This window comes from Micromonospora sp. NPDC001898 (assembly GCF_042891255.1).
Lineage (GTDB): Bacteria > Actinomycetota > Actinomycetes > Mycobacteriales > Micromonosporaceae > Micromonospora.
This window is the reverse complement of sequence record NZ_JBIATC010000006.1, coordinates 129948-241402: the sequence shown is the minus strand read 5'-3', so window position 1 is coordinate 241402 and position 111455 is coordinate 129948. Positions and strand designations below refer to the sequence as shown.

The 111455-nt window shown below is 71.7% G+C and carries 120 protein-coding genes and 5 pseudogenes (2 of these 125 cut by a window edge); 81 read left to right on the top strand and 44 right to left on the bottom strand.

Going from position 1 to position 111455, the window contains the following annotated elements:
• The 13 genes from ACFYZF_RS16540 to ACFYZF_RS16480 form a co-directional block, all read left to right on the top strand.
• Positions 1–413, top strand: partial view of a hypothetical protein gene (locus ACFYZF_RS16540; RefSeq protein WP_387021018.1) — the 3' portion only. It extends 238 nt beyond the left edge of the window; 413 of the gene's 651 nt are visible here — the last part of the coding sequence; the start codon falls outside the window, past its left edge; its stop codon occupies positions 411–413.
• A 107-nt stretch (positions 414–520) separates the two neighbouring features.
• Complete coding sequence (locus ACFYZF_RS16535) at positions 521–1018, top strand: hypothetical protein (protein WP_387021015.1); 498 nt, start codon at positions 521–523, stop codon at positions 1016–1018.
• Positions 1015–2604 carry a hypothetical protein gene (locus tag ACFYZF_RS16530; RefSeq protein WP_387021013.1) on the top strand — a complete coding sequence of 530 codons (1590 nt, stop codon included), beginning with the start codon at positions 1015–1017 and terminating at the stop codon, positions 2602–2604. The genes ACFYZF_RS16535 and ACFYZF_RS16530 overlap by 4 nt, the downstream gene beginning before the upstream one ends.
• A 112-nt stretch (positions 2605–2716) precedes the next feature.
• Positions 2717–2911 carry a hypothetical protein gene (locus tag ACFYZF_RS16525; RefSeq protein ID WP_387021010.1) on the top strand — a complete coding sequence of 65 codons (195 nt, stop codon included), beginning with the start codon at positions 2717–2719 and terminating at the stop codon, positions 2909–2911.
• The gene (locus tag ACFYZF_RS16520) at positions 2908–3429 is read left to right on the top strand and encodes a hypothetical protein (protein WP_387021007.1); all 522 of its coding nucleotides are present in this window, start codon (positions 2908–2910) and stop codon (positions 3427–3429) included. Before ACFYZF_RS16525 ends, ACFYZF_RS16520 begins: the two co-directional genes overlap by 4 nt.
• A 10-nt stretch (positions 3430–3439) precedes the next feature.
• The gene (locus ACFYZF_RS16515; protein WP_387021005.1) at positions 3440–3952 is read left to right on the top strand and encodes a hypothetical protein; all 513 of its coding nucleotides are present in this window, start codon (positions 3440–3442) and stop codon (positions 3950–3952) included.
• Between the two features lie 14 nt (positions 3953–3966).
• Positions 3967–5448, top strand: a complete 1482-nt coding sequence (locus ACFYZF_RS16510) for a hypothetical protein (protein ID WP_387021002.1) — start codon at positions 3967–3969, stop codon at positions 5446–5448.
• A gap of 3 nt (positions 5449–5451) precedes the next feature.
• A complete protein-coding gene (locus ACFYZF_RS16505) occupies positions 5452–5676 on the top strand; it encodes a hypothetical protein (RefSeq protein WP_387021000.1) in 225 nt (74 codons plus the stop codon).
• Positions 5677–5758: 82 nt separating this feature from the next.
• Positions 5759–6454 carry a hypothetical protein gene (locus ACFYZF_RS16500; protein ID WP_387020997.1) on the top strand — a complete coding sequence of 232 codons (696 nt, stop codon included), beginning with the start codon at positions 5759–5761 and terminating at the stop codon, positions 6452–6454.
• Complete coding sequence (locus ACFYZF_RS16495) at positions 6451–6696, top strand: hypothetical protein (protein ID WP_387020995.1); 246 nt, start codon at positions 6451–6453, stop codon at positions 6694–6696. Before ACFYZF_RS16500 ends, ACFYZF_RS16495 begins: the two co-directional genes overlap by 4 nt.
• A 64-nt stretch (positions 6697–6760) precedes the next feature.
• Positions 6761–6946, top strand: coding sequence for a hypothetical protein (locus ACFYZF_RS16490; RefSeq protein ID WP_387020992.1), 186 nt, complete (start codon positions 6761–6763; stop codon positions 6944–6946).
• A 60-nt stretch (positions 6947–7006) separates the two neighbouring features.
• Positions 7007–7195: a hypothetical protein gene (locus ACFYZF_RS16485; RefSeq protein WP_387020991.1), complete on the top strand. Its 189-nt coding sequence runs from the start codon at positions 7007–7009 to the stop codon at positions 7193–7195.
• Positions 7196–7254: 59 nt separating this feature from the next.
• Entirely contained in the window at positions 7255–7584 is a 330-nt protein-coding gene (locus ACFYZF_RS16480) for a hypothetical protein (protein WP_387020989.1), read from the top strand.
• Between the two features lie 147 nt (positions 7585–7731).
• On the opposite strand, the gene ACFYZF_RS16475 is transcribed toward ACFYZF_RS16480, so the two are convergent.
• The gene (locus ACFYZF_RS16475) at positions 7732–8196 is read right to left on the bottom strand and encodes a hypothetical protein (protein WP_387020987.1); all 465 of its coding nucleotides are present in this window, start codon (positions 8194–8196) and stop codon (positions 7732–7734) included.
• 216 nt (positions 8197–8412) lie between these two features.
• Between ACFYZF_RS16475 and ACFYZF_RS16470 the strand changes: the two genes are divergently transcribed.
• The 22 genes from ACFYZF_RS16470 to ACFYZF_RS16365 all read left to right on the top strand — a co-directional run bounded on the left by ACFYZF_RS16470 (position 8413) and on the right by ACFYZF_RS16365 (position 24483).
• Positions 8413–8688, top strand: a complete 276-nt coding sequence (locus ACFYZF_RS16470; RefSeq protein WP_387020984.1) for a hypothetical protein — start codon at positions 8413–8415, stop codon at positions 8686–8688.
• A gap of 260 nt (positions 8689–8948) precedes the next feature.
• Positions 8949–9260 carry a hypothetical protein gene (locus ACFYZF_RS16465; RefSeq protein ID WP_387020982.1) on the top strand — a complete coding sequence of 104 codons (312 nt, stop codon included), beginning with the start codon at positions 8949–8951 and terminating at the stop codon, positions 9258–9260.
• Positions 9238–10752 carry a hypothetical protein gene (locus tag ACFYZF_RS16460; RefSeq protein ID WP_387020979.1) on the top strand — a complete coding sequence of 505 codons (1515 nt, stop codon included), beginning with the start codon at positions 9238–9240 and terminating at the stop codon, positions 10750–10752. The genes ACFYZF_RS16465 and ACFYZF_RS16460 overlap by 23 nt, the downstream gene beginning before the upstream one ends.
• Before the next feature lie 14 nt (positions 10753–10766).
• Positions 10767–10988, top strand: a complete 222-nt coding sequence (locus ACFYZF_RS16455) for a hypothetical protein (protein ID WP_387020977.1) — start codon at positions 10767–10769, stop codon at positions 10986–10988.
• Positions 10988–12238, top strand: coding sequence for a DUF935 family protein (locus ACFYZF_RS16450; RefSeq protein ID WP_387020974.1), 1251 nt, complete (start codon positions 10988–10990; stop codon positions 12236–12238). The genes ACFYZF_RS16455 and ACFYZF_RS16450 overlap by 1 nt, the downstream gene beginning before the upstream one ends.
• Positions 12238–13551, top strand: coding sequence for a head maturation protease, ClpP-related (locus ACFYZF_RS16445; RefSeq protein ID WP_387020971.1), 1314 nt, complete (start codon positions 12238–12240; stop codon positions 13549–13551). The genes ACFYZF_RS16450 and ACFYZF_RS16445 overlap by 1 nt, the downstream gene beginning before the upstream one ends.
• Position 13552: 1 nt before the next feature.
• Entirely contained in the window at positions 13553–13930 is a 378-nt protein-coding gene (locus ACFYZF_RS16440) for a capsid cement protein (protein ID WP_387020968.1), read from the top strand.
• A 19-nt stretch (positions 13931–13949) separates the two neighbouring features.
• Positions 13950–14852 (top strand): major capsid protein, encoded by a 903-nt coding sequence (locus tag ACFYZF_RS16435; RefSeq protein ID WP_387020965.1) that lies wholly within the window; start codon positions 13950–13952, stop codon positions 14850–14852.
• Positions 14845–15219 (top strand): hypothetical protein, encoded by a 375-nt coding sequence (locus ACFYZF_RS16430; protein ID WP_387020962.1) that lies wholly within the window; start codon positions 14845–14847, stop codon positions 15217–15219. Before ACFYZF_RS16435 ends, ACFYZF_RS16430 begins: the two co-directional genes overlap by 8 nt.
• A 5-nt stretch (positions 15220–15224) precedes the next feature.
• Positions 15225–15578 carry a hypothetical protein gene (locus ACFYZF_RS16425; RefSeq protein WP_387020959.1) on the top strand — a complete coding sequence of 118 codons (354 nt, stop codon included), beginning with the start codon at positions 15225–15227 and terminating at the stop codon, positions 15576–15578.
• Positions 15575–15910, top strand: a complete 336-nt coding sequence (locus ACFYZF_RS16420) for a head-tail adaptor protein (RefSeq protein WP_387020957.1) — start codon at positions 15575–15577, stop codon at positions 15908–15910. Before ACFYZF_RS16425 ends, ACFYZF_RS16420 begins: the two co-directional genes overlap by 4 nt.
• Before the next feature lies 1 nt (position 15911).
• Complete coding sequence (locus ACFYZF_RS16415; protein WP_387020954.1) at positions 15912–16301, top strand: hypothetical protein; 390 nt, start codon at positions 15912–15914, stop codon at positions 16299–16301.
• On the top strand, positions 16298–16513 hold the full coding sequence (locus ACFYZF_RS16410; protein ID WP_387020952.1) for a hypothetical protein: 216 nt from the start codon (positions 16298–16300) through the stop codon (positions 16511–16513). Before ACFYZF_RS16415 ends, ACFYZF_RS16410 begins: the two co-directional genes overlap by 4 nt.
• 4 nt (positions 16514–16517) lie before the next feature.
• On the top strand, positions 16518–17111 hold the full coding sequence (locus ACFYZF_RS16405) for a hypothetical protein (protein ID WP_387020949.1): 594 nt from the start codon (positions 16518–16520) through the stop codon (positions 17109–17111).
• Position 17112: 1 nt separating this feature from the next.
• Positions 17113–17598, top strand: coding sequence for a hypothetical protein (locus ACFYZF_RS16400; RefSeq protein WP_387020946.1), 486 nt, complete (start codon positions 17113–17115; stop codon positions 17596–17598).
• A 17-nt stretch (positions 17599–17615) separates the two neighbouring features.
• Entirely contained in the window at positions 17616–17819 is a 204-nt protein-coding gene (locus ACFYZF_RS16395; protein ID WP_387020943.1) for a hypothetical protein, read from the top strand.
• A gap of 13 nt (positions 17820–17832) precedes the next feature.
• Positions 17833–18171 carry an HK97-gp10 family putative phage morphogenesis protein gene (locus tag ACFYZF_RS16390; RefSeq protein ID WP_387020941.1) on the top strand — a complete coding sequence of 113 codons (339 nt, stop codon included), beginning with the start codon at positions 17833–17835 and terminating at the stop codon, positions 18169–18171.
• Entirely contained in the window at positions 18168–21257 is a 3090-nt protein-coding gene (locus ACFYZF_RS16385; protein ID WP_387020939.1) for a phage tail tape measure protein, read from the top strand. Before ACFYZF_RS16390 ends, ACFYZF_RS16385 begins: the two co-directional genes overlap by 4 nt.
• Complete coding sequence (locus ACFYZF_RS16380; RefSeq protein WP_387020936.1) at positions 21254–22819, top strand: hypothetical protein; 1566 nt, start codon at positions 21254–21256, stop codon at positions 22817–22819. The genes ACFYZF_RS16385 and ACFYZF_RS16380 overlap by 4 nt, the downstream gene beginning before the upstream one ends.
• A complete protein-coding gene (locus tag ACFYZF_RS16375; RefSeq protein ID WP_387020933.1) occupies positions 22816–23205 on the top strand; it encodes a hypothetical protein in 390 nt (129 codons plus the stop codon). The genes ACFYZF_RS16380 and ACFYZF_RS16375 overlap by 4 nt, the downstream gene beginning before the upstream one ends.
• A gap of 28 nt (positions 23206–23233) precedes the next feature.
• Positions 23234–23746, top strand: coding sequence for a hypothetical protein (locus ACFYZF_RS16370; protein WP_387020930.1), 513 nt, complete (start codon positions 23234–23236; stop codon positions 23744–23746).
• 14 nt (positions 23747–23760) lie between these two features.
• Positions 23761–24483 (top strand): PIG-L deacetylase family protein, encoded by a 723-nt coding sequence (locus ACFYZF_RS16365; protein WP_387020929.1) that lies wholly within the window; start codon positions 23761–23763, stop codon positions 24481–24483.
• Here the strand turns inward: ACFYZF_RS16365 and ACFYZF_RS16360 are convergent.
• Positions 24469–25701 (bottom strand): hypothetical protein, encoded by a 1233-nt coding sequence (locus ACFYZF_RS16360; protein ID WP_387020927.1) that lies wholly within the window; start codon positions 25699–25701, stop codon positions 24469–24471. The genes ACFYZF_RS16365 and ACFYZF_RS16360 overlap by 15 nt on opposite strands.
• A 99-nt stretch (positions 25702–25800) precedes the next feature.
• Here ACFYZF_RS16360 and ACFYZF_RS16355 point away from each other — a divergent pair, with 99 nt between their 5' ends.
• The 4 genes from ACFYZF_RS16355 to ACFYZF_RS16340 all read left to right on the top strand — a co-directional run bounded on the left by ACFYZF_RS16355 (position 25801) and on the right by ACFYZF_RS16340 (position 27702).
• Positions 25801–26685, top strand: a complete 885-nt coding sequence (locus ACFYZF_RS16355) for a hypothetical protein (protein WP_387020924.1) — start codon at positions 25801–25803, stop codon at positions 26683–26685.
• Positions 26682–26966, top strand: coding sequence for a hypothetical protein (locus tag ACFYZF_RS16350; RefSeq protein ID WP_387020922.1), 285 nt, complete (start codon positions 26682–26684; stop codon positions 26964–26966). Before ACFYZF_RS16355 ends, ACFYZF_RS16350 begins: the two co-directional genes overlap by 4 nt.
• Positions 26963–27214: a hypothetical protein gene (locus ACFYZF_RS16345; RefSeq protein ID WP_387020919.1), complete on the top strand. Its 252-nt coding sequence runs from the start codon at positions 26963–26965 to the stop codon at positions 27212–27214. Before ACFYZF_RS16350 ends, ACFYZF_RS16345 begins: the two co-directional genes overlap by 4 nt.
• Positions 27215–27456: 242 nt before the next feature.
• Positions 27457–27702, top strand: coding sequence for a hypothetical protein (locus tag ACFYZF_RS16340; RefSeq protein WP_387020916.1), 246 nt, complete (start codon positions 27457–27459; stop codon positions 27700–27702).
• A gap of 375 nt (positions 27703–28077) precedes the next feature.
• Here the strand turns inward: ACFYZF_RS16340 and ACFYZF_RS16335 are convergent, their stop codons facing one another.
• The gene (locus ACFYZF_RS16335) at positions 28078–28311 is read right to left on the bottom strand and encodes a hypothetical protein (protein WP_387020914.1); all 234 of its coding nucleotides are present in this window, start codon (positions 28309–28311) and stop codon (positions 28078–28080) included.
• 148 nt (positions 28312–28459) lie between these two features.
• Between ACFYZF_RS16335 and ACFYZF_RS16330 the strand changes: the two genes are divergently transcribed.
• Positions 28460–28807, top strand: coding sequence for a hypothetical protein (locus ACFYZF_RS16330; RefSeq protein ID WP_387020911.1), 348 nt, complete (start codon positions 28460–28462; stop codon positions 28805–28807).
• Positions 28804–29004: a helix-turn-helix domain-containing protein gene (locus ACFYZF_RS16325; protein ID WP_387020907.1), complete on the top strand. Its 201-nt coding sequence runs from the start codon at positions 28804–28806 to the stop codon at positions 29002–29004. Before ACFYZF_RS16330 ends, ACFYZF_RS16325 begins: the two co-directional genes overlap by 4 nt.
• A gap of 84 nt (positions 29005–29088) precedes the next feature.
• Here ACFYZF_RS16325 and ACFYZF_RS16320 read toward each other — a convergent pair whose 3' ends face one another.
• A complete protein-coding gene (locus tag ACFYZF_RS16320; protein WP_161684849.1) occupies positions 29089–29265 on the bottom strand; it encodes a hypothetical protein in 177 nt (58 codons plus the stop codon).
• Between the two features lie 165 nt (positions 29266–29430).
• Here ACFYZF_RS16320 and ACFYZF_RS16315 point away from each other — a divergent pair, with 165 nt between their 5' ends.
• The 13 genes from ACFYZF_RS16315 to ACFYZF_RS16255 all read left to right on the top strand — a co-directional run bounded on the left by ACFYZF_RS16315 (position 29431) and on the right by ACFYZF_RS16255 (position 37284).
• Entirely contained in the window at positions 29431–30138 is a 708-nt protein-coding gene (locus ACFYZF_RS16315; protein WP_387020904.1) for an NUDIX domain-containing protein, read from the top strand.
• Positions 30139–30193: 55 nt separating this feature from the next.
• Positions 30194–30349 (top strand): hypothetical protein, encoded by a 156-nt coding sequence (locus ACFYZF_RS16310; protein ID WP_387020902.1) that lies wholly within the window; start codon positions 30194–30196, stop codon positions 30347–30349.
• A gap of 3 nt (positions 30350–30352) precedes the next feature.
• A complete protein-coding gene (locus tag ACFYZF_RS16305) occupies positions 30353–30487 on the top strand; it encodes a hypothetical protein (RefSeq protein WP_387020899.1) in 135 nt (44 codons plus the stop codon).
• Positions 30484–30675, top strand: a complete 192-nt coding sequence (locus ACFYZF_RS16300; protein ID WP_387020897.1) for a hypothetical protein — start codon at positions 30484–30486, stop codon at positions 30673–30675. The genes ACFYZF_RS16305 and ACFYZF_RS16300 overlap by 4 nt, the downstream gene beginning before the upstream one ends.
• 518 nt (positions 30676–31193) lie before the next feature.
• On the top strand, positions 31194–31967 hold the full coding sequence (locus tag ACFYZF_RS16295; protein WP_387021567.1) for an ABC transporter permease: 774 nt from the start codon (positions 31194–31196) through the stop codon (positions 31965–31967).
• Positions 31964–32128 (top strand): hypothetical protein, encoded by a 165-nt coding sequence (locus tag ACFYZF_RS16290; RefSeq protein ID WP_387020894.1) that lies wholly within the window; start codon positions 31964–31966, stop codon positions 32126–32128. Before ACFYZF_RS16295 ends, ACFYZF_RS16290 begins: the two co-directional genes overlap by 4 nt.
• Positions 32125–32553, top strand: coding sequence for a DUF3307 domain-containing protein (locus tag ACFYZF_RS16285; RefSeq protein ID WP_387020891.1), 429 nt, complete (start codon positions 32125–32127; stop codon positions 32551–32553). Before ACFYZF_RS16290 ends, ACFYZF_RS16285 begins: the two co-directional genes overlap by 4 nt.
• A gap of 89 nt (positions 32554–32642) precedes the next feature.
• Entirely contained in the window at positions 32643–32843 is a 201-nt protein-coding gene (locus ACFYZF_RS16280) for a hypothetical protein (RefSeq protein ID WP_387020888.1), read from the top strand.
• 90 nt (positions 32844–32933) lie between these two features.
• Positions 32934–33098, top strand: a complete 165-nt coding sequence (locus tag ACFYZF_RS16275) for a hypothetical protein (protein ID WP_387020885.1) — start codon at positions 32934–32936, stop codon at positions 33096–33098.
• A gap of 88 nt (positions 33099–33186) precedes the next feature.
• On the top strand, positions 33187–35289 hold the full coding sequence (locus ACFYZF_RS16270) for a cell division protein FtsK (RefSeq protein WP_387020882.1): 2103 nt from the start codon (positions 33187–33189) through the stop codon (positions 35287–35289).
• A gap of 136 nt (positions 35290–35425) precedes the next feature.
• The gene (locus tag ACFYZF_RS16265) at positions 35426–35701 is read left to right on the top strand and encodes a hypothetical protein (protein WP_387020879.1); all 276 of its coding nucleotides are present in this window, start codon (positions 35426–35428) and stop codon (positions 35699–35701) included.
• A gap of 329 nt (positions 35702–36030) precedes the next feature.
• Complete coding sequence (locus ACFYZF_RS16260) at positions 36031–36942, top strand: hypothetical protein (protein WP_387020876.1); 912 nt, start codon at positions 36031–36033, stop codon at positions 36940–36942.
• 114 nt (positions 36943–37056) lie between these two features.
• Entirely contained in the window at positions 37057–37284 is a 228-nt protein-coding gene (locus ACFYZF_RS16255) for a hypothetical protein (protein WP_387021601.1), read from the top strand.
• A gap of 12 nt (positions 37285–37296) precedes the next feature.
• Here the strand turns inward: ACFYZF_RS16255 and ACFYZF_RS16250 are convergent.
• The 4 genes and pseudogenes from ACFYZF_RS16250 to ACFYZF_RS16235 all read right to left on the bottom strand — a co-directional run.
• Positions 37297–37533, bottom strand: a pseudogene (locus tag ACFYZF_RS16250) (pilus assembly protein CpaF); the annotation flags it as partial.
• Positions 37530–38633 carry a septum site-determining protein Ssd gene (gene ssd, locus ACFYZF_RS16245; protein WP_387020873.1) on the bottom strand — a complete coding sequence of 368 codons (1104 nt, stop codon included), beginning with the start codon at positions 38631–38633 and terminating at the stop codon, positions 37530–37532. The pseudogene ACFYZF_RS16250 and the gene ssd, both read right to left, overlap by 4 nt.
• 255 nt (positions 38634–38888) lie before the next feature.
• A complete protein-coding gene (locus ACFYZF_RS16240; protein ID WP_387020870.1) occupies positions 38889–39596 on the bottom strand; it encodes an SAM-dependent methyltransferase in 708 nt (235 codons plus the stop codon).
• A 220-nt stretch (positions 39597–39816) separates the two neighbouring features.
• The gene (locus ACFYZF_RS16235; RefSeq protein WP_387021564.1) at positions 39817–40950 is read right to left on the bottom strand and encodes an epoxide hydrolase family protein; all 1134 of its coding nucleotides are present in this window, start codon (positions 40948–40950) and stop codon (positions 39817–39819) included.
• A 74-nt stretch (positions 40951–41024) separates the two neighbouring features.
• On the opposite strand from ACFYZF_RS16235, the gene ACFYZF_RS16230 reads away from it, so the two are divergent.
• Positions 41025–41981, top strand: coding sequence for a helix-turn-helix transcriptional regulator (locus tag ACFYZF_RS16230; protein WP_387020868.1), 957 nt, complete (start codon positions 41025–41027; stop codon positions 41979–41981).
• An 18-nt stretch (positions 41982–41999) separates the two neighbouring features.
• On the opposite strand, the pseudogene ACFYZF_RS16225 reads toward ACFYZF_RS16230, so the two are convergent.
• Positions 42000–42143, bottom strand: a pseudogene (locus ACFYZF_RS16225) (IS5/IS1182 family transposase); the annotation flags it as partial.
• Between the two features lie 85 nt (positions 42144–42228).
• Here ACFYZF_RS16225 and ACFYZF_RS16220 point away from each other — a divergent pair.
• Positions 42229–43113, top strand: coding sequence for an aminoglycoside phosphotransferase family protein (locus ACFYZF_RS16220; RefSeq protein ID WP_387020865.1), 885 nt, complete (start codon positions 42229–42231; stop codon positions 43111–43113).
• 147 nt (positions 43114–43260) lie between these two features.
• On the opposite strand, the gene ACFYZF_RS16215 is transcribed toward ACFYZF_RS16220, so the two are convergent.
• Positions 43261–43530, bottom strand: a complete 270-nt coding sequence (locus ACFYZF_RS16215) for a hypothetical protein (RefSeq protein WP_387020862.1) — start codon at positions 43528–43530, stop codon at positions 43261–43263.
• 509 nt (positions 43531–44039) lie between these two features.
• Between ACFYZF_RS16215 and ACFYZF_RS16210 the strand changes: the two genes are divergently transcribed.
• Positions 44040–44264, top strand: coding sequence for a helix-turn-helix transcriptional regulator (locus ACFYZF_RS16210; protein WP_387020860.1), 225 nt, complete (start codon positions 44040–44042; stop codon positions 44262–44264).
• Between the two features lie 179 nt (positions 44265–44443).
• Positions 44444–45196 (top strand): SDR family NAD(P)-dependent oxidoreductase, encoded by a 753-nt coding sequence (locus ACFYZF_RS16205; RefSeq protein ID WP_387021562.1) that lies wholly within the window; start codon positions 44444–44446, stop codon positions 45194–45196.
• A 114-nt stretch (positions 45197–45310) separates the two neighbouring features.
• Here ACFYZF_RS16205 and ACFYZF_RS16200 read toward each other — a convergent pair whose 3' ends face one another.
• The 3 genes from ACFYZF_RS16200 to ACFYZF_RS16190 all read right to left on the bottom strand — a co-directional run bounded on the left by ACFYZF_RS16200 (position 45311) and on the right by ACFYZF_RS16190 (position 47083).
• Positions 45311–45859, bottom strand: coding sequence for a carboxymuconolactone decarboxylase family protein (locus tag ACFYZF_RS16200; protein ID WP_387020857.1), 549 nt, complete (start codon positions 45857–45859; stop codon positions 45311–45313).
• A gap of 53 nt (positions 45860–45912) precedes the next feature.
• On the bottom strand, positions 45913–46467 hold the full coding sequence (locus ACFYZF_RS16195; protein WP_387021559.1) for a carboxymuconolactone decarboxylase family protein: 555 nt from the start codon (positions 46465–46467) through the stop codon (positions 45913–45915).
• 67 nt (positions 46468–46534) lie between these two features.
• A complete protein-coding gene (locus ACFYZF_RS16190; RefSeq protein ID WP_387021557.1) occupies positions 46535–47083 on the bottom strand; it encodes a carboxymuconolactone decarboxylase family protein in 549 nt (182 codons plus the stop codon).
• A 389-nt stretch (positions 47084–47472) separates the two neighbouring features.
• On the opposite strand from ACFYZF_RS16190, the gene ACFYZF_RS16185 reads away from it, so the two are divergent.
• The 7 genes and pseudogenes from ACFYZF_RS16185 to ACFYZF_RS16155 all read left to right on the top strand — a co-directional run bounded on the left by ACFYZF_RS16185 (position 47473) and on the right by ACFYZF_RS16155 (position 55116).
• Positions 47473–47619, top strand: a complete 147-nt coding sequence (locus ACFYZF_RS16185; RefSeq protein ID WP_387020855.1) for a hypothetical protein — start codon at positions 47473–47475, stop codon at positions 47617–47619.
• Positions 47620–48167: 548 nt separating this feature from the next.
• Complete coding sequence (locus tag ACFYZF_RS16180; protein WP_387020853.1) at positions 48168–48758, top strand: SLATT domain-containing protein; 591 nt, start codon at positions 48168–48170, stop codon at positions 48756–48758.
• Complete coding sequence (locus tag ACFYZF_RS16175; RefSeq protein WP_387020850.1) at positions 48748–50085, top strand: reverse transcriptase domain-containing protein; 1338 nt, start codon at positions 48748–48750, stop codon at positions 50083–50085. Before ACFYZF_RS16180 ends, ACFYZF_RS16175 begins: the two co-directional genes overlap by 11 nt.
• A 1095-nt stretch (positions 50086–51180) precedes the next feature.
• Positions 51181–51984, top strand: a complete 804-nt coding sequence (locus ACFYZF_RS16170) for an HAD family hydrolase (protein ID WP_387020848.1) — start codon at positions 51181–51183, stop codon at positions 51982–51984.
• 263 nt (positions 51985–52247) lie between these two features.
• Positions 52248–53144 carry a hypothetical protein gene (locus tag ACFYZF_RS16165; RefSeq protein WP_387020846.1) on the top strand — a complete coding sequence of 299 codons (897 nt, stop codon included), beginning with the start codon at positions 52248–52250 and terminating at the stop codon, positions 53142–53144.
• A pseudogene (locus ACFYZF_RS16160) lies at positions 53141–54383 on the top strand (methyltransferase); the annotation flags it as partial. The gene ACFYZF_RS16165 and the pseudogene ACFYZF_RS16160, both read left to right, overlap by 4 nt.
• Positions 54384–54483: 100 nt before the next feature.
• The gene (locus ACFYZF_RS16155; RefSeq protein ID WP_387020844.1) at positions 54484–55116 is read left to right on the top strand and encodes a TetR/AcrR family transcriptional regulator; all 633 of its coding nucleotides are present in this window, start codon (positions 54484–54486) and stop codon (positions 55114–55116) included.
• A gap of 68 nt (positions 55117–55184) precedes the next feature.
• Here ACFYZF_RS16155 and ACFYZF_RS16150 read toward each other — a convergent pair whose 3' ends face one another.
• Positions 55185–55931: an oxidoreductase gene (locus ACFYZF_RS16150; protein WP_387020841.1), complete on the bottom strand. Its 747-nt coding sequence runs from the start codon at positions 55929–55931 to the stop codon at positions 55185–55187.
• A gap of 225 nt (positions 55932–56156) precedes the next feature.
• Here ACFYZF_RS16150 and acs point away from each other — a divergent pair, with 225 nt between their 5' ends.
• The 5 genes from acs to ACFYZF_RS16125 all read left to right on the top strand — a co-directional run bounded on the left by acs (position 56157) and on the right by ACFYZF_RS16125 (position 67617).
• Entirely contained in the window at positions 56157–58121 is a 1965-nt protein-coding gene (gene acs, locus ACFYZF_RS16145; protein WP_387020839.1) for an acetate--CoA ligase, read from the top strand.
• Positions 58122–58387: 266 nt separating this feature from the next.
• Positions 58388–61180 carry an immune inhibitor A domain-containing protein gene (locus ACFYZF_RS16140; protein ID WP_387020836.1) on the top strand — a complete coding sequence of 931 codons (2793 nt, stop codon included), beginning with the start codon at positions 58388–58390 and terminating at the stop codon, positions 61178–61180.
• Between the two features lie 331 nt (positions 61181–61511).
• Complete coding sequence (locus ACFYZF_RS16135) at positions 61512–63815, top strand: immune inhibitor A domain-containing protein (RefSeq protein WP_387020833.1); 2304 nt, start codon at positions 61512–61514, stop codon at positions 63813–63815.
• Positions 63816–64131: 316 nt separating this feature from the next.
• Positions 64132–66552, top strand: coding sequence for an immune inhibitor A domain-containing protein (locus ACFYZF_RS16130; protein ID WP_387021554.1), 2421 nt, complete (start codon positions 64132–64134; stop codon positions 66550–66552).
• A gap of 132 nt (positions 66553–66684) precedes the next feature.
• A complete protein-coding gene (locus ACFYZF_RS16125) occupies positions 66685–67617 on the top strand; it encodes an alpha/beta fold hydrolase (protein WP_387020829.1) in 933 nt (310 codons plus the stop codon).
• Between the two features lie 47 nt (positions 67618–67664).
• Here ACFYZF_RS16125 and ACFYZF_RS16120 read toward each other — a convergent pair whose 3' ends face one another.
• Positions 67665–68030 carry a hypothetical protein gene (locus ACFYZF_RS16120; protein WP_387021551.1) on the bottom strand — a complete coding sequence of 122 codons (366 nt, stop codon included), beginning with the start codon at positions 68028–68030 and terminating at the stop codon, positions 67665–67667.
• Positions 68027–71317, bottom strand: a complete 3291-nt coding sequence (locus ACFYZF_RS16115; RefSeq protein WP_387020827.1) for an SseB family protein — start codon at positions 71315–71317, stop codon at positions 68027–68029. Before ACFYZF_RS16115 ends, ACFYZF_RS16120 begins: the two co-directional genes overlap by 4 nt.
• Before the next feature lie 152 nt (positions 71318–71469).
• On the opposite strand from ACFYZF_RS16115, the gene mycP reads away from it, so the two are divergent.
• The gene (mycP, locus tag ACFYZF_RS16110) at positions 71470–72798 is read left to right on the top strand and encodes a type VII secretion-associated serine protease mycosin (protein ID WP_387020825.1); all 1329 of its coding nucleotides are present in this window, start codon (positions 71470–71472) and stop codon (positions 72796–72798) included.
• 93 nt (positions 72799–72891) lie between these two features.
• Here the strand turns inward: mycP and ACFYZF_RS16105 are convergent, their stop codons facing one another.
• Together ACFYZF_RS16105 and ACFYZF_RS16100 are read right to left on the bottom strand one after the other, a co-directional pair.
• A complete protein-coding gene (locus tag ACFYZF_RS16105; protein ID WP_387020822.1) occupies positions 72892–73185 on the bottom strand; it encodes a WXG100 family type VII secretion target in 294 nt (97 codons plus the stop codon).
• A gap of 26 nt (positions 73186–73211) precedes the next feature.
• Positions 73212–73529, bottom strand: a complete 318-nt coding sequence (locus ACFYZF_RS16100) for a WXG100 family type VII secretion target (RefSeq protein ID WP_387021548.1) — start codon at positions 73527–73529, stop codon at positions 73212–73214.
• A gap of 320 nt (positions 73530–73849) precedes the next feature.
• Here ACFYZF_RS16100 and eccE point away from each other — a divergent pair, with 320 nt between their 5' ends.
• The 4 genes from eccE to rarD all read left to right on the top strand — a co-directional run bounded on the left by eccE (position 73850) and on the right by rarD (position 77622).
• Positions 73850–75670, top strand: coding sequence for a type VII secretion protein EccE (gene eccE, locus ACFYZF_RS16095; protein ID WP_387020819.1), 1821 nt, complete (start codon positions 73850–73852; stop codon positions 75668–75670).
• A gap of 67 nt (positions 75671–75737) precedes the next feature.
• Complete coding sequence (locus tag ACFYZF_RS16090) at positions 75738–76124, top strand: phage holin family protein (RefSeq protein ID WP_350883363.1); 387 nt, start codon at positions 75738–75740, stop codon at positions 76122–76124.
• A 71-nt stretch (positions 76125–76195) separates the two neighbouring features.
• Positions 76196–76684: a GNAT family N-acetyltransferase gene (locus ACFYZF_RS16085; protein ID WP_387020817.1), complete on the top strand. Its 489-nt coding sequence runs from the start codon at positions 76196–76198 to the stop codon at positions 76682–76684.
• The gene (gene rarD, locus ACFYZF_RS16080) at positions 76681–77622 is read left to right on the top strand and encodes an EamA family transporter RarD (protein WP_387020814.1); all 942 of its coding nucleotides are present in this window, start codon (positions 76681–76683) and stop codon (positions 77620–77622) included. The genes ACFYZF_RS16085 and rarD overlap by 4 nt, the downstream gene beginning before the upstream one ends.
• A 61-nt stretch (positions 77623–77683) precedes the next feature.
• Here rarD and ACFYZF_RS16075 read toward each other — a convergent pair whose 3' ends face one another.
• Both ACFYZF_RS16075 and ACFYZF_RS16070 read right to left on the bottom strand, forming a co-directional pair.
• Positions 77684–78382, bottom strand: coding sequence for an anti-sigma factor family protein (locus tag ACFYZF_RS16075; RefSeq protein ID WP_387020811.1), 699 nt, complete (start codon positions 78380–78382; stop codon positions 77684–77686).
• Positions 78379–78873, bottom strand: a complete 495-nt coding sequence (locus ACFYZF_RS16070; RefSeq protein ID WP_387021545.1) for a sigma-70 family RNA polymerase sigma factor — start codon at positions 78871–78873, stop codon at positions 78379–78381. Before ACFYZF_RS16070 ends, ACFYZF_RS16075 begins: the two co-directional genes overlap by 4 nt.
• A gap of 278 nt (positions 78874–79151) precedes the next feature.
• Between ACFYZF_RS16070 and ACFYZF_RS16065 the strand changes: the two genes are divergently transcribed.
• Positions 79152–81278 (top strand): PhoX family protein, encoded by a 2127-nt coding sequence (locus ACFYZF_RS16065; RefSeq protein WP_387020808.1) that lies wholly within the window; start codon positions 79152–79154, stop codon positions 81276–81278.
• Between the two features lie 54 nt (positions 81279–81332).
• On the opposite strand, the gene ACFYZF_RS16060 is transcribed toward ACFYZF_RS16065, so the two are convergent.
• Positions 81333–82115 (bottom strand): IclR family transcriptional regulator, encoded by a 783-nt coding sequence (locus ACFYZF_RS16060; protein WP_387020806.1) that lies wholly within the window; start codon positions 82113–82115, stop codon positions 81333–81335.
• 154 nt (positions 82116–82269) lie between these two features.
• Between ACFYZF_RS16060 and ACFYZF_RS16055 the strand changes: the two genes are divergently transcribed.
• Positions 82270–83451: an MFS transporter gene (locus tag ACFYZF_RS16055; RefSeq protein WP_387020803.1), complete on the top strand. Its 1182-nt coding sequence runs from the start codon at positions 82270–82272 to the stop codon at positions 83449–83451.
• Between the two features lie 6 nt (positions 83452–83457).
• Here the strand turns inward: ACFYZF_RS16055 and ACFYZF_RS16050 are convergent, their stop codons facing one another.
• From ACFYZF_RS16050 to mqnC, 20 genes and pseudogenes are all read right to left on the bottom strand, one after another.
• Complete coding sequence (locus tag ACFYZF_RS16050) at positions 83458–84540, bottom strand: polyprenyl synthetase family protein (RefSeq protein ID WP_387020801.1); 1083 nt, start codon at positions 84538–84540, stop codon at positions 83458–83460.
• Positions 84541–84630: 90 nt separating this feature from the next.
• Positions 84631–86184, bottom strand: a complete 1554-nt coding sequence (gene nuoN / locus ACFYZF_RS16045) for an NADH-quinone oxidoreductase subunit NuoN (protein ID WP_387020798.1) — start codon at positions 86182–86184, stop codon at positions 84631–84633.
• Entirely contained in the window at positions 86181–87713 is a 1533-nt protein-coding gene (locus ACFYZF_RS16040; RefSeq protein WP_350883379.1) for an NADH-quinone oxidoreductase subunit M, read from the bottom strand. The genes nuoN and ACFYZF_RS16040 overlap by 4 nt, the downstream gene beginning before the upstream one ends.
• Before the next feature lie 64 nt (positions 87714–87777).
• Positions 87778–89724 (bottom strand): NADH-quinone oxidoreductase subunit L, encoded by a 1947-nt coding sequence (gene nuoL / locus ACFYZF_RS16035; RefSeq protein WP_387021542.1) that lies wholly within the window; start codon positions 89722–89724, stop codon positions 87778–87780.
• 26 nt (positions 89725–89750) lie between these two features.
• Entirely contained in the window at positions 89751–90050 is a 300-nt protein-coding gene (gene nuoK, locus ACFYZF_RS16030; protein WP_350883381.1) for an NADH-quinone oxidoreductase subunit NuoK, read from the bottom strand.
• Complete coding sequence (locus ACFYZF_RS16025) at positions 90047–90817, bottom strand: NADH-quinone oxidoreductase subunit J (protein WP_387020794.1); 771 nt, start codon at positions 90815–90817, stop codon at positions 90047–90049. Before ACFYZF_RS16025 ends, nuoK begins: the two co-directional genes overlap by 4 nt.
• A complete protein-coding gene (gene nuoI, locus ACFYZF_RS16020) occupies positions 90814–91455 on the bottom strand; it encodes an NADH-quinone oxidoreductase subunit NuoI (protein ID WP_387020792.1) in 642 nt (213 codons plus the stop codon). Before nuoI ends, ACFYZF_RS16025 begins: the two co-directional genes overlap by 4 nt.
• A gap of 1 nt (position 91456) precedes the next feature.
• Positions 91457–92809, bottom strand: a complete 1353-nt coding sequence (gene nuoH, locus ACFYZF_RS16015; RefSeq protein WP_387020789.1) for an NADH-quinone oxidoreductase subunit NuoH — start codon at positions 92807–92809, stop codon at positions 91457–91459.
• Positions 92806–95316, bottom strand: a complete 2511-nt coding sequence (locus ACFYZF_RS16010; RefSeq protein WP_387020787.1) for an NADH-quinone oxidoreductase subunit G — start codon at positions 95314–95316, stop codon at positions 92806–92808. The genes nuoH and ACFYZF_RS16010 overlap by 4 nt, the downstream gene beginning before the upstream one ends.
• Positions 95317–95374: 58 nt before the next feature.
• Positions 95375–96691, bottom strand: coding sequence for an NADH-quinone oxidoreductase subunit NuoF (gene nuoF, locus ACFYZF_RS16005; RefSeq protein WP_387020784.1), 1317 nt, complete (start codon positions 96689–96691; stop codon positions 95375–95377).
• A gap of 173 nt (positions 96692–96864) precedes the next feature.
• Positions 96865–97881: pseudogene (nuoE, locus tag ACFYZF_RS16000) on the bottom strand (NADH-quinone oxidoreductase subunit NuoE); the annotation flags it as partial.
• Entirely contained in the window at positions 97878–99203 is a 1326-nt protein-coding gene (locus ACFYZF_RS15995; RefSeq protein ID WP_387020781.1) for an NADH-quinone oxidoreductase subunit D, read from the bottom strand. The pseudogene nuoE and the gene ACFYZF_RS15995, both read right to left, overlap by 4 nt.
• Complete coding sequence (locus tag ACFYZF_RS15990) at positions 99200–99928, bottom strand: NADH-quinone oxidoreductase subunit C (protein ID WP_387020779.1); 729 nt, start codon at positions 99926–99928, stop codon at positions 99200–99202. The genes ACFYZF_RS15995 and ACFYZF_RS15990 overlap by 4 nt, the downstream gene beginning before the upstream one ends.
• The gene (locus tag ACFYZF_RS15985) at positions 99925–100602 is read right to left on the bottom strand and encodes a NuoB/complex I 20 kDa subunit family protein (protein WP_387020776.1); all 678 of its coding nucleotides are present in this window, start codon (positions 100600–100602) and stop codon (positions 99925–99927) included. The genes ACFYZF_RS15990 and ACFYZF_RS15985 overlap by 4 nt, the downstream gene beginning before the upstream one ends.
• A 13-nt stretch (positions 100603–100615) precedes the next feature.
• The gene (locus tag ACFYZF_RS15980; protein WP_043961418.1) at positions 100616–100981 is read right to left on the bottom strand and encodes an NADH-quinone oxidoreductase subunit A; all 366 of its coding nucleotides are present in this window, start codon (positions 100979–100981) and stop codon (positions 100616–100618) included.
• A gap of 179 nt (positions 100982–101160) precedes the next feature.
• A complete protein-coding gene (locus ACFYZF_RS15975) occupies positions 101161–102438 on the bottom strand; it encodes a geranylgeranyl reductase family protein (protein WP_387020773.1) in 1278 nt (425 codons plus the stop codon).
• A 133-nt stretch (positions 102439–102571) separates the two neighbouring features.
• Positions 102572–102796, bottom strand: a complete 225-nt coding sequence (locus ACFYZF_RS15970) for a hypothetical protein (RefSeq protein ID WP_387020770.1) — start codon at positions 102794–102796, stop codon at positions 102572–102574.
• Positions 102797–102863: 67 nt separating this feature from the next.
• A complete protein-coding gene (locus ACFYZF_RS15965; protein ID WP_387020767.1) occupies positions 102864–103574 on the bottom strand; it encodes a demethylmenaquinone methyltransferase in 711 nt (236 codons plus the stop codon).
• Positions 103575–103699: 125 nt separating this feature from the next.
• The gene (locus ACFYZF_RS15960) at positions 103700–104926 is read right to left on the bottom strand and encodes an LPXTG cell wall anchor domain-containing protein (protein WP_387020766.1); all 1227 of its coding nucleotides are present in this window, start codon (positions 104924–104926) and stop codon (positions 103700–103702) included.
• 381 nt (positions 104927–105307) lie between these two features.
• A complete protein-coding gene (gene mqnC, locus ACFYZF_RS15955) occupies positions 105308–106498 on the bottom strand; it encodes a cyclic dehypoxanthinyl futalosine synthase (protein ID WP_387020763.1) in 1191 nt (396 codons plus the stop codon).
• 132 nt (positions 106499–106630) lie between these two features.
• On the opposite strand from mqnC, the gene ACFYZF_RS15950 reads away from it, so the two are divergent.
• From ACFYZF_RS15950 to ACFYZF_RS15935, 4 genes are read left to right on the top strand one after another with little or no spacing between them, the layout of a single operon-like run.
• Positions 106631–106798, top strand: coding sequence for a hypothetical protein (locus ACFYZF_RS15950; RefSeq protein WP_387020761.1), 168 nt, complete (start codon positions 106631–106633; stop codon positions 106796–106798).
• A complete protein-coding gene (locus ACFYZF_RS15945; protein ID WP_387020758.1) occupies positions 106798–107565 on the top strand; it encodes an N-acetylmuramoyl-L-alanine amidase in 768 nt (255 codons plus the stop codon). The genes ACFYZF_RS15950 and ACFYZF_RS15945 overlap by 1 nt, the downstream gene beginning before the upstream one ends.
• An 8-nt stretch (positions 107566–107573) precedes the next feature.
• Complete coding sequence (locus tag ACFYZF_RS15940) at positions 107574–108302, top strand: hypothetical protein (RefSeq protein ID WP_387020755.1); 729 nt, start codon at positions 107574–107576, stop codon at positions 108300–108302.
• Between the two features lie 38 nt (positions 108303–108340).
• Positions 108341–109180, top strand: coding sequence for an ATP-grasp domain-containing protein (locus ACFYZF_RS15935; RefSeq protein ID WP_387020752.1), 840 nt, complete (start codon positions 108341–108343; stop codon positions 109178–109180).
• Positions 109181–109230: 50 nt separating this feature from the next.
• Here ACFYZF_RS15935 and ACFYZF_RS15930 read toward each other — a convergent pair.
• The 3 genes and pseudogenes from ACFYZF_RS15930 to paaD all read right to left on the bottom strand — a co-directional run.
• Positions 109231–109424, bottom strand: a pseudogene (locus tag ACFYZF_RS15930) (DUF397 domain-containing protein).
• Positions 109425–110072: 648 nt separating this feature from the next.
• The gene (paaE, locus tag ACFYZF_RS15925; protein WP_387020749.1) at positions 110073–111182 is read right to left on the bottom strand and encodes a 1,2-phenylacetyl-CoA epoxidase subunit PaaE; all 1110 of its coding nucleotides are present in this window, start codon (positions 111180–111182) and stop codon (positions 110073–110075) included.
• Positions 111179–111455, bottom strand: partial view of a 1,2-phenylacetyl-CoA epoxidase subunit PaaD gene (paaD, locus tag ACFYZF_RS15920; protein ID WP_387020747.1) — the 3' portion only. It continues 200 nt past the right edge of the window; the window shows 277 of its 477 coding nt (coding positions 201–477); its start codon lies off the right edge, out of view — the gene reads right to left on this strand; the stop codon is at positions 111179–111181. Before paaD ends, paaE begins: the two co-directional genes overlap by 4 nt.

Below are 111455 nucleotides of genomic sequence, written 5' to 3'. Positions count from 1 at the left end.
GCCTCAGCGAGTACCACGTGCAACGGATCGTCCACCAGGCGCACGTCAACCGGCCCCTGCGCGACACCATCGTCCGCGCCTACCGCGACCTCGCCCAAATGCCCGGCACCAGCGACATCACCCGCAAGCGGGCCCAGCGCGCCGGCTACCCGTCCCCGCTCGCCTGGGACGAGCACACCATCGACGACGCCAACGCCCGCCCCGACTACGGCAGTGACAGCGACGTGGTCGACGAGGTGGCCATCCGGCGGGCGCTCGCCGGTGAGCGGGTGCCGCTCACCCCCGCCGAGCGGGACTGCGCCTTCCGCGTCGGCATGGCCCGCGGCCTGACCGCCCACGCCGTCGGCAACCGCCTGCACCTCAGCGGCGAGACCGCCCGCCGCATCGCCGCCCAGATCACCCAGGCCGCCTGATGACGGCCCGCCCCGCCCGGACGCCACACGGCCGGCCGGCACCGCGCATCGAGCGCGCGACGGGGCGCCACCCACTCGACCAGCACGAGACCAACCAGGGGGACCTGATGCGCCAGACATGCAGCACCACCGAGGTCCACGCCCTGCCCTACACCGACGCCGCCCAGCGTGCCGTTGCCGCACTCACCGGCGGTCAGGAGACCTTCACCCGCGCCCAGGTCGCCTACCTCACCGCCCTGGCGTTCCAGATGGGCGTCGGGACCGGGGAAGCACCCACCGAAGACCCGACCGCCGTCAACCTCGCCTACCAGGCCGGCTACGCCGACGGGATCAGCGATGGCGAGGAAGGTGCCCTCGCCGAGGTCTGGGAAGGGCTGCGGTTCGCCTTCAGCGGCCCCAGACGCAAGCCCGACACCCGCAGTGGGATCAGGGGCAACCTCACGGCCCGCGACGCCCTGTGGTGGCACGAACGGGTTGTCGCGCAGCGCGCCGAGCGGCTGGCCGCCGTCGCCTCCGCCCGAGACCCGAGGCCCGACGACCACCCCGGTGGGGCCGTCGACTGGGAGACCGGCCGGCCGGTCCGGCACCTCGAGGTGGCGGCGTGACCATGACCGCAGAGCCCTTCAACGTTTTTCCACCGGACGACCCGCACTACGCGGCGTTCGCGGCCTCCGAAGAGCAGGGCACGATCGTTGGCGCGGCCTACGACAGTGAGCTTTGGGCTGAGGGGTGGGAGCGGTACGAGCCCGCTGCCGAGGTCGCTCAGCAGGCGCTCAAGTCCGGGGCCGCCACCGTGCCGCTGGTCAACCTGCCCGACGAGTTCTGGGCGTCCCGGCCGCTGTTCAAGTCCATCCGGGAAGCGGCCTGGGCGTCCGTCACCTCAGCCGACGCCGTCCTCGGCTCCCTGCTCGCCAGGGCCGCAGCGATGGTCCACCACGAGGTGAAGTTCGACTCCGGCCGCGGCCCCACCGGGTCACTGAACACGTTCGTCAACCTCATCGGCCCGTCCGGCGCCGGCAAGACCGAGGCGATGCGCACTGCGGGCCGGCTGGTCCTGCCGCCCCGACACCTGGCACGACTCGATGGCACCGCTGACCCGGAGCTATTCCGCGACGGCATCGGCCTGGGCACCGGCGAGGGCATGGCCGAGGCGTACATGGGCTGGGTGCAGCGGGAGACCGGTGAACTCGATCGCAAGGGTGAGCCGAAGACGGAGAAGGTTCGCGCCCAGGTGCGGCACAACGCGTTCTTCTACGCCGACGAGGGCCAGACCCTGACGAAGATGATGAAGGAGCGGCAGGGCACCACCGTCGGCATGGCCATCCGCACCGCCTGGACGGGCGGAGCTCTCGGCCAGGCCAACGCCCGGGAGGAGAACACCCGCTTCCTGCCCGACGGTTCGTACGCCATGGGCCTGCTGATCGGCTACCAGCCGAACGTCGCCCAGGACCTGCTCTCCGACGGCGGGCCGGGCACCCCGCAGCGGTTCCTGTGGCTTTCGGCGATCGACCCGCGGATCCCCGACGAGCCGGTGCCGCTGCCCGACCCGATGCGGCTTCCCCTCGGGCCCACCGACGCGACCATCACCACCGGTGCGGTGGTGACGTTCCCCGCCGACCTGCGCGCCCAGCTCCGCCGGGAGCAGTTGGCCCGACAGCGGGGTGAGGTGGTGGTCAACGAGCTCGACTCCCACGTGCCGCTGATGCGCTGCAAGCTCGCGTCCCTGCTGGCGCTGCTCGACGAGCGGATCGGGGTGACCTGGGAGGACTGGGAGCTCGGCGGGCTGATCTGGGAGACGTCCTGCGCTGTGCGGGATCGACTCATCGAGTTCGGTCGCCAGGAAGCCGAGCGGAATCGGCTGGCGCAGATGGAGCGGCGCCGCGAGGAGGCGGTGGCGGTTCGTCTGGCGCAGCGGGGCGTCGACTCGACGGTGGAGCGGGTTGCGGCGTGGGCGTGCGACAAGGTCCGCGAGAAGGGCCCGATCGCCAAGGGGAAGTTGCGCAAGCTCCTGCCGTCGCGGGACCGCGAGTGGTTCGAGCCGGGCCTGTCTCACGCCGAGGCGCTGCGCTGGATCGTCATCGACGAAGACCGATCGGTTAAGCCGGGTCCGGCCCGGATCGAAAGGGGGGGTGGACAGGGGGACACGTGTCCACCCCCGGGAGCCGAAAACGGGGGTCCGAAAGATGAGTGACGAGACAACTACAGAGCGTCAGGAAGCGTCTGACCATATAAAAGAAAGATCAACTAACAGAAAAACCCCTGACTACGTGACGTGCGCGAGGCGAACCCCCGACGGGTCGGGGGTGGACATGTCCACCTGTCCACCCCCTAACCCGGATGTCCACCCCTCGGACCCCGAGACCGCCGGCCCCATCGCTGAGCAGTTTCTCGACCGGCTCGCCGCGCAACAGGCCGACGACGACCTCGCCGCCCGCCGCCGGGCCACCCTCACCCGCCTCACCCGCCAGACCCCCGCCATCCGAAGGAGCCAGCCGTGACCCACCCCCGCACGCCCCGCGTCGTCGGACTCGACCTGTCCATGACCGCCACCGGCATCGCCTGGTGCGACAACACCACCTACACCGTCACGTCGAAGACCACCGGCGACCACCGGCTCCTCGCGATCGTCAGCGAAGTCGCCCGCGCCGTCGACGGCCGCTCGGTCGACCTCGTCGTCATCGAGGACCTGCCCACCCACGCCAAGTCCGCCGGCATCACCGGCATGGTCCACGGCGCCGTCCGCGCCTACCTGCTGCGCGTCGGCACCCCCTACGCCCTCGCCGCCCCCGCGAGCCTCAAGAAGTACGCCACCGGCAAGGGCAACTGCGGCAAGCCCGAGATGGCCGTCGCCGCGTACAAGCGCCTCGGCCGCGAACTCGCCGACGACAACCAGGTCGACGCCCTCTGGCTACGCGCCGCCGGCCTCGACCACCTCGGCCACCCCCTGGCCGACATGCCGAAAACCCACCGGGCCGCCCTCGACGCCGTCCGCTGGCCCGCCGACATCACCGCCTGAGGAGACGACCGTGACCGCCCGCAGCCCGCTCAACACCGCCCTCGCCATCGCGCCCCAGCCCGAAACCCGGGAGGCCGCCACCCGTGACGCGTGGGTGCGGCACTACGCCGCCCTCGCCCTCGCTGCGTTCGCCGAGCAGCGGGCCGCGTTCCGCACCCTCCCCGCCAACCCGGCCCCCGGCTCCCGACCCGACCTCGGCCACCTCGGGCTGATCGGCGTGTCCGCGATGGCGGCTGCGGCGGCGTTCCTCGGCCCACTCGACGCGCCCGCCCGCGTGTGGGACCTGACCCCCGAGCTGGGCGCCCTGAACGGGGAGTGGGAGGAGTGGCTCGCCGCCGTCCTCGTGCGGCGAGGCATCAACCCCGGCCACATCGACCCCGACCTCGACCCGGCCGACTTCGCCACGGCGGTACGCCTCTTCGGCCCCGACGCGCCGTACGTGTGCCCGACCTGCGGACACACCGCCTACCTGCACTTCCCCGACTGCCCGGCCGCCCGGACCACCGCCGACATCACCGCCTGAGGAGGCCCGCCGCCATGACCTACGCCGACCGCATCCCGCTCACCCGCCCCGCCGCGACCTTCGCCGAGGCCCGGGCCGCCGGCATCTGGGCGCCCGCCGCCGACACCCGGCCCTGCGGCCACACCCCCGCCCAGCACCGCCACGACGACGGCCAGGCCGCCGACACCCGCACCCAGGACCGGGCCGTGCGGGAGCTGACCGCCGAGCGGGACGCCGCCTGGCAGAACCTGGCCGCCGTCGAGCGTGAGCGCGCCGAGCTGCTCGGCACCATCACCGCCGCGTGGGCCGCGCTCAACGCCGCCGGACTCCAATCGCCCACCGCCAGCGTCGCCGACCTCATCGGCAAGCTCGCCGCCCAGCGGGACCTGGCGCGCACCGCCCGCTACGGCATGCAGCAGGCCTGGGAGGGCCTCGCCACCAAGCTGGACGCCGCCCGCGCCGAGCGCGACGAGGCCCGCGCCGACCGCGCGAAGCTCACCCGGGCCACCGCCGCTCTCCTCGTCGACTGCGACGAGCTGCGCCAGCTCGCCGCCATGCGTGCCGGCGTCATCGACCGGCACGCCGCCGAGCTGGCCGCCGCCGGCCGCACCATCGCACGGCTGCGAGCCCTCCAGGAGGACACCGACCGGGTGCTCGCCGCGTACGCCACGGTGACGCCGGAGCCGGACGACGACGACCAGGACGAGTACGACGCCGCCGACGTGGCCGAGGTGCTGGAGCGGGGCGAGACGGTCAGGGTCGACAGCCGCGACGTCGTCTGGCGGCCCACCGAGGGCGGTCAGTGGCAGCATCCGATCTACGGCCTTCGCGCCGATGACGAGCTGGAAGACGAGTTCGGGCCCACCCGGTTGGCGCTGCTGCTCGCCACCGACGACGAGCAGGACCAGGGCGACGACGGCACCCCCGGTTCCGACCAGGCCCGCGCGCAGGACCAGCCGGACCCCGCCGACCTCGCCACCCGCTGGATCGACGCCGCCGGCATCCCCGTCATCGGCCGGGACGTCCGCGCCTGGCTCGACCAGCTCGGCGTACCGGTGCCGGTCGGCATCTGGCCGCTGATGGCCGAGATCCGCCGGGCCGTAATCGCCGCCGGAGACGCCGGGTACGACGCCGGCCGCCGCGCGCAGGGCCTCCGCCTCGCCACCTGGGAGCAGCAGGCCGTCGACGCCGTCCGCGACGCCGTCGCCGACGCCTGGCCCCACCTCGGTGCCAGCGTGGTCGCCGAGGTGGCCGTCCGCGCCATCATCGACGCCAACCTGGCCGGTGCCGGAGGACGCTGCCCGTCCTGCGGCGCCACCTACCTGCGGACCATGCCCGCCGGTGCCGACCAGCGCTGCTGGACGTGCTCCACCGCCGACCAGACCGGCGGCCTCGATGAGCCGGCCGCCACCCTGGCGCAGATCGCCGCCGAGGCCGCCCAGCACCAGGCCGCCGCGCTCGCCGACATGAGCCCCGCCTACCCGGCCAGCAACCCGGCCAACACGCGGGAGGGCTGACCGGTGGCCCGCCAGAACGCCGCCGTCACCGGCTACACCGCCCTCACCGACGCCCGCGACTACCTCAAGGCACTCGGCGACGCCATGACCCTGCACATGCCCCACCTCGACACCGGCCGCTGCCGCGAGGACCGCAAGGTCTGGCCCTGCCCGACCATGCGCGCTATCGCCCCGGTTCTCGGCGTCGACCTGAGCACGCTCGGCAAGCCCGCCGGGACGCCCGCGTGACCCGCCGCATGGTCGCCCCCGCCACCGCACTGGTAGCGGGGATGACCGCCACCCACCACACCCTCGCCGCCTGAGGAGCACCGTGATCAGCCCGCACCACCTCCACGCCCTGGCCGCCGCCTGGTCCCTCCAGGCGGCGCTGGGCGCGCTCGAAGCCGCCGCCAAGGCCGCCATCGCCGGCGCCGTCAACGGCAGCCGCGGCAGCGACGAGATCCCCATCCCCTCGCAGCAGTTCGGCCGCCGCCACTCGCTCGGTGGACACGGCGACCCCACCGCCGACCGCGCCCTCGGCGCATGGGCACCCGGCGGACCCGACCCTCACGCCGCAGCCCTCGGCGGCATCCTGCGCGAGCTGGACCCCAAGGCCGCGCTGTGGCCGGGTGCGCCCGGCATGGACCCGGTCACCCGCATCCGGCAGGCCATCCCGGGCATGAGCCCGCACGCCGCCGAGCGCACCGCCACCGCCCTCGCCGTGCTCGACCGCTCCGCCCGCCGCACCCTCGGCCCGTGGGCCCCGCCCAACCGGCGGCCCCTGCGCGGACCCATCCCGCCCACCTGCCCCGCCTGCCGCTGCCGCGCCACCCTCCACATCCAGACCGCCGGCCACGAGGACGCCTGGACGGTGGTCTGCGACGGCAGCCAGGCGCCCGGCCAGCCCCACCAGCCGTGCCTGTGCACCGGGCCCGGGTGCCCGTGCGGGATGGAGGGCGCGGTGGCCGGCATCGCGCACATCTGGCCGCGCGCCCACGTCCTCGGTGCGGTCGGAGGTGCGCGGTGAAGCCCTTCGTCGGACTGCCCGCAGACGACCTCCCCGGCTGCTCCTACGCCGCCAGCCTCGACCAGGAAGCCTGCACCGCACCCGCCACCGTCCACATCATCGGCCGCGCCGCCGGCTGGGGCTGGGTCGCCCTCAACTCCTGCGACGAACACCGGCCGATCGCCGTGGCCGGGTGCGTCGACCTGGCCGACGTCCACCCGGCGGCCGGCTGCTCCGGCGAGCACTACGCCCCGATGCGGTGACCACGTCCTCGGTGCGGTCGCGGGGGCCGCACCCAACCCGAGCAACTGACCCGAGAGGAAGGCCGTGAGCCACTACGTGATGAAGCTGTACGGGCTCGTCTGCGACCTCTGCGAAATCTCCGAGGAGCACGTCCCGCCTGTCGACGAGCCCAGGAAGCTGGCCGACACACGCGCGGAGTTCGCCAAGCGCGGCTGGACCCGCCGCAACGCGCAGGACTGCTGCCCGAAGTGCTCGCTTCCCGTCGCCTGACCGTCCGGCCCGGGGTGCGACCGTGCGCCCCGGGCCACCCCGACCATCCGAGGAGAGACCGTGGCCGACCTGACCACCCCGACCCCCGCCCCGCAGTGCGGCGCCCGGACCGGACCCGTCTGGAAGCTCGGCGGCGAGGTGTGCGTCTGCATCGAGCCCGCCGGCCACGTCGAGCGACGAGACGGCGAGTTCGGGGCCGACCATCGCTGTTCGTGCGGGGCTTGGTTCGTTCCCGCCGTCGCCCGCTGAGGCACCCGATAACTGTCACTAAGCGGTCAGATCAACTACCCCCGACCGGAAGGACCGCCATGGCCACCCCGCGCTGCACCCTCTGCCGCACCGCCCTCGACGGCGCCGGCCGCTGCCCCGGCGACGCGCCCCTGCTCGACCCGCGCCGCGACGGCCGCGGGTACGGCACCGCAGCGCAGCTCGTGCACCGGCTCGGCAGCGACGTCACCACCGACATGGTCCACAACTGGCGGAAGCGCGACGGATTGGGGCGCTACCGCATCGGCCAGGAGGTCTACTCGCCCATCGACCAGGCGGCCACCATCGAGCGGGACAAGCGGCTCCAGACCGAGGAAACCGGCCGGGGCCGGCCCCGTCGACTTGACGCCACCCTGGTCCACGCCGCATGATCGGTTTGACCATCTGACCAACAGGTGGTCTATGCCCACAGCCCGGCTGGTTGACCTCAGGTCCCGCCGGGCTGCTGCGTACCCGGGACCGGACGCAGGGGCGGGAGAGCGGGCAGGCCTTGGCGGCGGGGCCTGCCCGCACCACCCTCACTTCACCTCGACGAGCACCTTCTCGACGCCGAGGAATGTGTACGAGTCCCGGATGCCCTCCTCGGCTGGCGGTGAGGCCGCCGCGACCAGCGAGCCCAGCTCGGCGATCGGCACGGCGTACGTCTCCACGTACGTCGCCTTGGTCCCCGGCATGATCCGCGTCGGGTCGTTGTCGCCGTTCAGGCCCTTACGCTCGTTCTCCTTCGGGTTGTCGTAGGAGTAGCCGGCCTCGCGCTCACCCTCCGTCCGGTTCACGCCGTAGAACAGGGTGACCCAGCTGCTGTGCGGCTCGATCGGCAGCGGCCCGGCCCCCTCGTTGCCGATCACATAACGGAGGCGCACGAGGGCTCTGCTCTTCGGGATGTCCACGCCCCACGAGTTCGGCACCCGCTCCACCGCCACCAGACGGGCCGTGATGCCGTCCCGCCAGCGGGCCGTCGACGACGCATCACCCTCCAGCACCGGCGCCGGCCCCGTCGGATCGACAGCATCACCCGCCGGGGACGACGGGACAGGCGGGGATGCCTGAGAGGTGGGATCCTCCCCGGCGCTGCACGCCCCGACGGACAGGGCCGCCAGGGCGGCCACCACAGCGATCCATGATCTACGCATCCGGCCAGGATCACGACCTGCCGATGTCCAGTCCAGCCCACGACAGATAGTCGACAGGGGGCGACCGTGGCCAAGGCCAACACCACAGCCCGCGGCTACGGGCACGCCCACCAGAAGCTGCGCGAGCAGTGGCGCCCGAAGGTGGACGCCGGGCTCGTCGACTGCGCCAAGTGCGACCAGCCGATTAACCCCGGCGACCCATGGGACCTGGGGCACACCGACGACCGCACCGCGTACACCGGACCCGAGTGCCAGCACTGCAACCGGTCAGCCGGAGGACGCAACGGCGCGGCTGTGACGAACGGTAAGCGGGTCGAGCTGCGGCACTCCCGCCGCTGGTGACCGGAACCGATAAAAAATTCGCTGACCAGGAACTTTGACCCCCGCGCCAGTCGGGCTTTTCTCTCCCCGGGCTTCCGAGTTCCGGCGGTCGGTGACGCTGCGTGGTGGACGCTGGATGAGGTTGGGTGGAGGTGGCCGTGGACCAGCAGAAATGCTCGAAGTGCGGTGCCGGATTCACCCCGAAACCGGGTCCTGGCCGGCCGAGGAAGCGGTGTGAGCGGTGCAGGCCGCCGGAGCCGCGGCGGGCATCGCAGGCGGCGGTGTCGGAGCCGAGCCGGCTGCGCACGGTGGAGTTGGAGCGGATCGACTCGCCCCCGCCGCCGGTGCGCCTGGGTCTGGTCGCCGCCGTCGAGGAGGCCTTGGCCAAGGCGGGCCGGACGAGTACGCCCGAGGGGGCGATCGCGCTGCGGCTGGCGGAGACCCTCGACGACGCGGGGCACACCGCGTCGGGTATCGCCGCCCTGGCGAAGCAACTGCACGCCTCGCTGGACGCGGCGTTGATGGGCGCGGAGGAGTCCGGCGACGAGGTGGACGAGCTGAAGGAGCGCCGTGAACGCCGTCGCCGCGCTTGACCTTGTCCGGCCCGCGCATCTATGGGTGCCGCCCCGACTGTCGTCGGCCGGTGCCGAGGCGGTGGACCTGGCGCGGATGTGCGGGGTTGGCGTGGACCCGGAGCAGGAACTGGCGATCGACGCGATCCTGTCCGAACAGGCGGGCGGCCGGTGGGCCGCTCTCGAGGCGGCCATCATCTTGAGCCGGCAGAACGGCAAGACGATGAACGTCATCTTGCCGGTGGTGCTGGCGGATCTGCTGCTGTTCGACGCGAAGCTGATCGCGTGGACGGCTCACCGGTTCGTGACGACGCAGGAGGCGTTCCGGGCGCTGCGGCTGATCGTGGAGACCACCCGGGAGTTCTCACGACGTCTGAAGCGGCTCAGCGCCGGCAACGGTGAGGAGGAGATCGAGTTCCACGGCGGGGCGCGGGTGAAGTTCCTCGCCCGGTCCAAGACGGGCGGCCGGGGCCTGACGGGTGACCGGGTGGTGCTCGACGAGGCGTTCGCCCTGGAGCCGGAGCACATGGGGTCGCTGCTGCCGACGTTGTCGGCGCGGCCGAACCCTCAGGTCATCTACGGGTCGTCGGCGGGCCTGCGGAACTCGGACATCCTGAGGGCGATCCGCAACCGCGGTCGGGCGGGCGGCGACCCGTCGCTGGTGTACGTGGAGTGGTGCTCGCCGGATGGTGGCTGCGCCGAGGATGACTGCGACCACCGGCTTGGTGCGGTGGGCTGCGCCCTGGACGACGAGGACAACTGGCGGGCGGCGAACTTCGCCATCGCCAGGGGCCGGATCAAGAGCGAGTTCGTGGCGGCGGAGCGTCGGGCGTTGCCGCCGGAGGAGTTCGCGCGGGAGCGGCTGGGCTGGTGGGACGAGCCGGTGGGCGCGTCGGCGGTGCCGCTGGAGTCGTGGGTCTTGTGCGCTGACGAGGAGTCGGCGCCGAACGGGCGGCCGGTGTTCGCGATCGACGTGGCCCCCGGGTCGCGGTCGGCGGCGATCGTCGCGGCGATGTACCGCCCGGACGGGCTGCCGCACCTCGAGGTGGTGGCGCATGCGCCGACGACGGATTGGGTGGTCGGGCTGGCGCTGGAGCTGATGCGGCACCGGCCGCTGGACTGGGTGCTGGATCCGGCGGGCCCGGCGGGCGCGCTGCTGCCTCAGCTGGCCGAGGTGGGCATCGAGCCGCGGCAGTTGTCGACGCGGGATCTGGGTCAGGCGTGTGAGGCGTTCGGGGCGACGGTGGGCGCGCAGGCGCTGCGGCACCTGGGTGATCCGGTGTTGGCGCGGGCGATCAACGCGGCGGGCCGCCGGGATATCGGCGATGGGTTGTGGGCGTGGTCGCGCAAGCGGTCCACTGCCGACATCTGCCCCCTGGTGGCGGCGACGGTCGCGTACTGGGGGCTGTCGGTGGTGCCGCCGGAGCTGCCGCCGCCAGCGGCACCGGTGAACGCGGCCGCCGAGGGCGGCGAGCAGTGGGAGACGAACGAGCTGGCCACGGCCGGCTTCTGACCGGGAGGTTCATCGTGGCGAGGCGGAGCCAGGTCGACGTGTTCCGGGGTTTGCTACTCGACCTGAACGAGCAGGTGAAGCCGATGCACGAGTGGCTGGACGGCCAGCGGGCGCATTTCCTCGGGCAGGGCTACACCGACGATGAGGCGCGGGCGATGGCTGCTGCCGAGTTCGTGATGCTGTTCGGTGGCTCGATCAGCCGGACGGCCACGCCGCCGCCCGAGGGTGGTGTGTGATGACGTCACCGGCCGCTCCGGTAAACGAGATCGGGTACGCCAGCACCTCCACGTCGGGCAGTTGGTGGTCCGTCGTCGAGGAGGAGCCGACCCCGGAGCTGCGGTGGCCGGCCTCGGTGCCGGTGTACGACGCGATGCGCTCCCAGGACGCGCAGGTCGCGTCGGTGCTGCGGGCGGTGACGCTGCCGGTGCGGCGCACTCCCTGGCGCATCGACCCGGCCGGTGCCCGCGACGAGGTGGTGAAGCTGGTCGCCGACGACCTCGGGCTGCCGATCGTCGGGCAGAACCCGCCGGCGCCGCCACGCACCCGGGATCGGTTCAGCTGGCCGGAGCACCTGCGCCAGGCGTTGGGGATGCTGCCGTTCGGGCACGCCTTTTTCGAGCAGGTCTACCGCATCGATGGCGGGCGGGCGCGGCTGCGGAAGCTGGCGCCGCGGCTGCCGCGCACGATCGAGAAGGTCGAGGTCGCCGACGACGGCGGACTGGTCAGCATCACCCAGTTCAGTTCAAAGGTCGGGCAGCAGCAGCGGCCAATCCCGGTCGACCGGTTGGTCGTGTACGTGCACGAGCGGGAGGGCGGCAACTGGATCGGCCGGTCCCTGCTGCGGCCGGCGTACAAGCATTGGCTGATCAAGGACCGGCTACTGCGCGTCCAGGCGCAGACCATCGAGCGCAACGGCATGGGCATCCCCGTGTATGAGGGGGCCGATGGTGAGGAAGACCTGACCAAGGGCCTGGCCATGGCGAAGGCGTGGCGGTCTGGCAACTCGGCGGGGTCGGCGACGCCGCATGGCGCGAAGTTGCGCCTGGCCGGTGTCGAGGGCGCGCTGCCGAACGCGGACCTGCCGATCCGTTACCACGACGAGCAGATCGCTCGCGCGGTGCTCGCGCACTTCCTGAACCTGGGCACGCAGACGGGCAGTTGGGCGCTCGGCACGACGTTCGCCGACTTTTTCACGCTCAGCCTGCAGACGTTGGCGCAGCAGATCGCCGATGTGGCCACGCAGCACATCGTCGAGGACCTGGTCGACCTGAACTTCGGCGAGACCGAGCCGGCGCCCCGTGTCGTGTTCGACGAGATCGGCTCGCGGCAGGCCGCCACCGCAGCCGCGCTGAAGATGCTGATGGACGCTGGCGCGATCTTCCCCGACCGGGCCACCGAGGAGTTCCTCCGGCAGCAGTACGGCCTGCCCAGCAAGGACCCGACCACCTCGACCGCGTCGGACCCCACGGATCAAGGGAGCACCTAATGAGGCATCTGCGCCGCCCTGGCCCGTCCCAGGCGACGACCCGCCGGGCGATGGCGCTGAGCGCCGGCGATCCGGACCGGTCGTGGTACAGGGTCGGTCCGGTCCTCGCCGCTGCGGTACCGCCGGCGACGGCTGACACCGAGCCGGTGGGAGCGACCAGCGCGGACGTGTACGTGTACGACACGATCGGCGGCTGGCTGGGTGTCACTGCCGACGACTTCGTCCGTGACGTCGCCGGTCTGGACGTCGACGAGATTCGGCTGCACATCAACAGCCCCGGCGGAGACGTGTTCGAGGGCGTGGCGATGGCCAACGTGCTGCGCCAGCACCGGGCCCGGGTCACCGTGATGGTCGATGGCCTGGCGGCCAGCGCCGGCACGGTCGTCGCGATGGCCGGTGACGAGATCGTGATGGGCGTCGGCTCTCAGCTGATGATCCACGACGCGTGGGGCGTCTGCGTCGGGAACTCGGCCGACATGGAGCAAATGGCCCGGATGCTGGCCACCACCTCCGACTCCATCGCATCCACGTACGCCGCCCGCACCGGCGGCGCGACCGCGGACTGGCGGGCGCTCATGCGCGCCGAGACCTGGTACACCGCCGACGAGGCGGTCGCCGCCGGCCTGGCTGACCGCGTCGCCACCGAGGCCGATAACGGTTCGGCCACCGGCGAGCAGGTCACCCCCGGCGGCTCCGGGAGCTTCTGGGACCTGTGGGACACCTACCGGTCGCAGGACCGATTCGACCTGAGCGCGTTCGCGTACGCGGGCCGCTCGCAGGCCCCCGCGCCCGCCATCCCGGCGGCCGGGTCCACCACCATCCAGGAAAGGAGCCGCGCCGTGGCGTTCAGCGACGAGCAGCTCACCGACCTGCGGCAGCGGCTCCACGTCGCCGACGACGCCGACGAGGCCACGATCCTTGCGGCCCTCGACACGGCGCTCGTCGAGCGACCCGCGCCGCCGCAGACCGCACCGGGCACCGTGGTGCTCGACGAGGCCCAGCACGCCCAGCTACTCGCGGACGCCCGCGACGGTCGGGACGCGCGGGCGCAGCAACTGCGCGAGCAGCGCGAGGCCTCCGTGCAGGCGGCCGTGACGGATGGACGGATCCCGCCGGCCCGCGCAGAGCACTGGCGGTCCCAGCTGGAGGCCGACCCGGGCGCGGCGGACGTGCTCGCCGCCCTGAAGCCCGGCCTGGTGCCGGTCAACGAGATCGGTTACGCCGGCGAGGACTCGAAGGCGTCGGCCGACCCGGCCGCGGGAGACGACTACTGGTTCGCGGGCGCTCCGGCCCCGCATCGGATGGGGGACTGACATGGCGAACGAGTGCATCCCGTTCTCCGAGCCCGGGCGCAACATCACCGGGCACGCCACCGCCACTGTGTCCGGCTGCCGGTTCGTGGCCATCTCCGGCAACCGACAGGCCGACGGCAACATCTCCGTCGCCCACGCCGGGGCCGGCACCAAGGCGTTCGGCGTCTCCAAGTACGACGCCGCCAGCGGCGAGAAGGTCGGCATCATCCGGGGTTCCGGCTTCATCGTGCCGATCATGGCCGGCGCGAACCTGACCGCCAACCAGCGGGTCGAGGTCGGCACCAACGGGCAGGCCATCGTCCTCGCCTCCGGCGTCGCCGTGGGCACGGTCGTCACCGCTGCCACGTCCGGCAACCTCGCGCAGATCGCGCTCGACTGAGAGAGGGGGACCTAGTCAGATGCCCACGCAGCAGACCGCGTACCCGCTGGCCCCGCCGACCGTCACCGGCAACACCCTGACCGTCGACATGGCCCTTAAGCAGCCGACGCGCATCACCCGACGGATCATGGACATCACGCTCCAGCGGTTCATCGTCGACCGGATCTTCGCCACCGGCGGCACCGCCACCGGCTCGGTCGTCTACGACCAGGCCACCGCCAACGAGCTCTACACCGACCGCGACGTCGAACGGCGCGGCCCGGGCGACGAGTACCCGATCGTCGGGTCGCAGCGGCCCACGCCGAAGGTCGCCCTGCCCGAGGACTGGGGTGGCAAGTTCTTCATCACCCGCGAGGCGCGGCGACGCAACGACGTGGCCTTCTTCAACAACCAGGTCACGCAGCTCGCGAACACGATCGTCCGCCGGGTCAACACCAACGCGATCGCGGTGCTGGAGGCCGCGATCGCGTCGCTCGGTGGCGCCGGCACGTTCGTCGGCCACAACTGGGCCACGGTCGTCACGGCCGGCTCCAGCCAGACCAACAACTCCGGGTGGCCGGGCGCGGACTTCGCCAACGCGCAGTACCTCGCCGACGTCGACGAACTCGGGGTCAACTACGACCTCTGGATCGTCAACCCGAAGCAGAAGATGGACCTGGTCACCGCCTACGGCAACGCGCTTCCCGACATGCTGGAGGCGGCCGGCATCGACGAGCTGTTCGCCAGCAACCGGGTGGCCAACGGCACCGCGTACGCGGTGGCTCGCGGCCAGGTCGGCGAGCTGCGCGTCGAGCAGGGCCTCGAAACCGAGACGTGGGAGGAACAGGCGACCAAGCGCGACTGGGTCCAGTCCTCCGTCGTCCCGATCATGTACGTGACGAACCCGTACAGCATCAAGAAGGTGACGGGGCTCAATGGCTGAGAAGACGATCGTGCACGGCAGCTTCTGGTACCTCGACGGCGAGGGCCTGCACCAGACCGCGGTCCGGGGCGACACGGTGGACATCACCCGCGACGAGGACCTGAAGCGTGGCGAGCGGCACGGCGCGTTCGCCACGGAGAAGGATCTGGCGGAGGGCTCCGACTTCCGGGCGTTCGTCGCCCGCCGGGCGGCGGCCGGCGCCCCGGCCGTGGTGACCCTGGACCCGGCGGAGGTCGAAGCCCGCATGTCACCCGCAGGATCGAGCGACCCGGCGATCCAGTCCGGCCTGATCGCGCCAACCGGCAGCGACCGCTCGGGCGACGGCTCCTCGTCGACCCGGCGTGGCGGACGCAAGACCGAGGGCTGACGGCGGTGGCGGACCTGTTCACGCAGGCCGACCTGGAGGCCTACCTGCGGCAGGGCGCGCTCGACGCCGAGTCGTTTGCCCGGGTACAGCGGGTCGTCTCCGGCTGGCTCAGGTCCGCCACCGGCCTCGCCGAGTGGCCGGACCCGATCCCCGACGACCTGTTCGGATGGGGCCTGGAGTTGGCGGCGATCGCCTACTCCAACCCCGAGGGCTTGGCTAGCGAGGCAGTCGGCGCGACGAACTCGACGTGGGACCGGGGCCGCCGCGCGGAGATCCTGCGTGCGGCCCGGGAGGCGTACCCGGCGGCGGCGTCCGGCCCGCTGTTCTCGTTCCCGGAGCCGGACTGGAGCTGGCGGTGAGGCTGTCCGACCGCGTCACCCGGGTACGCGCTGCTCTAGTCGATGTGGGGTACGGCAACAAGGCCCGCGACTGGGACAACGCCCCACCGGGCGAGGTGTACCGGGCGGAGGTGCAGCCGCTGCCGACGTCGGAGGACATCGTCGGCGAGCAGCGCGTCACCACCCGTTTCCGGGTGTTCCTGCCGCCGACGGCGGACCTCGAAGCAACGGACCACGTCGTGTGGGACGGCGCGACGTACGAGGTGGATGGGGCCGTGTTGCCGTGGAAGCGGCGGGGCGTGCTGCACCACCTGGAGGCGCTGCTGATCCGCGTGGAGCAGGGGGAGGCGTGACGTGGCGCTGCTGCCCGACGTCGACCAGGCCCTCGTCGACTACCTGAAGGCCCACCCCGCGCTGACCCCGCTGCACGGCGGCCGGGTCGGCACGAAGCTCCAGTCCACCTCGCCGAGCGTGCGCATCACCTCCCTGGGCGGCGGCCAGCCATGGCCGTGGGAGGGCCTGCCCGAGTACCAGGTCGAGTGGTGGGGCGGCACCGACGTGCAGGCCAAGACGCTTGCCCGTACCGGTGAGGCGGCCCTGTGGGGCTTCCTCGGGCCCATTGCCGGCGGCCGGGTCACGGGGGTCAGCGTCGCCCTGTCGCAGTTGTGGTCGCCGGACGACACGACCGGCCGGGCCAGATTCATCACCCAAGTGCAGTACCGAGTCCATCCGGAGGAATCGTGAGCGACCCGATCGCTACCAGCGACATCCCGTTCGGCGACCCGGGCCGCGGCGTCTACGCCTTCCGCAAGGGGCAGACGGTCCCGGCCGATCTCGTCGAGGAGCGCGGCTGGCAGGACTACGTGTCCGGTGCCAGCACCAAGACGGGCCAGCAGGCCCAGGCCGAGGCCACCGGCATGCAACCGGCCGCCACCACCACCGGAAAGAAGGGCTGAGCACATGGCCGCGCCCACGATCCAGCCGGGTCAGATCAAGACCGGCCCGGGACGCATCCTGTACACGCCGCTGGGCACCGCTATCCCGACGTTCACCGCCGCCGCCAGCAAGATCACGGGGACGTGGACGAGCTGGCTGGAGGTCGGCGCGACGGAGGAAGGGCTGACCTACACCGAGTCGACGGACACCTCCGACATCACGGTGGCGGAGTCCCTGTACCCGGTGCGGACCGTCACCACCGGCAAGTCGTCGCGGATCGCGTTCACCATGTCGCACGTCTCCGACATCAACTGGAAGCTCGCCATGAACGGCGGCACCATCACCACCTCCGGCACCGGCGCGACGAAGCTGAACACCTACGTTCCGCCGCTGGTCGGGCAGGAGATCCGGGTGATGCTCGGCTTCCTCAGCCTCGACGAGGACGAAGTGCTCATCTGGCCGCAGGTGTTCAACGTCGGCAGCGTGGAGACGGGCCGGGGGGCCTTCGATGCGAAGCACGGCCTGCCGGTGGAGTTCGCCGCTGAGCTGCCCGACCCTGCCGTGATGACGACCCCGTACAAGCGGTGGACGTCCGGCTCGCTCGCGCAGGGGGTCTGAGGTGGCGCAGCTTGGCTCGTTCGGGGCCGCGGTGCGTGAGGCTGCCGGCCCGGCCGCCGAGCGGGACACCTTCGAGTTCTGCGGCCAGCGGTTCGAGGTCCAAGGCCAGATCCCACCGATGCTGATGCTGCAGCTGGGTGCCGCCGCCTCCGGGAAGATCGAGGAGACGGAGGGCATGGCCGCCCTGTGGGAGGCCGTGCGCTGCTCCCTGACCAACCCGGAGCGGGTGGTCGACGGCGCGGCTGTGCCGGAGGATGCCTCGGAGTTCCAGCGGTTCTACAAGCTGGCTGTGGCCCACCATGCTGACCTGCAGGAGCTGATCCGGCTGGCGATGGCGCTGTTCGAGGCGCAGGCCGGCCGCCCTACCGGGCAGCGGCCCGACTCGCCGGCTGGGCCGCTGCCAACTTCGACGAGTTCGAGTGGGTCGTTGTCCACGCACCCGGGCTTGGCGCACTTGCGCCCGGTCAGCGAGGTCTTGGCTGGCTGACCCGAATCTCGCCGCGGTTGCTGCTGAACCTGGCGTACGTGCACCTGCGGTCGCGGATGGAGCACGGCGAGAAGTGCACCGGCCGGGACTGCCGGTCCGGGTGCGGCTTCCTGGAGTTCGAGGCATGGCTGACCGCCCCGCTGTTCGGCTGGGACGCCGAGCAGGACGAACGGGTCCGGCAGCGCCGAGCGGCGCTGATGCGCGGGGAGATCCCCGTCTGAGGGGAGGCGCGTCGTGCTGTCCGATCGGAAGCCGCTGCGGCCCGAGGTCCTGGCGGCGCTGTCGCAGGTGCCGGAGGTGGCCAAGGCCACCCGGCAGGTGGCGAACGCGATCCGGCGGGACGCGCGCCGGCTGGCCCGGAAGCAGACCGGGAACCTGCGGAAGAACCTGCAGGTCGAGCGGGTGTACGACCCGCAGACCCGGCGGGTGAAGTTCATCGTCGGGTGGGGCCCGGCCGCCTGGTACGGCTGGATGGTCGAGGCGGGCACGGAGGACACGCCGCCGGCGCCGCACCTGGTGCCGGCGGCGATCAAGAACGGGGCGGTGACGCCCCCGCCTGGGGGTGACTCGTGACCGTCCTGCGGACCGCGTACGTCGAGGTGATGCCGAAGACCGACCGGTTCGAGCCGGAGCTGAACAAGCGGATCCGGCGCATCGACGCGTCGGCGGCGGCCGGTGCGGCTGGCGACCAGGCCGGCGAGTCGTTCGGCAAGCGGATGTCGACCGCACTGGCGACGGCGTTCGCGGCGGCGGGGATCGGCGCGATGATCGGCGGGTCGATCACCGCTGCCCTGGACGTCAGCGGGGCCAACGACAAGCTGCGCGCGCAGCTGGCCCTGACGAAGGACGAGTCGGGGCGGTTGGGCAAGGCTGCCGGTGAGCTGTACGCCAGCAACTACGGCGACAGCATGGGCACCGTCAACGACGCGATCGCGAAGGTGATCCAGGCGGTGCCGTCGCTGCGTAACGCCAGCGTGCCGGTGCTGAAGGAGATCGCCGGCGGGGCGTTGGACATCGCCCGTGTCTTCGACCAGGACGTCGCCAAGGTGACCTCGGCGGTCAGCTCGATGCTGCGGTCCGGGCTGGCCCCGAACGCGCAGGCCGCGATGGACATCATCACGAAGGGCCTACAGTCGGGCGCCGACAAGGGCGGCGATTTCCTCGACACCCTCACCGAGTACAGCGTCCAGTTCACCAAGCTGGGGCTGGACGGACCGGCTTCGCTGGGCGTCATCAACCAGCTGCTCGCCGGTGGCGCCCGCAACAGCGACCTCGCGGCGGACGCGCTCAAGGAATTCAGCCTCCGGGCCATCGACGGGTCGAAGACCAGCGTCGAGGGCTACAAGCTGCTGAACCTCAACGCCAAGGAGATGCAGAAGACGATCGCCGCCGGCGGGCCCGCAGCCCGGCAGGCGTTCGGCACCGTGGTCGAGCAGCTCAACGCCATGCAGGACCCGGTGAAGCGCAACACCGCCGGTGTGGCCCTGTTCGGCACCCAGTGGGAAGACCTCGGCGACTCGTTCCGCCGGCTGGACGTGTCGTCTGTGACGGACGGGCTGGGCAAGGTAGCCGGCGCCACGAAGGGCATCGCCGACCAGTCCGACCAGGGGCGCATCCAGTCGTTCGTCCGTACGTTGCAGACGGGGCTGGTGTCGGTGGTCGGCGGTGAGCTGCTGCCCCGGCTGACCGAGTGGGGTACGAAGCTCAGCAGCAACCAGGACCTCATGGACGGGCTACGCGACGCCGGGGACCGGCTGGTCACGGTGCTGCAGTCCACCGGCGAGGTGACCGGGACGGTGGTCGGCTGGTTCCGCGAGCACGAGACGGTCACGAAGAGCCTCGCGGTGGCGGTCGGCGCGCTGCTCGTCGTGACGCAGGCCCACGCCGCGGTCATGGCCGTGCAGGCCGCTGGCGGGATCGTGCAGTACATCGCCAGCATCCGGATCGTGTCGGCCGTGACGAAGGCATGGACGGCCGTGCAGTGGCTGATCAACGTCGCCCTCACCGCCAACCCGATCGGCCTGGTCGTCGCCGCCCTGGTTGCCCTCGGCGTCGGCTTGTTCGTGGCGTACAAGAAGAGCGAGACGTTCCGGAACATCGTCCAGGGGGCCTGGAAGGGCATACAAACGGCGATCTCGTTCGCCTGGAACAACGTGATCAAGCCGGTGGTGAACGCGCTGGTCTGGTACTTCCAGAACGTTGTCACCCCGTACGTCATGTTCCTGTGGAACAACGTCTTCAAGCCCGCCTGGGCTGGGATCTCCTACGCGGTGAAGGCCGCGTGGGTGGTCATCCAGATTGCGCTCGCGGCGTTCAAGCTGTACCTGAACAACGTGATCATCCCGGTGATCAAGTTCCTGTACAACAACGTCGTCAAGCCGGTGTTCAACGCCATCGGCACGGCGGTCTCGTGGACGTGGAACACGCTGATCAAGCCGGCGTTCAACAACATCAAGACTGGCTTCTCGCTGATTGGGTCGCTGATCAGCTCGGTGTGGAACAACTACATCAAGCCGGTGTTGACCGTCCTCGGTACGACCGTGCGGGACAAGGTCGCCTCGGCGTTCACGGCCGGTGTGAACGCCATCAAGACGGCCTGGAACAAGCTGAAGGAGACCGCCGCCGCGCCGGTCCGGTTCCTGGTCAACACGGTGATCAACAAGGGCGTCATCGGCGGCATCAACTGGGTCGCCGAGAAGGTCGGAGTGAAGGACCGGATCGCCCCGATCAAGCTCGGCTTCAACCAGGGCGGCCAACTGCCCGGCCCACCGAGCGCCGTGGACAACATGGTGGCGTCCAGCCCTCTCGGCCCGGTCGCTCTCGCAGGCGGCGAGTACATCGTCAACGCCCGGCAGACCGCCCGGCACCTGCCACTGCTGGAAGCCATCAACGCCGGCCGGGCGTTCGCCGACGGCGGACTCCTCGGCCTCATCAAGGGGCCGGCGAAGTGGCTGTCCGACCGGCTCGGGCTGGGCAGGCTGACCGCGCAGTTCGGCGACAACCCCATGGTCAAAACCGTGCTCGGCGCCGGAAAGCGGGTCAAGGATCTGGCGCTGGGGCGGCTCAAGGCCCTCGTCTCCGAGTTCCTCGCCGGGCCGGGCGGCGCGGGCGAGGGCGGCCTGCAGCCGGCGATCTCCGGGGCGCTGGCCGCACTGCGGGCGACGTTCGGCCGGGTGCCGCTGATCTCCGGCCTGCGGCCCGGGGCGGTGACCCTGACGGGCAACACGTCGTACCACGCCAGCGGCCGGGCGTTCGACATCGCGCCGGTGCGGGACTGGGCGGAGTTCCTGCGGGAGACCATGCGGCCGAAGCTGCGGGAGCTGATCACCCCGTGGCAGGACCTGAACCTGCTCAACGGCCGCCCGCACCAGTACCGCGGTGCGGTGTGGCGGCAGCACAACTTCGCTGGCGGCAACGCGCACATCCACACGGCGATGGCGAACGGTGGGGTGATCCGGGAGCCGGTGTGGGGTGTCGGCCGGTCCGGCAGGACGTACAGCTTCGGTGAGGTGGGCCCGGAGCGGGTCACCCCCGGCGAGGGGCGTCTCGGCGGTGAGGTGCACCTGCACTTCCACGGGCCGGTCGCGTCGAAGCAGGCCGCGCAGGACATGGTCCTCGGCGCGTACCAGCAGCTCAGACGGGAGCGGAAAATCCCATGACGGTGCGCGGCTACCAGCTCGCGGTCGACTGGTCCCGCCAGGGTACCTACGCGGGCACGTTGGAGGATGTGTCGTCGTACGTGCTCGACGAGCCGGACCTGACCGTGTCGTACGGCCGGGACACGTCGCAGGCCAGCACCGACGCCGGGGCTGGCAAGCTGACGTTCGGGCTGCGCAACGACGGCGGGCAGTTTTCCCCGGAGAACACCGCCTCGCCGATCGCCGGCAGGGTGGTGCCGGGCACGCCTGTGGAGTTGGCCGTTACGCAGGCCAGCAGCGGCGCCATCCGCACCCTGTTCGCTGGGGTCATTGACGACCTGGCCGCCGATCCGAACGCCGCAGCGCACGACTTCACCGCCGACTGCCTGGACGCGTGGGGTCGGCCGGGTGCCGAGAAGCTGTCGACGCCGGTGTATTCGGGGCTGCGCACCGGTACCGCGATCGGCCTGGTCCTCGACGCGATCGGGTGGAGGGGCGGCCGGGACATCGACCCGGGCGCGACGGTGATGCCGTGGTGGTGGGAGGAAGGTACCGACGCGGCGACCGCCGTGAGCAGGATCGTCGCGTCAGAGGGCCCTCCGGCGATCGCCTACGTCGACGGCGGCACGTTCGTGTTCCGGGACCGGCACCACCGGCTCACCCGGGCGGCGTCGCAGACGTCGCAGGCCACGTTCACGCACATCGTGCCGGCAGGGTCCGGCCCGCCGGGTGACCTGAAGGTGCTGGCGGGCTCGTTCGGCTACAACCACGGGCTGAAGAGCATCGCCAACGTCGTCGACGTCAGCGTGGAACAGCGGCAGCCGGCCGCGATGACGCAGGTGTGGTCGACCGACCAGCCGCTCACCCTGGCGGCGGGCGAGTCTCTGCCGATCACCGTGCAGGGCAGCGAACCGTTCGTCAGCGCGGTGCCGCCTGTGCAGGGCGTGGACTACGAGCTGCGGTACGGGTCGGTGACGGTGTCCCTGTCACGTACGTCCGGCCAGTCGATGACCCTGTTCGTGACCGCGGGCGGTTCAGGGGCGATGCTGACGCGGCTGGCGGTGCGCGGCTACCCCTTGGCGGTGGCGCGGACGGTGCGGGTCGTCGACGAGGATCCGTCGAGCGTCGGCACGTTCGGCCGGCAGACGTGGCCCGGTGAGGTGCCGTGGGCGTCGGTGTACGACGCGCGGGCGATCGCGGCCCGGATCGTCGCGGCGTACGCGACGGCCCGGCCCGTGGTCACCTTCAAGATCGCGAACCTGTCGAATGTCTACCTGACGCAGATCCTGGCCCGGCGCATTTCCGACCGAGTGACGGTGCGCAACGACGTGCTCGGCGTCAACGCCGACTTCCACGTCGAGCGGATCAGCCACACGATCCGCAAGCTCGGGCTGATTCACGAGGTGGAGTTCGCCTGCGAGGTGGTCGAGCCGTCGCAGCCAGCCAACGTGTTCACGTTCAACAAGGCGGGCGCCGGCTTCGACCAGGGCGCGTTCGGCGTCGCCGGCATCGACAACCCGGCGCAGATGTTCACGTTTAACGTCGCCGGCAAGGGCTTCAACCAGGGGGTATTCGCGACGTGATCGCGCAGGTGTACATCAACTGGGGGCGGTTCGTCATCGACTGCCCCCATTCCGACTGCCACGACGCCCGCGAGGTCACCCCCGGCCAGCAGGCCGAGGTGTGCGCCGCCGGGCACCTGCTGGTTGTGCAGTGGCCGCCGGACGCCGCGCAGATCCACGCGGCACTCGCGGAACGCCCCCAGGAGCGGACCCGCAACTGGTTTCCGCAGGACCACCCGGTGGCGCTGCAGGGCGGGCAGCCACACGGGCAAAGCCCGGACGACCTGCGCGACGAGGCCCGGCAGCGGGAGGAGGCGGCGCTGGACCGCGCCGAGCAGGCCCGCGCCCTACTCGCTGGCCTCGGCCTGGAACTCGACCCCGTAACCGGCGTAGTGAAGGGACTCTGACATGGCGTGGTCAACGCCCCTGACGGCCGTGAGCAACGCGACGCTAACGGCGGCGCAGTGGAACGCCAGTGTGCGGGACAACCTGCTGGAGACGGCGCCCGCCAAGGCAACCACGGCCGGACGGCTGATCGTCACCACCGGGCTCGGCGCAGTGGCGGAGCGGGCAGTCGACTCGGATGCGCTCGCGACGTCACAGACGACCGGGTCAACGGGCTACACCGACCTGGCCACCCCCGGCCCGTCGGTGACGGTGACGACCGGCACGACCGCGATCCTGCTGTGGTCGGCGCTGATCTCAAACAGCACGGTCAACGCCAAAACGTACGTCGACTACGCAATCTCCGGTGCGACGACGCGAGCCCCGCAGGACGCGTCCTCGCTGAGAAACACGTCGGCGACCGCGTCCGCTGAGATCCGCGCGGGGCAGGTCATGTTCGAGACGAACATGACGCCCGGCAGCAACACGTTCACCTTGAAATACCGCACAAACGGTGGCACCGGCTCTTTCGGTGACCGCCGGCTGACCGTCATCGCTCTCTAACCCCTGGAGAAATCATGGGCCGTCCTGCCCTGTTCGTCACTGCCCACGCCGATGACGAGACGCTCGCCGCCGGCGTGGTCCTGGCCGAGCACGTCGCCGCCGGCCGCGACGTGCACATCCTGCTTCTCAGCCGCGGGGAGAAGTCCGTCGTGCTGGAGGGCCTCAACGGCGGCGGCACGATGGGCTGGTGGGGTGTGCCGCACAACCCCGCCGTGGAGGGCTACCAGCCGCTGACCGAGCAGTCGTTCGGGGAGGCCCGGCTGCGGGAGCTGGTCGCGGCGGCCGGCGCGCTGGGCATCCCGCAGGAGCGCATCCACGAGGCCGGCCTGCCCAACGAGGGCGTGACGATCGCGGCGGCGAAGGCCGCGATCGTGGCTTGCGCCGACCAGATCGGCGGGGACGTCGGCCTCTGGGCGCCGTCGCACACGGTCGACAACCACGTCGATCACCTCGCCGCCGGCCGGGCGGTCCGCGAGCTGGGCACCGACGACCCGGTGCGCTGGTGGGACCGCAGGTACTACGTGCTGCCCATGTACTGGCAGGACGCCCGGCTGTCGCAGGTGCAGTGGTGGTGGGACTACTCGTCCGGTCCGGCGGTGACCGCCCGGGCCCGCAACGCGTGCCGGGCGTACGGCAGCTGGCAGCCCCGCTCCGGCGTGTACGCCTGCGGCCACCACTCGGTGTACGCCGCTTTCAGGACGGTCGAGGCCGACCCGAAGTGCCTAGTGCACAAGTGACGGGGCGGCGGTGGGTGCGGGCTCTGTCTTGCTGCTGGTCGGCACTCGCCGCGCCAGCAGTACCGGGATGCCGACCACCGGCACCAGCCACAGTGCGACGTAGAGCCGATCGCTCTGGCTAACGACCGGATGGGCGACCTGGGTGGCCAGTCCGGTGCTGGCGAGGGCCAGCGTGAGCCAGGCCAGGGCGCGATCGTGGCGTAGTAGTGCCCACGCGCCGAGGGCGAGGCCGAGCAGCAGCCACGGCGACCGGAGCTCCTGCTGGAGCCATTGCGGCCAGTAGGTGGCGGTGAGGTCCACCAGCCGCCGCCAGGGGTCGTCGACGTCGGGGCGTGTGAAGTTGCCGGTCCACTTGTCCTGCAAGGTTTCGCCGACGCCGGACAGGCCAAGTGCCTTGGCCATCGCGAGGATGCCGATCGTGGCCAGGCTGCTGACGGCGACCAGGAGCCAGGTGCCGGCGTGGCGGTGTTGCCGGATCGTGGCCAGGATGAGCAGACCGGCGGCGGCCAGGCCTGCCGCGATCAGCAGGAATGTGGAGTGCCGCAGCGCGGTGCCAGCGACCAGTGCGCCGAGCACCAGGGCCACCCCGGCCACCGTGCGTCGCCGCAGCAGCCACCACGCGCCGAGCAGCGCGGCCACGGTGAGCGCCATGACCGGCCCCTCGGTCAGCGGGTAGGAGCCCCACCATCCGATCGGGGAGCCGTAGTAGGCGACTTGGCCGGCCACCGCCAGGTGTGGTGGCACGCCGGCCTCGCGCAGCAGTCGGAAGATCAGCAGGCCGCCGATCGCGGTGCATAGCACGGATGTCGCGGCGAGGCCCGTGTTGACCCCGAGCACCGCCACCAGCGGGGCGGCGAGCGCGGGGTAGCCCGGCCGGTCGGCGAAGATCGCCTCGTAGCGCGGCGCGTTCGGCGTCAGCCCGTCCGGGTACTTCGCGATGCACGCGCGGGTGCGGGCGGCGATCCGGGGTGGACCGTCCATTGTCAGGGGATTGACGGCCGCGCGCCGGGCATCCCAGCGTGCCAGCTCCCCGCAGTACGCGGCGAGGGCCTCGCGCTGCGCGTCGGCTCGTGACTGACCGAGCAGCTCCAGGCTGGTCCGGGCGTAGCGGTAGGCGTCGTTGGCTGGGCCGACCGCAGGCCGGAGCGCCACCACCCAGAGCCCCACCCATGCGAGCGCCACGAGCAGCGGCAGCCAACGCCTCAGCAGTGATGACATTGATTCTCCCTTGTGGACGTCGACGCCGTGCGGGTCGGGAGTGTACCGGCCGCCGTAAAGCACCGCCGCCACCTGATGAGAACGAGAGAGGGGCCATACATGACCCGCGCACCCGAGACCCTGCTGGCCGCGCGCCGGCTCCTGCTCGACTACCTCGACCTACACCCCGGACGAACCGTGCCCGCCGACCTGGACCCGGCCGAGGTCGGGATCGTCGGCGACCCGGCCCACCGCGGCGGCTACCACTGCGGTGAGGATCGGGTCGACGGCGACGACTACTCGGTGCGGGAGTCGACCCGGGATCGGGCGGGGCTGAGTGACTACGCCTCGGCCCTGGACGTCGGCAGCTTCACCGTCCGGGCTGGCGGTCGCACCCATGACCTGCGCTCGTTCTCGGCGTGGCTGGCCGGGCAGTGCGACGACGGTGCGCCGGACACCTTCGACATCCGCGAGGTCATCTACAGCCCGGACGGCCGGGCCGTCCGTCGGTGGGATCGGCTCGGCCGCCGCGCCACCGGCGACTCGTCGCACCTGTGGCACACGCACATCAGCTTCTTCCGCGACGCGATCAAGGCGGGCCGGGACCAGACCCCGCTGTTCCGCCGCTACCTGACCACCATCGGCCTGATCCGGCCGACCCCACCGGAGGTACCCGAGATGCAGCTCACCGACAAGATCCGCCGAGACACGGGCAACCCGGCCCGCACTGTCGATGACGTCCTGGCCGACCTGGCGAACCTCCGCAACTGGCTGATCTCGCCGCCCAGCACCAGGGTCCCCGGGTCGCTGCCGGCCGCCGGGTCGCCGCTGGCGGTCATGGTCGCCGCCGCCGGGCGTACCGCCGACGTCGACGAGCAGGCAGTGGCTGCGGAGCTGCTGCGGGTCCTCACCCCGCAGGCAATCGCCGCGGCCATCCCGCACGCTCTGGCCGCCCAGGTCGCCGACGAGCTGGGCGCCCGCCTCACCGCCGCCGCACGTGAGTGAGGCTGGAGCCACTCACCCGGGCGCTACGGGACCTCGGCTGCGTCACGGTTGGCCTGGGGGTGATCGTCCACCAGGCCGTGCTGGTGCCACCCGGCAAGGCGTCCGAGGCGCTGCTGGTCGCCGCGGTGACCCTGCTGACCGGGCCGGCGGTGGGCGGGGTGCTCAGCCTGCGACGCGAGGCGGGGACGTCGGACGCATCTGGCTCTCCGCCCTCAGCGTCGTCGTCGCCGTCGTCCTCATCGTCGTCGCCCGCGTCGTCCGGGGCGGGTGATCCGCCGTGAGCTGGCGCGGCTGGCACGTCCTGGTGGTGGTGCTGCTGACGGCGGTGCTGGCCGCCGGGACGGCGCTGATCGCGGCGCAGCGGGCGGGCCGGGTGGCGGAGGAGTCCCGGCAGGTGTCGGCCCGGCAGATGTGCGGGGTGGTGGTGGCCCTGGATGACGCGTACCGGGAGGCCCCGCCGCAGACCCCGGCCGGGCAGCGGATCGCCGAGTCGATCGCCCTGCTCCGCACCGAGTTCGGCTGCCCGTAGCCCTACCGGCCCCGGTGCTGGTGCCGGTCCTGCGTGACCTGCCCGCAGTCGACCCGGCGGCACCGCCATTGCCGGCCCATCACCCCGCAGCCCTCGACCCGGGCACCCACCCCACGCCGGGTTGGTCTCCGGCTGCCCTCGCGCGTCCCGGTGTCCGGCCGGGCACGGCTCCGGGATCTCCGCCCACCCTGCGGGGATCCGCCTGTATCGCACCACCCCACGACCGTACCCAGGAGGTACTGATGACCCAGATCCCCTCGCTCGACTCGGCGGCCACGGAGCCGCTGGTGACCGTCGGCGTGCTCACTGCGGCGGTGACCGCCGTGCTGGCGCTGCTGGTGGCGTTCGGCCTGCCGGTGTCCGACGGCCAGCAGTCGGCGATCCTCGGCCTGGTGGCCGTGGTCGCTCCGCTGATCGTGGCGATGGTCGGCCGCGGCCGGGTGTGGTCGCCGGCGACCGTGGCCCGGGTGGCAGCACCGCGCCGGTAGTCCTGGCCAGCGCCGACCAACGACGACGGCGGCCCCGCTCCCCTCGTGGGGGCGGGGCCGTTTCGTGCTGTCCGGGCCCGGACGTCGGTGGCCTGCCGACCTCGCCGCCCCACCGCCCTCGGGTGTGGCCGGCGGCCCGGAGGGTGGCCGCGCCGACCGGGCCAGGATGCCCCGACGCGGGCCGGCCGCGACCCGGGCCTGTGGACGACGCGGCTGGCTGTGGATAACGCCCTGATCATGCCGGCGATGTGCTACGGCAGAGGAAAGCGCAATCCTGACCCGGCCCGCAGACGACTCGGCCCCGGCCTCCTGGTGGAGGTCGGGGCCGCAGTGCGTCCGGGGTGGGGCCGGCCGGGTGGCCGGCCCCGGGGCGGGTCAGACCAGGCGGCCGGTGCGGCGCATCACGACCCGCTGGCCGGTGTGGGTGGTCCGGACGGTGCGGGGGGCGGAGGGGGCGGCGGCGGAGCGGGCAGTGAGGAGGTGGTGGCGGGCGCCGGCCGGGCCGTCGAGATACCGGGCGGGGCGGCCGGTGGCCTGGATGGCGGGGAACATGATCGCGGCGCGGCCGTTGCGGATGCGCTCGGCGGTGATCTTGTCCTGCTTGGTCATCTCTGTCTCCCTCGGTCGGTGCTCCCTGCCTGTGCTCATAGACTAGCGCACGTGGTTGACGTTCGTCAACCAGGAATCCCTGATGAGCCGCCAATCTTCCCGCAAGTCTGGGTTGACGCCTGTCAACCGCGTCGGGTACGCTCATGGCATGACGGAGACGATGTACGTACGGTTCGGCGAGGCCCCCGAGAGCGGCCGTTCCGCCAACTTCGAAACCGACGCCACCGAGGCTGGCGTCTCCTGCTACCGCGCCGAGTGGCAGTCCACCGACCGCGACGTCATCTGCATCACCGTCGCTGACGAGGCGTCCGCGATGACCTCCCGCCTCCTGATGCAGGACCGACCGCTCTTCCTCATCGAGGGCACCCGGCTCGACGTCCTCGGCGGCGACCGCGAGCCGCTCCTGACCAACATCACCGCCTGCACCAAGCTGGACGGCGTCGAGATCATCAACTACTGCATCGAGGACGAGGACGACTTCGAGGACGAGGCATGAGCACCTCCCCGCCGCGCGACCCGAAGATCCCCGACCTCGTCTCCCTCCAGGAGGCCGCCGACATCCTCGGCATCAGCAAGCAGGCCGTGCACAAGCGCGTGGAGGCCAGCCAGCTGGTGGGTGCCCGGGTGGGCACGGCGTGGGTCTTCCGTCGTTCCGTCGTCGAGGCCGCCCGGCCCGCACCGGCCCCGGAGTAGGAACACGCTTTCCTGCCCCGTCCCTGCAACGCACTGCGCCCCCGCTCGGCTCCGGCCGGCGGGGGCGCTTTCGTGTGTCTGGGGTCAGGCGGGCGGCTCGGGACGCTCCGGCAGTTCGGCGTCGGGCTCCCGCAGGTACCAGGCAATGAAGCGGCGGAGCACCTCAGACCGGTTCGTGCCGGCGAGCTTCGTGCGCTCAGCGAACTGTCGCCATAGGTCGCTGGCCACGCGGAAGCTCTGGAGTGATGTCCCCTTGCTCACGGTCGGAAGGGTGTCATAACGGCGCGGGGGATTGGGGCTTGCGGGTGTCATAACACCCACTGTACGGTGGGTGTCATAACACCCACAAGCCCCAGAGACGGGGCAGCCCCCGACCAGCGATTCGAGCGCCGGTCGAGGGCCTAGGACGACTGACTGGAGTCGACCATGATCCGCATCTTCCACCACGACGCCCCGGGCGCGCAGCCCGGTGTCGAGTACACCGACCCGTCCGTCCTGGCCGGCATCGCCGCCGGGGCGTCCTGGGCGGACCCGACCATGGACCCCGCGACGATCGACTGGGCGAAGCGTCAGGCCCGCGCCGCGATTCCGTTCGAGGTGGTCGACGGCCGCCCGGTCAACCCGCACGCCCCCACCGGCACCCGCTACGGCCGGAACTGCCTGGGGCACTGGGGTGAGCAGCAGTGCGCCGACGCGATCGTCACCGCCACGACCCCCGGCGCTCACGGCGGATGGCCGTGGCTGCTGATGGTCGAGCGCGCCGACGGCCGCGGCTGGGCGCTGCCCGGCGGCTACGTCGACCCGGGCGAGGACACGCGCGACGCGGCCGTGCGGGAGCTGGCCGAGGAGACCGGCCTGACCGTCGACCGGACGCAGGCGTACTGCGTGATGCCGGCCCGCTACGTGCCGGACCCGCGCGCGTCGGACGAGGCGTGGATGGTCACCACGCCGGTCCTGCTCGACCTGGGCGAGCACCCCGGCGTGCTGCCGGACGTCGAGGGGCGCGACGACGCCCGCCGCGCCGCGTGGGTGCCGGCCGTCGACCTCGACTGCGTCGTCCGGCACCTCGCCGACGCCTACGGCGGCGGCGTCTTCGCCGCCCACCACCGGCTGCTCGCCGACGTCCTCGGCTGACCCGCGCCACCCCCTCCGCCCCTGACCACCCCTCATGCCTGAGGAGGTGCCCGCGATGGGTGCCCGCATCTCGCGCCTGGTCTGCCGCACGGTCGCCGTCTGCGCCCTGCTGGCTGGCCTGGCCGCCTACACCAACCACGTGACGCAGCCGTGCACGCGCGCCGAGATCGGCGCGGTCGGCATGTGTGTCCCGATCGCCCTGGAGGGCTGATCGATGCCCGACAACCGACCCGACAGCAAGCCGCTGCCGCTCTACGACTGGGCGAGCAAGCGGCCGACCCGGGACACCGCCGCCGCGAGCGAGCAGGTGCTCCGTGACGCCAGCAAGCCGAAGGAGTCCCGCCGATGAACAACGAACTGCTGATCGTCGCCGCCGTCGTCGGCCCGGTCCTGATGGCCGGCCCGCCCCTGGTGGCCGTGTGGCTGTGCGAGCGCCACGCCAACCAGTCCGCCGCCTCGATCCGGGCCGCGCACGCCACCCCGGCACCGGCGCAGACCCGGCCGGCCCCGGTCCGCATGAGGGAGCTGACCCGATGACCGCCCCGACCATCAACGGCACGAAGTACCCGCAGCCCGTCGACGCGCTGCTGCCCAAGGCCCGCGAGCTGGCCGCCGAGCTGGACGAGGTGCCGTCGCGGAACCGGCTGATGCGCGAGTTCCGGATCGGTGCGCCGAAGGCCGACGAGCTGCGCGACCTGCTCGCCCGGGAGCAGGTCCGTGACGCGCTCGGTCTCGACCAGGCCATCCAGGCCGGCTGGACCGTCGAGCAGGTGGCTGCCGCCTTCGACGTCGATCGGGAGCAGGCCGAGCGCGTGCACAGCGTCGTCGCCGGCGCCGGTGACCCCTGGGCCAACGCCGAGCCGGTCGCCGACGCCCGGCCGGTGCTGAATCAGGTGCTACGGGCGGTGGTCAATCGCGCCGAGGAGGGCGGGACCCTGCTCACGGCCGACGAGGTGGCCGCCGAGTACGGGATCACACGCCGGGACGTAGCCGAACTGGTCCACGCGGCGGCCGGTGTGGCGGTTCGGCGGCGGGCCGCCGGGCTGCCGACCGACCTGGATGACGACCAGGCCGACGAGTCGCCCGGTGACCCGTGGGCCCACGCCGAGCCGACCGTCACGGACCCGATCGACGTGCCCCTCGGACCCGCCGCCGACCCGGCGCAGACCCGGGTGTCCGAGCCGACCGAACCCGCCCCGGTCGCGCCCCCGGAGCCCGCCGCCGCGCCGGTCTCGCTGGCCGTCGACGTCGCCCCGGCTGAGGTGCTGACCCCGGCGGACACCCGGGTACGGTCCGCCGTCGAGCCCGCTCCGGAGCCCGCCACGGCCCTCCCGGCGGCTGACGTGTCGCCCGAGGTCACGCCGGTCGGTCACCCGGGCACGGACGCCCCGTCCGCGCCCCGTCGGCGGGCCGTCGCCTGGCCCGTGGTGCTGCTGGCGCTGCCGGCGTTCGTGGCGATCTGGTCCGGGTGGGTCGGCCTCGGCGGACTCACCGGGTTCGGCATCGTCCACCCGCTGCCGGGCATCTGGGACAGCCTCTCCATCAACTCGGCGATCACGCTGCCGATCGGCGTCGAGACCTACGGCGCGTACGCGCTCTACGTGTGGTTGTCCGGCCGGGTGCCCGCCCCGGCGCTGCGGTTCGCCAAGTGGTCCGCCCTCGGCTCGTTGATCGTCGGCGCGCTCGGCCAGGTCGCCTATCACCTGCTCGTCGCCGCTGGCGTCACGTCGGCCCCGTGGCAGATCACCACCGCCGTCGCGTGCCTCCCGGTCGCCGTGCTCGGCATGGGCGCCGCCCTGGCGCACCTGGTCCGTGAGGACGCTCGATGAGCGGCATCGTCCCCACCGACCTGCCCCCGGTCGCCGTCCTCGGCGGGAAGCCGTGGAAACGCGCCGAGTGGGCCGGTACCGGCAGTGCGCGACCCAAGCCCAGCCAGCAGGCCAGGCCGGCCGGCCGGACCACCAGCAGCCGGAAGGACGGCACCAGGTGATCCCCGCAGCCACCGCTGGCCTAGCCGCCGTCGCCGCCGTGTTCGTCGCCCTCTACGTGGCGCACCAGGTCGCCGACCACTGGGTGCAGACCCAGCACCAGGCCGACCACAAGGGCCTCCCCGGTTGGGCCGGCCGGTGGGCGTGCGCCGCGCACGTGGCCACCTACACCGTCACGGCGGTGCTCGCCCTGGCCGCGCTCGCCGCGGCGACCGGGTGGCGACCCGAGGTGGTGCCGCTGCTGGCCGGGCTCGCGGTCAGCGCGGTCAGCCACTACATCGCCGACCGGCGCACCCCGCTGCGGTGGCTCGCCGACCGGCTCGGGAAGGACCCGGCGTGGCTGGAACACGGCGGCGGGATGTACGCGCTCGACCAGTCCTGGCACATCGGCTTCCTGTTCGTCGCAGCCCTGGTCATCGCGGTCTGACCGCCCCCGTCGGGCGTCCGCCCATCACCGGGCGCCCGCGCGGAGGCCGCCAGACCCACTGGACGGCCACAACAGGAAGCGAGAAGCACATGAGGCAGGGACGACGAGGCGAGCTGTCCGGAATCTTCGGCGGCGTCGACGACAGCCGACAGGCGCGCGAGTTGGACGCCGAGGCCCGCCGTCACGACCAGGCCGCGCAGCGCCTCCCCGGCGGCCGGGACCGCGACGCCCGGCTCGCCGCCCGGGATGAGATCCGCCGGCAGGCCGACCAGCTCCGCAACCGCCGCTGACCCGCCCCGCGTGCCGCCGGCCCATCACCCGGCGGCACGCGGGAGCGGCCAGACCACCTGGACGCCACAACGACAGGAAGCGAGAAGCACATGCCCAGCAAGGACGAGAAGCGCGCCGCCATCGCCGCCCACCAGGCCGCCCGGAAGCACCTGAAGCAGGTCAGCAGCAAGACCCGGGACGTGAACGACGAGTACCTGAAGGCCAACGCCGCCGTCATCAAGGCGGAGAAGAACGTCCCCTGGTACCGCCGCTGACCTGACCGCGCACTGACCCGCAGCGGGGCCCGGCCGCCAGCACTTCAAGCCCGGCCGGGCCCCGCACCCAGCACGTGAGGACGACAGCATGACCGACCAGATTCAGCGTGACGGCCTCGCCCAGGGCGTGCCGCAGGACACCCACTTCGAGATCGAGCTGGACGACGAGCCCGACACCCGCAAGCCGGTGTACGTGGATGTCGTCAGCAAGGACGACGACCGGCGGCCCATCATCCCCGCCCAGTGGCGCGGCCCCGACAGCATCAAGGCCACCCTGCGCCGGAAGGCGGAGGTGACCGGCCACGTCGCCGCCTACCACGCGGTCCGATCGCCGAGATACGCCGCGCTGGCACTGGGCTGGTCCGTCGTCGGCGCCGCCCGTCTCACCGGCCGCCAGCTCCGCTGGTGGTGGGTCGCCGAGCAGGAACACCTGCGGCAGGAAGCGGCCACCCGCAACGACCCCGACACCTGGTCCCGGCTCACCCGGGAGGCCCGCGCCATCCGGCTGTACCGCGGCCTGGTCCTGGCCGGCGAGGGCGTGCTGCTGCTCATCACGCTCGGCCTGCTCGCCGCCGCGCCCGGGTGGATCGTCCTCGCCGCCGGTGGCGCGCTCGTGCCCGTCCTCGCCCACTACGGTCGCCCCAAGACTCGACCCATCATCCGCCCGGCCGTCGTCGCCCCGCGGTACCGCAAGCTCAACAGTGACATCGTCCTGCGCGCCTACTACGCCGCCGGCCTCGGCCACGCGGAGAAGCGCGACCAGCAGATCGAGTTCGGCGGGCCGATGTCCCGCGACCAGCGGGAAACCGGATCACAGGTGCTGGTGGACCTGCCGTACGGCAAGGGCTGGCCTGATGTCGTCGGCGCCAAGGAGCGGCTCGCCTCCGGGCTCGACGTGCACGAGAACCAGGTGTTCCTGACCCGCGATAAGTCGTCGAACCGACGCCACATGCTCTTCGTCGCCGACCGCGACCCCCTGGCTGTGCCGGTCGGCCGGACCCCGCTGCTGGACTGCAAGCCGCGCACCATCTGGCGGCCGGTGAAGTTCGGCAAGGACGAACGGGACAGGCTCGTCGAGCTGATGCTGATGTGGACGTCGGTGCTGGTCGGTGCGCAGCCCCGCAAGGGCAAGACGTTCTCCGCCCGGCTGCTGGCCCTGCACGCCGCCCTCGACCCGTGGGTGAAGCTGATCGTCGTCGACGGCAAGAACAGCCCCGACTGGGACAAGTTCCGGCTGGTCGCGCACCGGATCGTCTTCGGCACCCACCCGAATCCGCGTGACAACGACCCGGTGGAACACCTGCTCGCCGCCCTGCGGGAGATCCTCAAGCACATCGACAGGGTCAACCAGGTGCTGTCGCAGCTCCCGGCTGATGTCTGCCCGGAAGGCAAGCTCACCGAGGAGCTGGCATGCGACCCCCGGTATCCGGACCTGCGGGTGTGGCTGCTGGTGATGGAGGAGTTCCAGGTCTACTTCGAGACCGAGGACCAGGACACCAACAAGGAGATCGCGGCGATGCTGTCGCGGATCCTCGCGACCGGCCCGTCCGCCGGGGTGATCCTGCTGTCGTCGTCGCAGAAGCCGTCCGGGGTGGGCGCCGGGGACGTCGGCCGGTTGTTCAACCGGTACCGCGACAACCACGCGGCCCGGTTCGCGTTGAAGTGCGGCAACCGGCTCGTCAGCGAGGCCGTGCTCGGCGGCGACGCGTACGCCGAAGGGTTCGACGCGTCCAGCCTGCCCGTCGGCGACGAATACCGCGGAGTCGGCTACCTGTACGGGGTCACCGACGACACCCCGACCGTGCGGACGTTCCTGGCGACCCACGTCGACGCCGAACGGATCCTGCTGGCCGCCCGCGCCCACCGGGAACGCGCCGGCACCCTGTCCGGGGAGGCCGCGGGCGAGGAGGTCGCCCGGGAGGCCCGCGACGTGCTCGGCGACGTCCGGAACGTGTTCTACGCCGGGAAGGCCACCATCTCGTGGCCGGCGCTCGCGGCTCGGCTGCGCGAGGTCTACCCGGAGGCGTACGCCGACATCACCCCTGACGCGATCTCCGCGATGGTCCGCAAGCTCGGCGTGAAAGGCAAGTCGGTGAAAGACGCGGACCACTTCGACAAGGGCGTCGGCCAGGGGTGCGACAAGGCGTCGATCGAGGCCGCAATCCAGCGCCGGGCGATCGGATCCCGGTAGCACGCGTCCTGCTACCGGTAGCACGGCTGCTACCCGGCTGCCGCTACCCGCCGAGGCCCGCGACCTGCGGATACCTCGGCGGGTAGCACGTAGCACCACCGCCGCTCAGACCCCCGAAACCGCCCCTGGAGGCCTCGTGAGACCCCTGATCGCCGCTACCGCTACCCAGGAGCACCCCATGCCGTGGGGCTGGCTCCTGGGCGCTCTCCTGCTCGCCGCTGTCGGGTACGCCGGGTCGTGCTGGTGGTGGCCGTTCGCCCGCTGCCGGCGCTGCGACGGCCGCGGGAAGTTCACCCGGGCCGACTCGAAGGTGTGGCGGACGTGCCGCCGCTGCAAGGGCTCCGGCTCCCGGCTGCGCGCCGGCCGGAAGGTGTGGAACCGGTTCGCGAAGGTGCGCCGCGACGCCCACTGACCCGAGACGTCAAGCAGGCCGGCTACTCATCACGAGCAGCCGGCCTGCTCATTCTCGACACGCCCGAGCAGGAAACCGTTTCGCGTTATCTGCACAGTCGGGAGATTCCGCCGCGAAGCGCCCCGGTGCTCCATAGTAGATCCACTCAACCCGGCCGAATCGACTTTGATCACCGTAGCTGATCGAACATGCCGCGTCGCCACGCGTGCATTTCTCGCACGCATGTACGAAGATGGCGATCTGCATGGAAGAGGATCATGCTTGCGGCGCGGCAAGGTATCCATAACCGTAGGCAGTTCCGTGGATCACACCTGGGGGAGGTGTTGGCCATGACCCGCACCCTTCGACGCTGGCTCCTGGCCGGCACCATCACCGCCGCCGCCTGGGCCGGCCTCACCGCCCTCGACAGCGCCGCACACGCAGACGACCAGCCGGCCACCGCCGCCGAGCAGCCAGGGGAACTGCTCGACCTGCCCGGCCAGATCGGCGACACCGTCGAGGCCGTCGTCGACCAGGTGCTGCCCGAGCCGACACGGGAGCCCGACCCGCCCGCCGACGACCCGGCACCCGCCCCCGACCCCATCATCGACATCCCTCCGGCCGAACTGCCCCCGGTCGTCATCGAGGTCCCGCCCGCCCCGCCGGTCGACATCCCGCCCGTCGTGATCTCGGTGCCGCCGATCGTCGTGGACACCCCCGTGGTCGACGTGACCACCCCGCCCGTCACCGTCGAGGTCACCCCGACGCCGACCGCGCCCGCACCGGCCCCGCCGACCAGCACCCCGCCGGCCGTCGAGCCGCCCACCACCCTGCCGGCGACCGACGCGAGCCCGCTGCCCGGCGGTGAGGCCGTCACCGCACCGCCAGCGCCCGCCGAGCCCGTGGCCGCCGACGAGCCGGACCGGGCCGCGCCTGCCGCCCGCTGGACCGCCGTCGACCCGGCCCCCTGCTCCGCCCGCCCCGCCCGGCCGGCCCACGACCGAGGCCCACTGGCCGGCACCCCGGGCCTACCCACCCTCGCGACGGCCGGCACCGGCTGCCCCGGCACGCCCGGAGGCCCCGGCGTCGAGCAGATCACCAGCCTCACGGTCAAGCCCCCGCGGGGCGGCATCGAGCTGCTGATCGCGGAGGCGGCCAGGGCCGCCATCGATCACGCCCTCGCCCGCCTCGGCCAGCTCCGCCCCCGGTCCGATATCCCGGCCGCCGGGCCCGCGCAGCACATCGACCCGCGGCCTGCCTAATCCGGCCCGCACCCGCCCGCCCGGGTGGGCACGCTGCCGGCTGCCCGTCGGAGGCCGCCGGTTCCCCAGACCTATCCCTGTTCCACCAGCACGCCTGCACTGAGGAGCCGCACCATGCACAGCACCATCGGCCGTGCCGCCGCCGCCCTAGCCTCGTCCCTGCTCGCTGGCCTGATCGTCTACTCCATCCGCCGGGCTCAGACCGCCCGAGGGGCCGCCGTTTCGCCACCCATGATCGGCGACGTCATCCCGCTGCTGCCGATCCTGGACCGGGAGACCGCCGATGCCGTACGGCGCATCCGCCGCCGGCTGGCCAGCGGCACCTACCAGCGGGAGGCCTGAGGGACATTCGACTACCAGCACGTCGGTCACCTCGGGGTCAGCGAGCAGGGGCGCCAACGGACCCGCGCCGACGAGGTCGTCGTGCACCCGGCCGGCGATCCGGAGCACGGCGGTGTCGCCGAGGACCGCCGCGGCGGGCTCGGCGCGTACGGCGGAGACGACGGCGGCCGGGGTGACCGGGGTGTCCGCGACGGCGAAGCGCTGGCGTACCCGGCTCGAAAGCTCCTCGCCGCCGGGAGGCGCGGTCATGCCGCGCCCGAGGCGGGCAGGCCGGTCAGCTCGCCGACGATCCGCTGGCAGAGCGCGGCGAGCGGGCCACGCCCGTCGGCGGCGGGCGCCTCCCCCCGTTCCAGCCCTCGGCACAGGCCCGGCTCCGGTCGCAGCGTCCCGGCCAGCGGCAGCCCCAGGGAGCGGGCCACCTCGACGGCCTTCAGCCGCCCCGGGGCCGGGCCGCGTACGACGACGGAGAGTTGGGCGCAGTGCGGCGCGGCGGCGGCGACCACCCGGGCCGCCGCCGCAGTGGCCCGCAGCTCGGCCGGCACGACCAGGAATGCCTGGTCGGCGGCCTGCAACGCGAGCACGGCCGGGTCGTCGAGGTGTCGGGGCACGTCGGCCACGACGAAGTCCCGCCCCCGGCGGGCCGCCTCCAGGGTGGCCGCCATCGCCGGGGCGGGCAGGGCCAGCAGGTCACCCCGGTCCCAGGAGAGCACCACCAGGTCACCCCGGCTGGGCAGGGCCCGGACCAGCGCCGGCGGGTCGACCCGACCGTCGGCGTCGGTGAGCGCCGGCCAGCGCAGCCCCTCCAGTTGCTCCCAGCCGAGCACCAGGTCCAGCCCGCCGCCGAGCGGGTCGACGTCGACGAGGAGGGTGCGCAGCCGGGCCCGGGCGGCGGTGACGGCCAGCCCGCCCGCGAGGATGCTCGCCCCGGCGCCACCCCGCCCGCCGAGCACCGCGACCACCCGGGCCACGCCGTCGCCGGCGCGGTCCGGCGCGCACTCGGCGAACCGGTCCACCAGCCACGGCTCGGCGGCCGGGAGGACGGCGACGTGCTCGGCCCCGATCAGCTCGGCGATCTCCCAACCGGGGTCGAGCTGCCCCGAGCGGCCCACCAGGACCATCCGTGGCCGGCGCGGCAGCCGCGCCCGCAGGCACGCCTGGGCCTGGTCGTCGCCGACCAGCACCAGGGGCGCCGGTGTCCACCGGGACCTGGCTGCGGCCGGGTCGGCGGCCACCTCGACCTCGGCGCCGCCTGCGGCGGCCAGCCGGAGCAGGTCGTCGAGGAGGTCGTCGTCCGAGGTCACCAGCAGGGGCAGCCGCCGGTGCGGTGGGAGCGAGGTACGGGGTGGCATCGCGGCCTCCAGCAGTCGGGCTCGGGGGTGCTGCCGGAAAGCGTGCCGGGAACCCGGCAGTCTCCGCCGGTGGCGCACACCCGCCTGTGGACAGCCGAGGCCACTGTGGACAACGCCCCGTAGGCGAGTCGATCTGCTATGGCGCTGCGCTCCGGAGCAGGTGGGCGGGCATCAACGCCGACCAGCGGGCGCACCGGCGAAATCGTCGGCTCGGAAAGACAAGGGCACGTGTCGCTCGGTATCGGCGGCTGGTGGTCAGGCAGGTGCCAGGATCAGCCATCCGAAGCCGACCACGTCGCGGTACCCGTTGAGGTATTCGTCGCGCCGCTGATCAGCGAAATCGCGTGCCTCCCGCGTGCCGAGGCGTTCGATTCCGGCACGCCAGTCGGACTCGAAGTCGTCCCACTCGGCGAGGGTGGAGACGGACACATGCAGGGGCCGGAACCCTGCGTCCACGGCGAGTTGGGCCAGGGTCGCCAGGTCGGGCAGGTCACCGAAGGTCTCCCGGACCTGGTCGCCGGGGCTGGCCTGGTAGAAGCCATCAGCGAACAGCAGCTTGCCGCCGGGCACGGTGAGACGGTGCAACGCCGCGAGGGCGTGCGCGGCACCGCCCCAAATCTGGCTGGCTCCGACGTTGACGACGAGGTCGGCGGGTCGGTCCCAGGTCGCGGCATCCGCGCTGTGGTACGTGACCCGGGCGGACGCTCCCCTCTCCGCCGCGTGCAGCCGAGCCCGTTCCACGCCCTCGCCACGATCGACGCCGTGGCCGGCGATGCCGTGGGCCTCACACAGCCGCAGGAGCAACTCGCCGTTGCCGCAGCCCAGGTCCAGGGCACGCCAGTCGGCCCCGGTGGGAACCAGCCGTCGGATCAGGTCAGTCACCCGACCCTCGCTCAGCGGCGCGTTGTAGGTCAGGTTGGCCGCGGCAGCGGCCAGGTACGTCTTGGCGTCCTGGTCGGTCACCGGCACACGGTACGCGTGTCCCGACTGCCCCGGGGAACGTCGAAGGCCCCGGCCGTGGCCGTCGCTTCCAGCCAGGGTGTCCACGCGTGGCCGCCGACGGCGACCGTCCCGATGGTCAACAGCGGTTCGCCCTCCAGGATCTCTCCGACACGCTGCGCCTGATCGTCGAGTTCCTGGCGTTCGGCACCGTCCCGTCCCGTCCCGTCCTGTCCGGTTGCGGTCAGCGGAGCGGGCGGAAGAACTTCCGCACGTCGCCAACCAGGAGGTCGGGTGCCTCCAGTGCGGCGAAATGGCCGCCACTGCTGAACTCGCTCCAGTGCACCACGTTGTGGTCGCGTTCGGCGAGGGGACGGAGGGTGATGTCGTTGGGGAACACCGCCACCCCGGTCGGGACCGGTGACCTCGGGCTGGCCTGGCCCCAGGTGCGGGCGTCCTCGTAGTAGATCCGGGCGGCGGATCCGGCGGTGCCGGTCAGCCAGTACACCGAGACGTCGGTGAGGATCAGGTCACGGTCGATGGCGTCCTCAGGCAGGCCGGCGCTCGGGTCGGTCCACTCCTTGAACTTCTCGACGATCCACGCGAGCTGACCGACCGGCGAATCGGTGAGGGCGTAGGAGATCGTCTGCGGCCGGGTCGACTGGACGATGGCGTACCCGGACATGTCCCGGCCCCAGGTCGTCATGAACGCGAGGCGGGCCTGGTCGGCCTCGGTGAGGCCGGCCAACTCGGCCGGATCGCCGGAGGGGAAGGTGCCCAGGTTGTTGACGTGCACCCCGATCACATGGTCGGAGTCGATCCGGCCGAGCTCCGGGGTGATGATCGCTCCGGTGTCGCCGCCCTGGGCACCGTAGCGGTCGTAGCCGAGGCGCTTCATCAGCTCGGCCCATGCCTGGGTCACCCGGCTGGTGCCCCATCCGGGTGCGGCGAGCGGGGTGGAGAAGCCGAAGCCGGGCAGGGACGGGGCCACGACATGGAAGGCGTCGGCGGGATCGCCACCGTACCGGGCGGGATCGGTCAGCGGGCCGATGATGTTCATGAACTCCACGACCGAGCCGGGCCAGCCGTGGGTGAGGATGAGCGGCACCGCTCCCGGCTCGGGCGAACGAACGTGCAGGAAGTGCACCTTCTGTCCGTCGATCTCGGTCGTGAACTGGGGGAACTCGTTCAGCCGAGCCTCATGGGCGCGCCAGTCGTACTCGGTGCGCCAGTAGTCGGCCAGATCCTTCAGATAACCCAGCGGCACCCCTGCCTCCCAGCCCGTGGCGGGCGACTCGTCCGGCCAACGGGTGGCGGCGAGCCGCTGGCGCAGGTCGTCGAGGCGGTCCTGGGGAATTTCGATCCGGAACGGGGTGATCTGTTCGCTCATGAACATCACACTACGGGCGAGCTAGGACAGCTCCGGCCCTAGCTTCCTGGCAGACTCGGGCCATGTTGGAAACCTCCGCCCGGTTGCTGCGGCTACTCGGGCTGCTACAGACACCCCGCGAGTGGTCCGGCGCCGAGCTGGCGCAGCGCCTTGAGATCGACGTACGGACAGTGCGCCGCGACATCCAGAAGCTGCGTGACCTCGACTACCCCGTGCACGCCACCCCCGGCGCTGCCGGCTACCGGCTCGGCGCGGGAGCGAAGCTCCCACCGCTGCTTCTCGACGACGACGAGGCCGTCGCTGTCGCCATCGGGCTGCGCACCGCCGCCGGCGGCACAGTCGCCGGCATCGAAGACACCTCGCTACGCGCGTTGGCCAAGCTCGAACAGGTCCTGCCGTCGCGCCTACGGCACCGGGTCAACCTGCTGCACTCGGTCACCGTCACGGTCCCCGCCACCGGCCCCACCGTCGACCCGGACGTGCTGGTCGCCATCGCCGCAGCCTGCCGCGACCACCAGAGGCTCCGCTTCGACTACCGTCGCCACGACGGCACCTCGTCGGTACGCGACGCCGAACCCCACCGGCTCGTCCACAGCGGACGGCGCTGGTACCTCATCGGTTGGGACACCGACCGAAGCGACTGGCGCACCTACCGCGTCGACCGGATCCAGCCGCGCATCCCGACCGGACCCCGATTCACGCCACGACAGGCACCCGACCCCGACTTCGCCACGTACCTGGCCCACGGCGCGTCCACCGCCTCCTACCGCTACCAGGCCAAAATCACTTTGTACGCCTCGGCGGAGGCCGCCGCCGAACGAATCGCGCCCACCGTCGGCGTCATCGAAGCCATCGATTCGGATACCTGCATGCTGCACACCGGGTCGAACTCCCTGGACGAGATCGCCGTCTACGTCGCGCTGTTCGGCTTCCGCTTCCGCATCCACGAGCCACCCGAGCTGGTCAGCCACATCCGAGGCCTCGCCGCCCGACTGACCGACGCCGTCGAGGATTCCTGAGCAGCGTGATGGCGGCCGGCCCGCGTAGCGATTCGCTTCGACGTGGTGCAGGACGAGGATGGCCTGCACGATTGCGGCGGCGCGGCGGGGACAGCAGCGCAGCTTGGCCAGGATCTTCCAGGTCTTGAGCGTGACGATGGCTCGTTCGCCACGAGCGCGGATCCTCTACAAGCGGTCGATCCGGCGCACGGTTCGGCGTGGCCCGATCTCGATTGACGGATGATCGAGCGGGTTCTACGGTCGCGCGATGCGACCTGGAGAGATCGTCGTCGTTGTCGAGCAGGTACGCGCTCTGATCGACGAGCAGTTCCCCGAGTGGTCGGACCTGCCGATCGTTGCGCAGCCGTTGAACGGCACCGACAACGCGCTGTTCCGGCTGGGTGACTCCCTGACCGCACGGCTGCCGCGGGCGCAGTGGGCGGTCGACCAGGTGGCGACCGACACGACCTGGCTGCCGCGTCTGGCGCCGCATCTTCCGGTGTCGGTGCCGGTGCCGATCGCGGTTGGCCGGCCGGGCGGGGACTATCCGTGGCCGTGGACGGTCGTCCCGTGGCTGGACGGGCGTAATCCGGAAGCCGGGCAGGACCTCGTCGACCTCGCCGTCGACCTCGCCGGCTTCGTGCGCGCGATGATCGCGATCGACCCGATGGGCGGGCCGGTCAAGGAGGGGATTCAGCGCGGCGTACCTCTGGTGCAGCGGGACGAGCTGACCCGCCGGTCGATCGCGGCGCTGGGCGCCCGGATCGACGGGCGGGCGGTGACCGCGGCGTGGGACGAGGCGATGGCGGCGGACGAGTGGCCCGGACCGCCGGTATGGCTGCACGGTGATCTCCTGGAAGGCAACCTGCTGGTCGACCGGGGCAGGCTCACCGGGGTGATCGACTTCGGCGGTCTCGGCCGCGGCGATCCGGCGGTCGAGGTGCGGCCGGGCTGGAGCCTGTTCGATGCCCGCGCGCGGGCCGCCTACCGGGAGGCGCTCGGGTTCGACGAGGCGACCTGGGTGCGGGGGTGGGCCTGGATGCTGTCGGGGTCGCTCTACTGGCTGGCGGACCTGTGGGACTCGATCAGCGAGGACAACCGCGAGGACACCATCCGCTACATCGACTACATCGTGCGTCACCGCCACGACTGACCTGAGGTGCCGCTGCGAGCAGCATGACCGCTGTCTTACCTGGAGCCTCGCCTTCATCGATCTCCGGGCTCGCCGCATCCACCCTGAGCTGCGAGATCAGCTTGGAAAAGGCCTAATGACCCCGTGCGGGTGTACCCCCGCACCCGCTCAGGCCCTCATATGCGATCTGGGTCGCCTCGGTTGCATGACGGGGGCGATTCGTCGTTGCACGATCAAACCCGCCGGCTGGACGAAGATCTCCCGACGGGCAACGGCCTCGCCCTTGGCATCGAGCTGGTACCCGTCGAGCCAAACCCAGCCGTCGTAGGTGATCAGGTCAGTCCGAACCTTGATCAATCTGAACATCATCGGCCTGACGAACTGGACGCTACATACGGCGGTTATGTACAGGACGTCGCCGGCCTTGAGTTCGATCATCGGCGAGGGCCGTACCGACGCCAGGCGGTGGTCCGGTTCTTGGCCGCCCGAACCAGAGGACACCAGCCGCTCGGGCCGCAAACGGCGCACCGGCGGTGCCTGTGCCAATCGAGCGTGTGCCAGGCGGCCCGTATCAACAGGGGCAGCCGACGCGCGGTCACTTCGCCCCCGCCCGGCAAGACCCAGCAGCGCGGGCGAGGTCAAGCCGGTCCCTGCCCCTCCAGAGCCACGACACGCAAGAGTCCCACCGAAAGTCCTGGCGCAGCTTCACGAGTTCGAGGTTCCGGGCGTCGTGCAACCTCATCGATGCCTCCCACGGGGTCCGGTTTCTGCGGCACCCCGGCCCGCCGGGCTCCGCCTCCACCAGACCGGGGGTACCGCGCCACCGATCACACACCCTCCATCGCCCCCCTGTCAACACAGGCAGGCCTGAAAAGGCGGACCTCTTCGAGCAGGTCGCTTAAGTCGGACCGTTTTGGGTAGGTCAGCGCATGCCTACCGTCATTCGCATGGGTGAGCCGGAGGTCCCGGGACCGCTCGTCGGTCCAGGCGAGATCATGGACATGCTCGGCGTGAGCCGGTCGCGGTTCAGACAGATCATCATGCAGCCGCATTTCCCGCGCCCGTTCCAGACTCTGCAGGCCGGTTCGGTGTGGCTGCGATCCCAGGTCGAGGCGTACATCCGGGACTACCGCCGTCCCCGGCCGCCAGCGGACGAGGACGCCCCGGGCTGACCAAACGCCCCCGTACAGGAGGCGGCGGCATCGGGTGGAAGTAAGGGCCGGAGGCCGCCCGCAGGGCAGTCGCGCAGCCCACTGGGCCGCAGTACTGGGACCTGGCTCAGCAGGGCCAGCGGGCGCGGGCCCTGTGGAAGGATCCGGCCATGAACCCCTTCGCTGCACCACTGGACGGCATGAGCACCTTGGTGATCGGAGGTGGAGGCGAAGGCATCGGGCGCGCGATCTCACGTGCCTTCGCTGCGGCCGGCGCAGCCGTCGCCGTCGCCGACGTCGATCCGGACCGGGCACATGATGCCGTTCATGAGTTGACAGAGTCTGGTGCCCGCGCGGTTCCGCTCGTCGGTGACGTGCGCTCGCGCTCGGATCTGGACGGGTTCGTCACCCGCACCACCGACGAGTTCGGTCGGCTCGACACACTGGTGACCGTCGTCGGAGGGCAGGTCGCGTTCGTACCCGCGGTGCGCCTGCACGAGATGGACGACGACGACTGGGATCTGGCGTACGAGATGAACCTTCGTTATGTGGTGCGCGCGGCCCGGGCTGCCATCCGTGTCTTCCTGTCCCAAGGCGACGGCGGGTCCATCGTCAGCGTCGGGTCCGTCGCGGGGGTCATGGCCGCACCCATGCAGGCTGGCTACGGTGCTGCCAAGGCCGGGCTCGCCAGCCTCGCCAAGACCGTCGCTGCTGAGTACGCCGGCGACGGCATCCGCATGAACGTGGTGGCCTGCGGTGCCATCGCAACGGCGGCGGCGAATTCCGCCCAGCGCACCGCGGAAGTCCCTGAGATTCCAATGGGTCGAATCGGCGTCCCTGACGATGCCGCCGCGGCAGCGGTCTACCTGGCCTCTCCGCTTGCGGCCTACATGACCGGGCAGAGTCTCGTCGTCGATGGAGGGGTCACTGTACGTGGCCCGTTCGCAACCTAGACATGGAGGCGCGGGCGGCGGTCACGGGAACGCATCGGCGACGCCGGGTCAGGAAACCGTCACGCGTTACCTGAGCATCACCCCTCGTACACGGCGCACGGGTGAAGTTCAGGTTCAGACCGTGTTGCGGTAGCCGACGCTGATGACCCGCTGGGCCGTCTCGTCGTAGTACTTCGGATCGCTCGGGGCGAACGTGCCGAGGCCGTCGACGTACCGGTTGACCATGCAGAAGGCCGCCGCGATCAGCACCGTGTCGTGGATCTCCTCGTCGGTGGCACCCTCGGCGCGCGCCGCCCCGACCAGTTCGGGGGTGACGCTGCGTCCACTGTGCTGCACAGCCCCGGCGATGTGCAGCAGGGCGCGCAGCTTGGCACTGACCGGGGCGTTGTCCAGGTCGGCGCGTACCTGGTCGACCAGGGTCATGCCCTCGTCGAGCAGGGCAGCGGCGAACGCCGAGTGCGCCGAGCAGCAGTAGGTGCACTCGTTCAGGCCGGAGACGTACGAGGCGATCAGTTCGCGGTCGGCCGTCGACAGGCTGAGCGGCCCACGCAGCAGGGTCTCGGCCAGTTCCATCATCGGCTTGCCGGTCACCGGCCGGTACTTCAACGGGCCCCGGACCCCGGGAAACTCGTTCTCGTCCACGCCCAGGTCGATGTGTGCCATGACGTCACGCCCCAATTCGGCTAGCGGGTGAAACTTCGGGTGACCGGTACGGGTCAGCGGTCCAGCACCGGCAGGTAACCATGGGTGGCGACCCGTCCGGCCGGTCCCAGATACCACTCCTGGTCATCGGGTACGAGCGTGCCGAGGCCGTCGACGTACCGGTTGAACATGCAGTACGCCGCCGCGATCAGGACCGTGTCGTGGATCTCCAGGTCGGTGGCGCCCTCGGCACGGGCGGCCTCGACCAGTTCGGGGGTGACGCTGCGTCCACTGACCTGGACGGCTCCGGCGATGTGCAGCAGGGCGCGCAGTTTCGCGGAGATCGGGGCGTTGTCCAGGTCGGCGTGAACCTGGTCGACCAGGGTCATGCCCTCGTCGAGCTGCACGGCGGCGAAGGCAGAGTGCGCGCCCTGGCAGAACCGGCACTCGTTGCGACCGGAGACGTACGCGGCGATCAGCTCCCGCTCCCCGGGGGTGAGCGAATGCGGCCCGCGCAACAGCGCCTCGTTCAGCGCCAGCAGGGGGCGGCCGGTCTCCGGCCGGTAACGGATCAGGCCGTGGATGCCCAGGTAGACCTGCTCGTCCTGGCCAAGGTCGATATGTGCGATGACCTGATGCTCCGGGTTCTGCTCGTGGGGTGGGCGGGGTTCGGTCCGGTGGCGCCGGCCGGAGTCGTCAGACGACCTGCCGGTAGCCGGCGTTGACGATGCGCCCCGACGCCCGCTCGTACCACCCGGGGTCGGCCGCCGGTTGGGTGCCGAGGCCGTCGACGTACCGGTTGAACATGCAGAAGGCCGCCGCGATGAGCACCGTGTCGTGGATCTCCAGGTCGGTGGCGCCCTCGGCACGGGCGGTCGCAACCAGCTCGGGGGTGACCTCGCGTCCACTGACCTGGACGGCCCCGGCGATGTGCAGCAGGGCGCGCAGTTTCGCGGTGACCGGGGCGTTGTCCAGGTCGGCGCGTACCTGGTCGACCAGGGTCATGCCCTCGTCGAGCTGCGCCGCCGCGTACGCCGAGTGCGCCGAGCAGCAGTAGGTGCACTCGTTGCGGCCGGAGACGTACGCGGCGATCAGTTCCCGCTCCCCGGGGGTGAGCGAATGCGGCCCGCGCAGCAGCACCTCGACCAGCTCAAGCAACGGCTGACCGGTCTCCGGCCGGAAGCGCAGCGGCCCACGGACGCCTGGGAGCTCGGTCTCATCCACCCCTAGATCGATGTATGCGATGGGGTCACTCTCCTGAATTTCGAGGCCGGTCCCTGATCGTGGCTGAGGATCGAATCTAGTGAGTCCACTGCGGCAACTCAAGGGTGTGTGCTGTTCGGTAACGTCCACGAAGGACTGTCGTCGGCTGTCGTAGCCTCACCTGACACCGTCGGGCCTGGCTGTCTGTGGAGTGTTCTTTCGCGCAGCCTCGCGGCGACCGCCGATGGTCCCGAGCAGGTGCGGAGGCTGCGCTTCCGGCGCACGTGTTCGGGCGGCGCGGCCTGGCCGAGGAGCACGTCTAGACGCTCGTGTCGTCTGCAGTCGGACAGTCTCGACGCAAGGTAGTGGGTACGGTCTCCGCCGTGGACCTTCGATCTCGGCGAGCCGCTGGTACGCGTGTACTCGGCACCATGGCGATAGTCACGGGGCTCTTGCTCTCGCTGCTGACCCTGTCGAGCAACTCGGGGTCGACCGAACCGCACATCCTCGCGTTCCTCCTTGCCCTGACGGGGATCGGACTGCGCATCGAAGCGGCGATCATCGAAGCTCGAACCTAGCGAAGCTGGTTCACCTACCGTCGGCTGACGACACGGCGGTCCATCGGTAGGCCGGCGGTGTCGACGCGCGGGCCGAGGGATGGGGCGTCGGCACAGTTCGACGGCGACCCGCGCGTTGGGGTCACGCAGGCTGAAGACGTTTCTCAGAGGTCATCGCCGGGCGCTGACCTGCCAACTGTTGGTGCAAAAATGCGGCGGCGACACACTGAGGGATATTTGCCATCAAAAGTCCCTGTGATCATATGGCGAAAACCTACTACCTAATGGGTCTCTCCTGGCCTCCCCCATTGGGTTCCGCACGGAGTTTCCTTCACTAGGCAAGGAACGTCAGGATAACGCCTGGATGATAAGATGCCAGACGACTCGGCCACTTGCTCAGGCCCATCGCTTGAGTGGCAGTAGTAATATGCCGTGTTGGCACGCCCATGCGGTTTGCTTCGGATTAACTTCCGGGGCAATGCTCGCATCCCCGAGGCTGCGGGTGACGTTTATTTTAAGGTCAGGCAAGGAGACTAGTGGCCGAGTCACTACCTGACGCTCCCTCTCCGATGTTGGAGCGTCTGGAAAAAAGAAGTTACACGACCTATCTGTGCCGACTAAATGCCTCTCGCCGCCTCAGCCACGCGAACACCGCATGGAATTTCGCTCTAGTTGCCTTGTCGACATCGACGGCAATTGCCTCTGTCGGGCTGCTAACGAAGCGGGACATGTACGGCGTTGGCGGAGATGCCCTCATGGTCTCTCTATCCATACTTTCGTTGGTCGCTTCGCTTGTTGTTTCGGGTGCCGGTTATGGAACTCGGGCACGGGCAATGGAAGAAAACTACAAGAGGATTCAGCAAATCTCTGTTGCGGCTGAAAACCTCAAGGAATATGCAGGGCCGGATCGGCAAGATAAAGGTGAGAAGTTGCAGTGGGAGTATGAGGTTGCAGTCGCCTCAACGGAGAACCACACCAGCCGCGACTTCCACAAAGTGCAATCGTCAATCCAGGGTGGAACCAGAAGCAAGGCGAAGCGACTTAATGATCTCGCGGTTTCTGCGGCATATTCGTCGGTGACCTTGCTCCCATACGCCAGCTTAGTGGTACCCATTCTGATACTGATACCATTTGGCACCTGGTTCTTCAATGGCATCTAGACCGGCTTCTAGAATCTTTAGGTCAGCGACCGCCCCGTCCAACCTAGTGCGTGTCTATCAGGAACATGTGCTTGGAACGCGGGCTCGGGGGCGCGATGGAGTAAGCCCCGATGCACTGAAGAGTGAGATCAAAGAAGTGGCTTCCTTCATCTCTCGAAGAATGAGATCAGGGACATACCGATTCAGCGCCTACCGAGAGTTTCTCCAACTCAGAGGGGCGGGGCGGCCGCCACGTATGCTGTCGGTGCCAACCGCTCGCGATCGAATCGCACTTCGCGCCTTGTCGGATTGCCTTGGCGAGCTATTTCCTCAGACTCGGGGAACAATCCCGCAAAAGCGGGTACACCAAGTATCCGAAGCACTTAGAGCTGGCAGCTTTGATTCATACATAAAATTGGACGTGGAGAACTTCTACCCATCCATTGGTCACGGATTGATCGAGGAAGGGTTGCGCACCCGAGTGCGCAAGGAGGAAATCATTGGAGCGATTCTAGGCGCGGTGAGGACATCAACAGTTCCCGTAAACCACAGAAGCCGGATCCCGAATACGCGGGGCGTACCGCAGGGGCTTGCCATATCGAACTACCTTGCTGAGCTTGTCCTACAGAGGATCGACAGCGAGCTTTCAGCAGAGGGATGCTTCTATGTTCGCTATGTGGATGACATTCTAGTTTTGTGTGACCGTGTAGACGTTGATCGCATAAACAAGCTAGCGGTGACACTCTTTTCGGAGGCTGGCCTAAAGGTTCACGAGGCATCGGGCGCGGGGGGCAAGTCTAGCGCTGGTGATATCTCGGATGGTTTCAGCTACCTCGGATATACGTTCAATCCGTTGACCATATCCGTCCGCGATCAGAGCGTTCGAAATGTCGAAAATTCGATTGCACGCATCTTCACTCGCTATAAGTACGACAAAGACGCCCGCCTGCTTCAGACTCGAATCAACATGCTGATTACCGGCTGCATCTACGGTGGCAACTCGTTCGGTTGGCTGCACTACTTTCGCCAAATGAACGACCTTACATTACTGAAGCGACTCGACGTCTTCGTCGGCGAGATGAAAAGAAGATCCAGGGTTCCAAGCGGGTTCGCGACAAAAAGCTTTGTGCGTGCCTACTGGTCAATTACTCACCCTCATGGAAAGGATGGAAGATACATTCCCAACTATGACACCGTGGACACCGGGCAGATGAGGGAGATTCTGGCGGTGCACTTGGGCGAAGAGGAGGTGGCCAAAATTTCCGATAGCGGAATAGGGGTTGCATTTGGGCGCTTCATGCGGAAAACTACGGTAGATCTCGAAAAAGACATCGGACACCTTTCCTGAGCGGACAGGATTGACGTTTACCGAATCTCCATAGAGGCCGCCTGGCCGGTTCTCCACCGGATCTTCGATCCGCAAATCACCGGTTTTGCTCAAGCACCAGGCGATGGCCCGCTCTGCTTACCCGGGTAGTCGGCCGGCGAATCGGACCTGCTCGACCCGTCCACGCCCTTAGGCCTGGACGGAGCCCCGGCCATTCTAGAGTCGTTGCGCCCTCGATTAACGGGCAGTGACCGCGACCGGTCCGCCGCCGCAACTCGGCGCGCTGACTCGCGTGCCCTTTCCTGCACCGGCCGTTCGGGGCACGACCTCGCCGGCTGCCGGCTCGCGAATCTCAACCGCTCTCGACGCTGCCGCCTGCGGCTGCTCTCCGGGCTTCCCCGCCTATGCCTGCGCCAGCCGTAGGGGGACGCACGAGGAGCACACGGCCTTCGTCGTCGAAAAAGAGGGCGCCGGCGGCGGCGTTCGCACCCCGCAACGGCACCCCCTACGGCTCGGAGGGCATCGGTGAGCCAACTCGAACTCATCCCCACGACTACCGTTGCGCATCCCCCGGCGGAGGATGCGCGAGCCGTTGGCCAAGGACGCGCTCAAGCCGTTCGCCGAGCAGAACGGCGTCTGCGTCCGCCCCCTCGCCCTGCGTCGCACCGACACCGCCACCGGCCTGACCGAGGTAATGGAGGTGCCCTGCGGGGCGACCCTCGCGGCGAAGCGCAAGCTCTGCGCCGAGCGGAGCCGGCGCCTCCACCTGGGCCGGAAGAAGATCGGAAAAGGGACGACCCCCGTCGGGGGGAGACGGGGGTCGTCGGGCGGTTCGGCTCCGGGGGGGTTGAGCCGAACCGACTCAGCGGTTACGGGGGGTGCAACCGCCGAGGGCCTGCTTCGCACGACACCTGAGTCCTCGTCGCAACCACAAGCATGCCTGAGCAGACCCGTATACGTCGAGTGGTGTTGACTCCACTCAGTGCGAAATTGTGTTCGGAGAGTGTGACCGTCGTCACTGACGGGCAGCAGTCCTAGGGGTCGCCCCCAGGTCGGGCCGGGGTCCGTACCCCAGGGACCCGCCGACGATAGTCCATCGGGCTAGACTTTTGCGCCGTGGGCCGAAGTGCCGCTTTTTTCGATCTGGACAAGACCGTCATCGCCAAGTCGAGCGCCTTGGCGTTCGGTCGGCCGTTCTACCGGGATGGGCTGATCACCCGGCGGGACGTGGTCAAGTCGGCGTACGCGCAGCTGATGTTCCGGCTGGGCGGCACCGACGAGCAGACCATGGCCAAGACTCGGGACTACCTCGCCGCGCTCTGCAAGGGCTGGCAGGTGGAACAGGTCCGCCAGATCGTCGCGGAGACACTGCACGAGCTGATCAACCCTTACGTGTACGCCGAGGCGGCGGCCCTCATCGAGGAGCACCAGGCCGCCGGCCGGGACGTCGTGCTGGTCTCCGCCTCCGGCGAGGAGATGGTCCGACCGATAGGCGAACTGCTCGGGGTGACCGACGTGATCGCCACCCGGATGACGGTGACGGACGGCCGCTACAGCGGTGAGGTGGAGTTCTACGCCGCCGGGCCGAGCAAGGTCCAGGCGGTCAGCGAGCTGGCCAGGGAGCGCGACTACGACCTCGCCGACTCGTACGCGTACTCCGACTCGATGAGCGACCGGCCGCTGCTGGAGTGCGTGGGCCACCCGAGCGTGGTCAACCCGGACCGGGCGCTGCGCAAGCTGGCCAGCGAGAACGCCTGGCCGGTGCTGGAGTTCCGGCACCCGATCCCGCTGGGCCGCCGGCTGCGGGAACGCCCCGCCGTCCCCGTCGCCGCGGCGGCCCTCGGCGTCGGCGTCGGGGTGGCCATCGGCATCGCCTGGTACGGCCGGCACCGCCGCACCCGCACCGCCCCGGTCGCCTGACCGACGCCCGGGACCACCCCACCGACCGGCGTCCACCGCGCCCGATCACCTCTCCGAGCGACGCCGCCGCCTGACTCCGTCAGGGGCGCGACGCCTCGTTCCGGAGCGACCGGCCCGCCCGAGCGCGGCTGCGCGCCCCGGCGCGACCCCACGGCTACCGGCCCACGCCCCGCCCCGCAACCGTCGGCGAAACCCCTATTGAGCGATCGCTCAACTCCGCCTATGCTCCGCTTGAGCAGTCGCTCAAAAGCGGGGAGGATGTCATGTCGGAGCAGGGCGAACGGCCACCGCGGCGGACCGCCGCCAACTGGGTGCTGGCCGGGCTGATCGCGGCCTTCGGGCTGGTGGTCTACATCGTCACGGTGCGCGCCGGGCGGGCCGACAGCGCCCTGCTGTTCGTGGCCCTCCCGGTGATTCTCGCGTCCGCCCTGGCCCTCGTCCCCGGCCGGACGGCGCACGGCCGGGTCTTCGTGGTCACCACGATCGCCCTGCTGCTGGCGGCGGTGGCGCTGCACGAGGGGGCGGTCTGCGTCATCCTGGCCGCCCCGCTGGTGTACGCGGTGGCGCACGGCACCACCGCGCTGATCCGCGCGCTGCGGGACGCCTCGCGGACGTACGCGGTCCTCGCTGTGCCGCTGCTGCTCCTGCCCGGCCTGGAGGGCAGCGGGATCGGGCCACGGCTGGACCCGGAGCAGTCGGTCGAGGTGGTCCGGGTGGTGGCGCTGCCCGCCGATCAGGTCGCCGAGCGGCTCGCGGCCGGCCCCCGGCCCGTCCCGGTGCGGTCCATGCCGTTGCGGCTGCTGGGCGCGCCCACACCCACCGAGGTCAGCGGCGACGGCCTGGCCGTGGGCGACCGCTGGATGTTCGGCTACCACGGCAGCGCGCACGGGCCGGGCGGGCACCTGCTCGCCGAGGTCGAGACCGCCCAGCCGCGACAGGTCGTCTTCCGCTTCGTCGAGGACACCTCAATCACCGCCCGCTGGTTCACCTGGCGGCGGGCGGACCTGCGCTGGCGGGCGGTCGACGCCGGGCACACCGAGGTCCGGATCAGCGTGGACTACCGGCGCGGCCTCGACCCGTCCTGGTACTTCGGGCCGGTGCAGCACGTCCTGCTCGGCGAGGGGGTCGGGCACCTGCTGGACATGACGGTCCCGCGATGACGGTCGCCCGCCACCTGAGCCTGGCGGTACCCCTGCTGGCCGTGCTCGCCGCCGCCCGGCTGGAGCGGGACCGGGACGCCCGGGCGGCGGCACTGCTGGCCTTCGTGGCCGGCGCCGTCGGCATCGCGGCCCTCGACGAGGCGGCCCGGCGCACCGGCTGGTACACCTTCGCACCCGTTCGGGGCGCGTACCGGGGGCTGCCGGTGGACCTGTGGATCGGCTGGGCCGCCCTGTGGGGCCCGTTGCCGGTGCTGCTGCGCAGGGTTCTGCCGCTGCCGCTGGCGCTGGGCCTGCTGCTCTGGCTCGACGCCGTGGCGATGCCCGCCCTGCACCCGCTGGTCCGCCTCGGTCCGCACTGGCTCGTCGGGGAGGCCGCCGGGCTGCTCGCCGTGGCCCTGCCCGCCCAACTGCTCGGCCGGTGGTGCGCGGACCGTCGGCACCTGGCCGCCCGGGCGCTGCTCCAGGTCGGCCTCTTCGCCACCCTGCTGCTGTGGTTCGTGCCGACGCTGGCCTTCGAACTGGGCGACGGTTCCTGGGCCGGGCTCACCGGGCTGCCCGCGTCCCGGCTGCTGCTCGTCGGGCAGGTCGCCCTGCTGGTGGCGGCGCCGGCGCTCACCGCCGTGCGGGAGTTCGCGGTCCGGGGCGGCGGCACCCCGTACCCGTGGGATCCGCCCCGACGGCTGGTCACCACCGGTCCCTACGCCTACCTCGCCAACCCGATGCAGCTCGGCGCGGTGGCCCTGGTGCTGCTGACCGCCGCACTGACCGGGAGCCTGGCGCTGGCCGGCGCGGGCGCGGTGGCGGTCGCCTTCGCGGCGGCGGTGGCCGGGCCGCACGAGGAGCACGACCTCGCCGGCCGGTACCCGGAGGGCTGGCGGGCCTACCGACGGCGGGTCCGGAACTGGTGGCCGCGCTGGCGGCCGTACGTGTCGGGGCCGCCTGCGGTCCTCTGGCTCGACGCCGACTGCGGGCCGTGCGCGGCGGTGTGGCGCTTCCTCGCCCGCCGGCACCCGGTGGGGCTCGTCCTCCGGCCCGCCTCGGCGCACCACGGGGTGCTGCGACGGGCGGAGTACACGGGCGGTGACGACCACCGGGAACGGGGGGTGGCCGCCGTCGCCCGCGCGCTCGAACACGTCCACCTCGGCTGGGCGCTGGCCGGCTGGACGCTGCGGCTGCCCGGGGTCGCCTGGCTCGCGCAGTTGGTGACCGATGCGATGATCGCACCGCCGCGTCCGGCCAGCGACCGGCGAGCCGGGCAAGCCGGTACGCGAGAAGCCCGAGCCGCAGAGGCCGGCACGGGAGAAGCCGAAGCCGGACGAGCCGGCACGCGAGGAGAGGGATGTCCGACACCAAGCAGCGCCTCCTGGGCGGCGCCATCGCCGCGATCCGCCAGCACGGCATCGCCGGGGTCTCGGCCCGTACGATCGCCGCCGCCGCCGGGGTGAACCAGGCGCTGGTGTTCTACCACTACGGCAGCGTGGACGACCTGCTCGCGGCGGCCTGCCGGGCCAGCACGGCCGAGCGGGTCGGGCACTGGTCGGCGCGGCTGGCCGGCGTTGGCTCCCTGCGCGAACTGCTCGCCGTCGGCCGCGCCCTGCACGAGCAGGAGCGGGAACTGGGCAACGTCTCCTTCCTCGCCCAGATGCTCGCCGGGGCGCAGGCCGACGAGCGGCTGGCCGCCCCGACGGCCGGCGCGCTCCAGCTCTGGGTGGACGAGATCGAGGCCGTCCTGGGTCGCCTGCTCGCCGGCTCCCCGTTCGCGGAGATCGCGGACGTGCCCGGCCTGGCCCGGGCCGTGTCGGCCGCGTTCATCGGGCTGGAGCTCTACGACAAGGTGGACCGGGAGGCGGCCGAGCGGGCGATGTCCGCGCTCGACCAGCTCGCGGTGCTCATCGAGATCGTGGACGACCTGGGGCCGATCGCCCGACGGGCCCTCCAGGCCAAGGTCAACCGGGCGGTCCGGCGCGACTGAGCCCCGGCCCGGGAGACGGGATCCGGCACGGCGGCACGGCGTCGACCGGGCGCGGCCCAGGTGACGGGTCAGGCAGCGGCGAGGATCTCGTCGCCGACGGCGGTGAGCTGGTCGGCACCCACCTCGACCGCCGCCAGGTAGTGCCGCAGCCAGGAGCGCAGCCCGTCCGGGGTGCCGGTGGCGAAGGCGCCGGCCGCGCCGACGTACTCCGGCTCGCGCTCGCGGTGGCCGACGTCGGTGCCGACCAGCCCGCGCGGGTCGAGGCCGGTGGACATCAGCACCAGCCGGGCGGCGCCCCGGGCCACGACCCCGGACGGCCCGGCGAACGGGCGCAGGTTCAGCAGCTCGCCGTGCACCACGGCGGCGAGCACCAGCGGGGGCACGGCGGTGCCGCCGGCGATCAGCCCGGCCAGCGCGTCCAGCCGGGCGCCGACCACCGGATCGGCCACCGGCCGCCCCAGCTCGTCGGCGGGTACGACGTCCCGGGCGGCGAGCACGTGCAGCCGGGCGAGGACCTGTCGGGGGGCCTTCGGCCAGGGCTCGGTCAGCCCGGGCAGCGCGCCGGCCACCCGCAGCGCGCCCTGGAGCACCGGGTCTGTGACCGTACCGGCGCGGACCGCCTCGCGGTCGTGGGCGGCCCCCTCCAGGGCGGCGCTGGCCACCGCGCAGCGGAGGCTCACCTCGGCCGCGACCTGGCCGCCGTGCCGGCGCAGCGCGCGGTGCCGCAACGACTGGTCGACCCGGTCACGGGCCCGCTCGACGGCGGGGGCGATGTCGGCGAGCGCGAGCAGCGGGGCGAGCGGATCGGTGGTCACCCCGTCACGCTAGCGACCCGCCCGGTCGCCCGGCCCGCAGCCGCCCGACAACGCGACGCCCGCCACCGGTTCCGCCCCGTCACCCACCTCACTCCTACAGTTCGGCGCGCGGCGGGGGCCGCTCGGCGCGGGCGTGCTCCGGGAGCTGTCGCGGGCACCGACCGCCCCGGCTAATCTCTGCGGGGGTAGGGACGCAGGTCACGGATGCGATGAGGGAGTCACGGCATGAGCGAGGCACTGGCCAATCTGCTGAACGAGACCCGGCAGTTCTTGCCCCCGGCTGAACTCGCCGCGAACGCCAACGTCACCGCCGACGCGTACGCCGAGGCCGCCGGGGACCGGCTCGCCTTCTGGGCGGAGCAGGCCGGGCGACTGGCCTGGGCGAAGCAGTGGGACCAGGTGCTCGACTGGTCGAACCCGCCGTTCGCGAAGTGGTTCGTCGGCGGCCGGCTCAACGTGGCGTACAACTGCCTGGACCGGCACGTGGAGGCGGGCCGGGGCGACAGGGTCGCCATCCATTGGGAGGGCGAGCCGGGCGACACCCGGACCATCACGTACGCCGACCTGCACCGGCTGACCTGCCAGGCGGCGAACGCGCTGACCGAGCTGGGCGTGACCGCCGGCGACCGGGTGGCGATCTACCTGCCGATGGTCCCGGAGGCGGCGGTGGCGATGCTGGCCTGCGCCCGGATCGGCGCCACCCACAGCGTGGTCTTCGGCGGCTTCTCCGCCGACGCGCTGACCAACCGGATCCAGGACGCCGCCGCCAAGGTGGTGATCACCGCCGACGGCGGCTACCGCCGTGGCAAGCCGTCGGCGCTGAAGCCGACGGTGGACGAGGCGGTGACGAACTGCCCGTCGGTGGAGCACGTGCTGGTGGTCCGCCGCACCGGCGAGGAGGTCGCCTGGACGGCCAGGGACCTGTGGTGGCACGAGACGGTGGAGCAGGCGTCGACCGAGCACGCCGCGGAGCCGTTCGACGCCGAGCACCCGCTGTTCATCCTCTACACCAGCGGCACCACGGCCCGGCCGAAGGGCATCCTGCACACCACGGGCGGATACCTGACCCAGGTGTCGTACACGGCGCACGCGGTGTTCGACCTGAAGCCGGAGACGGACGTCTACTGGTGCACCGCCGACATCGGCTGGGTGACCGGCCACTCCTACATCGTGTACGGCCCGCTGGCCAACGGCGCCACCCAGGTCATGTACGAGGGCACCCCGGACACCCCACACAAGGGCCGGTTCTGGGAGATCGTCGACAAGTACCAGGTCAGCATCCTCTACACCGCCCCGACGCTGATCCGGACGATGATGAAGTGGGGCGACGACATCCCCGCCGGCTTCGATCTGTCCTCGCTTCGGCTGCTGGGCAGCGTCGGCGAGCCGATCAACCCCGAGGCGTGGATGTGGTACCGGCAGCACGTCGGCCGGGGCGAGCTGCCGGTCGTGGACACCTGGTGGCAGACCGAGACCGGCGCGATCATGATCTCGCCGCTGCCGGGCGTCACCGAGACCAAGCCGGGCTCGGCGATGACCCCGCTGCCCGGCATCGTGGCCGACGTGGTGGACGACCAGGGCCAGTCGGTGCCGAACGGCGGCGGCGGATACCTGGTGCTGCGCGAGCCGTGGCCGTCGATGCTGCGCACCATCTGGGGCGACGACAACCGGTTCATCGAGACGTACTGGTCCCGGTTCGAGGGCATGTACTTCGCCGGGGACGGGGCGAAGAAGGATGACGACGGGCACATCTGGCTGCTGGGCCGGGTGGACGACGTGATGCTGGTGTCGGGGCACAACATCTCCACCACGGAGGTCGAGTCGGCGCTGGTGTCGCACCCGTCGGTGGCGGAGGCGGCCGTGGTGGGCGCGACCGACCCGACCACCGGCCAGGCGATCGTGGCGTTCGCCATCCCGCGCGGCACCACCGACACCACCGGCGAGGCGGGCGAGAAGCTCATCACCGAGCTGCGCAACCACGTGGCGAAGACCCTCGGCCCGATCGCGAAGCCGCGGCAGATCCTGCTGGTGCCGGAGCTGCCGAAGACCCGCTCCGGCAAGATCATGCGCCGGCTGCTGCGGGACGTGGCGGAGAACCGGTCGCTGGGCGACGTGACCACCCTCCAGGACTCCTCGGTGATGGAGCTGATCTCCTCCGGGATCGGCGGCGGCAAGTCCGACGAGGACTGACGGCAGGCGTACCATCTCGGTGGGTGACGGTCCGCGCGGACCGTCACCCACCGCTGTTTTCCGGGGGTACGTCGACAGCACGTCACCCGACCGTCCCGCTCGGTCGGTCGGCGGAGGGCGCACCGGCCTGAACGGACACAGGGAACGACACCCCCTGTCGGAAGACTCCGTTCTCCTCTAGGTTCAGCCGCACCGGTCGATTCGACCCTTGTCACTGTGCGTCGAACCGGCCGGCGTCCTTCCCCACGCCCCGAGAACGGAGCGGTATGCACACTAATCCGCGCACCGGGTCACGCCGACGACTACTCGTCGCGCTGCCCGCCATCGCCCTCGCGGCCACGGCACTGACCGTAACCGGAACCGCGTCGGCCGAGACGTCCAGCCCAGCCCCAGCCACGATCGGGGCGGACGAGTACTACATCAACTACGCCGAGCCCGAGGTGCAGCCGAACACCAGCGGCAAGGAGGTCAAGGGCGCCGACGGGGTCTACACCCCCGCGGGGGACGAGTCCCGGGCGTACGACCGCAAGTTCGCCGCCGGTAACCCGACGACCGCGAAGCAGTTGGCGAAGCTGGAGGCCAAGTCGGTCCAGACCGGCAAGAGCCCCCGCAAGATCAAGCAGGCCCCGAGCACCCAGACCGCCAAGCTGCTCACCCTGCTGGTCGAGTTCAACGACCAGGCCAACGATGACTTCACCGGCGTGATGGTCCCGAAGACGGTGTTCGAGGACCGGACCTGCGTCCCCGGCACCGTGCAGAACGGGCCGAAGCACAACAACATCGCGAACCCGGCGGCCCTGCCGCACAAGGACAACAACTCGATGTGGGTGCCGGACTTCTCGCCGACCCACTACGACAAGATGCTCTACACGAAGAGGGGCATCACCGAGCGGGTCCGCACGGACCTGACCGGGCCGGACGGCCAGCCGGGCGTCAGCCTCGCCGGCCGGACCATGCACAACATGTACCTGGAGATGTCCAAGGGCGCGTACACGGTGGACGGGCAGGCCAGCCCGTGGATCACCGTGCCGCACTCGGAGGGCTGGTACGCCGCCTCGCGCTGCTTCCAGGACGAGAACGGCAACTGGGTCGCCGGCCGCGAGCAGGCGATGAACGGCCACCCGGACAACCCGGCCGGGGCGGGCCGGCTCGCCACGGACGCCATCGACGCCCTCGCCGCGATGGACCCGAGCTTCCCCTGGGCCGACTACGACATCGAGGACCAGGCCGACCGGGACGGCGACGGCAACCTGCTCGAGCCGGACGGCGTGATCGACCACCTGGTGCTGGTGCACGCAGGCCAGGGCAAGTCCCGCGGCGGCGGCAACGAGGGCACCTACGCCGTCTGGGCGCACTCCTCCACCGTCCCGGGCGGCTACACGATCCCCGGCACGAACCTCAAGGCCGCGAACTACATCGTGCAGCCGGAGGACGCCGGCGTCGGCGTCTTCGCCCACGAGTTCGGCCACGACCTGGGCCTACCGGACCTCTACGACACCTCCGGCAACGCCGACTCGGACGTGGACTTCTGGGACCTGATGGCCTCCGGGTCGCACAGCGGCGAGATCTTCCAGGCGCTGCCCACCCACATGGGCATCTGGGACAAGTGGGTGCTCGGTTGGGCCGAGCCGGAGACCATCGCCCCCGGCTCCGCGCCGCGCGTCGTCCGGGTCGGGCAGACCTCACGTACCCCGGTCGGCACGGCGGACGGCATCAAGGTCGACCTGCCGGACAAGGTGCTCACCCTCGCCACGCCGCACAGCGGCACGAAGATGTGGCACAGCGGGGCCGACCAGAACTGGGCCGACGTCAAGCTGTCCCGCGCCGTGAGCGTGCCCTCGGCGGCCGACTCGAAGTTCTGGATGTGGAACAACTACATCATCGAGGAGGACTGGGACTACGGCTTCGTCGAGCTGTCCGCCGACGGCGGGGCGACCTGGTCGGAGCAGAAGGTCTACGACGCCACCGGCGCGTTGGTCACCACCGATGACAACTACGCCGACCCGAACGGCCGGATGGCCGACTTCGGCGGCAAGCGGTACGGCCTGACCGGCTCCACCGGCGGCTGGCGGAACGACTACGTCGACCTGTCGGCGTACGCGGGGCAGACGGTGCAGCTCCGGCTGCGTCAGGCCACCGACGAGGCGTTCAACGAGCGGAACTGGTTCGCCGACGACTTCTCGGTCACCGGCGGCGGGGCCACCACCTGGAGCGACGACGTCGAGGGCGGGGCGAACGGCTGGACCGCCACCGGCGGCACGTTCACCGACACCACCGGCGTGGGCTGGAACATCAACACGGGCACTGAGCGGCGGGCGCACTTCTACCTGGCCGAGTGGCGCAACTTCGACGGCTTCGACAAGGGCCTGAAGTACACGTACGACACGGTGTACTCGCACGAGGCGTGGAAGGTCGACCGGATCTCCTACAACGCCCCGGGCATGCTGGTCTGGTACCGGGACACCGCGCTCGGCGACGTCAACCACGTGACCGGGCAGATGACCGCCCTGCCGAGCTACGGCGCGAAGGGTGGCCTGCTGATCGTCGACTCGCACTTCGACCCGTACCGGCGGCAGGGCACGGCGGCCGAGAAGGACCCGTCGGTGCTGGACAACCTGCCCAGCCGGCCCCAGTCGGCGAACGCGGCGTTCGGCCTGAAGAAGACGAAGCCGTTCACCGAGTGCCTTGAGGCGGCGGGCGAGCCGTACAGCGAGTACTGCACGAGCTTCCCCGCGCAGCCGGCGGTGGCGGGCTTCACCGACGCCAAGACCTGGTACCCGGGCATCGAGATGCGCAACGGGTCGCCGTACGCCCGCGACAACGACGCCTCCGTGGTGCTGCCGTCGCGGAACAACGCGCCGTACACCACCCGGGTGGTCAACCCGGACGGTACGCCGGCGCCGTCGTTCTACGGCGTCGTGCTGGGCGGTGGGGCGATCGTGCTGGGCAACGGCAACCCCGCCAGCCAGAACGTGCACTTCGGCGTCACGCTCACGGTCAAGAAGGCGACGTCGGACAACACCGTCGCCTCGGTGCGGGTGACCTCGGCGCGGCCCTGACCCCTCAGGCGCGTCGCAACATCGGGCGGGGCCCGTCCGGAGCACACCGCTCCGGGCGGGCCCCGCCTGCGTCGTCCGGCGGCGCTCCGTGGACGTGGCCCTCGCACCCCTGAAACGCCAGGTGATCGTGGCCGAAACGTAATGGGAGGTGACGTCGCGTCCCATCGCCCATTGGCCCCGATTTGCCGACCTTTGCCGGGCGTCCTCATCGGCTGACCGCGCTCACCGGGCAGTGACAACGACCGACTCCTCTGCCAGGGTGGCAGACGCACCCCATGACAGCGTCGACCCCGGTCGCTCCTGTCATGTAACAGTCCACAAGGGAGGATCTTTGAGGAGACGAGTCACGGCGGGCCTGGCCTCGGCCGCGGCCGCGCTGCTGGCGGCCGGCGTCGTCACGGCCCCGGCGTCCGCCGCCCCGACGGCGGAGCCGACCCCGGGCGCCGAGAAGGCGGAGCGCCGCAGCGACAGCCTTCCCGACGCCAAGGCGGACCAGCACCAGGAGGTCCGTAAGCAGGCGATCGCCGACCTGCTGCAGGGCAAGGTCAAGCTCCAGACCCGCAACGGTTCCAAGGTCATCCAGGTCAAGAACGACAAGTTCGTCGAGTACCAGCAGGCCCCGAAGACCGATCCGATCTTCACGATGCTGGTCCAGTTCGGCAACCAGACCGACCCGCGCACCGGCGGGACCGCCGGCCCGCAGGTGAACCAGATCGCCGCGCCGGACCGCAACTGGGACGGCGGCGCCACCGACGACAACAGCACCCTGTGGCGGTCCGACTTCAACCGGGCCCACTACATGGACATGTTCTACGGCGCGGACGAGTCCATGCGGGACTTCTACCTCAAGCAGTCCGGCGGCCGGTACACCGTCGGCGGTGACGTGAGCAACTGGGTCACCGTGCCCTTCAACGAGTCCCGGTACGGCAGCCCCGCCATCTCCGAGGCCGACGGCTACTGGAACTTCGTCAAGGACAGCGCCACGTCCTGGTACGACTCGCAGGTCGCGGCCGGCAAGACGCCGCAGCAGATCAAGGACTACCTCGAGCAGTTCGACGTCTGGGACCGGTACGACTTCGACGGCGACGGCGACTTCAACGAGCCCGACGGCTACGTCGACCACTTCCAGGCGGTCCACGCGGGCGAGGGCGAGGAGGCCGGCGGCGGAGCCGAGGGCGAGGACGCCATCTGGTCGCACCGGTGGGCCGCGTTCCCGAACCTGGCCGGCAGCGCCGGCCCGGCGGGCAACCTGGCCGGCGGCGTGCAGATCGGCAACACCGGGATGTGGATCCGTGACTACACCACGGAGCCGGAGAACGGCGGCCTCGGCGTCTTCGCGCACGAGTACGGCCACGACCTCGGCCTGCCGGACCTGTACGACACCAACGGCGGCGACAACGGGGTGGGCTTCTGGAGCCTGATGGCCTCGGGCTCGTGGCTCAGCCGTGGCACCGACGACATCGGCTCGACCCCGGGCTACATGGACCCGTGGTCGAAGCTCTACCTCGGCTGGCTGAACCACTCGACGGTCGAGTACGGCAAGGGCAACACCATCCTGCCGATCGGCCCGGCCGGTGACAGCGACGGGCCGAAGGCCCAGGCGGCCGTGGTGAACCTGCCCCCGCAGACCCAGACCACCTCGTACAACACCCCGTTCGCGGGTGCCAACGAGTGGTGGGGCGGCAGCGCCGACGACCTGAACACCACGCTGACCCGTCAGCTGGACCTGACCGGTACGACGTCCGCGTCGATCACCGCGAAGGCCTGGTACGACATCGAAGAGGACTACGACTACCTGTACGCCGAGGTGTCCACCAACGGTGGCGCCACCTGGGCGCCGCTGAGCAACTCGCTCATCGACGCCGGCGAGACCGGGGTCGACGGCTCCAGCAGCGACGCGTGGGTCGACCTGACCTACGACCTGTCCGCGTACGCCGGGCAGACCGTGCAGTTCCGCTACCGCTACCAGACCGACGGCGGCGTGCACCTGGCCGGCGCGTTCCTGGACAACATCTCGCTGGTCAAGGGCGGTGCCACCACCTGGACCGACGGCGCGGAGACGCTGGACGCCGCGTGGACCGCCAGGGGCTTCACCCGGATGGGTGGCTCGGTCACCGACTCGTACCCCCGCTTCTACATCGCGGAGAACCGGACGTACCTCGGGTACGACGACACGCTGCGCACCGGCGGGTACAACTACGGCTTCGCCAACACCCGCCCGAACTGGGTGGAGCGGTTCTCGAACCAGCCCGGCCTGCTGATCTGGTACGTGAACTACGCGTACGGCGACAACAACACCTCGCAGCACCCGGGCTTCGGCTTCAACCTGCCGGTCGACGTCCGCCCGGGCCAGATCAAGGTGGGCGACCGCGCCATCACCAACCGGCGCAGCGGCTACGACGCCACGTTCAGCTGGTTCGTCAAGCCGGCGCAGACCTTCCACCTCAACGGGGTGGCGGTCACCGTGCCGAAGCTCAACCCGAACCCGGTGTTCAACGACAGCGACGTCGACCGTTACTGGACGGCCGGCAACCCGCAGAACTCGGTGAAGGTGGCCGGCACCGGCACCAAGATCACGATTGTGACGCAGGGCAAGAAGGCAACCGACAACATGGTCCTGCTTGTCAGCAACTGATCCATTGATCGATGAAGGGGCCGGTGGCGGCGACGCCACCGGCCCCTTCCGTCTGCACCGACGCCTACTGATCGAAATGTGTCACTGCAATTCCTGACCCGACGTCCGCGCTGTTCAACCGTTCGGAGAGCGACAGCGGTGTGACGGTGGAACGCATTCCCGACAAAAGTTTGCAACAAATCGACGTACGCGTCTTCCCACCCGTCCCGGGAGACTCTATGTTCACCATTGGCCCCACCAGTGGGGCCTCTCACCGGCCCGTACCCCCGTTGGGTCGGTTCCCTCACACCGGAGGTACCACGTGCGGAAAGTCGCAGTGGGTCTGCTCGGGCTTTCGTTGACGGCGACGGGACTGGTGGTCGGCACGTCCGCCAGCGCCGCGCCGGCTCCGAAGCTCCCGGCGACCGCCCCGTCGGCCGCCGAGAACCCGACGGATCACGATCTGCCGGACAAGCTCGAGGACAAGCGCCGTGCGCTTCGCCAGGAGGGACTCAGCGAGGTCCTCTCCGGCCGGGCCAAGGCGCAGAAGATCAACGGCAGCACCGTCGTCAAGGTCGGCGAGACCGTCGGCAGCACGGCGGCGACCGCCGGCGCCCGGAACGCCAAGGCGGGCCAGCAGGACCAGTACGTCGAGCTGGCCCGGGAGCGGACCGACAAGATCTTCGTGATCCTGGCCGAGTTCGGCGACGACCGGGACCCGGCGTACCCGGACAAGGACACGAACCCGACCATCGCGGGCCCGACCACCTTCAACGGGCCGGTGCACAACCAGATTCCCCAGCCCAACCGCGCGGTCGACAACTCGACGGTGTGGCAGGCGAACTACAGCGCGGACTACTTCCGCAAGCTGTACTTCGGCACCGGACAGGGCGACGAGTCGGTCAAGCAGTACTACGAGTCCCAGTCCTCCGGGCGCTACACGGTGGAGGGCCAGGTCACCGACTGGGTGAAGGTCAAGTACAACGCCGCCCGGTACGGCCGCTCGAACGACCCGAAGGCCGACAACGACCCGACGGGCGACCCGGCGGTCTGCGCGGCGAACAACTGCCAGAACGCCTGGGACCTGGTGCGCGACGCCGCCAACCAGTGGGTCGCCGACCAGAAGGCCAAGGGCCGCACCGACGCCCAGATCAAGGCCGACATGCAGTCCTACGACCAGTGGGACCGGTTCGACTACGACGGCGACGGCGACTTCAACGAGCCGGACGGCTACATCGACCACTTCCAGATCGTCCACTCCGGCGGCGACCAGGCCGACGGCGACCCGCACCAGGGTGAGGACGCCATCTGGAGCCACCGCTGGTCGGCGTACAACACCTCGCGTACCGGCCCGGTGAACTTCCCGATCGGCGGCACCCAGATCGGCAACACCGGCATCTGGATCCGCGACTACACGGTCCAGCCGGAGAACGGCGGCCGGAGCGTCTTCTACCACGAGTACGCGCACGACCTGGGCCTGCCGGACGACTACAACAACCTCAACGGCGGCGACAACAACAACGAGCACTGGACCCTGATGGCCCAGAGCCGGCTGAACGCCAAGGAGGACGCCGGCATCGGCGACCGCGGCGGCGACCTCGGCGCCTGGAACAAGCTCCAGCTCGGCTGGCTCGACTACGAGGTGGTCAAGGCCGGCCAGAAGAAGACCCTGGAGCTCGGCCCGCAGGAGTACAACTCCGCCAAGCCGCAGGCTGCCGTGGTGGTGCTCCCGCAGCGGGAGTACACCTTCGACTACGGCCAGCCGTTCGAGGGTGCCAAGCAGTTCTTCTCCGGCAACGACGACGACCTGGACACCACGCTGACCAGGACGATCGACCTCACCGGGAAGACCTCGGCGGCCCTGTCGCTCAAGGGCCGGTTCGCCATCGAGTCGGGCTACGACTACCTCTTCTTCGAGGCGTCGACCGACGGCGGGGCCACCTGGGGCGCGCTGCCCGGCACCGTGGACGGCAGGCCGATCCCGCCGGTGTCGAACACCGACCCGACGCCGGGCCTCAGCGGCAGCAGCGCGGGCCGGTGGACCGACATCAACATCCCGCTGAACTCGCTGGCCGGCCAGGTCGTGCAGTTCCGCTTCCACTACCTCACCGACGGGGGAGTCGCCGAGGGCGGCTTCTTCGGTGACAACATCACGGTGACCGCCGACGGTCAGACCCTCTCCACCAACGGCGCCGAGACCGGCCTCGGTGACTGGGCGGCCAAGGGCTGGAGCATCGTCTCGGGGAGCTACACCCGGCTCTTCGACAACTACTACATCGCCGGCAACCGGACGTACGTCTCGTACGACAAGTACCTGAAGACCGGCCCGTACTACTTCGGCTACGGCACCACCCGCCCGGACTACGTGGACCACTACGCGTACCAGGAGGGCCTGCTGATCTCGTACTGGAACCTCCGGTTCGCGGACAACGACACGTTCGAGCACCCGGGTGAGGGTCGGAACATGATCATCGACTCGCGCCCGCAGCCGCTCTACAACCTGACCGGCAACCCGTGGCGGGCCCGCGTCCAGGTCTACGACGCGCCGTTCAGCCTGAAGAAGGCGGACTCGTTCACGCTGCACATCAACGGTCAGGCCCAGTACGTCCGGGGCCAGGCCGCGCAGCCGCTGTTCGACGACACCAAGCAGTACTGGTACCCGGAGCTGCCGAACCACGGCGTCAAGGTTCCGGCCACCGGCACCAAGATCAAGGTGCTGGAGCAGAACGGCACCTCGGTCAAGGTCCGCTTCTCCTGATCCACTGATCGACCGCACCACCGCGATGCCCGGGCAGTCCAACTGCCCGGGCATCGCCCTTTCCGTCGGGGAACCAGCCGACCGGCCGGAACGCCGGGACAGGCAGGCGCGCCGGGGTCATAGGCTGTGGGCATGACCGAGCAGCGTGGCGGGGCCGTCGACGAGACCTGTGTCCTCACCGAGGGGCCGTGGACGCACCGGTTCGTCGGCGCGAACGGCAGCCGCTTCCACGTGGTCGAGGCCGGCACCGGCCCGATGGTGCTCTTCCTGCACGGCTTCCCCGAGCACTGGTGGGCCTGGCACGACATCCTCCCGGCGGTGGCCGACGCGGGCTTCCGGGCGGTCGCGGTCGACCTGCGCGGCTACGGCGCCAGCGACAAGCCCCCGCGCGGGTACGACGGCTACACCCTCGCCGCCGACGTCGCCGGCCTGATTCGCGGCCTCGGCGAGCGTTCCGCCACCGTGGTGGGCACCGGGGCCGGCGGCATGATCGCCTGGACCGTCGCGTCGTTCCACCCGTCGCTGGTCCGCCGGCTCGTGGTGCTCGGCGCCCCGCACCCGCTCCGGCTGCGGGCGGCGATCTTCGCCGACCCGCGTGGCCAGTTCACCGCCGCGACACCCACCCTGAAGTTTCAGCTGCCCCGGTACGAGCACGTGCTCACCCGGGACAACGCGGCGGCCGTCGAGGAGGCGCTGCGCCGCTGGGGCGGGCCGCGCTGGGTGGCCGGGCCCGACTTTGAGGCGTACGCCGAGCGCTGCCGGGAGGCGATGCGGATCCCGCAGGCCGCGTTCTGCGCGCTGGAGGGCTACCGGTGGGCGTTCCGGTCAGTGCTGCGGCTGCACGGCTACCGGTTCGTCCGGCTGATGCAGAAGCCCCTGATCACCCCGACGCTCCAACTGCACGGCGCACTGGACGTCGCCTCCCTGCCGCGTACCGCCCAGGGTTCCGGCCGGTACGTGGTGGCCCCCTACGAGTGGCGGCTGCTGGACGACGTGGGGCACTTCCCGCACGTCGAGGCCCGGGACGTGGTGCTCGGCGAGATCCTGCGCTGGGCCAAGTCCTGACCGGCTCGGGCGTCGCCTCCGTCGGGGTGCCGCCCGCACCGGTCGGGTCAGAGGCGCTGCTCGCGCAGTTCGGCGACCTCGCGGGCCGGGGCCCAGCCCTGGTACACCCCGAAGTCGAAGACCTCCAGCCCCATCGCCCGAGCTACCGGCCAGCGCCCGCCGGTGTACTCCACCCGCAGCCAGCCGTCGTGCTCGGCCAGCACGATGAACGGCTGCCCCTGCCAGGTGCAGGTGGTCCGGACGTACGCCAGCTCGTCGATCTCGGTCACCGGGAGCACCCGGACGTACCGGCCGGGGCGGATCTCCTCGAACCCGTCGCCGGGCTCCGGCTGGTACAGCCGGACATCGTCACCGTCCGGGCTGGCCTGGTATTCACGCCCGCGCCAGCGGGCCACGTAACCGTCGCGCATCAGGACTCACCGACCTGTCGCCAGAGCAGGGCATCGGTGTCCAGGATCGCGACCACGCGCTCGGTGCCGTCCGCGCCGATCCGCCACAGCTCCGCGCCGTGCGGCAGCCGGGCGCTGTCCACCTTGAACTCCGCCACCACGTCGCTGCTGTCGCCCGGGGCGAAGCCGTTTCCCCGGAACGGTGGGCGCTCCATGACCCAGCCCTCCATGGCCCGCATGGCGCCCTCGTTCTGCCCGCCGTAGGGGATCCGGTAGAGGCTCGGCCGGTGCGCCGGCCAGCGCAGCACGTAAATCTGCGCGGCGTCCCGGGAGAACGGCGAGTCCGGGTACCCGAGACCCAACGCGTCGTGCAACTGGGCGGGGCTGTTCAGGTGGGCCAGCTCGTTGGCCCGGTGCACGAAGCCGGAGACCCGGTCGTAGCCGCGCTCCAGGTAGTAGGTGAGCTGGCTCGGGGCGATCGCCTTCTGCATCACCACGGGTCGGTTCGGGTCCACGGGCGGCGGGACGTGCCGGACAGCACCCGTGGACGCCTCGACGACCCGCTCCGGCTCGGGCTCCGGCTCGCTCCCGGCGTCGTCGCCGAGCCCCACCTCGGCGGCCCAGTTGGCCAGCGCCACGATCTGCTCGCCGGGCAGCTTCGCGCCGACCGGCGTGTTCGGGTTCACCGCGAACGACCAGGCGTCGTCGGGCCAGCAGCGGATCAGCTGGACGAACTTGACCCGTACCGTCTCCACCGGCTCGTCGACGTGGTCGGCCAGCCGCTCCGGGGAGGTGTGGACCACGACGTACGTCTCGCCGTCCAGCCGCTCGGTCCGCCAGACGAAGCCCGGGTCCCCCGGCCGGCTGTCGGTGGCCGAGTCGGGCGCCACCGGCAGCAGCACCCGGGCCAGCAGCAGCGTGGAGAGGAAGCTGTCGGTACTGCCGGTGCCGGCGGCGGCGAGCAGGTCCTCCTCCACCTCGTTCGCCGGCTGAAAGTCGTCCGCAGGGGCTGCCGACGCCGCCTGTTCCTGCTCCCGGGCCGCCACCGGCTCGCCGGCCCTCGCCGGGTCCGGCTCCCCGGCGGTGCCCAGGTCCGGCTCCCCGGTGGACGGCGGGCCCGGCAGGGGCCCTGTCGACACGGCACCGACGGTTGGCTCGGGGTCCACGGCTGGCTCGGGCTCCACAGCCGATACGACGCCGCCGGCCGGCTCGGGGCCGACGACGCCGGACGTGGCCGGGCGGAACAGGGACCCGGCCGGCGGGTCCGGCGCGGGTGGCGTCGACGGGGGGAACAGCAGGGCCGTCGGGTCCGGGTCGTCCGGGGCGGGCGGTCCGGAGACCGCGCCGGCATCGTCGGGGCGGGACGGCGGTGCGGGCCAACCAAGATCGGAGACCGGGTCGATCCGGTCGAGTTCGGGCACCGGGTCGAGCCCGCCGAGGTCGGGCATCGGTGTCGAGGCGGGGGCCGGCGGGGTGCCGCCGAAAAGAGACGGGCCGGGGGCGACCCCCGGCGCCGCGGCCGGCTCGGTCGCCGGCAGGTCACGCGCCTCGATGATGGTGCCCTCGATGACGATGGGCGAGAAGGAACGGCGGGACGCGGGCGGCCCGGAAACCGGCTCGACGACCGACGTCGGCAGTTCCTCCGCCATCTCCTCGACCGGTGCGGCGACGGGTGGCTCCGCAAGGGACCGGGTGGGCTCCTCCCCCTCCGCCCCCGGGCGGGGGCGCGGGAACGCCTGGGCTGCGCCGGCCCCGGGTCGACGACGTGGCGGCCCGCCTGCGGCCCCCGCACCATCGGCCCCGAGGGGACGGGTCGGCTCCGGCGGTGCCCCGCCGCCGGAACGCAGGGCCTGGGTGGGGTCCTCGACGCCGGCCGGGCCGGAGCCCGGTGAGGTCACCTCCCCGGGCCGGATCGCCCGGGTGACCTCCTCCGGGCCGCCACCATCGGGCCGGAACGCCCGGGTCACCTCGTCCGGGCCACCACCGTCAGGGCGGAACGCCCGGGTCACCTCGTCCGGGCCACCACCGTCGGGCCGGAACGCCCGGGTGACCTCCTCCGAGCCACCACCATCGGGCCGGAACGCCCGGGTGACCTCGTCGGGGCTGGCGCCACCGGGGCGAATCGGCTCGGGCTGCGACGCGGACGGGGCCGCACCGGCGGGCGGGAACGCCACCGTCGACGGCTCTGCGGGTGCGGCGGGGTGAAAGGCGTGCGGCGGTTGCTCGGTGGCCGGGTCCGAGGCCGGACGTCGCCGTGGGAAGGGCTGACCACCCCCGGCGAACCGGGATGGCGGGGCAGCCCGCTCAGCGGGGCGGCGGGGTTCCCCAATCGGCCGGACGGCTCGGCTCCGGCCGGACGCCGGCTCGAAGAAGGAGGCGGGCGGGGTGGGCGGCACCGGAGGATCGGGGGACCGGCCGTTTCCGCCCCCGCCCGCTGCCGCCTCGCCGACGGGGGGCACCTCGGGCGTCCGCCGCCGGGAGACGTTCAGCCACGCCGATCCGGATGCTGCCGCGTCGGCGCGGATCGCCTCGGTGTCGTCCGGCCCACCGGCCACGGCGGGACCTGGTCGGCCGGCCGCGTCCCCGGCCCGGTACGGCCCGCCGGCTGCGGGCTCGCCCGCGCCGCCGGGCGACCGGAACGACGGCCCGGGCGGGACCGACGTAGGCAGGACCGAGTTGGGCAGGACCGAGTTGGGCAGGACCGGCTCCGGCGGGGCGGTGGTCAGCGGCGCGGTGGGCACCTCGGCGGCGGCGGACGGCTCGGTCGTGGGGCGTCCCGGCGGCGGTCCCGCGACCGACGGCTCCGGCAGGCTCGGCACCGGCGACGTCGGGGCGTCCCGGCCGGGAACCACCGCGGTGGCCCTGGTCCTGGCGACGTTCTCCGCGCGTTCCAGGCGGGCCCGGGCGCCCATGGTGCGGCCGGGCAGCCGCACGTCGCCCCGGGACAGCTGGGAGACGAACCAGGCGGGAAGGTACCCCTCGATGGGCAGGCCCGGGTTGACCGCCAGCCACCACTCGTGGTTGGGCCAGTCGACGGCGAGATCGGCGTACGCGCTGCGGCGGTGGGCCGCCGGGTTCCCGCCCAGGCAGGCCTGCAACGCGGCGGGCGAGGTGAACGCCAGCACGTGCGTACGCCCACCCGTGGTCCAGGTCCCCCAGCCCATCGGGGCCTGCCCGGCCAGCGCCTGCGTGGAAACCGGCAACAGCAGCTCGGTACGGGCCAGCACGCGGAAGTAGAGCTCTTGGTCGTTGGCGCGGAGTGCGTCCCGCATCGCCGCTTCGGCCTCGGTAGCCGGCTCCCAGTCGGTCACGGCCACCTCTCCTCCCGTGAACAGGCCATAGGCATCGCGTACAACCTACAAGGTGGTAACAAGATCACAATGGCTGGCCGGTGACGCCCCGCCGGGCGATCCGGGTGGGACTAACATCCTGTTCCGGAGCCGACACGATACGGAGGCGATCGATGCCCCGGCCCACCGCGCGACCGGTCCTCGCCGCCGCGGCGGCGGCCCTGTTGATCATGCTGCCCGCCACCCCGACGCGCGTGGCCGACCCGTGGCCCCCGCCGGACCGGTCCGGCACGGTCGACCCGGTGGGCGAGGGAGGCGGACCGCGCGTGGCCGAGCCGGCAGGCGCGGCGAACAGGCTCGACCTCGCGGGCTTCCGAGGCGCGGCGGCGCCGGGGTGCGCCACCCCGCTCGCGCCCGTCCGGCCCATCGCGGCCACCCCCTGGCCCCAGCGCCGGTACGCCCCCGAGCGGCTCGCCGCCCTGGCAACGGGGGCCGGGATCACCGTCGCCGTGATCGACTCCGGGGTGGACCGGCGGCACCCGCAACTGGCCGGCCGGATCCTCGACGGAGCCGACTTCCTCGACCCGGGGGGCGACGGCAGCCGGGACTGCGCCGGGCACGGCACCGGCGTGGCGAGCGTCATCGCCGCCGTGCCGCGTGCCGGCGTCGCGTTCCAGGGGCTCGCCCCCCGCGCCCGGATCCTGCCGGTGCGGGTCAGCGAGCAGCAGGTCGTCGAGGGACGCGAAGCGGGGCGGACGGTCGGCGCGCCGGCCTTCGCCCGGGCGATTCGCTGGGCGGTCGACCACGACGCCGACGTGCTCAATCTCTCCCTCGTGCTGTATGTCGACCACCCCGCCGTCCGGGCGGCGGTCCGCTACGCGCTGGACCGGGACGTGGTCGTGGTGGCCGCCGCCGGCAACCTGCACGACGGCGGGAACCCCCGCCCGTACCCGGCCGCGTACGACGGGGTGCTCGGCGTGGGCGCGATCGGCCCCGACGGCCGGCGGGCCGACTTCTCGCAGGCCGGCCCGTACGTCGACCTCGTCGCCCCCGGCGGCGAGGTGCTGACGGCCGGGCCCGGGCAGGGCCACCACCGGGCCGAGGGCACCAGCTACGCCGCCCCGTTCGTGGCGGCCACCGCGGCGCTCGTCCGGGAGTACCGGCCGGAACTGACCGCCGCCCAGGTGACGCAGCGGATCGTCGCGACGGCCGATCCGGCCCCGGGTGACGGCTCGGGCGACGGGTACGGCGCCGGGGTGCTCAACCCGTACCGGGCGGTGACCGAGACCGGCGCGAGTCGGGCGGGCCGGAAGCGTGGCGGCGGAGCGCTGCCGGCGGACCGGACCGATCCCGCCCTGCTCGCCCGGCAGGCCCGACGCGCGGCGGCCCGGGACCGGGCGCTGGCCGTCGCCGCCGTCACCGGCGCCACCGTGGCGGGCGTGGTGCTGCTGGCCGTGGTGCTCCCCCGGGCGGCGCGCCGACGGTGGCGGCCGGCACCCTGACCGCCACCCGGCACCCCGCCGAACCGGGGTGCCGCAGGACATCCGGGCGTTCCCGGCGGCGCCCGACGGAAGTCGGGCATCGCCGGGGAAGGCTCACTGGAACAGGTTGACGTTCCGCTTCTCGGTGTCGAGGTAGTCGGACGCGGAGTCGTCGACGGCGAGCTTGATGTCGCGCAGCATCGCCTGGAGGTCCTGCGAGGCGGACCGCCACCGGGTCTGGCGCTGCTCGTACGCCTGCCGGGCCTCGCCGTCCCAGCCCGCCACCAGCGGCGCGGCGTCCCGTTCGAGCTGCCCGAGTTGGTCGTCCAGCGTCTTCAGCCCTCGTTGGATGTCCGCGCCGGCCTGGTGCAGGGCGGCGAAGTTGACGACCAGCACACCGTGGTCCATCGGATGATCCCCTTTCCGGGAGAGTGCTACAGCGGCAACTGGATGCCGCGGTTGGTGCCGGCGACCCGGCTGGCGGCCTCGTTGTCGGAGGCGTCGTACTGCTGGCCTGCGGTGCGGATGGCGGACGCGGTCTCCCGCAGCGCCCGCTGCAACGCCGACTGGTCCTGCGACCACTGCTGTTTCACCTGCTCGAACGAGCGCCCACCGGCACCCCGCCAGGCCTGCTGCAACACCTCCAGCTCGGCCAGCAGGCCGGTCAGCATGGCCTGCAGGGACTGGTCCACCTGCTCGAACTTCGCGGCGGTCTGCTGCATCACCGCGGCTTCTGCCTGGGTCTGGGACACCCCGGACGTCACCTCGTCTCCTCGATGGTGGCTGGCCGTCGGCCGCGCCCGTGGCGGACGCGCCGCTCGCCCCGCCGGCGGGCGGCGCCGGTGCGGGTGAGGACTCAGCGAACTCGTCGCTGACGGTAGCCGCCCGGTGGTGGTTGTGCTACCCCGCTGCGCTCCCCTGTGGACAACCACGGGCCTCCCGCGTCGGGACGGAGTCATACGATGACGCTGCGGCACCGACCGCACCGACGCCGTGACTCCGCCCGGCGTCGCCGGGCGAGCGCTGGGGAGGCGCGGTGACGGCCACCACGACCACGGCCACAATCACGGCCATGGCCACAACTGCGGCCCAGCCGGCATACCGGCAGCCGCTGCCCCCACAGTGGATACCCGCCGCCGGCCCGCGACCGTCGGCCGGGCGGCGGGCCGGTCAGGTGGTCGCCTCGCAGGTCGCGGTGGCGCTGGTCGCCGCCGGGGTCGGCCGGGGCACGGCGGCGACCGGGGTCGCCGTGCTGCTGGCCACGGCGCTGCTGGCGGGCTCGTGGGTGCGGATCCGGGGCCGCTGGCTGTTCAGCTGGTTCGGCGTCGCCGGCGGCCATCTCCGCCGACGACACGCCCCGGTGCCCACCGCCGGCCCGGACGGCCTGCTGGGGCTGCTCTCTTCCGGCGCGGCGGTACGCGCGGCGGAGCTGGCCGGCGGCCCGGCCGCGGTGGTCGACGACGCCGGAGGGCTGACCGCCGTGTTGGAGATCGGGGACCCGGGCGACCTGCTCGGCGACGGCCCCCGTGGCCTCCCCGCGCCGTCGACGCTGCTGCCGCCGGTCTCGCCGGAACTGCCCCCGGTCCGGCTCCAGCTGCTGTTCAGCGGCTCACCCGCGCCGGCCACCACGTCCGGCGGCGGCACGGTGGCGACGTCGTACCGGCAGCTCACCGAGGGACGGCTGGCCGGGCGGGACCGGGCGCTGCTCGCGGTCCGGGTGCTACGCGTCGTCGGGTGGACCGACGAGGACCTCCGGGTCGCCCTCTCCGGCGTGGTCCGGCGGATCGTCCGCCGGCTCGGGCCGGTGACCGCCCGCCCGCTCGGCGCGCACGCCACGCTGCGCGTACTCGCGGACCTGGCGCATTGCGACGACGGCGACCCCGTGCTGGAGTCCTGGCCGGCGGTGCGCACGGGGGCGCTGTGGCAGACCACGTTCCGGGTGTGCCGCGTGCCGGACGTGCGCACCGACGGCGGGCGGCGGCTGGTGCCCCGGCTGCTCGTCCTGCCGGCGGCGGCGACCACGGTCTCGCTCTGCGTCGGCCCCCACACGGGCGTCGACGGCGCGGGGCCGCCGGCCGAGCTGACCGTACGGCTGGCCGCCTGGACGCCCGGCGAGCTGTCGGTGGCGGCGCAGGCCCTGCGGGGGCTGGTGGACTCGGCCGGCGGCGACGTGGACCGGCTCGACGGCCAGCAGCTCCCGGCGTTGGCCGGCACGTTGCCGCTCGCGTCGGCGGTCCCGGGCGCCCCGGTCGGCGCCGTCGCCGTGGACGCGTTGGAGCTGCCGGTCGGCGAGGCCGGGCTGATGGTGGGCGCCAACCGGCGCGGCGAGGCCGTGACGATCCGCCTGTTCCGGCCGGAGGGCACCCGGTTGATGCTGGTCGGCGGGGTCCGGGCCGCCCAGTTGGTGGCCCTGCGGGCGATGGCGCTGGGTGCCGTGGTGGCGGTGCAGACGACCCGGCCGCGGGCGTGGGAGCGGTTCGTCCGGGGCGTCGGCACGCCCGGCGGGTCGATCCCGGTGCTGCCACCCGGCCGGTCGGTGGGCGGCGACCCCGCCTCTCCGCTGCGGCCGTTGCTGATCGTGGTGGACGCCGGGCCGGTGCCACCGGCCGCGGGGCCGGTGCCGGCCTGGCAGTCCACCCTGGTGGTCCGGGACGACCTCACCCCGGCCGACGTCGACCCGTTGAGCCGGGCGGACCTGGTGGTGCTGCAACCGCTGAGCCCTGCCGAGGCCGCGCTCGCCGGGGCCGCGCTCGGCCTCGGTGGATCGGCGGACTGGCTGACCCGGATCCGGGAGGACATGGTGGCGGTGGTGAACCGGCGGGCGCTGCGCTGGGCGCTGCTCTCGCCCACCCCGATCGAGTCGCAACTGGTCGGCCGGCCGGGGCGGGGCTGAACCGCAGTGGTCCACCCGGCCGGTCGCGGGTTCCGTCGGTGGCGGGTCCGTGGCACCATCCGTGGCCATGGGTTTCCTGAAGGGACTACTGATCCGGCTGGGCAGCACGGCACTGGCCTTCTGGCTGGCCACCCTGCTCATCCCGGGCATCACGCTCGACACGGGCTCGGCCACCGAGGCGGTCGTCACGCTGGTCCTCGTCGCCGTGATCTTCGGCGTCGTGAACGCCGTGCTCCAGCCGGTCATCAAGACCGTCGGCTGCGGCTTCTACCTACTGACCCTGGGCCTGATCGCGCTGGTGGTGAACGGCCTGCTCTTCCTGCTGTCGAGCTGGATCGCGGGCGAGGCCGGGCTGCCGTTCCACGTGGACGGCTTCTGGCCGGCGGCGGTGCTCGGGGCGCTCCTCGTCGGCGTCGTCACCTGGCTCCTGGGCGTCCTGCTCGACCGCGACTGAGCGTTGCCGGTGAGGCCAGTTGGCGGGAATTGGCTGGCGAGGGGCCACAGCCACGGGGTTAGCGTCGGGGCGTGATCACCTTGACCCGCGACGACGGTTACCTGCTCAGCACCGACCCGGCCCGGCTCGACCTCGACCTTGTGCACCGCTGGCTCTGCACCGACGCGTACTGGGCGCTCGGGCGGGACAGGGAGACCGTGGGGCGGGCGTTCGCCGGCTCGCTGCCGTTCGGCGTGTACCGCCCCGGGGACGGTCGTCAGGTCGCCGTGGCCCGGGTGGTCACCGACGGGGCGACCTTCGCCTGGCTCTGCGACGTCTATGTGGACCGGGTCGCCCGGGGGCACGGGCTGGGCACCTGGCTGGCCGGCGCGGCCCGCGACCACCTGGCCGAGCTCGGCGTACGACGGATCGTGCTGGCCACCGCCGACGCGCACGCGGTGTACGCGAAGGTCGGCTTCGCCCCGGTCGACCCGGGCCGGTGGATGGAGTACGACGAGCGGGTGAGCCAGCTCACCGGAAAGGAACCAGAGGCCGATTCACCCCTTACGGTGGACAGGTGACCCCGCTCCGCCTCGGATACCTCTACGGCCTCGGCGCGTACCTGCTCTGGGGATTCTTCCCGCTCTACTTCAAGCTGCTCCAGCCGGCCGGGCCGCTGGAGATCCTGGCGCACCGGATCGTCTGGTCGGTGGTGTTCGTGACGCTGCTGCTCGCCGCGTTGCGCAACATCGGCTTCCTGCGCGCGCTGGCCCGCCGCCCCCGGGCCCTGGCCGGGATCGCCGCCGCCGCCGCGCTGATCGCGGTCAACTGGGGCACCTACATCTACGGGGTGAACTCCGAGCGGGTGGTGGAGACCGCGCTCGGTTACTTCATCAACCCGCTGGTGTCGGTGCTGCTCGGGGTGACCGTGCTGCGCGAGCGGCTACGCCCCACCCAGTGGCTGGCGCTGGGCATCGGCGCGGCGGCGGTGGGCGTGCTCACCGTCGACTACGGCCGGCTGCCCTGGCTGGCGCTCACCCTGGCGGTCAGCTTCGCCGGGTACGGGCTGGTCAAGAAGCGCCTCGGGCTGCCGGCGGCGGAGGGTCTCTTCGTGGAGTCGGCGGTGCTGGCCCTGCCCGCCCTCGGCTACCTCGGCTGGCTCGCCGCCACCGGCGACCTCGCGTTCGGCCACGTCTCGGCCGGGCACACCGCGCTGCTGGTGCTCGCCGGGGCGGCGACCGCGATCCCGTTGCTGTTCTTCGCCGGCGCGGCCAACCGGCTGCCGCTCACCGCGCTGGGCATGCTCCAGTACGTCGCGCCGATCCTCCAGCTCGGCTGCGGCGTGCTGATCTTCCACGAGCCGATGCCCCCGGCCCGCCTGGCCGGCTTCGCCCTGGTCTGGCTGGCCCTGGTGGTCTTCACCACGGACGCCCTCCGCCACGCCCGCCGTTCCCGCCGCGCCCGCCGCGCCGCGACCCCCGCCGATCTTGCACTCGCGGCCCCCGATTCGCCGCGTTAGTCGGATTCGCCCGGGCCGCAACTACAAGATCGCGGAAGGCAAGGGTCGGGGGTGGGGTGGGTTAGCGGGTGTCGTAGGCGAGGATCGGGGTGCCGTCGGCGCGGAGGAGTTCCAGGCGGACCAGTTCGCCGTCGGTGAAGTGGGTGGTGCCGGTGAACCGCAGGTCGTCGCCGGGGGCGGCCAGCCAGGAGCCGATCTGCTCCGTCGCGCCGTCCGGGCCGTACGCCACCAGCCGGAAGGTGTACGCCTTGCGGTGGCCGTCCCGCCGGTCGTACCCGCAGCGCATGGTGACCTCGGTGCCCCACGGGGTGCCGGTCAGCCCGATCTCGGCGTGCACCGGCACCGCGCCGGCGACCGTCCGCATGGCGGCCATCGGCACCTGCGGGGCCGGCGCCGGGGTGACCTCGACGGCCGGCCGGAGGGTGGCCGCGCCGAGCCCGGCAAGCAGCGCCAGCACGGCGGCTGCCAGCGAGGTCACGACGTACCGGCGGCCGGCGGCCCGGCGATCGCGGCGGCGGCGGTCCCGCGCGGCGACGAGCAGCGCGTCCACCCGGGAGGTCTCGGCTGCCGGCTCCAGCAACGGCACCAGCCCCGCCGGATCGAGCCGGCCGAGCAGCCCGGGCAGCACGGCGATCTCGGCCACCGCCTCCCGGCAGGAGGCGCAGCCGGCCAGGTGCCGCTCGTAGGCGGCTCGCTCGGCGGGGGCGAGCGCACCCAGCAGGTACGCGCCGTCGTCGTGGGCGAACTCGCAGCGGGTCAACGGGTCACCCCCATCTCGGCCAGCGCCAACCGTAGTGAGCGCAGCGCGTAGTGGGTGCGGGACTTGACCGTCCCGGGTGGCACGCCCAGCCGCGCCGCCGCCTCGGCCACCGAGCGTCCCTGGTAGAAGCACTCGATCAGCACCTCCCGGTGGGTCGGGCTGAGCCGGTTCAACGCCTCGGCCACCGTCCACGCCTCCACCGCCCGCTCCGCCTCGTCGACCGCCTCCGAGGGCTCCGGCAGCTCGTCGGTGTAGACCTCTCCGACCCGGGTGGAGCGCCGCCGCCAGGCGTCGATGGCCAGGTTCCGGGCAGTGGTGAACAGCCAGGCCCGCACCGAGCCGCGCATCGGGTCGAGCGCTTCCGGATGCCGCCAGGCCCGCAGCAGCGTCTCCTGCACCAGGTCCTCGGCCCGGGTCCGGTCGCCGTTGACCAGCCGCAGGGCGTGCGCGTGGAGCGCGTCGGCGTGCGCGTCGTGCAGGGCGCGCAGCAGTCGGGCGTCGTGGTCGCTGATGGCGGCCTCCTCGGGCGTCGGGGAGTCCAGCGGGTCGCGCCGTCGGGTGGCCCGGCGGCGCCTTCGCCCGAAAGTACGTCCGGCGGCCCCGATCGGTTCATCCGCGGGCCGACGGGGCGCATCCGGCGCAGGTGTTCACGCCCGGTTCACGTTCGGGCCGGGCCGCGCTCACCGCGTCCTCCTAGCGTCCGCCGGGTACGCACGTCGGACGGTTGATCCCGGCGTGCCCCGCACTTCCCTCCAGGAGGCACCTCCCGATGAGCAACCGTCCCCGGCTGCTTCCCCTGCTGGGCGCCACGCGCCACGGCAGCCGTGACGCCATGACCTGTCTGTACCGGTGCGGCAACGCCTGTGACCACCCGGTGCCCAACTCCTCCGGCAACCCGTACTTCGGTGACGTGGTCGACGCCGAGGTGTCCCGGCGCGGCGTGGTCCGGGCCGGCGCGGTGGGTGCGCTCGTCCTCGGCTTCGGCGGCACCGCCGTCGGCGCGCTGGCCGGGGCGGGTGCCGCGTCCGCCGCACCGGCCGCCCCGGTCGTGCCGGAGGCCACCGGGTTCGGCCGGCCGCCGGTGGGCGTGGGCAGCGGCGCGCTGACCTTCAAGCCGATCCCGCCGAACAAGCTCGACACGCTGGTGGTCCCCAACGGGTACGACCACGCCGTGGTGATCCGCTGGGGCGACCCGGTGGTGCCGGGCGCGCCGGAGTTCGACCCGCACGGGCAGACCGCCGCCAAGCAGGCGAAGCAGTTCGGCTACAACAACGACTTCGTCGGCGTGCTGCCGCTGGACAAACGGGGCCGGCGGGCACTGCTCGTGGTCAACCACGAGTACACCAACGAGGACCTGATGTTCCCCGGCTTCACCGGCCTGGACGCGCTCACCGTCGAGCAGGTGAGGGTCGCCATGGCGGCGCACGGGATGAGCGTGGTCGAGCTGGAGCGGGTCGACGGCACCGGGCAGTGGCGGCCGGTCGGGGGCGGCCGGCGGCCGTACAACCGGCGGGTCACCGCACTGGCCACCAGGTTCGAGCTGACCGGCCCGGCCGCCGGCTCGGCATGGCTGAGGACCGCCGCCGACCCGAAGGGCCGCACGGTCGTCGGCACGCTGAACAACTGCGCGGGCGGCGTCACCCCGTGGGGCACCGTGCTCTCCGGCGAGGAGAACTTCAACCAGTACTTCGTCGGCGGCGACGGCGCGCCGGAGGAGCTGCGGCCGAGGCTGGCCCGGTACGGCATCAACACCACCGACCGGTATCCGAGTGGCAACCGCAGGTGGGACCGCGCCGACGAGCGCTTCGACCTGGCGAAGCACCCCAACGAGGCGCACCGGTTCGGGTGGGTCGTCGAGATCGACCCGTTCGACCCGGAGAGCCGGCCGCGCAAGCACACCGCGCTGGGCCGGTTCAAGCACGAGGGCGCGAACGTCATCGTGGCGCGCGACGGCCGGGTGGTCGCGTACATGGGGGACGACGAGCGGTTCGACTACCTGTACAAGTTCGTCTCGGACAGGAAGCTCATGGCCGGCGACTCGTCGGTGGCCCGCAGGCACAACCTGACCCTGCTGGAGTCCGGCACCCTGTACGTGGCCCAGCTCGAAGGCAACTCGGCCGCCGAGATCGACGGGTCGGGCGCGCTGCCCGCCGACGGGGCGTTCAACGGCCGGGGCCGCTGGATCAGGCTGGTCAGCGGCAACCGGTCGTACGTCGACGGGATGACCGCCGCAGACGTGCTCACCTTCACCCGGCTGGCCGGGGACAAGGCCGGGGCGACGAAGATGGACCGCCCGGAGGACGTCGAGCCGAGCCTGCTCACCGGCAAGGTGTATGTGGCGTTGACCAACAACACCGACCGCGGCAAGGCGGGCAAGGCGGCGGCCGACGAGGCCAACCCGCGCAACCTCAACAAGCACGGCCAGGTGCTGGAACTGGTCGAGGACGGCAACAACAACGCGGCGGAGACGTTCGCCTGGTCGCTGCCGATCGTCTGCGGCGACCCGGCCGACCCGGCCACCCACTTCGCCGGGTACGACAAGGCGAAGGTCTCCCCGATCTCCTGCCCGGACAACGTCGCCTTCGACGCCACGGGCAACCTCTGGATCTCCACCGACGGCAACGCGCTGGGCAGCAACGACGGCCTGTTCGCCACCGCCGTCGAGGGCCCGGAGCGGGGGCACCTCAAGCAGTTCCTGACCGTGCCGCTCGGCGCGGAGACCTGCGGGCCGTTCATCACCGGTGACAACCGGTCGGTGTTCGTGGCGGTGCAGCACCCGGGTGAGATCACCGGAGCCTCGGTGGAGAACCCGGCCTCCACCTGGCCGGACGGCGACTACGCCAAGCCCGGCGTGGTGGTCACCTGGCGGCTGGACGGCGGCCCGATCGGCAGCTGACCGGCGACGGCGCGCACGGCGGCCCCCTCCCACCCGGGAGGGGGTCCCGTCGTCTCAGCCCTCGGCGACGGCGGCGTCGGCGACGGCGCGGGCGACGGTGAGCAGCTTGGCCCGGACCACCCGGGCGGAGGTCATCATCTCGCTGGCCGGCAGCGCGCAGGCCAGCACTATCCGGCGTTCCAGGTCCTTGTCCGGGGTGACCAGCACCGCGGCGCACGCCACGCCCTGCCGGAACTGGCTCAGTTCGAGCTGCATCCCACGCCGGTCGCCGGCCGCCAGGTCCGCCTCGAACGCCTCAGGGCTGGTCAGGGTGGCGTTGGTGAACGGGCGCATGCCGTACTCCCGCAGGTAGCGGAAGCGCTGCTCGGCGGTGAGGGTGGCCAGCAGGGCCTTGCCGAGCGCGGTGGCGTGCGCCCCCTCGTCGAAGCCCGGGACCATGTCCTCAAGGTACGGCGAGCGGTGGCCCTCGGCGACGGCGGTGATCGCCACCTGGCCGCCGACGAACCGGCCCAGGTAGTGGCTGTACCCGGTGTCCAGGGCCGCCCGCCGCAGGCACTCGCCGACCGGCGCCGGCCCCCGGAACGCGGTGACCAGCTCGCGGTACCGGTCGGCGATCTCCAGCCCGACGATGTACGTGCCGTCCTCCCGGCGGATCACATAGCCCTCGTATGCCAGGGTGCGGACCAGGTGGTAGGTGGTGGCCACGGTCAGCTCGCAGCGCCGCGCGATCTGCTTGACGGTCAACCCCTTCGGGGCACGACCGACCGATTCGAGCACGCGTAGGGCGCGGGACACACTCCGGATGAGATCCGAAGGTTCCGCCAAGGGGTCGCGCACAACCACCTCCGCCACCGGGGAGTTACACCATATGAAATCCAGGCGTCCGGCGAAATGCCTGTTCGGATCGACGATGCCAGATCATCCTAAACGGTCAGTGCCCCGAGCGACACGGTGAGTTGTCCGAGGTGGCCTCGCGTAGGTTTGCGGGACCATGACCCGTACCGCCCCGCACCCCGCGTCACCGGCCGCCGCCCGCCACCCCCTCCGGGCCGGCGCGGGGGCGGTCGCCACCACCGTCGCCTGCGTCCTGCCTGTCTTCCTGGTCGGCGGCCTTGCCGTGCAGATGGGTGCGGACCTGGGCTTCTCCCCGGCCGGGCTGGGCCTGGTCGTGTCCGTGTACTTCGGCGTCAGCGCGCTCGCCTCGGTGCCCTCCGGCGCCCTCGTGGAGCGGCTCGGCCCGGCCGTGGTGGCCCGCGCCGGCATCCTGCTCTCCGCCGGGTCCATGCTGGCCGTGGCGGCGCTGGCCCGGTCGTACCCGGTGCTGGTCGTTCTGTTGGCGCTCGGCGCCGCCGCCAACGCCCTGGGGCAGCTCGCCAGCAACGCGGCGCTGGTCCGGCACGTGCCGCCGCACCGGCAGGGGCTGTCGTTCGGGGCGAAGCAGGCGGCCGTTCCGCTCTCCACCCTGCTGGCCGGCCTGGCGGTGCCGACCGTCGCCGTGACCGCCGGCTGGCGGTGGGCCTTCGTGGCGGGCACGGTCGCCGCGCTGTCCGCGCTGCCGCTCGTACCGGCGCGGGAGGCCCGCCCGGGGCGGCCGACCGGCGGCCGGCGGGCCGGTGGGGCGACGGGGGCCCTGATACTGGTCGGGGTGGCCGCGACGCTGGCGGCGGCCGCCGCGAACGCGCTGGGCACCTTCCTGGTCGACTCGGCCGCCGGCCGGGGGCTCTCGCCGAGCCTGGCCGGGCTGACCCTGACCCTCGGCAGCGTGGTCTGCGTGGCCGCCCGGATCGGTTTCGGCGCCCTGGCCGATCGCCGGGACGGCGGCCACGTGGCGGTCATCGCCGGCATGCTCGTCGTCGGCGCCCTGGGGCTGATGCTGCTGGCGCTGACCGGGCCGGTGCCGCTCGTGGCGGGCGTGGTGCTCGGCTTCGGCCTGGGCTGGGCCTGGCCCGGCCTGATGACCTTCGCGGTGGCCCGGCTGCACCCGCAGGCCCCGGCCGCCGCCACCTCGATCACCCAGACCGGGGTGTACGCCGGCGGCTGCCTCGGCCCGCTGGCCCTCGGCGCGACCGCCACCGCCTTCGGCTACCCGTCGATGTGGCTCGCGGCAGCGACGGCCATGCTCGGTTCGGCCGCCCTGATGCTCACGGCGGCCCGCCTGCTGCGCGCCCGCTGACGGCGGTCAGCTCGTGCGGTCGGCGATGAAGTCGCAGAGGGATTCGAGGGCCCGACGGGTCGCCCCGCCCGGGAGCGGAGCGAGCTGCCCACGCGCGTCCTCGGCGTAGCTGCGGACCGTCTCCCGGGCCCGCTTCAGGGCGGGGGACTCGCGGAGCAGACCGAGGGCCTCGGCGTGCAGGTCGTCGTCGACGATCGGGCCGGTGGCCAGGATCTCCCGCAGCCGCACCGAGGCGGCGTCGGAGTCGTCCGAGGCGAGCGCGTAGAGCACCGGCAGCGTCGGCACCCCCTCACGCAGGTCCGTGCCCGGGGTCTTGCCCGACTGCACCGACTCGCTGGCGATGTCCAGCAGGTCGTCGGAGAGCTGAAAGGCCACGCCGATGGTCTCGCCGTATGCGGCCAGGGCCTCGGTGTGCTCGACGGAAGCCTGGCCGAACAGCCCGCCGAACCGGGCCGAGGTGGCGATCAGCGAGCCGGTCTTCCCCGCGATGACGTGCAGATAGTGGTCGACCGGGTCCTGCCCGTCCCGGGGGCCGACCGTCTCGGCGATCTGGCCGTGCACCAGCCGGGCGAACGTGCGCGCCTGGAGGCGCACCGCCTCGGTGCCGAGGTCGGCGGCGAGGTCCGCAGCGCGGGCGAACAGGTAGTCGCCCACCAGGATCGCCACCGAGTTCGTCCAGCGTGAGTTGGCGCTCGGCGCGCCCCGGCGCACGGCGGCCTCGTCCATCACGTCGTCGTGGTAGAGGGTCGCCAGGTGGGTGAGTTCCATCACCACGGCGGCGGGGACGACCTGCGGGCCTGTCGGATCGCCGAACTGGGCGCCCAGTGCGACCAGCAGCGGGCGGAACCGCTTCCCGCCGGCGTCCACCAGGTGCCGGGCGGCCTCGGTCACCAACGGGTCGGCGCTCGCCACCGCGGCCCGCAGCTCCGCCTCGACGGACTCCAGCAGACCCAGCACGGACGCCTCGACGCGGGGATCGGCCAACTGCAGGCCGAGCGCGCCGAACTGACCGGTGCTCTTCCGACTCCGCCGAACGGAGCCGGTGGCACCTGAACGCTCGCCAGCCGGAATCACCACGCTATCCACCATGCCACACCCGTTCGACCTGCTCCGGACGGGGGATACGGCGACGGGGCCGGCACACTGTCGTGTGCCGGCCCCGTCGCCGGGAAAGGTCGGTCATCGTACGAATTCAGCGGCACCGTTGGCAAGATCGAGCAGCGGGCCCGGGACGACGCCCAGCACCAGGGTGGCCAGCACGCCGATCATGAGGGCCGCCGAGGTGAGCCCGCCCGGCGTGGTGACCGTCGGGGTGGACTCGCCCGGCTCGGACAGCCACATCATCACCACGACCCGCAGGTACGGGAACGCCAGCACCATGCTGGTCAGCACGCCGGCCACCACCAGCCACGCGTGGCCGGCGTCCAGCGCCGGGGCGAAGATGGCGAACTTGCTCATGAACCCGCTGGTCAGCGGGATGCCGGCGAAGGCCAGCAGGAGGAAGGTGAAGATCGCCGCGAAGAACGGCGAGCGCCGGCCCAGCCCGGCCCAGCGGGACAGGTGGGTGGCCTCCCCGTCGGCGTCCCGGACCAGGGTCACCACCGCGAACGCGGCGAGCACCGAGAACCCGTACGCGACCAGGTAGAACATCGTGCCGGAGAGCCCGTCCTTGCTCGGCGCGAGCACCCCGACGAGCAGGTACCCGGCGTTCGCGATCGACGAGTACGCCAGCAGCCGCTTGATGTCCGTCTGGGTCACCGCCAGCACCGCGCCGACCAGCATGGTCAGCACCGCGATCGCGCCGAGGACCGGGGTGAAGTCCCACGCCGCACCGGAGAACGCCACGTGGAACACCCGCAGCAGGGCGCCGAACGCGGCGACCTTGGTGCAGGCCGCCATGAAGCCGGTGACCGGCGTCGGAGCGCCCTGGTACACGTCCGGGGTCCAGACGTGGAACGGCGCGGCGGCGGCCTTGAACAGCAGCCCGATGGCGAGCAGCGCCATGCCGGCGAAGAGCAGCACCTTGCTGGCCGGGGACTCGTTCACCGCGGCGTGGATCGTGGCGAAGTCGACGCCCGCCGGCCGGCCCGGGATGCCCGAAGTGAACCCGTACACCAGGGCCACGCCGAAGAGGAAGAACGCCGAGGCGTACGCGCCGAGCAGGAAGTACTTCATGGCCGCCTCCTGGCTCAGCAGCCGCCGGCGGCGGGCCAGCGCGCAGAGCAGGTAGAGCGGCAGCGAGAAGACCTCAAGGGCGATGAACATGGTCAGCAGGTCGTTCGCCGCCACGAAGATCAGCATGCCGCCGATCGCGAAGCTGGTCAGCGGGTAGACCTCGGTCGCCCCGTTGCTGCCCTCGGCCTGCCGCCGGTCGTCGGGCGAATCGGCGGTGACCGCGGCCTGGGCGACGAACGCCCCGCCCCGCTCCACCGAACGCTCACCGATAAGCAGCAGCGCCATCGCGGCGAGGACCAGGATCGCGCCCTGGAGGAACAGCGTGGGCCCGTCCACGGCGATCGCCCCGCCTGCGGTGAGCAGCCGCTCGTCGGCGTTCACCATCACCATCACCAGGGCGGCGAGCACCGCCAGCAGGCCCAGGGACAGTTGCGCCAGGTGACGCTGCCTGCGGGGCACGAAGGCCTCGACCAGCACGCCCAACAGGGCGGCACCGAGCATGATCAGGATCGGAGCGAGCGCCGTGTAGTCGATCGACGGCAACTTCAGCTCGGTCATTTCGCGGCCTCCTGGACGCTGCCGACCTCAGGGGCGGGATCGGTCCTGCCGACGTCCTCCATGGTGGCCCGGACGGCGGGGTTGATGACATCGGTGACCGGCTTGGGGTAGAAGCCGAGCAGCACGATCAGCGCGATCAGCGGCGCGACCACGAACTTCTCGCGCAGGCTGAGGTCGCGGCGCATCGGCTCGATCTCGACCAGAGCCGGATTGAGCGTGCCCTGGGTGGTGCGCTGCACCATCCACAGCACGTACGCGGCGGCCAGGATGATGCCGAGCGTGGAGATCACCGCCACCGGCTTGTTCACCGTGAAGGTGCCGATCAGCACCAGGAACTCGGAGACGAACGGCGCGGTGCCGGGCAGCGCCAGCGACGCCAGACCGGCGAAGAAGAGCACGCCGGCCAGCAGCGGCACCAGCTTGCCCGCGCCGCCGAAGTCGCTGATCAGCGCCGACCCGCGCCGGGCCACCAGCATCCCCACCACCAGGAAGAGCAGCCCGGTGGCGAGGCCGTGGTTGAGCATGTAGAGCACCGCGCCGGTGCCGGCCTGGGTGGTGAAGGCGAAGATGCCGACCCCGATGAACCCGAAGTGCGCGATCGAGGTGTACGACACCAGCCGCTTCAGGTCGTTCTGGCCGACCGCGAGCAACGCCGCGTAGATGATGCCGATCACCCCGAGCGCCAGCGCCCAGGGGGCGAACCACTTCGACGCCTCCGGGAACAGCGGCAGGCAGTACCGCAGGATGCCGAAGGTGCCGACCTTGTCCAGCACGCCGACCAGCAGCGCGGCGGCGCCGGCCGGGGCCGCGCCACCGGCGTCCGGAAGCCAGGTGTGGAACGGGAAGAACGGCGCCTTGATCGCGAAGGCGAGGAAGAACCCGAGGAACAGCCAGCGCCCCGTGCCGGTGGAGATGTCCACCTGGGTCAGCGCCTGCCAGTCGAAGGTCTTCCCGCCGACGACCCAGAGGCCGATCACCGCGGCCAGCATGAACAGGCCGCCGACCAGCGAGTAGAGGAAGAACTTCACGGCCGCGTACTGCCGCTGGTGGCCGCCGTAGCTGCCGATGAGGAAGTACATCGGCACGAGCATGACCTCGAAGAACACGTAGAACAGGAAGACGTCGGCGGCGGCGAAGACGCCGATCATCGTGCTCTCGAGGATGAGCAGCAGGGCGAAGTAGACCGGCACCGAGCGCTTCGACGACTCGGCGTCGTGCCAGGACGCCAGGATCACCAGCGGCACCAGCACCGCGATCAGCATCAGCATCACCAGCGCGATGCCGTCGGCGGCGAAGGTGAACCGGGCGTCCCACTGCGGGATCCAGGTGTAGGACTCGCGGAACTGGAGCCGGTCACCGCCGGTCTTGAAGCTGACCCACATGACCACGGACAGCACCAGCACCAGCAGCGACCACCCGAGGGCCACCTGCTTGGCCAGGTCCGGCCGGCGGCGCGGCAGGACGGCCACGACCAGCGCGCCGACCAGCGGCGCCACGGTCAGCACCGAGAGGAACGGGAAGTTGGACATTATGCGGCCTTACCTCCGTCGTCACTGCATGGTCCGCCGGCGGGGGCGGCCGTAGAGAGGTCGATCACGCCAGCCACCCCGCCTGCACGGCCATGAACGCCGCCACCACCAGCAGCGCGCCGGCCAGGATGGACGTCGCGTACGACCGGACGAATCCGGTCTGCAGCCGCCGGAGCCGGCCCGAGCCCCCGCCCACCGCGGCGGCCAGGCCGTTGACCAGCCCGTCGACGCCCCGGTTGTCGAGGAAGACCAGCGCCCGGGTGAGGAAGATCCCCGGCTTCTCGAAGACCGCCTCGTTGACGGCGTCCGTGTAGAGGTTGCGTCGGGCGGCGGTGACCAGCACACCCGCCGGCTGCGGCTCGGTGGCCGTGCCGTTGCGGAACAGGAACCAGGCCAACCCGGCCCCGCCCACGGTGACCAGCAGCGAGAGGATCGTGATCACCGTGTGCGGCAGCACCGAATGGTGGGCCTCGCTGGCCTCACTGCCGAGCACCGGCGTCAGCCAGGAGGCGAGACCGTCGTCCCATGCCATCAGGCCACCGGCGAGAACCGAGCCGATCGCGAGCAGGATCAGCGGGATCGTCATGAGCTTCGGCGACTCGTGCGGGTGCTCGATGTCCTCGGTCCACCGCTTCGGGCCGTGGAAGGTGAGCACGAACAGCCGGGTCATGTAGAAGGCGGTGAGCCCGGCCCCGAGCAGCGCCGCCCCGCCGAAGAGCCAGGCGGTCCAGTCGTCCCGCGTGAAGGCGGCGGCGATGATCGGCTCCTTGGAGAAGTAGCCGGACAGCGGGGGGATGCCGATGATGGCGAGCCAGCCCATCATGAACGTGAGCCAGGTGACCTTCATGTGCTTGGCCAGCCCGCCGAAACGGCGGATGTCCACCTGGTCGTTCATGCCGTGCATGACCGAGCCGGCGCCGAGGAACATGTTGGCCTTGAAGAAGCCGTGCGCCAGCAGGTGCAGGATGGCCAGCGCGTACGCCCCGCCGCCGAGGCCGACGCCGACGAACATGTAGCCGATCTGGCTCACCGTCGACCAGGCCAGCACCCGCTTGATGTCGTCCTTGGCCGCGCCGATGATGCAGCCGATCAGCAGGGTCAGCGCGCCGACGCTGACCACCACGAGCTGGAGCGTCGAGTTGGCCGAGAAGATCGGGTTGGACCGGGCGATCAGGTAGACGCCCGCGGTGACCATGGTGGCGGCGTGGATGAGCGCCGACACCGGGGTCGGGCCCTCCATCGCGTCCGGCAGCCACGCCTGGAGCGGGAACTGGCCGGACTTGCCGGTCGCCCCGAGCAGCAGCAGCAGGCCGAGCACCAGCACGGTGGTCGCGGTCAGCGAGCCGACTCCGTTGAACACCTCGTCGTACTGGGTGGTGCCGAGGGTGGCGAACATGATGAAGATGCCGATGGCCAGGCCGGCGTCGCCGACCCGGTTCATCAGGAACGCCTTCTTCCCGGCGGTGGCCGCGCTCGGCCGGCCGTACCAGAAGGAGATCAGCAGGTACGACGCCAGGCCGACGCCCTCCCAGCCGAAGTACAGCATCACGTAGTTGTTGCCGAGCACCAGCAGGAGCATCGCGGCGACGAACAGGTTGAAGTAGGCGAAGAACCGCCGCCGGCCCTCGTCGTGCGCCATGTACTCGACCGCGTACAGGTGGATCAGGAAGCCCACCCCGGTGATGAGCAGGACGAAGACCGCAGCCAGCGGGTCGAACAGCAGACCGAAGTCCACCTTGAAGTCGCCGACGGCGATGAAGTCCCACAGGCTCCGCTCGACCGACTTGTTCTCCAGGCCGCGTAGCTGGAAGAAGTAGGTCAGGCCGAGCACGAAGGACGTGCCGACCGATGCCACCCCGAGCCAGTGTCCCCAGCGGTCGGCCCGCCGGCCCAGCAGCAGCAGGATCACCGCACTGGCCAGCGGGATCGCCACCAGCAGCCAGACGCTGCCGAGCAGCCCACTCGCCGAAGCGTAGGCGACGGCACCTGCCGGCTCGGCCGGGGCGTTCATCAGAATCTCTCCCACAGCTGGCCCCTCTAGTACTTGAGCAGGTTGGCGTCGTCGACGCTCGCGGAGCGCCGGGTCCGGAAGATGGACATGATGATCGCGAGGCCGACCACGACCTCGGCCGCGGCCACCACCATGACGAAGAACGACATGATCTGGCCGTTCAGGTCACCGTTGATCCGGCTGAAGGTGACGAGGGTCAGGTTGGCCGCGTTCAGCATCAGCTCGACGCACATGAACAGCACGATCGCGTTGCGCCGGATGAGTACCCCCGCCGCGCCGATGGTGAACAGCACCGCGGCGAGCACCAGGTAGAAGTCCGGGGTCATTTGTCCGTCCCCTTCAGCAAGGTGTCCTCGTCGGTCAGCTCCCGCACCGGCAGGATCGGCGAGATGCCGCGCTCGGTCAGCCGGCCGTCGGGCAGGCGGGCCGGGGTGGCCACCGAGGAGGAGGTGGCGAAGACGCCCGGGCCGGGCTTCGGGCCGGGGTAGTTACCCGGGGCGAAGCGGGCCTTCATCGTGGCGACCTGGTCCATCTTGTCTTCCTTGCGCCGCTCGACGTGCGCCAGCACCATCGCGCCGACCGCAGCCGTGATCAGCAGCGCCGAGGTCAGTTCGAAGGCGAAGACGTACTTGGTGAACAGCAGCCGGGCGATGCCCTGCACGTTCCCCTCGGCGTTGGCCTGGTCCAGGCCCACCGCCTGGACACCGTGCAGCGCCCGGTACAGGCCGCCGCCGACCAGGCCGGCGAAGCCGAGCCCGAGCAGCACCGCGGCGACCCGCTGGCCGCGCAGCGTCTCGATCAGCGAGTCCGAGGCGTCCCGGCCGACCAGCATGAGCACGAACAGGAAGAGCATCATGATCGCGCCGGTGTAGACGATGATCTGCACCATGCCGATGAACGGCCCGGCCTGCAGGACGTAGAACACGCCCAGGCAGAGCATGGTCAGCACCAGCCAGAGCGCCGAGTGCACGGCGTTTCGCGCGGCGACCATGCCGATCGCGCCGATCAGCGCCAGCGGGGCGAGGATGTAGAAGGTGACCTCCTCGCCACCGGACACCCCGCCCGCCGCGGCGAGCACCGTCTGCGTGGTCATGCCTTGTCCCCCTTCCCCGCCGCCGCCCGCTGGGCGTGCTGCTCGGCGCCGGGGAAGGTCACCCCGGGGTGCTCCTGGACCTGGTACCGGCCCGGGCTGTTGGTCGCATACTCTGCACCGGCCGAGGTGCCCGGGTTGGTCAGCGCGTCGACGTAGTAGTCCTTCTCGCTGTCCCCGAGCCTCATCGGGTGCGGCGGCTGCTCCATGCCCGGCAGCAGCGGCGCGAGCAACTGCTCCTTCGTGAAGATCAGGTCCTGCCGGTTGTCCCGGGCCAGCTCGTACTCATTGCTCATGGTGAGCGACCGGGTCGGGCAGGCCTCGATGCACAGTCCGCAGAAGATGCAGCGGGCGTAGTTGATCTGGTAGACCGACGCGTTCCGCTCACCTGGCGAGAGGCGGTTCTCCTCGGTGTTGTCCCCGCCCTCGACGTAGATCGCGTCGGCCGGGCAGGCCCAGGCGCACAGCTCGCAGCCGATGCACTTCTCCAGGCCGTCCGGGTGCCGGTTCAGGACGTGCCGCCCGTGGTAGCGCGGCGCCGGGACCGGCGGCTTGAACGGGTAGTCGGTCGTGACGACCTTCTTGAACATGTGCGAGAAGGTGACTCCGAAGCCCTTGAACGTTCCGGTGATCGCGCCCACGTCACACCTCCCTGGAGTCCGAGCCGGCGGCGACGTTGGCCGGCTCCCGCTCGGCGACCACACGCTTGGTGCGTGGGCTCGGTGGCACTTGCAGGTCCATCGGTGGCAGCGGGAAGCTGCCGTGTGGACGGCTGTTGGCCTGCTCCTGGAGCGACGGCTTCGGCTTCGGCTTGCGGCTCGGCCAGAGCAGCGTCGCCAGCAGCAGCACGCCCGCGCCGATCCCGGTGGCGAGCAGCCGGTCCCTGGTCTGCCAGCCCTCGATCGACCGCAGGCCGGCCAGGACCAGGATCCAGACCAGGTTGATCGGCAGCAGCACCTTCCAGCCGAAGCGCATGAACTGGTCGTACCGGAGCCGGGGCAGGGTGCCGCGGAGCCAGACGAACACGAAGACCAGGGCGATCACCTTGCCGAAGAACCACAGCATCGGCCACCAACCGGAGTTGGCGCCCTCCCACAGGGTGATCGGCCACGGGGCCCGCCAGCCGCCGAGGAACAGCGTCGTGGTGACCGCGGACATGGTCACCATCGCGACGTACTCGCTGAGCATGAAGAGCGCGAACTTCAGCGAGCTGTACTCGGTCATGTAGCCGGCGACCAGCTCCGACTCTGCCTCGGGGAGGTCGAACGGAGCCCGGTTGGTCTCACCGACGGTGGAGATGAAGAAGATGATGAAGCTCGGCAGCAGCAGGATCGCGTACCAGCCGGGGGCCGGGACCTCGGTGCCGAGGATGGTCAGCTGGGTGGCGTCCCCCTGGGCGGCGACGATCCCGCTGGTGGACATCGTGCCGGCGGTCATGAACACCGCCACGATGCTCAGCCCCATGGCGACCTCGTAGGAGATCATCTGGGCGGTGGAGCGCAGGCCGCCGAGCAGCGGGTACGTCGAGCCGGAGGCCCAACCGCCGAGCACGATGCCGTAGATACCCATCGACGAGCAGGCCAGCAGCACCAGCACCGCCACCGGCACGTCGGTGACCTGGAGCGGCGTGTGGTGGCCGAAGATGCTCACCATCGGGCCGAACGGCACCACCGACAGGGCGGTGACCGCGCAGACCACCGAGATGGTCGGCGCGAAGAAGAAGACGACCTTGTCCGCCGCCTTCGGGAGGATGTCCTCCTTGAAGGCCATCTTCAGGCCGTCGGCCAGGGTCTGGAGCAGGCCGAACGGGCCGGCCTGGTTGGGGCCGGGCCGCACCGCCATGCGGCCGACGACCCGCCGTTCGAACCAGACACCGAGCAGCGTGGCCAGCACGGCGACGACGAAGGCGAAGACGACCTTGATCAGGACCAGCCACCACGGGTCCTTGCCGAAGTCGGCCAGCGTCGGGTCCTGGGCCAGGTAGACCGCGTTCACTGGGAAACACCCCCGGTGTTGAGGAGCGGACCCGGGTGGCCGGCCGCGTCCGCGGCGACCGCCGGGGTGGCCTGCTCCGTGGCGGCGACCGCCGCGGAGATCCGTACCACCGTGCCGGACGTCGCGCCGAGGCCGCGCCGCACGGTGGAGCCGGGTGAGTTGGTCGGCAGCCAGACGACGCCGTCGGGCATCTCGGTGATCGCCGCCGGCAGGGTGATCGCCCCGCGGTCGGTGCCCACCGTGACCGGGTCACCGTCGGCGACGCCGAGCGCCTCCGCGGTGCCCTTGCCCACCCGCGCCACCGGCGGGCGGGCGGTGCCGCCCAGGTGCTCGTCACCGTCGGTGAGGCTGCCCAGGTCGATGAGCTGGTGCCAGGTGGACAGGACTGCCTCGCCGGCGCCGGGCTGCGGCACCGGGGCCGGCTCCACCGACGGCGCGGACGGCCGGTCGGCCCGGGTCGGCGACAGGCTACCCAGCTCCCGCCGGACGCTGAGCACGTCGCCCGTGCCGATCTGCACGTCGAGGAGCGCGGCGAGCGCGTCCAGCACCCGGCCGTCGGTCATCGCAGCGGTGTGCAGCACCGCGTCGAAGGGCCGCAGCCGGCCCTCCCAGTCCAGGAAGCTGCCGGCCTTCTCGACCACCGGGGCCACCGGCAGGACCACGTCGGCCCGGCGGGCCACCGCGCTGTTGCGCAGCTCCAGGCTGACCAGGAACGGCACCGCGTCGAGGGCCTGCTCGGCCAACCGGGGGTCGGCCAGGTCGGCCGGGTCGACCCCGGCCACCACGAGCGCGCCGAGCTGGCCGTTCGCGGCGGCGGCGACGATGCCGTCGGTGTCCCTGCCGGCCTGGCTCGGGATCACCCCGGCCGCGATGTCCCACGCCTCGCCCAGTTCGGCCCGGGCCGCCGGCTCGGTGACCGGACGGCCGCCGGGAAGCAGGTTGGGCAGGCAGCCCGCGTCGACCGCGCCCCGGTCGCCCGCGCGCCGCGGCACCCAGGCCAGCTTCGCGCCGGTACGCCGGGCGACGTCCGCCGCCGCCGACAGGCCGCCGGGCACCTCGCCCAGCCGCTCGCCGACGATCAGGATCGCGCCCGGGGCGCTGAGCGCCTCGGCCACCGTCGCGTGCTCGGCGAGGACGCTCGCCTCCTCGCCCGGCACCACCCGGGCCAGCTTGGCCCCGAGCTTCTCCAGGCCACGGGTGGCGAACGGCGCGAGGGCGTACACCGTGAGCTTCTTCTTCAGGTACGCCTTGCGCAGCCGCAGGAAGAGGATCGGGCACTCCTCCTCCGGCTCCAGACCGACCAGCACCACGGCGGGCGCGTTCTCCACGTCCGCGTAGGTGACGTCGGTGCGCCCGGCGACCGTGCTGGCCAGGAAGTCGGACTCCTCGCGGGAGACCGGCCGGGCCCGGAAGTCGATGTCGTTGGTGTTCAGCGCGACCCGGGCGAACTTCGCGTACGCGTACGCGTCCTCGACGGTCAGCCGGCCGCCGGTCAGCACCGCCGTGCCGTGGCCGCCGTCCCGGGCGGCCCGCAGCCCCTCGGCGGCGACGGTCAGCGCCTCGCTCCACGACGCCTCGCGCAGCTCACCGGTCTCGGAGTCGCGGACCTGCGGGGTGGTGAGCCGGTCGAAGGCGCGGGCGTACTGGAAGCCCCAGCGCCCCTTGTCGCAGTTCCACTCCTCGTTGACCTGCGGGTCGTCGCCGGCCAGCCGGCGGGTCACCTTGCCGCGCCGCCAGTCGGTGCGCTGGGCGCAGCCGGCCGAGCAGTGCTCGCAGACGCTCGGGCTGGAGACCAGGTCGAACGGGCGGGCCCGGAAGCGGTACTGCGCGCCGGTCAGCGCGCCCACCGGGCAGATCTGCACGGTGTTGCCGGAGAAGTACGAGTTGAACGGGACGTCGCCCGCGTCGCCCTCCTCGCCGTACGCCTCGTCCCGGTAGATGTTGATTTCCTCGGCGGACGACCGGCCCATCAGGTCGATGAACTTGTCGCCGGCGATCTCGTCGGAGAACCGGGTGCACCGCTGGCAGAGCACGCAGCGCTCGCGGTCGAGCAGCACCTGGGTGCTGATCGCCATCGGCTTCTCGTACTCCCGCTTGTGCTCGTGGAACCGGGAGTCCGTGCGGCCGGTGGACATCGCCTGGTTCTGCAGCGGGCACTCGCCACCCTTGTCGCACATCGGGCAGTCGAGCGGGTGGTTGAGCAGCAACAGCTCCATGACCCCCTCCTGCGCCTTCTTGGCGACGCCGGAGGTGAGTTGGGTGCGGACCACCATGCCCTCGGCGACGGTCTGGGTGCAGGAGGCCACCGGCTTGCGCTGGCCCTCCACCTCGACCAGGCACTGCCGGCACGCGCCGGCCGGGGCCAGCAGCGGGTGGTCGCAGAAGCGCGGGATCTCGGTGCCCAGCTGCTCGGCGACCCGGATCAGCAGCGCGCCCTTGGGCGCGGTGACCTCGATGCCGTCGATCGTGAGGGTGACGGTCTCGGTCTGCTTGGCTACGTCGGTCACAGTGCTCGCCTTTCGCTCGCGACTGCGGGGCTCGCTTCGCTCACTCCTCGCGCTCGCATCAGTGCGCTCCCACCAGCTGCTTGTCCGACAGCTTCGGCGCGGTACGTCCCTCGATGTAGTCGAGGTAGTCCTGCTTGAAGTACTTCAGCGACGAGGTCACCGAGCTGGTCGCACCGTCACCCAGGCCGCAGAACGAGCGGCCGAGGATGTTGTCGCAGGTGTCCAGCAGGGTGTCCAGGTCCTCGTGGGTGCCCTGGCCGGCGAGGATCCGCCGGTAGACCCGGACCATCCAGTAGTTGCCCTCGCGGCACGGGGTGCACTTGCCGCACGACTCGTGGTGGTAGAACTCCAGCCACCGGTACGTCGCGTACACCGGGCAGTCCTGGTCGGAGAAGATCTGGGTGGCCGTGGTGCCCAGGATCGAGCCGGCCGCCGCCACCCCCTCGAAGTCCAGCGGCACGTCCAGGTGCTCGGCGGTGAGTAGCGGGGTCGACGAGCCGCCCGGGGTCCAGAACCGCAGGTTGTGCCCCGGCTGCATCCCGCCGGCCAGCTCCAGGAGCTCGCGCAACGTGACACCCATCGTGCACTCGTACTGGCCCGGTTCGGCGATCCGGCCGGAGAGCGAGTAGATCATCGGACCGGCGGACTTCTCCGTGCCCATGGTCTTCCACCAGTCGGCCCCGCCGAGCACGATGTACGGCACGCTGGCGATGGTGCCGACGTTGTTGACCACCGTGGGGCTGGCGTACAGGCCGTGGGTCGCCGGGAACGGCGGGCGCAGCCGGGGCTGGCCCCGGAAGCCCTCCAGCGAGTCCAGCAGCGCCGTCTCCTCACCGCAGATGTACGCCCCGGCACCCGAGTGCACCACCAGCTCCAGGTCGAACCCGGAGCCGAGGATGTTCTTACCGAGGTAGCCCTTGGCGTACGCCTCCCGCACGGCGTTGCGCAGCCGGCGGGCGGCGTGTACCGCCTCGCCACGGATGTAGATGTAGGCCCGGCTGGCCCGGATCGCGTACGACCCGATGATTACGCCCTCGACCAGCGAGTGCGGGTCGTGGGTCATCAGCGGCAGGTCCTTGCAGGTGCCCGGCTCGCCCTCGTCGGCGTTCACCACCAGGTAGTGCGGCTTGCCGTCGCCCTGCGGGATGAACCCCCACTTCAGGCCGGTCGGGAAGCCCGCGCCGCCGCGACCGCGCAGGCCGGAGTCCTTGACGAGCTGGATCAGGTCGTCCGGGTGGGCCTTGAGCGCCTTGCGCAGGGCGGCGTAGCCGTCCAGCCTCTCGTACGTGCCGATCCGCCAGGCATCCGGCGACAGCCAGCGCTTGGTGAGCACGGGGGTGATCTTGGCCAGGGTCTCCGGCCGAGGAGTGGTCACTTCTTGGTTCCCCCTTCGCTCGCGACTGGGCGGTTCTCAGCCCACGACTGCGGGGCTCGCTCCGCTCGCTCCTCGCCCGCGACTGCGCGGTTTTCAGCCCACGACTGCGGGGCTCGCTCCGCTCGCTCCTCGCGTGGGCGACCGGGGCTCGCAAGCTCACTCCTCGCACCCGCGGATGCCGCCGCTTCCTTGAGCGAGCGCTCCTGCGCGCCGGCCTCGTCGCCGGCGGGCTTGCCGTCACCGGCCGGCGTGTTCGCGGCGACGCCGGCGGCCTCGGCCTCCCGCGCGTCGCGCGGTGCCGGGGGCGTCGGGTCGGCCGGAACCTTGGTGCCGGGCGCGTCCGGCACGGCGGTCCGGGCGTCCGGCTGCCGGGTCTCCGCGGCCCGTACCTCGGGCGACTTGGCGTCCGGCGCCTTCACGTCGGGAGCGGTGCTGCCGGTCGCCGTGGTGGCGGGGGCCGGCTTCGCCTGCTCCGCGGCCTTCGCCCTCGCCGCGGCGGCGTCCGCCTCCGCCTTGCTACGGATCGGCGTGTTCGGGTCGTAGCCCGGCACCGAGATGCCGTGCTGCTCGGCCAGCCGCAGGCCGCGCAGGGTGGGCTCGCCCGGGCCGCCGTCGGCGACCGCGCCCTCGCGCTCGTCGGCGAAACCGGCGAGCTGCACCGCCATCTCCTTCAGCGTGCAGAGCCGCGCGCCCCGGGTCGGCATCGGCCGGCCGCCGGAACGCAGCTCCTCGACCACCCCGAGGGCGGTCTGCGGGTCGACGCCGTCGAAGAAGTCGTAGTTGACGGTCATCACCGGGCCGTAGTCGCAGGCCGCCAGGCACTCGGCGTGCTCCAGGGTGACCTTGCCGTCGGCGGTGGTCTCGTCGTGGCCGACGCCGAGGTGCTCGGCCAGGGTGTCGTAGACCTCCTGGCCGCCGAGCACGTTGCACATCGTGTTGGTGCAGACGCTGACCAGGTAGTCGCCGGTCGGCTTGCGCTTGTACATCGTGTAGAAGGTGGCCACGGCGCCGACCTGGGCCTTGTTCAGGCCGAGCACGTCGGCGCAGAACTCGACGCCGGCCGGGGAGACGTACCCCTCCTCCGACTGCACCAGGTGCAGCAGCGGCAGCAGCGCCGAGCGGGACCGGTCGGCCGGGTACCGGGCGACGATCTCCCGCGCCCGCTCGCGAGTCGTTTCGGTGAAGCTCATCGGTCACAACCACCCATCACGGGGTCCAGCGAGGCGCCGCCGGCGATCACGTCGGCGATCAGGCCGCCCTCGGACATCGCCGGGAGGGCCTGGAGGTTGACGAAGCTCGGCTCCCGGTAGTGCACCCGGTACGGACGGGTGCCACCGTCGGAGACGGCGTGCACGCCCAGCTCGCCGCGGGGCGACTCGATGCCGACGTACACCTGGCCCGGCGGGACCCGGAAGCCCTCGGTGACCAGCTTGAAGTGGTGGATCAGCGACTCCATCGACTGACCCATGATCTTCGCGACGTGCTCCAGCGAGTTGCCCATGCCGTCGACGCCGATGGCGAGCTGCGCCGGCCAGGCGATCTTGCGGTCGGCGACCATCACCGGGCCCGGCTTCAACCGGCCCACCGCCTGCTCGACGAGCTTGAGCGACTCCCGGATCTCGGCGAGCCGAACCAGGTAGCGGCCCCAGACGTCGCCGTCGGTGTGGGTCGGCACGTCGAACTCGTACGTCTCGTAGCCGCAGTACGGCATGGTCTTGCGCAGGTCCCAGGCGAGGCCGGCGGAGCGGAGCACCGGGCCGGTGACGCCCAACGCGAGGCAGCCGGTCGCGTCGAGCACCGCGACGTTCGTGGTGCGCTCGATCCAGATCGGCTGGCCGGAGAGGAGATCCTCGTACTCCTTGAGCCTCTTCGGCATCATCTTGAGGAACCTGTGGATCTTGACGATTGCCTCGTCCGGCACGTCCTGCGCCACGCCGCCCGGCCGGATGTACGCGTGGTTCATCCGCAGGCCGGTGATGCTCTCGAAGATGTCGAGGATGTACTCCCGCTCGCGGAAGCCGTACAGCATCATGTTGATCGCGCCCAGCTCCATGGCCGTGGTGGCCACCCAGACCAGGTGCGAGGCGATCCGGTTCAGCTCCATCATCAGGACCCGGATCGTGGTGGCCCGCTCGGTGATGTCGTCGGTGATGCCGAGCAGCTTCTCCACCGCGAGGCTGTACGCCGTCTCGTTGAACAGCGGCGCGAGGTAGTCCATCCGGGTCACGAAGGTCGTGCCCTGCACCCAGTTGCGGTATTCCAGGTTCTTCTCGATGCCGGTGTGCAGGTACCCGATGACCGACCGCGCCTCGCGGACGGTCTCGCCCTCCAGCTCCAGGATCAGCCGGAGCACGCCGTGGGTGGACGGGTGCTGCGGACCCATGTTCACGACGATCCGCTCGTCGTTGATCGGGTCCGTGCCGGAGACGATCTGGTCCCAGTCCCCACCGGTGACGGTGAAGACCCGGCCCTCGGTGGTCTCGCGCTCGGTCGCGTAGTTCGACGTCGTCACTGGTACGACCTCCGTCGGTCCGGCGGCGGGATCTCCGCGCCCTTGTACTCGACGGGGACGCCGCCGAGCGGATAGTCCTTGCGCTGGGGGTGCCCCTCCCAGTCGTCCGGCATGAGGATCCGGGTCAGGTTGGGGTGGCCGTCGAAGATGATGCCGAACATGTCGTACGCCTCCCGCTCCTGCCAGTCGGCGGTCGGGTAGACGCTGGTGACGCTCGGCAGGTGCGGGTCCTCGGCGGACACCGCGGCCTCCAGCCGCACCCGGCGGCGGTACGTCATCGAGGTGAGCTGGTAGACCACGTGCAGCCGGCGCTCGTGCGCACCGAGGTAGTCCACCCCGGACACCGAGGAGCACAGCTCGAAGCGCAGCGCGAGGTCGTCCCGCATCACCTGGCAGACCTCGGCGATCCGCTCCGGGCGGACGTGCAGGGTCAGCTCACCCCGGTCGACCACGATCCTCTCGATCGCGTCGCCGAACGCCGGGTAGGCCTCCTCCAGCGCGTCGCGGACCTCGTCGAAGTAGCCCCCGTACGGCCGGGGGGTCTCCTCGACCGGCTGGCGCGGGCGGACCAGGCCACCGAAGCCGGAGACGTCGCCCGAGCCGTGGATGCCGAACATGCCGCGCCCGGCCGGGCTGGCCGGCGGGTGCTCGGCGGGCGCGCCGCTGCTGGCTCCGGCCGGCGTCACCGGGACCGGCAGGCCGCCGGTGTTCGAAGCTGCGCTCACTTGATGCCCCCGTGCGGGTGGAGGTGGTTCTGGGCCTTCATCCAGTTCTCGATCCGCAGCTGCTCCTCGCGCCCCTCGCGAACCGCCTTGGTCCACTCGGCGCGGCGGGCCTTGTCACTGCGGTACGACGACGGCATCGAGCCGTACGGGACGACCGGCACGTCGCCGCGCGCCAAGCGGGCCTCGTGCATCTTGCGCCCGTTCGGGCCCAGCGGCTCGTGCATGACCTTCTCGCGGAGCTTGAGGATCGCGTCGATGAGCATCTCCGGCCGGGGCGGGCAGCCCGGGAGGTACATGTCGACGGGCACGATGTGATCGACACCCTGCACGATGGCGTAGTTGTTGAACATGCCGCCGCTGCTGGCGCAGACGCCCATCGAGAGCACCCAGCGGGGCTCGGCCATCTGGTCGTAGATCTGGCGCAGGACCGGTGCCATCTTCTGGCTCACCCGGCCGGCCACGATCATCAGGTCCGCCTGCCGGGGCGAGGCGCGGAACACCTCCATGCCCCAGCGGCCCAGGTCGTAGTGCGGGCCACCGGCGGCCATCATCTCGATGGCGCAGCAGGCCAGGCCGAAGGTGGCGCCCCAGAAGGACGTCTTCCGCGACCAGTTGACCAGCGACTCCACGGAGGTGAGCAGGATGCCGGCGGGAAGCTTCTCCTCGATACCCATCTGCGTGTCTCCCTCAGTCCCAGTCCAGGCCGCCGCGCCGCCACACGTAGGCGTATGCGACGAAGACCGCGACGATGAACAGGACCATCTCCACGAAGCCGAAGATCGGCAGGGCGTCGAACGAGACCGCCCAGGGGTAGAGGAAGATGATCTCGATGTCGAAGACGATGAAGAGCATCGCCGTCAGGTAGAACTTGATCGGGAACCGGCCGCCCCCGACGGGCTGCGGGCTGGGCTCGATGCCGCACTCGTACGCCTCGAGTTTGGCTTTGTTGTACCGGCGCGGGCCGGCGAAGCGGGCGGCGGCCACGGAGAACAGCGAGAACGCCGCGGCGAGGGCGAACAGCCCGATGATGGGTGCGTAAGGCGAGAGCGTCATTGTGGTCTCCTGCTCGTCCTTCCCTGCCCTCGGCGGTGGTTGGCCAAAATCACACTATTCACGTCCCTCACGACGGCTGTCGGCGGGGTCGATCCCTGCCCAGCCTGCGGTCCTCGTCGACCGTCCGGCCGGAGCCCCGCACTCGTCGGCGACCTGCGGGCTCACGGGCACTCCTCGTGCTACACGGCTGGCGCCGCCTTCGTCATCGCGTTGATGACCCGGTCCATCGCGTCCCCGCCGCGCGGGTCGGTCAGGTTGGCCAGCAGCTTGAGCACGAACCGCATCAGGGCTGGATGCGGCATGCCGTGCTTGGTGGCCATCCGCATGATCTCCGGACGGCCGATCAGCTTCACGAAAATCCCGCCGAGCCGGTAGTAGCCGCCGAACCGGGCCTTCAGCTCCTGCGGGTACGCCATCAACGCCCGCTCCCGCTCGGGGCCGGCCGGCCGGGCGAGGGCCTGCACCGCGACCTCCGCGGCCAGCTCTCCGGACTCCATCGCGTACGCGATGCCCTCGCCGTTGAACGGGTTGACCATGCCGCCGGAGTCGCCGACCAGCATGACGCCGCGAGTGTAGTGCGGCACCCGGTTGAAGCCCATCGGCAGCGCCGCACCGAGGATCGGCCCCTCGGCGTTCGACTCGTCGGTCATTCCCCAGTCCTCGGGGGTGTTGGCCAGCCAGTCGGTGAGCAGCCGCCGGTAGTTGGTCTTGCCGAAGGCGGTCGAGGAGTTGAGCACGCCGAGGCCGACGTTGACCCGCCCGTCGCCGAGACCGAAGATCCAGCCGTACCCGGGGAGCAGGTTGTCGCCGCTGGCCTTGCTGCGCAGCTCCAGCCACGACTCCAGGTAGTCGTCGTCGTGCTTGGCCGGCGAGCGGTAGTACCGCCGGACAGCCACCCCGATCGGCCGGTCCTCCCGCTTGGCAAGCCCGAGGGCGAGCGGGAATCGGCCGGAGACGCCGTCCGCGGCGACCACCAGCGGGGCGCGGAAGGTGGCGGGCTCCTTGTCCGGGCCGACCTCGGCCTCCACCCCGACCACCCGGTTGTCGGCGTCGAGCACCGGACCGACCACGTTGACGTTGGTGCGCAGCTTCGCCCCGGCCGAGACGGCGCGCTGGGCGAGCAGGTCGTCGAAGTCGAGCCGGGTGCGGACCAGGCCGTAGTTGGGGAAGCTGGCCAGGTCCGGCCAGTCCAACTCCAGGCGGACGCCACCGCCGATCACCCGCAGGCCCCGGTTGTGCAGCCAGCCCGCCTCGGGCGAGGTGTCCACGCCCATCCGGATGAGCTGCCGGACCGCGCGCGGGGTCAGCCCGTCGCCGCAGACCTTCTCCCGGGGGAACTCGGTCTTCTCCAGCAGCAGCACCCGCACACCGTGCTGCGCCAGATGGTAAGCCGTCGCCGAGCCACCAGGGCCGGCGCCCACGACGATCACGTCGGCGTCGTTCTCCACCGCGGTCATCTGCGCCTCCTCCCGCGTGCTCGTGAAATCCTTCACAAGCCGGTCGGGTGGAGTCTATGACCGCCGTAACGTCCCTGCCGGGTTAGGTGGCCCTAACTTGCCGAGGTGGGAGCTGCCGGGATCCACAAAGGGGTCAAAGCGGCGCGGAGGTGGGCTCGTCCAGACCCGCATCGACCCGGATGGCCTCCGGCAGGTGGCCACGCAGGGCGCCGCCGGCCGCGCGGTCCAGGGCCGCCAGCACCTCCGCCACCACCTGACGGACGTCGGCCGGGTCGACCCCCGCCAACGCCCTGAGTTGGGCGACGAGTTCTGCGGCGTCCTCGCTCGGCGTCGCGTGCGCCGGCTCTACTCCCGTCACGGAGCAAGCCTACCGGGCAAAGTGGACTAATTCCGTACATTCGGGAACGCGTCGCGGTCGGAGCGACTCAGTCGCGAACCGCGCGGTGCAGGGCGACCACGCCGCCGGTGAGGTTGCGCCAGGCCACCCGGCCCCAGCCGGCCGAGCCGATCCGCGCCGCCAGGGCCTGCTGGTCCGGCCAGGCCCGGATCGACTCGGCGAGGTAGACGTACGCGTCCGGGTTGCTGGACACCGTGCGGGCCACCCCCGGCAGGAAACGCATCAGGGACGACAGGTAGACCGTGCGGAACGCCGGGTTGACCGGGGTGCTGAACTCGCAGACCACCAGCCGGCCACCGGGCCGGGTGACCCGGGCCAGCTCACGCAGGGCCGCCTCGGTGTCCGACACGTTGCGCAGCGCGAAGGAGATGGTCACCGCGTCGAAGCTGGCGTCCGCGAAGGGCAGCCGCAGCGCGTCCCCGGCCAGCAGCGGCACCGTGGGGCGGGACCGCTTGCCGGCGTGCAGCATGCCGAGAGAGAGGTCCGCGCCGACCGCGTACGCGCCGGACTGGGCCAGTTCCTCGGTCGAGACGCCGGTGCCCGCGCCGACGTCCAGCACCCGGTCGCCGGGGCCGAGCCCGAGTGCCGCCCGGGTGGCCCGCCGCCAGAACCGGTCCTGCCCGAAGGAGAGGACGGTGTTGGTCAGGTCGTAGCGGGCGGCCACGCCGTCGAACATCGCGGCGACCTCGTGCGGCTGCTTGTCCAGGCTGGCGCGCTGGCCCTGCGGGGTAAGGCTCACCCCTCCACTCTGCCAGCCGACGCCCCGCCCACCGATGCCGGGGCGGCGCTGCGGAGATACGCGGACGGGCGGGGTGGTCACCCACCCCGCCCGTCCCGGCGCGTCGCGTCAGTCGTTCCCGACGGTCAGCTGCTCGCCCTCTCGTCCCCCGGGGTCACCAGCAGCACCCGGCGGCGGCGGGAGAGCACCAGCAGCGCCCCTCCGGCCAGCAGCACGGCGCCGCCGATGCCACCGATCAACCCGGCCTGCACGCCGGTCACCGGAAGCCCGCCGCCGCCACCGCCGGTGCCCGGCGAGGTGGTCGCGCCCGGCTCGGCGGACGGGCCCGGGGTCGAGGTGCCGGTCGGCGTCGGGGTGGGGGTGGGCTGGGCGGACAGGTCCACGAAGACGTCGAAGACGGCCTGGTTGTCGACCTCGTCCGTTTCGGTGAAGGCGCGACGCTGGGCCGCCGAGGCGACCTTCGGCTCCTCCTCGGGGGCGCCCTGCGCCTCGTCCAGCCCGTACGCGAAGAGTTCGCCGATGCGCAGCACCGGCTGGTCGGCGTCGTCGGCGACCTTCACCCGCACGTCGTCGGTGTAGTACTCGCCCGGCCGGATCACCGCACCGGCGTCCTCGCAGAACGCCTGGGCCAGGCCGCCGATCTCCTGCTCGACGCAGTTCTCGGGCAGCTTCGCGAAGCTGACCTTGGCCGGCAGCGTGATGGCGTAGAAGACGCCGGTCGCCCGGCGGCTGCCGTCGTTGTAGATCGCCCAGTCCAGCGGTGCGGTCGCGCCGCGCGGGATCGGCTTCAGGTCCGGCTCGTTGCTCTGCGCGCCGTCGACCACGACGTTGGCGTACCCGTCCTGCACCCAGGAGGTGAGGTCGTAGCCGGGGCGGGTGACGGTGACGTCGACGGTCTCGCTGTTGTCGTCCGTGTTCGGGTCGGCGGTCGACGAGGCGACCGTCACCTTCAGCGCGCCGCCCTTGCCCCGGCCGCCGGTGCTGAACAGCGGGATGCCGAAGTCCTCGCTGGTGCCGCCGGCCAGGTCGCCGAGCAGGCAGGTGAAGGCGGTGCCGGAGACCTCGCAGCCGTCGGGGACGACGAAGCCGACCCGCTTGGTCAGGCCCTTCGTCTCCACGGTGACCCGGACGTCGCGGGCCGCGACCGAGCTGCGGGTGTTGTCGACGGTGAACTTGAACGGCTTGGCCTTGGCCGCCTCGACGCCCTTGGCCAGGTTCTGGCTGAGCGGGACCAGCGCCAGGTCGGCCTGGTCGGCCGCCTGGGCCGGGGCCGCCACGGTGGCCAGGCCGCCGGCGGCCAGCAGCGCCACGGCCCCGACACGGGCCAGGGCCGAACGGTGGAACGAGGTCATTGATCCCCCGGGGTTAGGGAAGAAGGAGGGTTTTTGCGGAACCGAGCGGACGTTATCCGAGGTAGATCGATTGCGCCAGGAGCCGGCACGGCAATTCATCCGTCCGGCCCCGGCCGTCAAGACGGTGGGGGCGGGATGGTCGACCATCCCGCCCCCACCGCCGTGCTCTATGTGAACGGCCCCCACGGGCCGATGGAGGACTGAGCCTCGGACCACGTCGCGGGGGACGTTAGCGACCCGCGCTGGCCTGCGCGACCCTTTCGGACGACAAGACGCACACCAGGTCCGACAGGCCGAGCAGAACTGTCCGGACCGCCGATCGGCTCACCGGCCGACCGGCCGGTGAGCGCTCGCCCAGCGTGTCCGCCGGTGCGCGGTGGGTCAGTTGACCTCGACCAGCGGCAGCGGCCGGCCCGCCCCGCCGCCCGGCATGGCGATCGACGAGAAGTGCGATACCACCCGGTCGTCGGTCGGGTCGTCGGCCGGGGTGCGGTGCACCGCGAGCCGGCGGTAGAGGGTGTCCCGCTGAGCCGGGATGCGGTCGGCCGAGCGGATCATGCCGATCAGCTCGTGCAGGTTGGAGCGGTGCCGGGCGCCGGCCGAGGAGATGACGTTCTCCTCCAGCATGATCGAGCCGAGGTCGTCCACCCCCATGTGCAGGGCGAGCTGGCCGACGTCCTTGCCGGTGGTCAGCCAGGACGCCTGGAGGTGCGGGACGGTCTCGAAGAACAGCCGGGCCACCGCGACCAGCCGCAGGTACTCCAGCGTGGTGGCCTGCGTGCGGCCCTTGAGGTGGTTGTTCTCCGGCTGGTACGTCCACGGGATGAACGCCCGGAACCCGCCGGTGCGGTCCTGCACGTCACGGATCATCCGCAGGTGCTCGATCCGCTCGGTGTTGGTCTCGCCGGTGCCCATCATCATCGTCGCGGTCGACTCCAGGCCCTGCCGGTGGGCCAGCTCCATGACCTCCAGCCAGCGTGCGCCGGACTCCTTGAGCGGCGCGATGGCCTTGCGCGGCCGATCCGGCAGCATCTCGGCGCCGGCGCCGGCGATCGAGTCCAGCCCGGCCACCTTGATCCGGGCGATGGCCTCGTCGAGGCCGACGCCGGAGACCTTGGCCATGTGCAGGATCTCGCTCGGCCCGATCGAGTGGATGACGAGCTGCGGGTATGCCTTCTTCACCGAGGAGAACAGCTCCTCGTAGTACTCCACCCCGTAGTCGGGGTGGTGGCCGCCCTGGAGCATGACCTGGGTGGCGCCCAGCTCGACCGCCTCGCCGCAGCGGCGCAGGATCTCCTCGGTCGGGTGGGTCCACCCCTCCTTGTGCTTGGGGGCGCGGTAGAAGGCGCAGAACTTGCACGCCGTCACGCAGACGTTCGTGTAGTTGATGTTGCGGTCGATCAGGTACGTGACGATGCCGTCGGGGTAGCGCCGCCGACGCACCGCGTCGGCCGCCTCGCCGAGGGCGTGGAAGGGCGCCTCGGTGTAGATCAGCAGGGCCTCCTCGGGCGTGATCCGCCCGCCGTCCGCGCCGCGCTGCAGGATGTCGTCGATCTCCCGGCTCACACTCACGCCCCCGAGCCTACGTCGCCCCGCCCCCGGCCGGCCGGACCGGACTCCTGTCGACCACGACACAGCCCGCCCCGGGCGACCGCAAACGCGCGGGGACTTACCCGGTATTGATCGATCAATTAACATGCGTGAATGATCACGGACCCGACTCCCCCCGCCCCTCGCCCACTGCCCCGCCGGGCGCTGCTCGGCCTCGTACCCCTCGCGGCCACCGCGCTGGCCCTGGTGACGGTGAGCCAGCCGGCGCAGGCGGCGACGACCCCGACCCCGGAGTGTCTCGCCGACCTGATCACGGCCTGATGGCCACCATCCCCTGGCTCGCCGACGTGCTCCGCGGCGCCGGCGTCACCGTGGTCGAACACGGCAACTGGCTCGGCCGGGTCGCCGGCAGCTCGTTCGCCCCGATCGGCGTGCTCTGGCACCACACCGCGGCCACCTCCAGTGCCGCCAACCCGCACCCCGCCCTGAACATCTGCATCAACGGCCGGTCCGACCTGCCCGGCCCGCTCTGTCAGGCGCTGGTCGACTACAACGGCGTCTTCCACGTCATCTCGGGCGGGCGGGCCAACCACGCCGGCGTCAGCCGGGGCAGCGGCCCCATCCCGGCCGGCGACGGCAACACCCTGATGGTCGGTTGGGAGATCGACTACAACGGGGTCGACCAGGCCATGACCAACGCCCAGTACTCCGCCTCGGTGCTCGCGACCGCCGCCGTGCTGCGGCGGCTCGGCCGGGATGCCAGCTACGCCAGGGGCCACCGGGAGACCAGCACCAGCGGCAAGATCGACCCCTCCTTCATCGACCTCGACTCGATGCGCGCCGACGTGGCCCGCCAACTCGCCGGCAACCCACCCCTCGACCTCTGGAAGGACGACATGAGGCTGATCCAGTCCACCAACCGGGGCATCGCCCTGGTCGGCCCCGGCTACTTCCGCCAGCTCAGCAACAACGAGGAGGTGACGGCCGCCGTCGCGCTGGTCGGCAACCCCCTGATCGGCAACGACCGCCAGTTCGACCTCTGGCGCAGCATCGCCTACGACGGCCAGGTCAAGGCCCCGTCGGCCTGACACCGACGATGAACACGTACTCCCGCCGCCAGGCGCTCGCCCTGGCATCCAGCGGAGCCGCCCTGGTCGCCACTGGCGTCGGGCTGTCCCAGGCGGCCTCCGGCGAGCCGGCCCAGGCCGCCTGCTCGTCGATCCCACCGAACGCCGACGACGCCGTCCTGACCGCCGTCTACCAGGTCGCCATCGGGCTGTCGGTCAACGATCGGGTGCTGCTCGCCGGCTTCGAGGCCGGCTGGGTGGAGTCGCGGATGAACAACCTGCCCTGTGGCGACTCCGACTCGCTGGGCGTGTTCCAGCAGCGTCCCTCCCAGGGCTGGGGCACCCCCGCGCAGATCATGAACGTGGCGTACGCGGCCAACTCGTTCTTCGTCCGGGCCGTTCCGCTGGCCGCCGCCAACCCCGGCTGGTCGGCCGGGCGGGTGGCGCAGGGCGTGCAGCGCTCCGCCTTCCCGGACCGCTACGACGCCGCGCAGGCCACCGCGCAGGCGCTCATCGCCCGGGCCCGCGGGCAGACCACCCCACCCCCGCTCGACCTCTGGAAGGACGACATGAGGCTGATCCAGTCACCCGGCCGGGGCATCGCCCTGGTCGGTGCCGGCTACTTCCGCCAACTCCGCAACGACGAGGAGGTGCACGCCGCCGTCGCGCTGGTCGGCAACCCCTTGGTCGGCAACGACCGCCAGTTCGACCTCTGGCGCAGCATCGCATTCGACGGCCAGGTCAAGGCCCCGAGCTGACGCCCGCGCGGGTGGCGGGGCCCGGGGAGGATGGCGGGATGCTGCTGCTGGTACCCGCCGACCCGCTCCGGCCCCGCCGACCGGAACCGCACTTCGCGCCGGAGGCGACGACCGCCCGGGAGGCCGGCGTGCCGGTCGCGGTCGTCGACCACGACGCGCTCGCCCGGGGCGACGCCGACGCCGCCCTGCGACAACTGCCCGAGGAGACCGAGGCGGTCTACCGCGGCTGGATGCTCCGCTCCGAGCGGTACGCCGCCTTCGCGGACGCGCTGGCCACGCGGGGCGTCACGTTGCGTACCGGCGCCGAGCAGTACCGGCGGGCGCACGAACTGCCCGGCTGGTACCCGGAGCTGAGGCCCGTGACGCCGGCCACGACGTGGACCGTGGGGGACGGGCGGGACGCGTTCGACCGGGCCCGCGCCACGCTGGGCGGCGGCCCGGCCGTGCTCCGCGACTACTGCAAGTCGATGAAGCACCACTGGGACGAGGCGGCCTTCATACCCGATCTGGCCGACCCCGAGGCCGCCTGGGCGGTGGCCCGCCGGTTCCGGCAGCTCCGCGAGGACGACTTCGTGGGCGGTTTCGTGCTGCGCCGCTTCGAGCTGTTCACCTCGGCGGAGGTGCGGACCTGGTGGCGGGACGGCCGGTGCGTGCTGGTCGGCCCGCACCCGGACACCCCGGACCGACCCCCCGCCGTCGACCCCGACCTGACCGGCGTCGCGCCACTGGTGGCCAGCCTGGGACTGCCCTTCGTCACGGTCGACCTGGGACTGCGCGACGACGGGGTGTGGCGGGTGATCGAGCTGGGGGACGGCCAGGTGAGCGACCGGCCCACCACCGTAGACCCGGCACGCCTGCTCACCCCGCTGCTGGCCTGAGAGGGCAGCCGGCGGCGGGGGTATCGGGGCAGTCACCTGCCGCCGGGCAATCAGGACCGATTCGGTACGCCGACGACAAAGGCGGCCCAGCAGGTGGGTCGAAGGCCAGCACCCGGCGCGGCCGGGTCCTTCGAATCGCGTACGGCGACCGCCCGCGCCAGCGTGGCCACTCCACGCAGTCAGCGTTGGAGCCGCTGCGGGTGGACTTGCGCCAGGTCGCGCCCGACAGCTCAGGGATGCTCATCCTCGGCCCTGGATCGATGAAGATCGTCGACCGGCGGAACCGGGTCCGTCGGGGCTGTGCGAGAACCCCGGTTGCCTGGTGATGCGCCCGATGGGAGCGCAGGCAGCACCGTTTCAGAAGGTCATCGAAGTTCTCGAACCGAGGCCCAGGCCCTCATCTCACGCACCACGACCAGGAGCGCCATTTTCGCCGCCAGACCTGGCCATGACTGACCGCGCGGGAGATCTTGGAACGAAACGGCCCCTGGAGGGGCCGCTTGCTACCAAGATCTCCGGTCATCCTAAGTCGCGGAACGAAACTCCCGGAATGTGGACAACTCCGGGCGGGTTCGGCGGAGGGCGGGGGCGGGGGGCGGGGGCGAGGGGCGGGGGCGGGGGGCGGGGGGCGGGGGGCGAGGGCGAGGGGGGGACACTCCGACCAGGTCGAGGGTCACGCAGGCGGGACACGTCAGTACGACGACTGGGAGGTGCCGACGGCTCAGCTGCCCCCGCCGATAACTGAACTGCCGGGCCCAATCCACTCGATGCCGAGCTTCGCAGCCGGTAGCTGGGGTGCCGGCGTTGCGCCGTCCATCAGTTAAGTCACAACCTGCAGAGTGCAGGGCAACGCAAACTTCCGAGAAAACTCGGAGGCATGACCGCCGTGCCGTCAGGCGTCGTAGTCGACCGTGAGGGTGTCGGTGACCGGGCTGGACTGGCAGGTCAGGACGTATCCGGCCGCCACCTCGTCCGGCTCCAGCGCGTAGTTGCGGGCCATCGTCACCTCGCCGTCGACGACCTTCGCCCGGCACGTCGAGCAGACCCCGCCCTTGCACGCGTACGGCAGCTCGCCGCGCACCCGCAGCGCCGCGTCGAGCACCCGCTCCTCACGGCCCATCGTGAAGGACGACGACCGGCCGTCGAGCACGATCGTCACCTCCGCCCCGGCTCCGGGACGGTCGGCCGGGCGGCGCGGCGGCGCGGGGGCCTCGGCGACGTGGAACAGCTCCGTGTGCACCGCCGACTCCGGCACGCCGCGCTCCGCCAGCACCGCCTTCGCGTCGACCACCATCCCGTACGGGCCGCAGAGGAACCACTCCTCGATCGCGTCGCCCGGCACGATGGTCTCCAGCAGCCAACCCAGCCGCCCGGCGTCGATCCGGCCCGACAGCAGCGGCGACTCGCCCCGCTCGCGGGAGAGCACATGCACCAGGTGCAGCCGGGTCGGATACCGGTCCTTCAGGTCCGCCAACTCCTCGGCGAACATTACCGAGTTCGCCGAGCGGTTGCCGTACACCAGGGTGAAGGTGCTGGCCGGCTCGACGGCCAGGGCGGTGGCGACCAGCGCGAGCACCGGGGTGATGCCGGAGCCGGCGACCACCGCGCCGTAGCGGCGGGCCCGGTCCGGCGCGAACGCCGTGGTGAAGTGCCCGAGCGGGGGCAGCACCTCGACGGTGTCACCACCGCGCAGGGCGCCGCAGGCGTACGCGGAGAACGCGCCACCGGGAATCTCCCGCACCCCGATCCGCAGCCGGCCGTGCCGGGCCAGGTCGTCGGGCGTCGAGCAGATCGAGTACGACCGCCGTACGTCCTCGCCGTCCTCCCCGACACGCCGCACGGTGAGGTGCTGGCCGGCGCGGAACGCGAAGGTCTCCCGAAGCTCCTCGGGCACGGCGAAGGTGACCGCCACGGCGTCGGCGGTGAGCCGGTCGACGGCGGCGACGGGCAGCGGGTGGAAGGCCGGCCGGCGACGGACCGGGCGGGTGATCGTGACAGTCACAGCGCCTTCAGGTGGTCGAAGGGTTCGGAGCAGGAACGGCAGCGCCAGAGCGCCTTGCACGCGGTGGAGCCGAACCGGCTGATCTGCTCGGTCTCCGGGGAGCCGCAGCGCGGGCAGCGGACGGCGAGGGTCAGCGGCACGACCGGACCGGACCGGACCGGGGCCGGCGGGGCGATGCCCGCGTCGGCGAGCTTCGCCCGACCGGTCTCGGAGATCCAGTCGGTGCTCCACGCCGGGCTGTAGACGGTACGGACCTCGGCGTCGGGGTGGCCG

Coding starts and splice junctions, on each gene's coding strand:
- ACFYZF_RS16300 (WP_387020897.1), top strand. CDS start 30,484: ATGAACAACGAACTGCTGATCGTCGCCGCCGTCGTCGGCCCGGTCCTG.
- ACFYZF_RS16290 (WP_387020894.1), top strand. CDS start 31,964: ATGAGCGGCATCGTCCCCACCGACCTGCCCCCGGTCGCCGTCCTCGGC.
- ACFYZF_RS16215 (WP_387020862.1), bottom strand. CDS start 43,530: ATGATCGAACTCAAGGCCGGCGACGTCCTGTACATAACCGCCGTATGT.
- ACFYZF_RS16315 (WP_387020904.1), top strand. CDS start 29,431: ATGATCCGCATCTTCCACCACGACGCCCCGGGCGCGCAGCCCGGTGTC.
- ACFYZF_RS16335 (WP_387020914.1), bottom strand. CDS start 28,311: ATGACCAAGCAGGACAAGATCACCGCCGAGCGCATCCGCAACGGCCGC.
- mycP (WP_387020825.1), top strand. CDS start 71,470: ATGCCCCGGCCCACCGCGCGACCGGTCCTCGCCGCCGCGGCGGCGGCC.
- ACFYZF_RS16090 (WP_350883363.1), top strand. CDS start 75,738: ATGGGTTTCCTGAAGGGACTACTGATCCGGCTGGGCAGCACGGCACTG.
- ACFYZF_RS15985 (WP_387020776.1), bottom strand. CDS start 100,602: ATGGGTATCGAGGAGAAGCTTCCCGCCGGCATCCTGCTCACCTCCGTG.
- ACFYZF_RS16050 (WP_387020801.1), bottom strand. CDS start 84,540: ATGGTGGATAGCGTGGTGATTCCGGCTGGCGAGCGTTCAGGTGCCACC.
- ACFYZF_RS15980 (WP_043961418.1), bottom strand. CDS start 100,981: ATGACGCTCTCGCCTTACGCACCCATCATCGGGCTGTTCGCCCTCGCC.
- ACFYZF_RS16025 (WP_387020794.1), bottom strand. CDS start 90,817: ATGACCACGCAGACGGTGCTCGCCGCGGCGGGCGGGGTGTCCGGTGGC.
- ACFYZF_RS16430 (WP_387020962.1), top strand. CDS start 14,845: ATGGCTGAGAAGACGATCGTGCACGGCAGCTTCTGGTACCTCGACGGC.
- ACFYZF_RS16450 (WP_387020974.1), top strand. CDS start 10,988: ATGACGTCACCGGCCGCTCCGGTAAACGAGATCGGGTACGCCAGCACC.
- ACFYZF_RS15950 (WP_387020761.1), top strand. CDS start 106,631: ATGATCACGGACCCGACTCCCCCCGCCCCTCGCCCACTGCCCCGCCGG.
- ACFYZF_RS16055 (WP_387020803.1), top strand. CDS start 82,270: ATGACCCGTACCGCCCCGCACCCCGCGTCACCGGCCGCCGCCCGCCAC.
- ACFYZF_RS16270 (WP_387020882.1), top strand. CDS start 33,187: ATGACCGACCAGATTCAGCGTGACGGCCTCGCCCAGGGCGTGCCGCAG.
- nuoL (WP_387021542.1), bottom strand. CDS start 89,724: ATGAACGCCCCGGCCGAGCCGGCAGGTGCCGTCGCCTACGCTTCGGCG.
- ACFYZF_RS16205 (WP_387021562.1), top strand. CDS start 44,444: ATGAGCACCTTGGTGATCGGAGGTGGAGGCGAAGGCATCGGGCGCGCG.
- nuoK (WP_350883381.1), bottom strand. CDS start 90,050: ATGACCCCGGACTTCTACCTGGTGCTCGCCGCGGTGCTGTTCACCATC.
- ACFYZF_RS16325 (WP_387020907.1), top strand. CDS start 28,804: ATGAGCACCTCCCCGCCGCGCGACCCGAAGATCCCCGACCTCGTCTCC.
- ACFYZF_RS16210 (WP_387020860.1), top strand. CDS start 44,040: ATGGGTGAGCCGGAGGTCCCGGGACCGCTCGTCGGTCCAGGCGAGATC.
- acs (WP_387020839.1), top strand. CDS start 56,157: ATGAGCGAGGCACTGGCCAATCTGCTGAACGAGACCCGGCAGTTCTTG.
- ACFYZF_RS15945 (WP_387020758.1), top strand. CDS start 106,798: ATGGCCACCATCCCCTGGCTCGCCGACGTGCTCCGCGGCGCCGGCGTC.
- nuoN (WP_387020798.1), bottom strand. CDS start 86,184: ATGACCGAGCTGAAGTTGCCGTCGATCGACTACACGGCGCTCGCTCCG.
- ACFYZF_RS15960 (WP_387020766.1), bottom strand. CDS start 104,926: ATGACCTCGTTCCACCGTTCGGCCCTGGCCCGTGTCGGGGCCGTGGCG.
- ACFYZF_RS16140 (WP_387020836.1), top strand. CDS start 58,388: ATGCACACTAATCCGCGCACCGGGTCACGCCGACGACTACTCGTCGCG.
- ACFYZF_RS16255 (WP_387021601.1), top strand. CDS start 37,057: ATGCACAGCACCATCGGCCGTGCCGCCGCCGCCCTAGCCTCGTCCCTG.
- ACFYZF_RS16155 (WP_387020844.1), top strand. CDS start 54,484: ATGTCCGACACCAAGCAGCGCCTCCTGGGCGGCGCCATCGCCGCGATC.
- ACFYZF_RS16440 (WP_387020968.1), top strand. CDS start 13,553: ATGGCGAACGAGTGCATCCCGTTCTCCGAGCCCGGGCGCAACATCACC.
- ACFYZF_RS16380 (WP_387020936.1), top strand. CDS start 21,254: ATGACGGTGCGCGGCTACCAGCTCGCGGTCGACTGGTCCCGCCAGGGT.
- ACFYZF_RS16275 (WP_387020885.1), top strand. CDS start 32,934: ATGCCCAGCAAGGACGAGAAGCGCGCCGCCATCGCCGCCCACCAGGCC.
- ACFYZF_RS16435 (WP_387020965.1), top strand. CDS start 13,950: ATGCCCACGCAGCAGACCGCGTACCCGCTGGCCCCGCCGACCGTCACC.
- ACFYZF_RS16510 (WP_387021002.1), top strand. CDS start 3,967: ATGACCTACGCCGACCGCATCCCGCTCACCCGCCCCGCCGCGACCTTC.
- ACFYZF_RS15935 (WP_387020752.1), top strand. CDS start 108,341: ATGCTGCTGCTGGTACCCGCCGACCCGCTCCGGCCCCGCCGACCGGAA.
- ACFYZF_RS16040 (WP_350883379.1), bottom strand. CDS start 87,713: ATGTCCAACTTCCCGTTCCTCTCGGTGCTGACCGTGGCGCCGCTGGTC.
- ACFYZF_RS16065 (WP_387020808.1), top strand. CDS start 79,152: ATGAGCAACCGTCCCCGGCTGCTTCCCCTGCTGGGCGCCACGCGCCAC.
- ACFYZF_RS15975 (WP_387020773.1), bottom strand. CDS start 102,438: ATGACCGCGGTGGAGAACGACGCCGACGTGATCGTCGTGGGCGCCGGC.
- ACFYZF_RS16365 (WP_387020929.1), top strand. CDS start 23,761: ATGGGCCGTCCTGCCCTGTTCGTCACTGCCCACGCCGATGACGAGACG.
- ACFYZF_RS16405 (WP_387020949.1), top strand. CDS start 16,518: ATGGCCGCGCCCACGATCCAGCCGGGTCAGATCAAGACCGGCCCGGGA.
- ACFYZF_RS16355 (WP_387020924.1), top strand. CDS start 25,801: ATGACCCGCGCACCCGAGACCCTGCTGGCCGCGCGCCGGCTCCTGCTC.
- ACFYZF_RS16280 (WP_387020888.1), top strand. CDS start 32,643: ATGAGGCAGGGACGACGAGGCGAGCTGTCCGGAATCTTCGGCGGCGTC.
- ssd (WP_387020873.1), bottom strand. CDS start 38,633: ATGCCACCCCGTACCTCGCTCCCACCGCACCGGCGGCTGCCCCTGCTG.
- ACFYZF_RS16535 (WP_387021015.1), top strand. CDS start 521: ATGCGCCAGACATGCAGCACCACCGAGGTCCACGCCCTGCCCTACACC.
- ACFYZF_RS16480 (WP_387020989.1), top strand. CDS start 7,255: ATGGCCACCCCGCGCTGCACCCTCTGCCGCACCGCCCTCGACGGCGCC.
- ACFYZF_RS16230 (WP_387020868.1), top strand. CDS start 41,025: ATGTTGGAAACCTCCGCCCGGTTGCTGCGGCTACTCGGGCTGCTACAG.
- ACFYZF_RS16220 (WP_387020865.1), top strand. CDS start 42,229: ATGCGACCTGGAGAGATCGTCGTCGTTGTCGAGCAGGTACGCGCTCTG.
- ACFYZF_RS16445 (WP_387020971.1), top strand. CDS start 12,238: ATGAGGCATCTGCGCCGCCCTGGCCCGTCCCAGGCGACGACCCGCCGG.
- ACFYZF_RS16260 (WP_387020876.1), top strand. CDS start 36,031: ATGACCCGCACCCTTCGACGCTGGCTCCTGGCCGGCACCATCACCGCC.
- ACFYZF_RS16305 (WP_387020899.1), top strand. CDS start 30,353: ATGCCCGACAACCGACCCGACAGCAAGCCGCTGCCGCTCTACGACTGG.
- ACFYZF_RS16165 (WP_387020846.1), top strand. CDS start 52,248: ATGTCGGAGCAGGGCGAACGGCCACCGCGGCGGACCGCCGCCAACTGG.
- ACFYZF_RS15940 (WP_387020755.1), top strand. CDS start 107,574: ATGAACACGTACTCCCGCCGCCAGGCGCTCGCCCTGGCATCCAGCGGA.
- ACFYZF_RS16105 (WP_387020822.1), bottom strand. CDS start 73,185: ATGGACCACGGTGTGCTGGTCGTCAACTTCGCCGCCCTGCACCAGGCC.
- ACFYZF_RS16360 (WP_387020927.1), bottom strand. CDS start 25,701: ATGTCATCACTGCTGAGGCGTTGGCTGCCGCTGCTCGTGGCGCTCGCA.
- eccE (WP_387020819.1), top strand. CDS start 73,850: ATGGCCACAACTGCGGCCCAGCCGGCATACCGGCAGCCGCTGCCCCCA.
- ACFYZF_RS16340 (WP_387020916.1), top strand. CDS start 27,457: ATGACCCAGATCCCCTCGCTCGACTCGGCGGCCACGGAGCCGCTGGTG.
- ACFYZF_RS16200 (WP_387020857.1), bottom strand. CDS start 45,859: ATGGCACACATCGACCTGGGCGTGGACGAGAACGAGTTTCCCGGGGTC.
- ACFYZF_RS16180 (WP_387020853.1), top strand. CDS start 48,168: ATGTTGGAGCGTCTGGAAAAAAGAAGTTACACGACCTATCTGTGCCGA.
- ACFYZF_RS16185 (WP_387020855.1), top strand. CDS start 47,473: ATGGCGATAGTCACGGGGCTCTTGCTCTCGCTGCTGACCCTGTCGAGC.
- ACFYZF_RS16175 (WP_387020850.1), top strand. CDS start 48,748: ATGGCATCTAGACCGGCTTCTAGAATCTTTAGGTCAGCGACCGCCCCG.
- ACFYZF_RS16330 (WP_387020911.1), top strand. CDS start 28,460: ATGACGGAGACGATGTACGTACGGTTCGGCGAGGCCCCCGAGAGCGGC.
- ACFYZF_RS16310 (WP_387020902.1), top strand. CDS start 30,194: ATGGGTGCCCGCATCTCGCGCCTGGTCTGCCGCACGGTCGCCGTCTGC.
- ACFYZF_RS16125 (WP_387020829.1), top strand. CDS start 66,685: ATGACCGAGCAGCGTGGCGGGGCCGTCGACGAGACCTGTGTCCTCACC.